Annotated in this window: 72 protein-coding genes, 1 tRNA gene, 1 other RNA gene and 2 pseudogenes (1 of these 76 cut by a window edge); 43 read left to right on the top strand and 33 right to left on the bottom strand. The window is 40.6% G+C overall.

Going from position 1 to position 81,960, the window contains the following annotated elements; genetic code table 11:
• The 3 genes and pseudogenes from tuf to rimI all read left to right on the top strand — a co-directional run.
• A pseudogene (gene tuf, locus FTU06_RS09430) lies at nucleotides 1-155 on the top strand (elongation factor Tu); the annotation flags it as partial.
• Nucleotides 156-371: 216 nt separating this feature from the next.
• Nucleotides 372-1,253, top strand: coding sequence for a metal-dependent hydrolase (locus tag FTU06_RS09425; protein ID WP_078193116.1), 882 nt, complete (start codon nucleotides 372-374; stop codon nucleotides 1,251-1,253).
• A 117-nt stretch (nucleotides 1,254-1,370) separates the two neighbouring features.
• Nucleotides 1,371-1,829, top strand: coding sequence for a ribosomal protein S18-alanine N-acetyltransferase (gene rimI, locus FTU06_RS09420; RefSeq protein WP_168379089.1), 459 nt, complete (start codon nucleotides 1,371-1,373; stop codon nucleotides 1,827-1,829).
• A gap of 84 nt (nucleotides 1,830-1,913) precedes the next feature.
• Here rimI and FTU06_RS09415 read toward each other — a convergent pair whose 3' ends face one another.
• The 3 genes from FTU06_RS09415 to trxB form a co-directional block, all read right to left on the bottom strand.
• A complete protein-coding gene (locus FTU06_RS09415; protein WP_180077400.1) occupies nucleotides 1,914-2,729 on the bottom strand; it encodes an arginyltransferase in 816 nt (271 codons plus the stop codon).
• Nucleotides 2,730-2,750: 21 nt separating this feature from the next.
• Nucleotides 2,751-3,482, bottom strand: coding sequence for a leucyl/phenylalanyl-tRNA--protein transferase (gene aat / locus FTU06_RS09410; protein WP_180146223.1), 732 nt, complete (start codon nucleotides 3,480-3,482; stop codon nucleotides 2,751-2,753).
• Between the two features lie 110 nt (nucleotides 3,483-3,592).
• The gene (trxB, locus tag FTU06_RS09405) at nucleotides 3,593-4,546 is read right to left on the bottom strand and encodes a thioredoxin-disulfide reductase (protein WP_180026552.1); all 954 of its coding nucleotides are present in this window, start codon (nucleotides 4,544-4,546) and stop codon (nucleotides 3,593-3,595) included.
• A 253-nt stretch (nucleotides 4,547-4,799) separates the two neighbouring features.
• Here trxB and FTU06_RS09400 point away from each other — a divergent pair, with 253 nt between their 5' ends.
• Nucleotides 4,800-7,913: a DNA translocase FtsK gene (locus FTU06_RS09400; RefSeq protein WP_180146220.1), complete on the top strand. Its 3,114-nt coding sequence runs from the start codon at nucleotides 4,800-4,802 to the stop codon at nucleotides 7,911-7,913.
• A gap of 41 nt (nucleotides 7,914-7,954) precedes the next feature.
• Here the strand turns inward: FTU06_RS09400 and FTU06_RS09395 are convergent, their stop codons facing one another.
• A complete protein-coding gene (locus FTU06_RS09395; RefSeq protein ID WP_180146235.1) occupies nucleotides 7,955-8,851 on the bottom strand; it encodes a LysR family transcriptional regulator in 897 nt (298 codons plus the stop codon).
• 104 nt (nucleotides 8,852-8,955) lie between these two features.
• On the opposite strand from FTU06_RS09395, the gene FTU06_RS09390 reads away from it, so the two are divergent.
• The gene (locus FTU06_RS09390) at nucleotides 8,956-9,858 is read left to right on the top strand and encodes an AEC family transporter (RefSeq protein ID WP_180146217.1); all 903 of its coding nucleotides are present in this window, start codon (nucleotides 8,956-8,958) and stop codon (nucleotides 9,856-9,858) included.
• A gap of 80 nt (nucleotides 9,859-9,938) precedes the next feature.
• Here FTU06_RS09390 and FTU06_RS09385 read toward each other — a convergent pair whose 3' ends face one another.
• From FTU06_RS09385 to FTU06_RS09360, 6 genes are all read right to left on the bottom strand, one after another.
• Entirely contained in the window at nucleotides 9,939-10,226 is a 288-nt protein-coding gene (locus tag FTU06_RS09385; RefSeq protein ID WP_067766167.1) for a PA4642 family protein, read from the bottom strand.
• Nucleotides 10,227-10,514: 288 nt separating this feature from the next.
• On the bottom strand, nucleotides 10,515-10,787 hold the full coding sequence (gene minE, locus FTU06_RS09380) for a cell division topological specificity factor MinE (RefSeq protein ID WP_078190039.1): 273 nt from the start codon (nucleotides 10,785-10,787) through the stop codon (nucleotides 10,515-10,517).
• Nucleotides 10,788-10,789: 2 nt separating this feature from the next.
• Entirely contained in the window at nucleotides 10,790-11,602 is an 813-nt protein-coding gene (minD, locus tag FTU06_RS09375) for a septum site-determining protein MinD (RefSeq protein WP_067670152.1), read from the bottom strand.
• A 65-nt stretch (nucleotides 11,603-11,667) separates the two neighbouring features.
• Nucleotides 11,668-12,387 (bottom strand): septum site-determining protein MinC, encoded by a 720-nt coding sequence (minC, locus tag FTU06_RS09370; RefSeq protein WP_078193110.1) that lies wholly within the window; start codon nucleotides 12,385-12,387, stop codon nucleotides 11,668-11,670.
• Nucleotides 12,388-12,512: 125 nt separating this feature from the next.
• Entirely contained in the window at nucleotides 12,513-13,577 is a 1,065-nt protein-coding gene (locus FTU06_RS09365; protein ID WP_373684702.1) for a preprotein translocase subunit SecA, read from the bottom strand.
• A gap of 16 nt (nucleotides 13,578-13,593) precedes the next feature.
• Nucleotides 13,594-14,517, bottom strand: a complete 924-nt coding sequence (locus FTU06_RS09360; RefSeq protein ID WP_180050356.1) for an acyltransferase — start codon at nucleotides 14,515-14,517, stop codon at nucleotides 13,594-13,596.
• Between the two features lie 247 nt (nucleotides 14,518-14,764).
• On the opposite strand from FTU06_RS09360, the gene FTU06_RS09355 reads away from it, so the two are divergent.
• The 9 genes from FTU06_RS09355 to FTU06_RS09315 all read left to right on the top strand — a co-directional run bounded on the left by FTU06_RS09355 (nucleotide 14,765) and on the right by FTU06_RS09315 (nucleotide 24,354).
• Nucleotides 14,765-15,397 carry an OmpA family protein gene (locus FTU06_RS09355; protein WP_078193108.1) on the top strand — a complete coding sequence of 211 codons (633 nt, stop codon included), beginning with the start codon at nucleotides 14,765-14,767 and terminating at the stop codon, nucleotides 15,395-15,397.
• A 137-nt stretch (nucleotides 15,398-15,534) separates the two neighbouring features.
• On the top strand, nucleotides 15,535-17,574 hold the full coding sequence (locus FTU06_RS09350; RefSeq protein ID WP_078193107.1) for a UvrD-helicase domain-containing protein: 2,040 nt from the start codon (nucleotides 15,535-15,537) through the stop codon (nucleotides 17,572-17,574).
• A 64-nt stretch (nucleotides 17,575-17,638) separates the two neighbouring features.
• Nucleotides 17,639-18,091 (top strand): dUTP diphosphatase, encoded by a 453-nt coding sequence (gene dut / locus FTU06_RS09345; RefSeq protein WP_180110805.1) that lies wholly within the window; start codon nucleotides 17,639-17,641, stop codon nucleotides 18,089-18,091.
• A 591-nt stretch (nucleotides 18,092-18,682) separates the two neighbouring features.
• On the top strand, nucleotides 18,683-20,107 hold the full coding sequence (locus tag FTU06_RS09340; RefSeq protein ID WP_180146215.1) for a phosphomannomutase/phosphoglucomutase: 1,425 nt from the start codon (nucleotides 18,683-18,685) through the stop codon (nucleotides 20,105-20,107).
• A gap of 10 nt (nucleotides 20,108-20,117) precedes the next feature.
• The gene (gene argB / locus FTU06_RS09335; RefSeq protein ID WP_078190033.1) at nucleotides 20,118-21,026 is read left to right on the top strand and encodes an acetylglutamate kinase; all 909 of its coding nucleotides are present in this window, start codon (nucleotides 20,118-20,120) and stop codon (nucleotides 21,024-21,026) included.
• Nucleotides 21,027-21,235: 209 nt separating this feature from the next.
• A complete protein-coding gene (locus FTU06_RS09330) occupies nucleotides 21,236-22,084 on the top strand; it encodes a class II glutamine amidotransferase (RefSeq protein WP_180146229.1) in 849 nt (282 codons plus the stop codon).
• A gap of 263 nt (nucleotides 22,085-22,347) precedes the next feature.
• Nucleotides 22,348-22,803, top strand: coding sequence for a bacteriohemerythrin (locus FTU06_RS09325; protein ID WP_078190032.1), 456 nt, complete (start codon nucleotides 22,348-22,350; stop codon nucleotides 22,801-22,803).
• A gap of 142 nt (nucleotides 22,804-22,945) precedes the next feature.
• The gene (locus FTU06_RS09320) at nucleotides 22,946-24,028 is read left to right on the top strand and encodes a hypothetical protein (protein WP_180004250.1); all 1,083 of its coding nucleotides are present in this window, start codon (nucleotides 22,946-22,948) and stop codon (nucleotides 24,026-24,028) included.
• Entirely contained in the window at nucleotides 24,028-24,354 is a 327-nt protein-coding gene (locus FTU06_RS09315; RefSeq protein ID WP_180004252.1) for an RnfH family protein, read from the top strand. Before FTU06_RS09320 ends, FTU06_RS09315 begins: the two co-directional genes overlap by 1 nt.
• A gap of 43 nt (nucleotides 24,355-24,397) precedes the next feature.
• Here the strand turns inward: FTU06_RS09315 and FTU06_RS09310 are convergent, their stop codons facing one another.
• The gene (locus FTU06_RS09310) at nucleotides 24,398-24,796 is read right to left on the bottom strand and encodes an outer membrane protein assembly factor BamE (protein WP_078193102.1); all 399 of its coding nucleotides are present in this window, start codon (nucleotides 24,794-24,796) and stop codon (nucleotides 24,398-24,400) included.
• A 112-nt stretch (nucleotides 24,797-24,908) separates the two neighbouring features.
• On the opposite strand from FTU06_RS09310, the gene fur reads away from it, so the two are divergent.
• Complete coding sequence (gene fur / locus FTU06_RS09305) at nucleotides 24,909-25,346, top strand: ferric iron uptake transcriptional regulator (RefSeq protein ID WP_078193101.1); 438 nt, start codon at nucleotides 24,909-24,911, stop codon at nucleotides 25,344-25,346.
• A 78-nt stretch (nucleotides 25,347-25,424) separates the two neighbouring features.
• On the opposite strand, the gene FTU06_RS09300 is transcribed toward fur, so the two are convergent.
• Entirely contained in the window at nucleotides 25,425-26,546 is a 1,122-nt protein-coding gene (locus tag FTU06_RS09300) for a PilT/PilU family type 4a pilus ATPase (protein WP_168379063.1), read from the bottom strand.
• A gap of 27 nt (nucleotides 26,547-26,573) precedes the next feature.
• Complete coding sequence (locus tag FTU06_RS09295) at nucleotides 26,574-27,611, bottom strand: type IV pilus twitching motility protein PilT (protein ID WP_078190026.1); 1,038 nt, start codon at nucleotides 27,609-27,611, stop codon at nucleotides 26,574-26,576.
• 125 nt (nucleotides 27,612-27,736) lie between these two features.
• Here FTU06_RS09295 and FTU06_RS09290 point away from each other — a divergent pair, with 125 nt between their 5' ends.
• The gene (locus FTU06_RS09290) at nucleotides 27,737-28,423 is read left to right on the top strand and encodes a YggS family pyridoxal phosphate-dependent enzyme (RefSeq protein WP_180146212.1); all 687 of its coding nucleotides are present in this window, start codon (nucleotides 27,737-27,739) and stop codon (nucleotides 28,421-28,423) included.
• Nucleotides 28,424-28,616: 193 nt separating this feature from the next.
• Nucleotides 28,617-29,417 carry a thioesterase family protein gene (locus FTU06_RS09285; protein WP_078193098.1) on the top strand — a complete coding sequence of 267 codons (801 nt, stop codon included), beginning with the start codon at nucleotides 28,617-28,619 and terminating at the stop codon, nucleotides 29,415-29,417.
• A gap of 48 nt (nucleotides 29,418-29,465) precedes the next feature.
• Here FTU06_RS09285 and FTU06_RS09280 read toward each other — a convergent pair whose 3' ends face one another.
• The 3 genes and pseudogenes from FTU06_RS09280 to FTU06_RS09270 all read right to left on the bottom strand — a co-directional run bounded on the left by FTU06_RS09280 (nucleotide 29,466) and on the right by FTU06_RS09270 (nucleotide 34,857).
• Nucleotides 29,466-33,059, bottom strand: coding sequence for an AAA family ATPase (locus FTU06_RS09280; RefSeq protein WP_180004256.1), 3,594 nt, complete (start codon nucleotides 33,057-33,059; stop codon nucleotides 29,466-29,468).
• A gap of 9 nt (nucleotides 33,060-33,068) precedes the next feature.
• A complete protein-coding gene (locus FTU06_RS09275) occupies nucleotides 33,069-34,322 on the bottom strand; it encodes an exonuclease SbcCD subunit D C-terminal domain-containing protein (protein ID WP_168379059.1) in 1,254 nt (417 codons plus the stop codon).
• Between the two features lie 133 nt (nucleotides 34,323-34,455).
• A pseudogene (locus FTU06_RS09270) lies at nucleotides 34,456-34,857 on the bottom strand (VOC family protein).
• 144 nt (nucleotides 34,858-35,001) lie between these two features.
• Between FTU06_RS09270 and FTU06_RS09265 the strand changes: the two are divergent.
• From FTU06_RS09265 to FTU06_RS09255, 3 genes are all read left to right on the top strand, one after another.
• Nucleotides 35,002-35,946, top strand: a complete 945-nt coding sequence (locus FTU06_RS09265; RefSeq protein WP_078193095.1) for a GGDEF domain-containing protein — start codon at nucleotides 35,002-35,004, stop codon at nucleotides 35,944-35,946.
• A gap of 395 nt (nucleotides 35,947-36,341) precedes the next feature.
• Nucleotides 36,342-36,791: an ABZJ_00895 family protein gene (locus FTU06_RS09260; protein ID WP_078193094.1), complete on the top strand. Its 450-nt coding sequence runs from the start codon at nucleotides 36,342-36,344 to the stop codon at nucleotides 36,789-36,791.
• Between the two features lie 66 nt (nucleotides 36,792-36,857).
• A complete protein-coding gene (locus tag FTU06_RS09255; protein ID WP_180146209.1) occupies nucleotides 36,858-37,793 on the top strand; it encodes a TIGR01777 family oxidoreductase in 936 nt (311 codons plus the stop codon).
• 21 nt (nucleotides 37,794-37,814) lie between these two features.
• Here FTU06_RS09255 and thiO read toward each other — a convergent pair whose 3' ends face one another.
• Nucleotides 37,815-38,939 carry a glycine oxidase ThiO gene (gene thiO, locus FTU06_RS09250; protein WP_180146206.1) on the bottom strand — a complete coding sequence of 375 codons (1,125 nt, stop codon included), beginning with the start codon at nucleotides 38,937-38,939 and terminating at the stop codon, nucleotides 37,815-37,817.
• Nucleotides 38,940-39,077: 138 nt separating this feature from the next.
• On the bottom strand, nucleotides 39,078-40,091 hold the full coding sequence (gene hemB, locus FTU06_RS09245) for a porphobilinogen synthase (RefSeq protein WP_078190017.1): 1,014 nt from the start codon (nucleotides 40,089-40,091) through the stop codon (nucleotides 39,078-39,080).
• A gap of 107 nt (nucleotides 40,092-40,198) precedes the next feature.
• Here hemB and FTU06_RS09240 point away from each other — a divergent pair, with 107 nt between their 5' ends.
• From FTU06_RS09240 to FTU06_RS09230, 3 genes are all read left to right on the top strand, one after another.
• Complete coding sequence (locus tag FTU06_RS09240; protein WP_180108025.1) at nucleotides 40,199-40,696, top strand: thioesterase family protein; 498 nt, start codon at nucleotides 40,199-40,201, stop codon at nucleotides 40,694-40,696.
• A gap of 262 nt (nucleotides 40,697-40,958) precedes the next feature.
• A complete protein-coding gene (locus FTU06_RS09235; protein WP_180073200.1) occupies nucleotides 40,959-42,110 on the top strand; it encodes an efflux RND transporter periplasmic adaptor subunit in 1,152 nt (383 codons plus the stop codon).
• Nucleotides 42,111-42,134: 24 nt separating this feature from the next.
• Nucleotides 42,135-43,643: a DHA2 family efflux MFS transporter permease subunit gene (locus FTU06_RS09230; protein WP_373684701.1), complete on the top strand. Its 1,509-nt coding sequence runs from the start codon at nucleotides 42,135-42,137 to the stop codon at nucleotides 43,641-43,643.
• A 73-nt stretch (nucleotides 43,644-43,716) separates the two neighbouring features.
• On the opposite strand, the gene glpK is transcribed toward FTU06_RS09230, so the two are convergent.
• Nucleotides 43,717-45,201, bottom strand: coding sequence for a glycerol kinase GlpK (glpK, locus tag FTU06_RS09225; RefSeq protein WP_180146203.1), 1,485 nt, complete (start codon nucleotides 45,199-45,201; stop codon nucleotides 43,717-43,719).
• Between the two features lie 128 nt (nucleotides 45,202-45,329).
• Here glpK and ssrA point away from each other — a divergent pair.
• From ssrA to FTU06_RS09205, 4 genes are all read left to right on the top strand, one after another.
• Nucleotides 45,330-45,689: a transfer-messenger RNA gene (gene ssrA / locus FTU06_RS09220) on the top strand.
• 71 nt (nucleotides 45,690-45,760) lie between these two features.
• Complete coding sequence (locus FTU06_RS09215; RefSeq protein ID WP_180146200.1) at nucleotides 45,761-47,329, top strand: type I restriction-modification system subunit M; 1,569 nt, start codon at nucleotides 45,761-45,763, stop codon at nucleotides 47,327-47,329.
• Nucleotides 47,329-48,537 (top strand): restriction endonuclease subunit S, encoded by a 1,209-nt coding sequence (locus FTU06_RS09210; RefSeq protein WP_180146197.1) that lies wholly within the window; start codon nucleotides 47,329-47,331, stop codon nucleotides 48,535-48,537. The genes FTU06_RS09215 and FTU06_RS09210 overlap by 1 nt, the downstream gene beginning before the upstream one ends.
• Before the next feature lie 213 nt (nucleotides 48,538-48,750).
• Nucleotides 48,751-51,714 (top strand): type I restriction endonuclease subunit R, encoded by a 2,964-nt coding sequence (locus FTU06_RS09205; protein WP_180146194.1) that lies wholly within the window; start codon nucleotides 48,751-48,753, stop codon nucleotides 51,712-51,714.
• A 151-nt stretch (nucleotides 51,715-51,865) separates the two neighbouring features.
• Here FTU06_RS09205 and FTU06_RS09200 read toward each other — a convergent pair whose 3' ends face one another.
• Nucleotides 51,866-52,060, bottom strand: coding sequence for a hypothetical protein (locus FTU06_RS09200; protein ID WP_180004283.1), 195 nt, complete (start codon nucleotides 52,058-52,060; stop codon nucleotides 51,866-51,868).
• A gap of 459 nt (nucleotides 52,061-52,519) precedes the next feature.
• Between FTU06_RS09200 and sbmA the strand changes: the two genes are divergently transcribed.
• From sbmA to FTU06_RS09180, 4 genes are all read left to right on the top strand, one after another.
• On the top strand, nucleotides 52,520-53,716 hold the full coding sequence (gene sbmA, locus FTU06_RS09195; RefSeq protein WP_180146191.1) for a peptide antibiotic transporter SbmA: 1,197 nt from the start codon (nucleotides 52,520-52,522) through the stop codon (nucleotides 53,714-53,716).
• Nucleotides 53,717-54,181: 465 nt separating this feature from the next.
• Nucleotides 54,182-55,153, top strand: coding sequence for a hypothetical protein (locus FTU06_RS09190; protein WP_180065305.1), 972 nt, complete (start codon nucleotides 54,182-54,184; stop codon nucleotides 55,151-55,153).
• Between the two features lie 96 nt (nucleotides 55,154-55,249).
• Nucleotides 55,250-56,095, top strand: a complete 846-nt coding sequence (locus FTU06_RS09185) for a hypothetical protein (RefSeq protein WP_180146188.1) — start codon at nucleotides 55,250-55,252, stop codon at nucleotides 56,093-56,095.
• A gap of 147 nt (nucleotides 56,096-56,242) precedes the next feature.
• Nucleotides 56,243-56,689, top strand: a complete 447-nt coding sequence (locus FTU06_RS09180) for a hypothetical protein (protein WP_257234368.1) — start codon at nucleotides 56,243-56,245, stop codon at nucleotides 56,687-56,689.
• 109 nt (nucleotides 56,690-56,798) lie between these two features.
• Here FTU06_RS09180 and FTU06_RS09175 read toward each other — a convergent pair whose 3' ends face one another.
• Together FTU06_RS09175 and FTU06_RS09170 are read right to left on the bottom strand one after the other, a co-directional pair.
• Complete coding sequence (locus FTU06_RS09175; RefSeq protein ID WP_180146182.1) at nucleotides 56,799-57,377, bottom strand: DJ-1/PfpI family protein; 579 nt, start codon at nucleotides 57,375-57,377, stop codon at nucleotides 56,799-56,801.
• 363 nt (nucleotides 57,378-57,740) lie between these two features.
• Complete coding sequence (locus tag FTU06_RS09170; RefSeq protein ID WP_180146179.1) at nucleotides 57,741-58,346, bottom strand: hypothetical protein; 606 nt, start codon at nucleotides 58,344-58,346, stop codon at nucleotides 57,741-57,743.
• Between the two features lie 337 nt (nucleotides 58,347-58,683).
• Between FTU06_RS09170 and FTU06_RS09165 the strand changes: the two genes are divergently transcribed.
• Nucleotides 58,684-58,995 (top strand): hypothetical protein, encoded by a 312-nt coding sequence (locus FTU06_RS09165; protein WP_180146176.1) that lies wholly within the window; start codon nucleotides 58,684-58,686, stop codon nucleotides 58,993-58,995.
• Nucleotides 58,979-59,461, top strand: coding sequence for a hypothetical protein (locus FTU06_RS09160; RefSeq protein WP_180146173.1), 483 nt, complete (start codon nucleotides 58,979-58,981; stop codon nucleotides 59,459-59,461). The genes FTU06_RS09165 and FTU06_RS09160 overlap by 17 nt, the downstream gene beginning before the upstream one ends.
• Nucleotides 59,462-59,506: 45 nt before the next feature.
• Here FTU06_RS09160 and gatB read toward each other — a convergent pair whose 3' ends face one another.
• Genes gatB through gatC form a run of 3 tightly spaced genes read right to left on the bottom strand, consistent with a single transcriptional unit; the run spans nucleotide 59,507 to nucleotide 62,827 of the window.
• Nucleotides 59,507-60,982 (bottom strand): Asp-tRNA(Asn)/Glu-tRNA(Gln) amidotransferase subunit GatB, encoded by a 1,476-nt coding sequence (gene gatB, locus FTU06_RS09155; protein WP_180146170.1) that lies wholly within the window; start codon nucleotides 60,980-60,982, stop codon nucleotides 59,507-59,509.
• Nucleotides 60,982-62,460 carry an Asp-tRNA(Asn)/Glu-tRNA(Gln) amidotransferase subunit GatA gene (gatA, locus tag FTU06_RS09150; protein ID WP_180146167.1) on the bottom strand — a complete coding sequence of 493 codons (1,479 nt, stop codon included), beginning with the start codon at nucleotides 62,458-62,460 and terminating at the stop codon, nucleotides 60,982-60,984. Before gatA ends, gatB begins: the two co-directional genes overlap by 1 nt.
• 52 nt (nucleotides 62,461-62,512) lie before the next feature.
• Nucleotides 62,513-62,827, bottom strand: a complete 315-nt coding sequence (gene gatC, locus FTU06_RS09145) for an Asp-tRNA(Asn)/Glu-tRNA(Gln) amidotransferase subunit GatC (protein WP_180146164.1) — start codon at nucleotides 62,825-62,827, stop codon at nucleotides 62,513-62,515.
• Between the two features lie 133 nt (nucleotides 62,828-62,960).
• On the opposite strand from gatC, the gene FTU06_RS09140 reads away from it, so the two are divergent.
• The 6 genes from FTU06_RS09140 (at nucleotide 62,961) to FTU06_RS09115 (ending at nucleotide 67,726) form a co-directional block, all read left to right on the top strand.
• Nucleotides 62,961-64,007 carry a rod shape-determining protein gene (locus tag FTU06_RS09140; RefSeq protein ID WP_086178633.1) on the top strand — a complete coding sequence of 349 codons (1,047 nt, stop codon included), beginning with the start codon at nucleotides 62,961-62,963 and terminating at the stop codon, nucleotides 64,005-64,007.
• Nucleotides 64,008-64,023: 16 nt separating this feature from the next.
• Entirely contained in the window at nucleotides 64,024-64,881 is an 858-nt protein-coding gene (mreC, locus tag FTU06_RS09135; RefSeq protein ID WP_078189984.1) for a rod shape-determining protein MreC, read from the top strand.
• Nucleotides 64,868-65,359, top strand: coding sequence for a rod shape-determining protein MreD (gene mreD, locus FTU06_RS09130; RefSeq protein ID WP_168379038.1), 492 nt, complete (start codon nucleotides 64,868-64,870; stop codon nucleotides 65,357-65,359). The genes mreC and mreD overlap by 14 nt, the downstream gene beginning before the upstream one ends.
• Complete coding sequence (locus tag FTU06_RS09125) at nucleotides 65,347-65,913, top strand: Maf-like protein (RefSeq protein ID WP_180146226.1); 567 nt, start codon at nucleotides 65,347-65,349, stop codon at nucleotides 65,911-65,913. Before mreD ends, FTU06_RS09125 begins: the two co-directional genes overlap by 13 nt.
• Before the next feature lie 42 nt (nucleotides 65,914-65,955).
• Complete coding sequence (rng, locus tag FTU06_RS09120) at nucleotides 65,956-67,410, top strand: ribonuclease G (RefSeq protein WP_078189981.1); 1,455 nt, start codon at nucleotides 65,956-65,958, stop codon at nucleotides 67,408-67,410.
• A gap of 142 nt (nucleotides 67,411-67,552) precedes the next feature.
• Nucleotides 67,553-67,726, top strand: coding sequence for a PA1571 family protein (locus tag FTU06_RS09115; protein ID WP_168379036.1), 174 nt, complete (start codon nucleotides 67,553-67,555; stop codon nucleotides 67,724-67,726).
• A 320-nt stretch (nucleotides 67,727-68,046) separates the two neighbouring features.
• Here FTU06_RS09115 and FTU06_RS09110 read toward each other — a convergent pair whose 3' ends face one another.
• Together FTU06_RS09110 and FTU06_RS09105 are read right to left on the bottom strand one after the other, a co-directional pair.
• Nucleotides 68,047-69,426 (bottom strand): wax ester/triacylglycerol synthase family O-acyltransferase, encoded by a 1,380-nt coding sequence (locus tag FTU06_RS09110; protein WP_180146161.1) that lies wholly within the window; start codon nucleotides 69,424-69,426, stop codon nucleotides 68,047-68,049.
• 167 nt (nucleotides 69,427-69,593) lie between these two features.
• On the bottom strand, nucleotides 69,594-70,328 hold the full coding sequence (locus FTU06_RS09105; RefSeq protein ID WP_168379034.1) for a phosphoadenylyl-sulfate reductase: 735 nt from the start codon (nucleotides 70,326-70,328) through the stop codon (nucleotides 69,594-69,596).
• Between the two features lie 201 nt (nucleotides 70,329-70,529).
• Here FTU06_RS09105 and thrH point away from each other — a divergent pair, with 201 nt between their 5' ends.
• Nucleotides 70,530-71,147, top strand: a complete 618-nt coding sequence (thrH, locus tag FTU06_RS09100; RefSeq protein ID WP_078189978.1) for a bifunctional phosphoserine phosphatase/homoserine phosphotransferase ThrH — start codon at nucleotides 70,530-70,532, stop codon at nucleotides 71,145-71,147.
• A gap of 72 nt (nucleotides 71,148-71,219) precedes the next feature.
• Here thrH and FTU06_RS09095 read toward each other — a convergent pair whose 3' ends face one another.
• The 4 genes from FTU06_RS09095 to FTU06_RS09080 form a co-directional block, all read right to left on the bottom strand.
• On the bottom strand, nucleotides 71,220-72,371 hold the full coding sequence (locus FTU06_RS09095; protein WP_180004312.1) for an OmpP1/FadL family transporter: 1,152 nt from the start codon (nucleotides 72,369-72,371) through the stop codon (nucleotides 71,220-71,222).
• Nucleotides 72,372-72,676: 305 nt separating this feature from the next.
• Nucleotides 72,677-74,218, bottom strand: a complete 1,542-nt coding sequence (locus tag FTU06_RS09090) for an outer membrane protein transport protein (RefSeq protein ID WP_168379032.1) — start codon at nucleotides 74,216-74,218, stop codon at nucleotides 72,677-72,679.
• A 538-nt stretch (nucleotides 74,219-74,756) separates the two neighbouring features.
• Nucleotides 74,757-74,829 (bottom strand) — tRNA-Arg (locus FTU06_RS09085).
• A gap of 73 nt (nucleotides 74,830-74,902) precedes the next feature.
• Nucleotides 74,903-76,291 (bottom strand): amino acid permease, encoded by a 1,389-nt coding sequence (locus FTU06_RS09080; protein ID WP_078189974.1) that lies wholly within the window; start codon nucleotides 76,289-76,291, stop codon nucleotides 74,903-74,905.
• Between the two features lie 330 nt (nucleotides 76,292-76,621).
• Here FTU06_RS09080 and prpF point away from each other — a divergent pair, with 330 nt between their 5' ends.
• The 3 genes from prpF (at nucleotide 76,622) to FTU06_RS09065 (ending at nucleotide 80,036) form a co-directional block, all read left to right on the top strand.
• Entirely contained in the window at nucleotides 76,622-77,812 is a 1,191-nt protein-coding gene (gene prpF, locus FTU06_RS09075; protein WP_168379031.1) for a 2-methylaconitate cis-trans isomerase PrpF, read from the top strand.
• Nucleotides 77,813-78,019: 207 nt separating this feature from the next.
• Nucleotides 78,020-78,997, top strand: coding sequence for a GGDEF domain-containing protein (locus tag FTU06_RS09070; protein ID WP_180146158.1), 978 nt, complete (start codon nucleotides 78,020-78,022; stop codon nucleotides 78,995-78,997).
• Nucleotides 78,998-79,127: 130 nt separating this feature from the next.
• Entirely contained in the window at nucleotides 79,128-80,036 is a 909-nt protein-coding gene (locus FTU06_RS09065; RefSeq protein WP_180146155.1) for a polyprenyl synthetase family protein, read from the top strand.
• A 191-nt stretch (nucleotides 80,037-80,227) separates the two neighbouring features.
• Here FTU06_RS09065 and putP read toward each other — a convergent pair whose 3' ends face one another.
• A complete protein-coding gene (gene putP, locus FTU06_RS09060; RefSeq protein ID WP_078193047.1) occupies nucleotides 80,228-81,718 on the bottom strand; it encodes a sodium/proline symporter PutP in 1,491 nt (496 codons plus the stop codon).
• A 211-nt stretch (nucleotides 81,719-81,929) separates the two neighbouring features.
• Nucleotides 81,930-81,960: the final stretch of an SPFH domain-containing protein gene (locus FTU06_RS09055; RefSeq protein ID WP_078189969.1), read on the bottom strand. Its footprint extends 824 nt past the window's final position; the window shows 31 of its 855 coding nt (coding positions 825-855); its start codon lies beyond the right edge, outside the window; its stop codon occupies nucleotides 81,930-81,932.

The following is an 81,960-nucleotide window of genomic DNA, read 5'->3' as shown; positions in this document are numbered from 1 at the left end:
TTAAAGAAGGCGTTGAAATGGTTATGCCTGGTGACAACGTAGAAATGTCAGTAGAATTAATCCACCCAATCGCAATGGACGCTGGCTTACGCTTTGCGATCCGTGAAGGTGGCCGTACAGTTGGTGCTGGTGTAGTTTCTAAAGTAACTGCATAATCACTAAATGTGTGTAAAAAAGCGCCTCTTTGAGGCGCTTTTTTTTATGTTTATTCAATGTGATAGGGAAATTGTCTGACAATATTTTTTAAAGCTGTCCTTTAGTGATAATTCACTGTCCTTAACTGAAATAATTACGCGTCAATAAAACCGTAATATGAACTCAAGAAAACCAATAAAAGTTTGAGTATTTCATAACTCAAAAAGGAGTTAGGCATGAACGCTAAAGTAAAGATTACTAATCGAGCAGGTGCAAGTTTCCCTGTACGCCGCATGAATTTTGATTTTGATGCGGTACCAGAGTACTGGATGAACGGCTCAGCTGGTTTGACACATTTTATGACCGCATTATCTGCTTTATTTCCCGCGGGTGAAATGTTCTTTATTGATAGTGTGCGTGCAGTACGTAAACATCCCGCGATCGCAAATAATGAAGCCCTACAAAAAGAAATTAGTGCTTTCATTGGTCAGGAAGCCATGCATACGCAAGAGCATGAAGGTTTCAATGCCTCTGCACAAAAATACGGTCATGATGTCGAAACGCTTGATAAGGCAACGGGTCGAGTTATCCAAGGTGTGCGAAAAGTTTTTGCACGTATTGGTAAACCTGTTGGTATCACTCAAGAAATGGTAGATCTTACCGCAACTACGGCACTTGAGCATTTCACTGCAACCATCGCTTCACAGTTATTGGTTAACCCACATATTCAAGCTTTAATGACAGATGAAACCATGAAAAATATGTGGTTGTGGCATGCGATTGAAGAAAATGAACATAAAGCCGTGGCTTATGATGTTTTTGAAGGTGTCTTTGGTCAGGGAATTAAGGCCTACGCACTCCGAACAGGCTCATTGATTGGCGCAATGGTGACTTTATTCTTCGTACAAAGCTACTTTGTTGCTCGTTTATTAAAAGAAGATAACAAGCTTAATTTTGAAGCATTAAAAGATATTTATACCTATGGTTATAGCCCTTCAAAAGGCATCATCACTGGTATGGGTAAAGAAATGCTGATGTATTTTAAACCAGGTTTTCACCCGAATGATTTAGATACTTCAGGTTTGTTAAAAACGTGGAAAGCATATTTGGGTCTCTAATCACAGCGCTGTGGTGACTTTTTGAGAAGGGCGATGTAAATCGCTCTTTTTTTTATTCAACTTTAGAGGCAAACTTTTTATAATGCGCATACCCTAGCTATAGAAAGATAAACGAAGATGATTCGTTTGATGCAAGACGCTGATGTACAGCAGGTTTACGATATCGAGCGCCGCGTACAAAGCCATCCTTGGACCATAAAACAATTTCAAGAATCGATTGCTGCCTATCAAAGTACAGTGATTGAGCGACAAGGAAAAGTTGTAGGTTTTTGCATTTTACAACCCGTTTTGGATGAAGCAAATTTATTGCTAATGGCGATCGATCCGGGCCAGCAAGGCAAAGGCTTAGGTTTTCAATTGCTCGATGAATCTATTGCTTTACTCAAAAATAACCCCATTCAAATCTTCTTAGAAGTACGAGAAGGTAATCAACCTGCGATCCGTTTATATGAAAAAGCGGATTTTCATCAAATCGATTTGCGAAAGAATTATTATCCAAATGCCGATGGAACACGAGAACATGCCATTATTATGGTGAAGGCTTGTAGTGATGATTTTGCAGCTTTATTTAAATAAAAGTGGTGAAGCGTAGTCAGATTTAAAGAAAGCATTCGTGAATAAACGGATGCTTTTTTATTGAATATCTTTTGTTGATCCCTTTTATTTAATAATAGGATTATTCCAGCCGGAAGGCAGGGTGGTCATCAGGGAATCCCCCAGTTGGCTGATTTCTTCTTGGGTCAGTGGTCGGTTGAGTCGACGCCATTGTCCATCAAGCAGAAGTTCCAGTGGAATGTACTGAGATTTATAATTCATTTTTTGCGAATCGGGCACCCAATAGCCCAAGTAGACATATTGCAGTCCAAGCTTTTGTGCATGCTCGATTTGTTTCAGAATGGCAAAAGTACCTAATGAGCGACGGCTTTCATCAGGATCAAAAAAGGTATATACCGCTGAAATACCATCATCGAGTGGATCACAGGTAGATACACTGATCAGTTGCTCATCCAACCACAGCTCTAAAAAGAAACTGTCAGTGCAGCTATTGATTAAAAATTTTTCAAATTGATCTTGGCTGGGTGGGTACATATCACCATCAGCATGCCGTTCATTGATATAGCGTTCGTACAGGGCATAATGCTTTGCATCGGCATCTTGAGGGCGGCTAATTTTCACCGTTAAATCTTGATTCCGTTTCCACGCTTTTTTTTGCATGCTGTTCATTTGAAATTCATGAACAGGCACACGTGAGGACAGACATTGGCGACAAAGATGACATTCAGGGCGATAGACAAAATCACCACTACGACGAAAACCCATGCGGGAAAGTTCGGATAACGTGACCACATCAATACGATGGACAGGATCAAGAAAGACCATCCGAGCAGATTTATTTTCTAAGTAGCTACAATCATGCGGAGGCGTGATGTAGTACTGTAATTCGTTCAACAGGGACTTCGGTTGATAGGAATTCATCGTAATATCCCTCTTTTATTGTCATGCGCTGAGACTTGCCCATTGCGCTATTGTTTTACTTGAAAATACACTGTCCTGATACTTTTTCCAATCGATAGAGGGTTGTTTAACAACATCTTGTAACGAATTAAGGTATTGTTGGCGAGAAAGTGTACTTGCACCTAAGCTTAAGAGGTGATCGTTGACCAATTGGCAATCAATCCATGGCAACTGATTCTCTTGCCCGATGAGCATTAAGGTGTAAAAAGCCATTTTAGAGACATCTGTTCGTGTACTAAACATAGACTCGCCAAAGCAGCCATGACCAATATTGACACCATAGAGGCCACCGACAACGATCTCGTTTTCCCAAACTTCAATGCTATAAGCATAGCCTGCGTCAAACAGCGCAGAATATCCCTGAATAATATCTTCTGAAATCCATGTTTCATTGGCATAACTACGCGGCAAAGAACATGAGCGAATTACAGTTTCAAACGCATGATTAATGGTGATCTTATAGTCCATTTTTTTCATGCTGCGTAATAAGGATTTGCTCGGATGATAGTCCTTCGGTCGAATAATGCAGCGGGGTTCAGGACACCACCAACAAATCGGATCACCTTCACTGAACCACGGGAAAAGACCGTGACTATAGGCTTCAAACAGTGTGGAAGGGGAGAGGTCAGCACCGATGCAAATTAAGCCTTCACCTTCGGGATCGCATTCAACAGGTTCGGGGAAAGTAAATTCAGAAGGAGGGAGTATCGGCATGCCAAGCTTCTTATTGAGGTATACGGATTTTTATCATACATAAAAAAGCCGATCATCAGGTCGGCTAATTTTTAAAACTGTTTAGCTAAGCAAATGACTTAAGCAAAAGATTATTCACCGAGTGCATCAAGGTATTTTTCAGCATCGAGTGCAGCCATACAGCCTGAACCTGCAGAAGTAATGGCTTGACGGTAAATGCTGTCGGCAATATCACCCGCAGCAAATACACCCGGAATAGACGTTTGTGTTGCATTACCCGCAGTTCCGCTTTGAACTTGGATGTAGCCATCACGTAGGTTCAATTGACCATCAAAAATACCGCTGTTTGGTTTGTGACCAATCGCCACAAACATTCCAGTGACATCAACATTTTGAGTTGAATCATCTAGCGTAGATTTAATACGTACAGAAGTCACACCGGTGTTATCGCCAATGACTTCATCCACTTGGTGATTCCAAATAATACTGATTTTACCTTCTTTTTCTTTTGCAAAAAGATGATCTTGCAGAATTTTCTCTGAACGTAAAGTGTCACGACGGTGTACAAGAGTGACATGAGAAGCAATGTTTGAAAGATACAGCGCTTCTTCCACAGCAGTATTACCGCCGCCGACAACCATAACTTTTTGGTTTTTGTAGAAGAACCCGTCACATGTTGCACATGCACTCACGCCTTGACCCATGAAAGCAGCTTCTGATTCAAGACCTAAATATTGTGCAGTTGCACCTGTACAAATAATCAATGCATCACAAGTAAACTCTTCCATATCGCCTTTAAGCACGAACGGACGAACATTGAGATCTACTTCGTTGATATGGTCATACACAATTTCTGTGCCAAAACGTTCAGCATGCGCTTGCATTTGTTCCATTAGGGCAGGGCCTGTTAAACCTTCTGCACCACCTGGCCAGTTGTCTACTTCTGTCGTTGTAGTCAATTGACCGCCTAATTGAATACCTGCGATGAGTGTCGGTTTCAGGTTTGCACGGGCAGCGTATACCGCAGCGCTATAACCTGCAGGACCAGAACCTAAAATAATTAGACGTGAGTGACGAGCGCTCATCCGTAGAATCCTTTTTTTATATGATAATTTGTGGAATTATACGTCAAAGTTTGAAACGATTGTGTGAGATTAAAGTCGATATTATTGATCATCGAAATCGTTTTGAGCTATATAGAATAAAGTTAACAACTATACTTAAATTATCTTGCATCTTTTTTATTGAACAGGTGCATAATAACAGGTTTAGATTCAGCCCATTTTTGTTGTGGGTAATGACAAAAACATTCATGAAGAATTGGTTACAGGAACGTATATGACAGCGGTGTCGGGTGCATATGCACAGCGCTTAATAATGACATTATTCCTTGTTTCATTTGGGATATATCTGTTCCTTGCAACAGTCACATATACGCCATTTGATCCGGGATGGATGCATTTATCCAGTGATACTCAGCAAGTTTCAAATGCCAGCGGCGTCGCAGGTGCATGGATAGCTGACTTACTCTATGGATTTTTAGGTTGGGCAAGTCTGCTGATACCTGTCTATTTATTTCTCGAAGCAATTCAAGTGTGGTGGCCACGTAGTTTTCTAAACCGTCCATTTCGCTATGCCGCTCAGTTCTTTATTTTACTGGCAACTTCAAGTTTACTTTTCCTGTTTTGGAATGTCCCTGAAGATACTTTAGAAAATGCATCGGGCGGGATCATTGGCTATGAACTGGGTCAAAGTCTTGAACAAATATTAACGGTCTATGGTGCAGCAATATTTCTTATTGCATTTTGGATCATGTTGTTCACTTTGGCCTTTGGCATTAAGTGGAATAAGACATGGGCAACCATGAAATCCACACCAGCTTATCTGCAAGATTTGTTCTATCGTAATGTCCCTGAAGGCGATACCGCTTTTGACCGTACAGTGCCAACGACTAAAAAAGAGAGTGCTGCTGCGCATGCATCAAAAGTGGTTGCACCAGTAACACCAGCCGATGAACATCATGCGGTCGATGTCGATCCTGTGGTACGTGATCGCGTCGCTGAACGTTTATTTGATGATATTGCCGATAAAGAATGGGCAGACAAAGAATGGAACGCACAACATTCATCTGCAGTCGACTTGGCAGAGACTGCTACACCATCTGATGAAGATTTTGAACATACCTTGGCGAAAGTGCATCAGCTTGAACAAGATCAACAACGTGTTGTTGCAACAGGTGAAGTTTGGCGCGCATTACATTCCAATGATGACCAACGCCACAAACAAGATATTGATGCTTTACTGAAAGCTGCAGAAGAAGAGCAGCCTGCCAATCAAACTGAATATTTCAACAAAACAGCAGATGTGCATTCGACTTCTCCGACAGAAGCGGTGACAGCGGCTAAAAAATCAGTAGATTGGGATGATGATGAGATCTTTGATGAGCTGTTAGCGGCTGTCCCGAATAGTAAAACAGCGACGGATGTACATAGCCCATTTAATACAGCGCAAAGTGAAAGTCCTGCAACGCATTCAAATGACTTTGCTACAGGTGCTGCTGCCACACTTGCAGGTTTAGGTGTAGCTGCTGCACAGATTACACCGCTGACCACACAAAAAAATATCAGTGCTGAAACTGAATTTAATGATCTCGATGATTTGCTGGTTGAAGAAGCAGAGCGAGCGATAGAACAGTCACAGCCAGTTCGTACAACCAGTAGTTATGCGCAATCTACGCCTTTGGTTCGTGCTGAAATTAATACGCAGCCGCAGACTTTTGTATCTGATGATGAAAAAGCCTTAATCAGCTCGAATAAAGATGCTTTCCGTGAAGTGTGGCAAGAAACGGCGGGCAAACCTGAAGACATCGATTTAGATCTCGAAGATGATTTTGACTTTGATGCGCCTTTAACTGATGCTTCTGGTCGTCCAATGTCACGTGCGATGCAAGTGGCACAAAAACGCTTGGATTTACCGACTTTGCCGGGCTTGGAAATCTTAGATCCGGTTGACCCAAATAAGAAAGTCAATTTCACTGCAGAGCAATTGTCTCGCCTGTCTGAACTTTTAGAAATTAAACTACAAGAGTTTAATGTCAAAGCCAAAGTTGTAGAGGCACAGCCGGGACCTGTCGTGACACGTTTTGAACTTGATTTGGCACCTGGTGTGAAAGCGTCGAAAGTGACCAATATTTCACGTGACTTGGCACGTTCGATGTCTATGGCCTCTGTACGTGTGGTGGAAGTCATTCCGGGTAAACCGTATATCGGGATTGAAGTTCCGAATAGTTCACGTGAAATGGTTCGTCTTATTGAACTGTTAGAAACGCCGGCATACCGTGATCCAAATGCCTTACTTAGTATGGCGATGGGTAAAGATATTTCGGGTAATCCTGTCTTGGCCGATTTGGCGAAAGCGCCGCATATGTTGGTGGCAGGTACTACAGGTTCTGGTAAGTCAGTCGCAGTCAATGCCATGTTGCTATCGATGTTGTTGAAATACACACCTGAGCAACTGCGTCTCATCATGATTGACCCGAAACAGTTGGAACTTGCCAACTATAACGATATTCCACATTTATTAACGCCTGTTGTAACCGACATGAAAGATGCGGTGAGTGCATTGAACTGGTGTGTGAATGAAATGGAGCGTCGTTATAAGCTGATGTCCTTGATGAAAGTGCGTAAGCTGACTGACTTTAACCGCAAAATTGAAGAAGCAATGGCCAATGGTGAAGATCTGATTGATCCAACTTGGAAGCCAGATGACTCTGCAACCCAAAGTCGTGCGCCACGTTTACAGCCAATGCCGTTGATCGTAATTGTTGCCGACGAATTTGCTGACATGATCATGCAAGTGGGTAAAAAAGCCGAAGAAATGATTACCCGTCTTGCACAAAAATCACGTGCAGCAGGGATTCATTTGCTGTTGGCGACACAGCGTCCAACCGTAGATGTGGTGACAGGTTTGATCAAAGCCAATATTCCAACCCGTGCTGCGTTACGTGTCAACAGTAAACTGGATTCACGTACTATCTTAGATGCTGGTGGTGCGGAAGACTTACTGGGTCATGGTGATATGTTGTTCCTCGGACCGGGTAAAATTGAACCTGAACGAGTACATGGCGCGTTTATTTCAGACGATGAAGTGAACCGTATTTGTGATGCATGGCGAGAGCGCGGTGAACCGAATTATGTCGATGAGATCCTCACGCCTTATGATGAAGAGCCGACATCTCGCGGTTTTGAAGATGGTGATGGTGGATCAGACCGTGATGCGCTGTATGATCAATGTGTTAGTTTCGTTTTGGAAACACGTAAAGCATCGACTTCATCTTTACAGCGTAAATTCAGTCTCGGCTATAACCGTGCTGCACGGATTATTGATCAGATGGAAGAAAATGGCATCGTCAGTGGGATGGGGCCAAATGGTAAACGAGATATTTTGGTCTAAGTCCTAAAACAAAAAACCTGCTTCGGCAGGTTTTTTTATTTTTAGATTGTGAACTTTTCTTGGTAGAACATGGACTGGGCCAGTTCGATAAAAGCTTTGCAGGCCGGGCTCATGAGTTTTTGATTTTTTACGGCGAGTCCAATCTGCCGTTGGGTATTTGGAAAGAGTGGACGTTTAACCACATGTGGATGTAGCGCCAACAGCTCAGCAGGCATCGCCATATCCGCAACGATAGCAATCCCTTCCTGTAAATTCACCATGTTTAAAATGGTTAGCAGTTGCGACATTTGATAGGTGATTTTAGGTTGTATTTGGTGTTGTTTAAGCAGTTTTTCGACATGGGACTGGCTGCCTGCACGGGTCATAATAAAGGGGTAGTTTTGTAGGTCTTGGATATTTAAATGACTGTGTTTGGAAACTGAATAACTATCTGGAATCAAGGCAATGAAAATATCTTGGATTAAGGGGAAGGTGAACAGTTGCGGCTTAGGGAGTACGGCAAAACCCACATCAATTTGACGTTCAGAAATCCAACGAGACACTTCTGCATCGGTGCCTTCCTCGACATAGATCTCAATATGCGGATAACGTTCTCGATACGCCTTTAATAGCTCTGGAAGCAGATGAATCGAACTAGAAGAACCAAAAGAACCAATTCTCAGTGTTCCTTGTTGAATACCATGTGCGGCATGCACTTCTTGTTGCATGATTTGTGCGGTATTGATGACTTCTTTGGCATGCAGCAATAACTGCTGACCAATGTGGGTCAGGCTTATTTCGCCTTGCTCACGGCTAAATAAGCTGACATTCCAATGTTGCTCTAAACACTTTAATGCATGAGAGACAGCCGACTGAGTAATTCCCAGTTGCCGAGCAGCGAGAGTAAAGCTTTGTTGTTCTGCGACTTTAATAAAAATTTCAAGCTGAGAAAATGTCATTGCCATGAGTAATTGCTCATTTTGTTATGAGTCTAGATGAGGATTATATTGTGCTACATAAATGGTTAAAGATGAAATAGCTTGTTTATTTCAAGGCGTACAGCATGAATATCGTCGTCGCATTGTTTCCCCTCGTTGCATTAATCGCAATGGGCTATATGCTTAAATACACACAGTTTGTTCAGGATGAATTTTGGGCAAATTCAGAAAAACTCAATTACTACGTTTTATTTCCTGTGCTGCTATTTTTGAATGTATCAGCCGTGCAATTGGATATGAACACTGTTTCACGAATGTTGACAGTACTGGTTGCGGGCACCTGTTTGATCAGCATCGTGTTGTGGGGGATCAAGCAGTTTATGCATATCCCCGTGCAGCGTTTTGGCGTGTATATCCAAAGTCATATCCGTTTTAATACCTATATTGGTTTATCCCTAATGGGCGCTTTATTTGGCTCTACAGGCATGCAGATGTTTGCCATGTTAATTGCCGTTGCTGTGCCCTTAGTCAATATTATTTCAGTCTTGGCTTTTTCAAATTTAAGTGTGAAGCAATTGGGGCAGACCTGTCAGTCCATCGCAAAAAATCCCTTAATTTTAGGCTGTGTGGCAGGGGTATTGTTTAATTTATCAGGCTTGAGTCTGTTTAAAGGCTTACCTGAGTTATTAAAAATATTGGCAGCCATGAGTTTACCGCTCGGACTACTTTCTGTTGGGGCAGCATTACAGTTTCAGCAAATGCGCGCCGATCTACGTCGTTTAAGTTTAAATACGATAGGGCGTCTCATGTTAATGCCATGTATTGCTTATCTATTGAGTACTTGGATGGGTTTGACTGATTTTGAGCGGATGATTTTAGTGGTCTTTTTTGCTTTGCCGACGGCATCATCGTCTTATATTTTGACACGCTATTATCAAGGTGATTCACAACTGATGGCGGCCATTATTTGTGTACAAACCATTGGTTTTGGCTTGATGTTTCCATTGCTTATGTTGACCGTGCATTGATTATGATGATATTCAATAACGCCGGTATTAAATAAGATAAAAAAGCCCGCATCATGCGGGCTTTTTTTTGGTACTCGAAATTAAGCAAATTTTGCCAATACTTCGAGGAAACCTGCGCTTTGACGTGGATATTGAGCAATCACGTCATGAATACGCTGACCTTCAGGATTAGTTGCGTTCACATCACGACCATCGGCAACGAATTGAGTCAAAAGACGCTCATAGTCATTTGGACGCATATGTTTGAAAGCATGGTAAAGCACGTGAAAGTCGCCATTCACTCCTTCAGGAGGAAGCTGAGTAAGGTAGGCAAATACACGCTCATCTGACCATTCTTCGTTGAACGTTGCTGGCTGAGATAATGCCATCGCAATCTCCTTGCTGGTTTAAAAATACAAAAAGGCAAAAATGAGTACGCAAGTAAAATGGTTTTATTCGCCATCTCTAAGTTAAGCGACTCATTTTATGGTTGGATCAAAAGTTATTTTTTTTATCCCGTTTACTCGAAGCAAAGCTTTTGATCTAACAAAGGAATAAAACTAATCCAGCCCACTCGAAGCAAAGCTTCTCATCTTGCGGCTGGGTAAAGCAGCGCTTTACTGATCCAGCCTCACATTTTGCCTTGATTCAATTTACTTGGCTAATCAGAATTCAGATTAACGTTCTTCAGGCAAATTGATATTCATTTCAAGCATTTCAATATTCGCTTCAGAACGAACAGACATTTGAATGTGTTGCTCATCTACACCACGAACATAGCGGTTTACCACTTGCATGATTTCTTTTTTCATCATGTCAATCTTGTCTTGGCTAAGGCGTTTACCTAAACCATTCTCAGATGCCACGATGACTTTTAAACGGTCTTTTGCCGTTTGTGCGCTTGACGGTTTCTCGTCGCTGCTAAAAAGTTTGCTCCAGAATCCTGCCATGATTACGCTCCAAATAGACGTGCTAACCAACCCTTAGGTTTTACCGTAATGTGACGGTAAGGGCGCTCTTCACCAAGGAAACGTGCAACAAGGTCATCATACGCTTGGCCAGCCGCTTCTTCTGTAAACAAAATCACTGGTTTACCTTCGTTTGATGCTTGTAGAACGCTTTTACATTCAGGAATAACACCTAAAGTCGGTACGCGTAAAATATCTTTTGAAATGTCATCAATCGTCAACATCTCTTGTTTATCCGCACGTTCTGGATTGAAACGTGTAATACAGAGATGCTTACGGATACGACCTTCGTTTTGTTCTACTTTTTTGGTTTTGCTGTCGAGCATACCAATAATACGGTCAGAGTCACGTACCGAAGAAATTTCTGGGTTCGTCACAATGATCGCTTCATCAGCATGATACATTGCTAAAATTGCACCACGTTCGATACCCGCAGGTGAGTCACAAATAATGTAATCGAACTCTTGAGAAAGTTCGTCCATTACACGAGCTACACCTTCATCTGTTAACGCGTCTTTATCACGTGTTTGAGATGCTGGCAAAATGTAGAGATTTTCAATATCTTTATCGCGAATAAGCGCTTGTTGTAATCGAGCTTCGTTATTCAATACGTTTACAAAGTCATATACAACGCGGCGTTCACAGCCCATGATCAAGTCAAGGTTACGTAAACCCACATCAAAGTCGATCACAACAGTTTTGTGGCCGCGAAGGGCTAAACCTGTTGCAAAAGATGCGCTTGTAGTTGTTTTACCTACGCCACCTTTACCTGATGTTACGACAACAATTTTCGCCACCGAATCCACTCCTGTTATGGTTTAAATCCCCTTTTTTAATTAGGGGTTTGGTGATTATTTATACATTAAAATTGCAAAGCTTCAAATACTAGCTCTTGCTGGTCATTCAAATAAATATGTACTGGCTGTTTGACCACATGAGGCGGAATATCATCAGCGACACAGTAAGTCCCTGCTATTGAAACCAATTCAGCTTCTAATGAATGGCAGAAAATACGTGCAGCCGTGTTCCCACCAGCTCCGGCAATGACTCTACCACGAGCACTACCATAAATATGTATATTTCCTGAAGCAATTACTTCTGAACCGCTATTAATACCAGCATTAATAATGATATCGCCATGGTCTTGGACTAAACATTGACCTGTACGTAAGATTTCATTGTGATACGACGTAGCATGACGAATGGTCGGTACTTCGACTGCAGCAATTTTATCTTCGGTTTTTTCTTCTGCAGGTGCGGGTTCTTCAACCACTTGTTCGCGTGTCGGTTTAACTTGTTGTAGTTTGCGATCCGCAGGAACTACGGGAAATTGGATAGCACGTGCTTGGTCCGATAGCGGACCTTCAGTGACACCAATCGGTTGAATTTCAATACTAATAAGTAGTTGAATCAGTGCAATTAGTTCTTGATCAACCGTACTTTCAATCACGGCTAATGTTCCGGGTGGAAAAGCCTTTTGGAACATTGGAGTAAGTTGCTGGCGGATCGCATCATGATCATTGGTATCGAGGTGAATGCGAATCGCATTGACCATTTTGCCTTTTATCCGTATATCAGCCATATTGAATCCTTGAGACTTCTAACTATTACTTTTGTGCCGAAGTAGTTATGTTGTAAATAGAGCAAATCCTAGAACAATTTGCATGAATACTCTAGCGGAGTTCGCAATTATTTTTGACTAAGTGTTTATTCTGTAGCTTGGTCCTGCTCCTGCATAATCTGCTGCCACTGTTTTACTTTCACTTGCTTACGAATAGCTTCTAGACTTTCAAAAACCGCAGAGCGAACCAACTCATCCAGCTGGGCATTATTTTCGATTTCAATACGGCTAACACGCTGTGAAATGTCTAAATATAGATTGGGTTTCTGAGCCGTCGATGTATTGGGATAAGCCAACGGGGAAATTAAACCTTGGGTAATATTTTCACCCAAACGTTGCCCGATACTTTGAATCTGCTGTTCAATGCGGCTGCCAACGATTGGCACTAAGCGCAATAGCTGCGTGAGTTCTGGGGTGTCTTCGATGGCCTGACTGACGATTTTTCCGACATTTTTGGCGATCAATTCACGTTCAGCACGTAGCTCTTTGCTTAAATTTTCTTGCAAAATTTCGGCCAAGACTTGGGTAAATAACTCTCGGTGATGCTGAACGACATTGCTAATCAAATCTTTATGTGTGGTACTGGTGTTTAACTCATGTCTAACCCCATCGAGCACCGTCAGTACTACTCGATCAGACAGTTCTTCCATCACCACACGATAATAAAACAAAGCTTTCTTTTGCCATGCCGATGGCACAATCTGATAACCCATTTCATAAAGTCGATAGGCAATCACGCCCGCGCGAAATAAACGCAGGAAACGTAAATGCGGCACAATGGCTAAAATTTCGTACCAATGTATAAATGGGAAGAAGAACCAGCGCTGATGGTGCTTGTTGATGATGGCAATCGCCCAGCGCACCAACAGTTCTACAATCAAAAAGATAATGAACCACGCTTCGGTGGTAATCACCCACGGATGCAAATGTTCACGGTAAAAACTCAGCACATCGGGCAGGTGGATACTGTTAAAGAACCAACTGCCAAGATTGCTCATGAGAAAAAAGTTCATGCACAGGCAGAACAAGTTAAAAACAATAATAAACACCATGAATATGTCATAAATCAAAAACAGTTTGAATGACCAACTGTCTGGATTGACATGATGATATTTAGATTTCTTGTTTTGCGGCATGCTGTTCTGCGACATAAAAACTTCTTCTTAATTATTCAGTAACTGAGTATTTGGCTTTCATACGAGTAATGAGTTGGTCTTTCTCCGTCCATAGCTCATCCACCCAATGCTGAAATTTTTCACGGAACTCTGCGTCATCTTCATAGTTGCCGCCATGCACCCAAGTAGGAATTTCAATTTTACGTAAATCCACGGCGATACGTGGAACTTCACCGAGCCAAAATTCACCATAACCCGGTGCACCATTTGGATAGACGATGGTCATATCTACGAGAGCATCAACTTGATCCCCTAAAATATTGAGTGCCAGTGCTAAACCACCCGCTTTCGGCTTTAGAAGGTTTTGATACGGCGACTGCTGCTGCGCATGCTTTTCAGGGGTAAAGCGAGTGCCTTCCAAATAGTTCAACAGGGTAAAAGGCTGACTCAATAACTGTTCACAAGATTTACGCGCTTCTTCCATATCTCGATATTTAAGTTCAGGATTTTTCGCGATTTGTTCTTTGCTGTGTCGTTTCATCATTGGAAAGCCTAAAATTTTAAAAGCTTGTCCAACAAATGGAATGAAAATGAGTTCCCATTTGGTAAAGAAACGCGTCAGTGGCATACGGGTTAAACCAAAATATTGGTTAACTGTTGTATCGACCCAACTCTGATGGTTACAGGTCATGAGATAGCGACCATGCAAATTTAAGTCGAGGCCTTCATCGATAGTGATATCCCATTTTGTGTTAGGTAAAACGTGATCAATTAACCAGTTATTAACCATGAGCCAACTGTTGGTAATTTTTATGTTGGTTTCATCAACCTTTTTTGATTTTTTAAAGAGTTTGGTTAGACCAAGGGCTAGTACAGGAGGACCATGGAAAAAAGTACTGCCTGTCATAACTGAACCGACGGTAAGTCCTTTGCTAATTTTTTTTAGTGTCGGTTGCTTATTTGTTTGAGATGACATATAAAAAGTCCTAGCGGAAATTGTCCAAATAATGATTTATTCAAATAAATATAGTTCGAGTTGATTAAATAAAAAAGGGCATCTGCAGAACTGTGAAGAAATTGTGATGGAATTAACAAATAAATCTCGTATTCATATTACAAATTGTAACTAAACGTTTTATTATTAACAAAAAATCAATGGTTCAGCCATTTGTTTTACTTCATCATTTCAACCATACAACAAAACACAAAGAAGGAGGCATGCAATGCGTGCACTAGTAATTTCGGCAGTAGTTGGGGCAATGGCACTTACTGGTTGTCAAAACATGGAATATGACAAAGCAGCAATCGGTACTGGTCTAGGTGCTCTTTTAGGCGCTGGTATTGCTTATTCTAATGCTGATAAAGACAAAATGGGTCAAGCAGCTGCAATTGGTGCTGTAGTTGGTGGTGGTGCAGGTCTTCTTCTTGATAAGAAAGAAAAACGTCTTAAACAAGAATTGGCTGGTACTGGTGTTGACGTAGGTCGTAATCCAGATGGTTCGATCAACCTTGTTATGCCATCAGTAACTTTCGCAACTAACTCTTCAACTATTCAATCTCAGTTCCAATCTGCGTTGAATGATGTTGCTAAAGTATTGCGTGAAGACGGTACTGCAAACAAACTTGCAATCGTTGTACACGGTCACACAGATAACACTGGTACTGATGCGATCAACAACCCACTTTCTCAAAACCGTGCAAACTCAGTGAAAAACTACCTAGCGTCTCAAGGTATTTCTTCAACTCGTATTACTGCACGTGGTTACGGTTCAACTTCTCCAGTAGCGGATAACTCAACTGCTGCAGGTCGTGAACAAAACCGTCGCGTAGAAATCTCAGTTTACGAAACTAAATAAGTTTTAGTTCGAAACGAAAGGCCACCCTCGGGTGGCTTTTTTTATGGCATTTTTAATGACCGATAAAATACATTTTGCATTAGGCAAGATCGTTTCAGATGACTATAATCATCCTCGAATTAATAAGAGGAAAGACTATGTCACTGGCAAGTCAGTTGAACGACAAGCAACTTGAAGCAATGAAATACACTCAAGGACCCTTGTTAGTACTTGCAGGGGCAGGTTCAGGCAAAACATCGGTGATTACCCGTAAAATTGCCTATTTGGTGAAGCATTGTGGTATTCCTGCGCACCGTATCACCGCGATGACCTTTACCAACAAAGCTGCGCGTGAAATGAAAGAGCGTGTGACGAAGCTGATGAGCCGTGAAGAGGCAAAAGGGCTGTCGGTTTCTACATTCCATAACTTCGGGCTAAACATGCTCCGTTTGGAATTAAAAAATACACCACTGAAAAATAACTTTTCAATTTTAGATGCAGATGACTGCAAACGCATTTTGATGGACTTAATGCATCGCGACAATTTATCCGGTGCAGAAAGTAAAGAGCTGATTGCCAAAGCTATGAAAATGATTTCAGATTGGAAAAACGATCTGATTCCACCTGAGCAAGCGCACACCACTTGTGAAACAGCAGAAGACGTTCAATTTGCGCATTTGTATCAACTGTATGAGCGTAATTTACGTGCCTACAATGCTGTGGATTTTGATGATTTAATTGTCATGCCGACGCGCTTATTACAAGAAAATGCAGAAGTGCGTGATCGTTGGCAAAATCGAATCCGCTATTTATTGGTCGATGAATATCAAGATACCAACACCGCGCAATATATTTTGGTGAAATTACTCGTGGGTGTCATGGGACAATTCACTGCGGTAGGTGATGATGACCAATCAATTTATGCATGGCGTGGTGCTAAGCCTGAGAACATGGCTTTATTGAAGGAAGATTTCCGTAATCTGAAAGTGATTAAGCTTGAGCAAAACTATCGCTCGACCAGTCGTATTTTAAAAGCTGCCAATACAGTTATTGGCAATAACCCACATATTTTCGATAAAAAGCTTTGGTCAGATAAAGGCCATGGTGAAGTGATCCGCGTGATTACTTGTCGTAATGACGATGATGAATCAGAACGCGTCGTAAAAGACTTGATTACGCACAAGCTGATGAACGGTAAAAATTGGAAAGACTACGCCATTTTATACCGTGGTAATTTCCAAGCGCGTGCTCTAGAGACACAGCTACGCCAAATGCAGATCCCGTATAAATTATCGGGTGGTCAGTCTTTCTTCGCTCGTGCTGAAATTAAGGACTTGATGAGCTACTTACGTTTGATCATCAACCCTGAAGATGACAGCGCATTCTTACGAATTATCAATACACCAAAACGTGCGATTGGTCCTGTGACTTTGGAAAAGCTTGGTCTATTTGCGCAGGAAAGTAATTTGTCTTTGCTCAGTGCAGCAGGGGATCAGCGCTTGAGCATGGCGATTCCGAAAAAAGCTACAACCCAATTGGCTGAATTTGCAGACTTTATTTCGACCTTTACCCGTGAATTATTAGAAGATGATGAGCCTGTTCCCATTATTCGTCGCATGATGATTGAAGCAGGTTATATCGACTATGTTAAAGAATCTGCAGCTACACCTGCGCAGGAAAAAACCAAACTGGATAATATTGAAGTGCTATATAGCAGTATTCAAAGTTTGATAAACCGCGCTGAAGATGTAGATGAAAAGAACATTGAAAGTGTGATTCGTAAAATGGTGCTGCTCGATATGTTAGAACAGCAACAAGAAGAAGAAGACACCGATAAAGTCAATTTGTTAACACTTCATGCGTCGAAAGGTCTGGAATTTCCATTCGTTTATTTGATTGGTCTGGAAGAAGAAATTCTACCGCATAAAAACTCCATTGCTGCCGACACGGTTGAGGAAGAACGTCGACTGATGTATGTGGGGATTACTCGTGCACGTCAAGGTTTAACCATGACTCTTGCAGAGCAGCGTAAAGCCGGTGGTCAAATGCGACAAATGACACCAAGCCGTTTCTTGGACGAACTGCCACAAGATGAATTGGAGTGGTTAGGGCGCAAGAAAAAGCTGGCAGGGGATATCGATCCTAAACAGCAAGCACAGCATTATTTAGAAAATTTACGCGCGCTGATTAAGCGTTAAAGCTTAATGCGTAGAATATTTTATTTATTTTTTGAAATTCGTTTTATTGAAACAGGAATGAACCATGAAAGTTCAAGTTAAAGTTCTCGACACACGTTTAGGTACGGAATGGCCAATGCCAACTTATGCCACAGCAGGTTCGGCAGGTCTTGATCTCCGTGCATGTGTAGAAGAAACCACCGTAATTGAACCGGGTCAAACTGTTCTGGTAAAAACAGGCCTATCGATTTATATCGAAGACACTAACTTTGCAGGTTTAATTTTGCCGCGTTCAGGCTTAGGTCATAAACACGGAATCGTGTTGGGTAACTTGGTCGGTTTGATTGATTCAGACTACCAAGGTGAATTGATGGTATCTGTTTGGAACCGTAGCCAAACTACATTTAGCCTAGAGCCGGGTGAGCGTTTAGCACAATATGTTTTAGTGCCAGTTGTACAAGCTCAGTTTGATATTGTAGATGAGTTTGAAGCCACTGAACGTGGTGCAGGCGGTTTTGGTCATACAGGTAAAAACTAATCAGCGCGAGACTTTTGATCCAGTGTGTTGACAAGTAAAATGCCTATAATCAAGTAGCGAATAAAAAACCATCCTCGTGATGGTTTTTATTTATATCATTTTATTTAAATTTTAATTTATTCAAAATCAAATCGATATTTAGAGTATTTAGGCTTTTATCAAGATCGTTTATAGAGTTACATCGAAAATTTAATTCTGATGAAATTACTCGGTTTATATTTTAATAGAGAAGAATAAATTGAGCCTTGTTTTTTGATTTAAATTTGATCAATTTACTATATTTGTACAGAGTGGAATAGGAGTTTAAAAATATTTGAAAAGTAAAATAAATATAGATGAACGGGTGGTTTGATATTTTTTAAATTGTAAATTAATGATTTATATATAAAAATAATTTGTGGAAAATAGAAGTTTTGGGATTAATTTTTAAGTTTTTGATCAGTATTTAAATATTATTAATTGATTGTTTACTAAATTTGTTATAAAAAAGCTACACTTTTTTTCAGGATTTTATCCTTTAATTAAAAGCTTAAATTCTCAATAGAATTTTAGATTTTTTAATTAATAAAGATGTAATTAGAAGAACATAGTATGGGTTCACTGTTTAGTCACTTTCCGCAACATATTTTTCGTGCATATGACATTCGCGGGAAAATATCGCTCTTAAATGCTGATTTAGTTCAGTCAATTGCTTGTGGCTTAGTCAAACAATATTTAGATGCAGGGCAAAAGAGCCTTGCCATTGGCTATGATGCGCGTTTAACCAGTCCAACCTATGCAAAAATAATTCAAAAAGTCTGCCATGAGGCTGGCCTTGAAGCGGAAATTATTGGCTGCTGCTCAAGCCCGATGTTGTATTTTATTGCGGGACAATTTCAAGGCAATGGCATTATGGTGACGGCGAGCCATAATCCTAAATCAGATAATGGTATCAAGTGGATTATCAAAGGTGAGCCACCTTGTCCGGAGATGATTCAACACGTTGCAGTCGAAGCACGAAATTGTTTTTCTTCGGAACGTGTGCATTTGATGACTGAACTTGAGCCACACGAAATCAAGCCTGAATATTGTTTGGCCTATCAGAAATTTATTTTAGATGAAATTCATTTACAGCAACCGCTTAAAGTTGTGATCGATGGCATGCATGGTTCAGCTGGGCATTGTGCAGCCTTATCATTAAATAAATTAGGCTGTGAAGTTTTGGCATTACGTTGCCAAGCTGATGGACATTTCCCTGATCATGCTCCAGATCCATCACAGCTCAAACATTTAACCCATCTTCGCCAAGCCATACAGTTGCAAAAGGCCGATATTGGCATTGCTTTAGATGGTGATGGTGATCGTTTAGTGTTAATTGATGAAACTGGCAAAGTGGTTTCTGCAGATCGATTATTATGTTTATTTGCTGAAATTTGTTTGACTCAAAAACCACATGCTGAAGTGGTGTTTGATGTGAAATGTTCAACAATGATTCGCGATACCGTGTGTGATCTAGAAGCACAGCCTGTCATGATTCGAACAGGCAGTAGTTTCTTGCGAAAATATATTTCCCAATCTAAAGGCAAAGCGGTTTTTGGTGGTGAATACGCAGGGCATTATGTTTTTAATGACGGCCGCGGCGGCGGTTATGACGATGGTCTATATGCTGCACTAAGAGTCTTAGAATATATTCAAACTCAGGGGCTGACATTGTCAGAAGCTTTGGCGAAATATCCAGAGCGCTTTAGTACCGAAGATTTATATGTCAGTACGCATCAGCATGATCCAGCGGAAGTTTTAAAGCAGGTTGAAGCCAATTCTACGCGAATTCTGGCACAAATCAGTAAAATTGATGGAATACGCCTTGATTTTGATGATGGATTTGGCATCATTCGAGCATCGAATACAGGTGAGTATTTCACTTTACGCTTTGATGCCAACTCATCAGCACGCTTAAAAGAAATACGAGATCTGTTTGTTTCCATGTTAGTTGAGCACTATCCAGACATTGCTCATGACATTCCAGATGCTCAATAAGGAGAGGCAAATGCCACATCAACATACTGGCATCGACAAAGCACAAATCCTGACGGAAGCTTTGCCGTATATTCAACGTTTTGCGGGTAAGACGCTGGTAGTGAAGTATGGTGGTAATGCCATGACCGATCCTGAGCTTGAGAGCTCATTTGCACGTGATATCGTGCTGCTGAAAACGGTTGGTTTAAATCCGATTGTGGTTCATGGCGGTGGTCCACAAGTGGATTCATTCCTCAAACAATTAGGCCGTGAGTCTGATCGTATCGACGGTATGCGCGTGACTGATCCTGCAACGATGGAAGTTGTCGAGATGGTCTTGGGCGGCAGCGTGAACAAATCGATTGTGAACTTAATCAATAAACACGGTGGCCGTGCAATTGGTTTAACGGGTAAAGATGGTAATTTGATCCGTGCGCAAAAATTATTGATGGAAAAAACAGCCGAAGATGGTTCAGTAAAACAGATTGATTTAGGTCTAGTTGGCGAAGTGGTTGGTGTGAAAACTGACGTACTTGAAATGTTTACCCAAAGCGATTTTATTCCTGTGATTGCACCATTAGGTGTAGACGAAGACGGCAACACCTATAACATCAATGCTGACTTGGTTGCAGGTAAAGTGGCTGAAGCATTGGGTGCGGAAAAGCTAATTTTATTGACCAATATCACGGGTGTTTTAGACGAAAATAAAAATCTGCTGACTGGGTTAACCACCCAAGAAGTCGATCGTTTGATTGAAACTGGCGTGATCTATGGCGGCATGATTCCGAAAGTTGGCTGTGCATTAGATGCAGTCAAAGGCGGCGTAATCAGCGCACATATTGTTGATGGTCGTGTACCTCATGCAACATTACTTGAAATCTTTACGGATCATGGTGTGGGTACATTAATCACCAATCGAACCAATGTGAAAAAAGCTTAAGATACTTAGCATTTTTTGATATAAAAAAGCCTCTTTTGAGGCTTTTTTATTATTTATCAGTTGGCTAAGTAACTTTTGAAAAGATCAAATAATGTATTTGCCCTGTTGGATTATAAAAACTCTTACAATGGCGCCGATTTTAGATTTACAACAACTAAAACTGTCATGCACAATAGAGAAATCATAGATTTACTGCTGAAATGATCGATATGTGCCAGCTGCTCGGAATGAATTGTGCGACTCCTACCGATATAACTTTTTCGTTTCGGGGATTTTCGCAGCGAGCAGGAATTACCTCAGATCATTGTGATGGCTTTGGTATCGCTTTTTTTGAAGATAAAGCATGTCGTTTATTTGTCGACAATCAATCTGCTGTAGAGTCTCCGATTGCTGAGCTGATCCGAAACTACCCGATTAAATCTCGCAATGTGATTGCACACATTCGTAAAGCGACGCAAGGCAAAATTAATCTTGAAAACTCACATCCATTTAGTCGTGAATTGTGGGGCAGACAGTGGATTTTTGCGCATAATGGCGACCTGCATGGCTTTCAGCCTGAGCTCACAGGGCGCTTCAGCCCCGTCGGCAATACCGACAGTGAATTGGCCTTTTGCTATTTGCTCGAGCAAATGGTGAAACGTTTTGGTTATACCGAACCTACACTCGATCAGGTGTTTGATCTGTTATTAGAAATTTCTCCTAAAATTGCAGAACATGGCACCTTTAATTTTTGTTTGTCGAATGGGCAGGCGCTATTTAGTTATGCGATTACCAAGCTGCATTGGCTGGTTCGAGAGTTTCCATTTCAGCCTGCACAGTTGATTGATATTGATGTTGAAGTCGATTTTAGTGAAGTCACTACGCCTGAAGACCGTGTTGCCGTGATTACCACTGAACCCCTAACGCAAAACGAAGTTTGGACAGCATTTGAGCCGGGTGAAATGATTTTATTTCAACATGGTCGTCCAATTCGTGCTGCAAAGACGGTTGTTGAACGTTTAGAACGTGAGCGGCTGGACCCATCTTTAAAACGTCTCACACGTGCAGATCAGTATTAATTTTGAATGAAAGATATTCATTATAAAAATGAATATCTTACACTTTATTGAATTAAGGGTATTTTCTAAGATATTGAATTGATTAAAAAATATCTTAGCTTTATGCTCGGGATTAAATAAATTAACATAATAAAAACAATTGATTACAATATAAATGGCAGTATTTCAATTAAAACCAACCTTTTTACTTCATTTTTATTTAAGTTCTTTAATTATATGATGAAATTTACGTGATAAGTCCTTCATATTTATAGGTGGTCGTAATGAAAATGAAATGGGTTCCAGAATACAATACTGGTATCGATGTGATTGACGATCAACACAAACGGATTCTTGACTACATCAATGAAATTGATGGCATTGACGCAAATACAGATCGTGATCGTGTAAAACAAATTCTGGAAAACATTATTGATTACACTCAATCACATTTTACCTTCGAAGAATCTTTACAAGAAGAAGCGGGTTATAAATATCGTGTGCCACATAAACGCGTACATGATTTATTTATTAAAAAAATTGAATCTTACCGTGACCGTTTTGAAATGGGGCATGCGATTGAAAATGAATTACATGAAGTGCTTTCAAAATGGCTGATTAACCATATTCAGCACGATGATGCTGATTATGTCGGTGCGGTTAAAGAAAATATGATGGGTATCATCAAAGAAAAAGAAAAGAAAAAAGGCAAAAATTGGTTTGCACGTTTCTTTTCATAACCTCAAAAAATGAAATAAAAACAATTAAATTCTAATAATATCATTTGCGCAGCAAATCACCTTTAAGGTGATTTGCTTTTTGTTTTTGATTTTCAAGGCACAGCAAGGCAAAATAGCGCTAGAATTTTCAAAGGAATTTGTCATGCAGGACAATGCGATGTCGAAATGGTTATCGCCACTGATGGCGTTCTGTTTATCTTTTATCATTATTGCAACTTTAGCACCGGTAACAGGTATTCAAATTGAACGTCAGCTAGATTTCTGGCTGTTGTGGCTAGGTACAATGCTTATTTTAGCTTTACCGCTATGTTATTTGGAAATTGCTTTAGCAAAACGTTCAAAAATTACAGCAGTTCAAGCACTGTCTTCGCTAACACGTGATGCGGATGCTTCACCCAAATGGCGTATAGTCGGTTGGCTTGCCGTAGTATTTATTCCATTTTTAGCAGGTGCCATGCTTTCAGCCGCGTCGCAATATGTGGCAATTTTTACAGCTAATGGCTTTGCCTATAGCATTATTTTGGCTGTCCTTGCGGTCATTGCATTTGCATTGTCGTTTGTACCACGCCAATTTTTAGTGATTTTGACCGCTATTGGTGTGATTGCTGCAGTAGTTTTAGCGAATGTTATGGGAACTGCCTTACCAGAGTGGAAAATGACTGCGCTCGAATTTAGTGAGTGGGGCAATGCAACTGTCTTGGCGCTCGTAGCAAGTGGTTTGGGGATGGGCTTGTATTGGCAGTCAAGTTTACCAGCCGTGAAGCAACAAGAGATTGCAAGCAAAACGGTATTTCCGATTTGGATCGCTCAACTTTTGGCAGTGGTTGCTTTTGCCTTTTTCGCAGCAAAAGCACAAGTATCTGCTTTAGCACTGGTTGTGGGTTTAGTCGCAGCTTCAGCATTGCTGATTCAAATGGCACGTGAACAATTACAACAACGCCAATTGGCCATAGTGGTGCAATGGGCGATTTTATTGGTTGCGGTTTTTGTATGGGCACTGAGCACTGTTGTTCCAGTATTTAATATTGCCTTGTTGATTTGGGGCTTAATTATTTGTCTGATTTATGCGATTTTCGCAGGTTGGATTATGAAGATTAGTCATCTACGTAAGTCAATGAACTTCAGTCATGAAACCTTTTATAATATTTGGCGTATTGCTGTACGTATCGTAGTGCCCTTGTCAATAATATTGGCATTGGTGGCTGTGATTGGGCAGTTATTCTAATGACAGCTCAGTTACAAGTGTGGGTGGCTTATGCGAGCGTGGAACAGCAGATATTAATTCCTCTAATCTTTAATCCCGGTATGACGGTTGAAGATGCTATTGTGCAAAGTGGCATTCGAAAACAAGTAGATTTACCAGAAGTATTAACACTAGGAATCTTCGGGGCGCGTGTAAGCGATTCATCTCAGTTACTTGAAGCAGGTGATCGTGTCGAAATCTATCGTGCATTAACCATTAATCCGAAAGATATTCGTCGTAATCGCGCCAAGAAAAATCCCGTTGGTCGTTATTGTCGAGGCAATCGTTTCAAACAATTGTACTTATAAAAAAAACCCCTAAATTTAGGGGTTTATTTTTATCTGAAAGCGACTATAGTGGTGGCGCAGTTAAAATCGCTTCTTTAGAACCTGGTAAGCCAGGTTGAGACTCTGGAATGGTTTCTAAGCCTTCAATTTTTTGAACGATACCGTTTTGGTCAAAGAAGATTTTTAAGTGTTGACCATGTGCAGCAGGAATCTTGGCTTTTTTAGCATATGTTCCTGGGGTATACTTATAAATGTAGTCCCAACGTAACGGATTCATTGGATCGGCAACAGTTGGACTACCTAGCAAAAAGCGAACTTGTTGGTGGCTCATTCCCACTTGAATTTTAGCCGCTTGTGCTTGAGTTAAAGGTGTACCTTGTGGAATATCAACTTTATAAACGCCCAAGGTTGAACAGCCTACGAGCAATGAAGTGACAAATAACGTCAGCATGATTTTTTGCATTTTGCTAAACTATCCCAAATTAATTATGATGCATTTGATCCAAGGATAGATCATACTGCATCTAAACTTTGTTGCATATTCCAACTTTAATTTTGTTGAGAGACCTTTTTTCATGCCTATTTCAAATCAAGATTTACGTAAAGCTGGACTTAAAGTTACACTTCCACGAATTAAAATATTGGAATTGCTTGAAAATTCAAGACAACATCACTTAAGCGCAGAAGATATTTATAAGACTTTACTTGAACAGGGTGAAGATGTGGGTTTAGCAACTGTGTATCGCGTGTTAACACAGTTTGAAGCTGCAGGTATTATTCAACGCCATCATTTTGAAAACAATCATTCTGTTTTTGAGATTATGCAAGAAGATCACCATGACCATATTGTGTGTCAAAACTGCAATAAAGTGGTGGAATTTACTAATGATGTGATTGAGCATGAGCAACATCAAGTGGCAGAAAAATTTGGTTTCCAACTTACAGGTCACTCATTAAATCTTTATGGCTATTGTGATGCGCCTGAATGCCAAGAAGCATATCGTAAAAAATAATCCGATGCGGATGAGAATGAATAAAAAACAGACTTCATGTGAAGTCTGTTTTTTATTTCCGAAAGCGTTTAAGCAAAATTAATGTTGACCATCAAAGGTAATATTTGAATTTGCACGCAGTAAATGCTCACCGCCTTCTTCAGACAATTTAATTTGTAGACGCAGGTCGTTCGGTGAGTCGGCATGTTTGAGCGCATCTTTGTAGCTAATTTGCTTGGCTTTATAAAGGTCATATAAGGCTTGGTCAAAGGTTTGCATACCTAGTTCACGAGAACGCTTCATCAGGTCTTTAATTTCATGCACTTCACCCTTACGGATTAAGTCTGAAATTAAAGGTGAGTTGATCAAAATCTCAATGGCAGCACGACGTGAATTACCATCAATGGTTGGAATCAACTGCTGCGCAACCATTGCTTTTAAGTTCAAAGACAAGTCCATGAATAGCTGACTATGACGATCTGCTTCAAAGAAGTGAATGATACGATCGATGGCCTGGTTGGCGTTGTTGGCATGCAGTGTTGCAAAAACCAAGTGACCGGTTTCAGCAAAGGCAATCGCATAGTCCATGGTTTCACGTGAACGAATCTCACCAATCAGAATCACGTCAGGTGCCTGACGTAGCGTATTCTTTAAGGCAACTTCGAAAGAGTCGGTATCAATACCCACTTCACGTTGGGTAATGATACAGCCTCGGTGTTGGTGTACAAATTCAATCGGGTCTTCAATTGTAATGATATGACCTTTGCTATTTTCATTACGATAGCCAATCAAAGATGCCAAAGAGGTTGATTTACCTGTACCCGTTGCACCTACGAAAATGATAATGCCACGTTTGGTCATCGCTAATTCTTTTAAAATGGGTGGTAATTTCAACTCATCCATCGTTGGAATAACGGTTTCGATACGACGCAACACCATACCTGGCTGGTCACGTTGTTGAAAGGCGCTGACACGAAAACGAGCAGATTTACTGGTATTGCTAATGGCAAAGTTACATTCGCGCGTATCGGCAAATTCCTTACGCTGTTTGTCAGACATAATCGAATGTAAGATTTGACCGACAGTCGGGCCCGGTAACTTAGTCGAGCCAATTGGCAAAATTTGCCCATTGATCTTAATCGAGGGTTCAACATCGGCTGTAATGAACAAATCCGATGCTTTTTTCTCCACCATATAATCAAGTAAGCCGTTAAAATCCATAACGATCGCCCCAAAAAAATAAAAAAATTACAAGAAAGATTCGGGTTGCTTCGCTGCAGTCCGTGCAGTCTGCGTACTAATAATGCCTTTTGCGACAAGATTTTTTAGGCTTTGATCGAGTGTGGTCATACCGTAGTTGGCACCCGTTTGAATCGCAGAATACATTTGCGCAACTTTGTTTTCACGAATCAAGTTACGGATCGCAGGAATACCAATCATAATTTCATGCGCAGCCACACGACCGCCACCATTTTTCTTGAGTAGGGTTTGTGAAATTACGGCTTGAAGTGATTCAGATAACATGGCACGAACCATGTCTTTTTCTTCAGCAGGGAATACGTCAATCACACGGTCAATGGTTTTTGCGGCAGAGGTTGTATGGAGTGTACCGAAGACCAAGTGACCGGTTTCAGCAGCTGTCAGCGCCAAACGAATGGTTTCAAGGTCACGCATCTCACCGACTAAGATAATATCCGGGTCTTCACGCAGTGCGGAACGAAGTGCTTCGTTAAAGCCGTGCGTATCACGGTGTACTTCACGTTGGTTGACCAAGCATTTTTTTGATTCGTGTACAAATTCGATCGGGTCTTCGACCGTTAAAATATGGTCATAACGGTTGTCGTTGATGTAATCAACCATCGCAGCAAGCGTGGTAGATTTACCCGAACCTGTTGGACCGGTCACCAATACGATGCCACGTGGATATTCACAAATATCTTTGAAGATTTGGCCCATGCCAAGATCTTCAATGGTTAGTACTTTTGAAGGAATGGTACGGAATACGGCACCAGCACCACGGTTTTGGTTAAATGCGTTCACACGGAAACGAGCCACACCAGGTACTTCAAATGAAAAGTCAGTTTCTAATTTTTCTTCGTAATCACGACGCTGTTTATCGTTCATGATGTCGTAAACCAATTTGTGCACTTCTTTGTGTTCAAGAGCAGGAAGGTTAATACGACGAACTTCACCATCCACACGAATCATTGGTGGCATACCAGAAGATAAATGTAAATCCGAAGCGTTATTTTTGGCAGCAAAGGCCAATAGTTCTGTAATGTCCATAAAATCCCCGAGATAAAAATTAAATCTTAATTATTTTGATAGAATAATAAGGCTTTCCCACAGCTTAACCAACACTTAGTTGCAGGGCAATGCAAAAAAAGATGAATGAAATGAGAACCCCGTCAATGAATAAACTTCAAGAAGCACGAAATCAAGTCTTGCAGCAAATTGAGCAGGCTTGCCAACTTGCGGGTCGACCACAGCAATCGGTTGAATTGTTGGCTGTATCTAAGACGCATCCTGCTGAAATGCTAAGAGAAATGTATGCAACGGGGCAACGCTCATTTGGTGAAAATTATCTGCAAGAAGCGCTTGAAAAAATTGAGGCTTTGGCAGATTTAGAGATTGATTGGCATTTCATTGGTCATGTACAGCGCAATAAAACCAAACATTTGGCTTCAAACTTTGCTTGGGTGCATGGGGTAGACCGTTTGATTATTGCGGAGCGTTTATCAAGCCAGCGAGAAGCGACGCAAGCACCTTTGAATATTTGCCTACAAGTCAATATTGACGCGCAAGATACGAAGGATGGCTGTCAGCCGAATGAAGTAGCAGATTTGGTCGCACAGATTTCTACGCTACCGAATTTACGCTTACGTGGATTAATGGTAATTCCTGCTCCAAACAATCCGCAAGCGTTTGTTGATGCCAAAGTGCTCTTTGAGCATGTCAAAGCACAGCATACGAAACCTGAGGATTGGGATACCTTAAGCATGGGGATGTCAGGTGATATGACAGATGCGATTGCTGCGGGTTCAACGATGGTTCGCGTGGGGACAGCATTGTTTGGCGCACGTGATTATTCAAAATAGGACAGAAGATTCAGCCTGCTTTCAAAAACTAGGCTTATAAAGTGTAAGCACAGCAGATAAATTTTCACAATAGATGAAACCTATGGGTTCAAAGTGAGCCTTTTAATTTGAACTTTCCATTAAAGTTGAGTACAAAATAATCAGGATGTTTTTGATATTGAAGTAATTCACACTTGGACAAATAGGGAAGTTCATGACGGCATATTATCAGTTGATTCAACGCGACGTAGATGCGCAAGGCTGTGTCACGGCACATTACCATTCGACCAATTTAGCACAAGGTGCATGGAATGCACATGAGCAACACATGGCACCAGCTACAGGCATTATTTGTGCTGAATTAGACCGTTTTTCACCACGTCATGATATGCGTATCGGGCGCATTAGCCTCGATATTTTGGGCTTAATTCCTGCTGGCGAGTTTGAAATAATCACGCAAGTGATTCGTCCGGGAAAAACCATTGAACTGATTGAATCTGAAATGCGGGCTCAGGGCAAAACCTGCATTGTGGCACGCACTTGGCGCATGATGACGCAAAATAGCCAGTCCGTGAAAGGTTTGGAGGATGCTGATGTGACTGGGCCAGAAACTGCGCCGATTTGGGACGGTATCCGTCAGTGGCCGGGGGGATATATTCAGTCGATTGAAGCAAGAAGCCATGGGCGCCGTGCAGGTCAAGGCATTGTGTGGCTGAGAACACAGCATGACATGGTTGAAGGTGAGCCGACTGCTGATTTTGTCCGTTTAATGGGCATGGTTGATACCGCCAATGGTATTGTTCCGCGTCAGGATTGGCCATTTGGCTGGGGCTTTCCAAATCTGGATCTACAAATCCATTTGCACCGTTTACCACAGGGACAGTGGTTAGGTCTGGAAACCGTGCAGCAGTATGGAGCGGATGGTGTTGGTTTGAGTAGTTCTGTATTGCATGATGTCCATGGCCCATTTGGGCGTAGTGAACAGATTTTAACGCTACGTCCACTCGGGACGTAATGATCTAGAGAATCAAAAATTATAAAGCCTGCTTTAAGCAGGCTTTTTTTAAGATACGATTTGGATGGTGCTTGCACCTGCTCCGACAGGATTGACTTGAATTTGCACAGGGATTCGTTCGTGCATTTCTTGAATATGCGAGATCAATACTACTTTACGGCCTTGGTTTTGCAACTGATCTAGAGCATTCATGACCATGTGTAGACTTGAGGCATCTAGCGTGCCAAATCCTTCGTCAATAAATAGGCTTTCGATTTTCGTTGTTCCTGATGCCATGCTTGCAATGGCTAAGGATAAAGCGAGTGCTGTTAAGAACGACTCACCACCTGAAAGCGAAGAGACAGAGCGAGTTTCGCCATCCATGTCATGATCGATAATGGCTAGACTTAAGGAATTTTCAAGGCGCTTTAAGGTATAGCGCTGTGAAAGTATCGCCAATTGCTGGTTAGCATACTCGATTAAAATATCAAGGTTATATTGCTGCGCCAAATCACGGAACTTCTTGCCCGTTGCATCGCCCATTAAGCTCGAAATTTTATTCCAACGATGTTCTTCAGATTGGATCTGTTGAATCTGATCGGCAAATTGTTTTTGTTTGCTGAGGTTAGAAAAATGAACATCTAACTTACTTTTAAGTTGATCTCTAAGTTCTTGCTGTTCTGCAAGGGCTTTAAGATTTAGTGCAATGACACGCTCGATTTGTAAAATTTGTATTTCAGGCTGTGTTTTTAAATGCTGTTTCAACGTTTCTTGAATAGCCTGAATACCTGCTTGAGCATCTGAATAGGCACGTTCTGCATTTAAAACACGCTGTTTAAGCTGCTGTTCTTGTTCATATGAAATTGCACTAAGTTGCGCTAACAGCGTTTCACTAAATTCTGAATTTTGGCTCATCCATTGTTGAAGCGTATTTTCAACATGCCTCATTTGAGTGACTAATTGTGTTTGCTGGGTGAGGTATTCTTTTAAGCGACTTTGACTGGTTTCAAAGGCTTGACGTACTTGATCGAATGTTTGACGAGCCTGATTGAATCTCGTCTGTAACAGTTGTCTGTTTTGGTCAAAATCATTTAACCAATCATGTGGTTTTTCAACTTGTGTTTGGGTCATCTCAAAAATAGTTTGAATCGCAATATCACTATTTTTTTTGCCCTCAATTGTTAAATTTTCAATTAGATTTTGAGCCGTTTGAATTTTTTCCTGACTAAATTTAATTTGTTGCTGATAGTGCTCAAGCTGTTGTGAAGTTTGATTATATTGAGTATTTAACTCGTGGCGTTGCTTTAAGTAATTTTGACGTTGTTGTAGTGTGTGATAAATCTGTTCAGCCGCGCTTAAAGTCGACTGTTCCCATAATTTTTTTTCTACGTCATTCAACACAATGAGAATATGCTGAATATTGATTTCAGCTTGTTGCACACTGGATAAGTGCTGTGTGGTTTGTTGAATTGAAGTTATGAGTGCATGACTTTGTTTTTGAGCATTTTCATGTGAAATTAAGGCATCTTCAGTTTGTTTTTGCGCTTGTTGTGATTCATTGATTCTTGTCTGAATCAGTTGCGCCAAGGCTTCATGCTGATGTGAAAAATCAAAAGAAATATTTAGAATATTTAATTGTTGTTGAAGCGCATTTTTTGCCTGATCAAGTTGTATTTTTAAGGTCGCTAGCTGTTGCGCATTGGCATCCATTAACGCGGTTTGCTGAGTGGAGGTGGTTTGTAATTTTTGCCAAGCTTCGAAAGCCACTTTTTCCAATGCAAGTGCTTGTTGTTCTTGTTGCGTTTGTAGTTTCAGTAATTCATCAGAAAAAGCTTCTTTTTCTGAATAAGGATGATGGGTACTTCCACAGACTAAACACGCTTCGCCATCGACCAAATCTGCACGCAATTTTTCAATATTTTCCGTATTCAGTAAGCGCTGTTGTTGCAACATGTGTTGCAGTTTTTCACGCTCATTTTTCTGCGTTTGATAGGTAAGTTCGGCCGTTTTTAGCTGCGTATGACTTTGTTTAATTTGCTGAGCTAGTGTACGTTTCACCGTCATGAGATTGGTGTTTTCAGCATCAATATTTTGGAAGCTTTGCCATTGTTGCTGAACAACATTGAGCTGATTTAATTTTTGTAAAAGCTGGTCACGTTCGTAACGTAGTGATGAAATTTTCTGATTGAGCGCATCTTCTTGCCCAAATGTTTGCGTTAATTTTTCAAGTTGTTTTTGTTGTGTCTGTAATTGTGTATTGGCTTGTTGCACATTGCCATAATTTTTTTCAAATTGTGCATAACTTTGAATAAATCGTTGAGTCTGTGTGATATGCGCTGAAAGTGCATCATCGAGTGAGGCAAAGTGATTTGAACTTTCTAGCTGTGCCGTGTGTTGAGCAATATTGGTTTGCAGTTGCTCAAGCTGTTCCTTCATCTGTTTTTCATTGTTGATATGCGGAACAAGTTGGTTTTCAATCTCTTTAAAATCACCTTGCGCTTTGCGTAATTGATCTACCAATACAAGACGTTCAGCAATCCGGTCACGCACCAGTTTAATTTTGTCTTGATGTTGAATCTCAAATTGATGCTGTTGTTTTTGTTCTGTATCTATTTTTTCAAAGATGGTTTTTTCAGCATTGAATTGTTGTTCAATCTCTGAAAAATGCTGTTGTGCATGTGTCAATTGCGGCTGTAATTGTGCAATTTCAAGCTTGATATTTTTTTGTTGAATTACACTTGGGCGTATAGATGAAAAGCGTTCAAGTTGTTGCAGTTGTAGCTTTTCAGGCGCAAGTGCATCAAGTTGTTGTTGCTGATTTTGTAGTTGTTGCTGACGTGCTTGCACATCAGTTTCGTATTTTTGCTTTTGTTCATACCATTGTTGATTTTTTTCGAACGCTGATTTTTCTATTTCCAGCTTTTTATATTCTGTAGAAACCGTATTGAATTGATTCGTGGTTGTTATTAGATCTTCATCAGACAATATTTCAATATGTCCTAAAACATTTTCCAGCTCTTTACGCTGATTGGCAATTTGTTTAGTTTTTTCAAAGGCCAATTGACCAATTTTTCCGAAAATACTGGAATTGGTCAGATATTCCAATAGCTCGCCACGTTCATTATCACGCGCTTTTAAAAAAGCGGTCACTTCTGACTGAGCCAGTAAAACAGCACGAGTAAATTGCTCAAAACTGAGTTGAGTAATGCGTAAAATTTGGCTCTCAACCGCTTTAGTTTTATCTGCAACGACACTGCCATCCGTTAAGCATTTCAGTGAACGCTGTACGCTTTGCAATTTGCCATTTGGGTTTTCACGGGCACGTTTAATTTCCCAACGCGCTGAATAGACTTTTTGGTCTTGGGCAACAAAGCTGAGCTCGGCAAAGCCTTGACCTGTGCCACGGCGTAATACGGTTTGCGGTGAGTTGGTTGGCAACTCTGAACCATCGATATCGATCAGTTTACCATCGCTGTCTTTTAAACGTGGCACACGATTAAACAGCGCCAAACACATGGCATCTAAAATGGTTGATTTACCTGCACCAGTTTTGCCAATAATTGCTACTAAGCCTGCACTGGCTAAAGGCTCAGATTCAAAATCAATAAAATGTTCACCCGCTAAAGATGCCAAGTTTTTAATACGTATAGATAAAATTTTCATGGCAATTCCTTAAGCGTTCACATCATCTTCAAGTGATTTTTGTGCTTCATCGACCAAACTTAAAAAATCTTTCATTACGGTGTCATCAGCACCATAGCCTTGTTTTTCCCAAAGGTTTTGGAATAATTTTTCAGGCGTAGGTGGATCAAGGTTGATTGCGGCTTGTTGCTGATTATTTTGATCTGAGTTTAAATAACGGCGGCTGATGCGCACCAACCGATAACGGTTCGGCGCTAAAGCCTCTTCAAACTGCTGTCTTAAATTAGGTGCAGGCGGGGTGTCGGTATGGTATTCAATTTCGACATATTCACGCTGATCAATATCTTCAATTTCACCGCTCGCCAAAGCAGATAATTGTGCCAAAACTTCTGGAATTGTGCCTTTGATGCGATGCAATTGCACACTGCGCGGAATTGCTAAGGACCCCATTTGAAAGCGTGATTCATCTGTTTGAGTTGGATCAATACTGATCTCAAGCACTTGGTGCTTATAATTAATTTCACTAAATGACAGGGGAATCGGTGAGCCGCTATAACGGATATGGGTCTGTGCGACTTTTTGCGGTTTATGCAAATGCCCAAGTGCGACATAGTCAATTACATCATCAAATAGGGCAGTCGAAAGCGCTTCTTCATTGCCAATAATAATCGGGCGCTCTGAGTCCGACGTTTCACCGCCTTGCATGTGGGCATGTGACATTAAAATTAAGGCTTGATCTGAAGTTTTACGTGCTTTGGCTTCCGCAATTAATTGCTGATGCACATAGGTAATAGCGTTTTGGCTATTGGTGGTTTGATCATTGAATCCGGTGATCTCGGCAGCCCGTAAAAAAGGTAAGGTTAGACACCATGCCACAATATTTTTGTGTTCATCATAAATAGGCACGAGTAATCGGTCTAAATCGAGCTGACCTTCAGTATTTTTATGGACCACGCCAACAGCTTTGGCATGGTATTTTTCTAATAATGGCTCAACTTGTTCAATACGGTAACCTGAGTCATGATTGCCTGCGATCATCAGGGTTTGCATGTGCGGGGCACGCACATGCGCATCGGCTAAAAATTGATAGAGCTGTTTTTGCGCTTTGGAAGCTGGGTTGATGACATCAAAAATATCGCCAGCTATCAGCAGGGCATGCGGCTGCTTTTGTTCTATTTGTTCGAGTAACCAATGAAGAAACTGTTCGTGTTCGTAGTCACGTGAGTGGTTATAGAAGAATTGTCCTAAATGCCAATCAGAAGTATGAAAAAAACGAACAGTCATGCAAGCCCCCAAAAATCAAAAAAATTGATTGGGGTCTAAAGTATCACAGATGTTCACATTTTCGAGGGTGATTAATCATTCATACGTCAAACTAAGTCGTTCTCGACAGTTACAAGGTCATCAATCTAAGCTGTTACTGTGCATTTGAATCGACTTGTACGAGGCCAAAGGTATTGTGGTCTGGGTCTAAGAAATAGCCTTGCCAACATTGACCAGGAATCGCAAATTTTTCCATGGCAATTTGACCACCCTGCGCCAAAATTTTCTCAGCGATATGGTCGAAATCTTCAACTTCAAAACTACAGGTAAATGCATTGGTGCCGCAGTGCGTTGGTGGAGTCTGAGCAGGGCGCTCTAAGAGGCCACCATGAATGCCTTGAGTTTCAATACGGAAGTATTGAATCGGTAGCCCTTCAACTGGGATAAATGACCAACCAAAAACGGCAGAATAATAGACAACTTAACGCTTGGTATCAGAACTTTGAATTTCAAAATAGTAGGCTGGTTCATTGTTGTTATATTTTCTTTGAAGGATTACACGTTTCAAATAGTAGAGATCTGAAATTAGGTTAAAAAATACCAAGAACTAGGAATATAAAATGTTGTTCTAATCCTGTATATAGGTGAATTATTGTACAGCGGGTATATTGCCTGCATTTGGGGTAGCAGGAGATGCAACATGCCAAATAATCCTTTTGATGAAGAAAAACTTGCAAATAGTATGGTGTATAAGACTTTATTAGAGTCTACATTAGCCATTCCTTGGTGTATTGATTGGGACAGTAAAACATTTAGTTATATTGGACCGCAAATTGAAAAGTTACTCGGTTGGAAACAAAGTAGTTGGAAAACGGTAGATGATTGGGCATCACGTATGCACGAGGAAGACCGTAATTATGTACTGAATTATTGTGTTTCACAGTCTATGGCTGGTATAGATCATGAAGCAGATTATCGTGCACTTAAAGAAGATGGTTCATATCTTTGGATACGTGATGTTGTTCATGTCGTGCGTAAACCAAATGGTGATGTAGATTGTCTTGTCGGCTTTATGTTTGATATTTCCGAGCGGAAAAAACAAGAGGAACAACTACAAAAATTGCAACGTCAGCTCGAAGAATATTCATATAAAGATGGCTTAACTGGTATTGCAAATCGACGTTTGTTTGATGACTTTTACCAGCGTGAATGGTTAAACGCAATCCGCACGCAAAAGCCGCTGAGTTTAATTTTGATCGATTTAGATTATTTTAAACAATACAATGACTTGAATGGTCATGTGATTGGGGATACATGTCTGCGTCAAATTGCTAAAAGTTTGGAATCTTGTTGTACACGACCTCGTGATTTAGTTGCGCGTTTTGGTGGCGAGGAATTTGCTTGGATTTTACCAGAGACCAATGAAGCCGCAGCAGCAGTGATGGCCGATAGAATTATGGATGCCGTGCGTGCTGCACGATTACCGCATAAAGCCTCTGCAGTGTCGGAACTCGTCACACTCAGCATGGGGGTAAAAACCATTATTCCTTCAGATCTGGATAATCCAATGCAATTTCTGGATCAAGTTGATAAAAACCTTTATGTAGCCAAAAGACAGGGGCGTAATCGCTACTGTGCTGCATAACATAGATTTGCAGTTGTGAATTATTTTAAAGTTGCATAGATTTTTCAGTCAGTCGATATTTTATCGGCTGATTTTTTTGGGGTGTAGAATATAAAAATTAAATGCTGAATACATAAGGCACAAAATAAAAGACCGACGATTCGAGTGATGATGAAATCGTCGGTCAAAAAATCGATTTCAAATTTAAGTCATGGCTGCTGTTCATACTTAAATTCAAAATGAAGCTTATTGCTTTTAAAAAGGTCACCGAAACATTGTGGATGCCGTCCAAATCATCGGTTGCTACAGACCTTGTACCCTATATAACGTAGCCGTTTACAGATTGGTTGACATGAAAATGAAAAAAAATGCATTTTTTTTTATACTAGGTGTCAACTTCTTCTTGGGTTAGGGTCATGGTGTCTTTAACACGTTATTTTTTATTGTTTTTTTTCATTTGTTTAATCATGACCTGTATTTGCGGTGTGATCGCTGCATTATTGCCACAGGGTGTGGGTGGTATTTTAACGGTCGTACCCTATCTGATTGCCATGATCGTGGTGTTATTTCGGTTTTTAAATAAAAATCAGAGAGCACCGACACAGGCAGAACGTAAAAAATTTACCCTAGGTTTTAGCCTGATTTTTTGGTTATATAATTTAGCTTTTGTACTTTTGGGTATCGCAATTTTTTCAAGAAAAGATCCTGAAATTTGGCAAAATTTAATGCTCTATGTTCAACATCCTCAGTTTATGAGTTTAATGGTGATCATGTTATTACTGATGGCTATCCCTTTGTATTTAATCACCTATTGGTTTTATGGTCCGCAAGCACAGCGGATGGCTGCTCAAAAGTTTGGCGCATAAAGCTTGATCATCTGGTGATCTTGTTCTATAGATAACAGTATTATTTCATATAGATAAGAACAAATTATGCATCAGCCCACAGTACTGCTGACGGGTGGCAGCGGTTTTATTGGCACACATCTCATCAAGGCACTTTTAGCTGCGGATTATAAAGTGATTGGACTCAGTCGTAAGGCTGGGCGTATCTCTAAATCACCACATTTAACTTGGGTACAGCAGCTCGATCAAATTCCTCATGACAGAATTGATTATGTGATTAATCTTGCAGGTGAAAGTATCGGCAAAGGTCGCTGGACAGAGACGCGTAAACAGCAATTATTAGAAAGTCGGGTCAAAACCACAGAAGCGCTGTATCAATATTTACGTAAACGTAAAATTTTTCCGAAATGCATTATTTCAGGTTCGGCTGTTGGCTATTATGGTATTGATATTGAAGAACAATGGACAAAAGTGTGCGATGAAAATGCTGCACCACAAGCCATTTTTATGTCAGAGCTATGCCAAAGTTGGGAGCAAGTCACACGCCAATTTCCTGAACAAAATACCATTATCACACGACTAGGTGTGGTCTTGGCTGAAGGTGGCGGAATCTTACCGCAAATGCTGCGACCGATTCAGCTCAATTTGGTCAACAAAATAGGTTCCGGTCGGCAGCCTTTTGTGTGGATACATATACAAGATGTGATCCGAAGTATGCTGTTTTTAATGAAACAAGCAGAGAAAAAACATGCATTGCTTGAACCCACGCCAATCGATCCGCATATTTTTAATTTAGTTGCGCCTGAACAATCGACGCAGGCTCAATTTGCGCAGATTGCAGCACGTCAATTAGCCAAAAAGCCGTGGCTCAATGTGCCTGCAATTGTTTTTAAAATTTTATTGGGTGAGCAATCGCAATTAATTTTAAATGGTCAACTGGTTCAGCCAGCTGCTTTATTACAGCAAGGCTTTGAGTTTAAATTTCCGACGTTAAAAGAAGCCTTGCAGGATTTATTGGCTTAGTTGAATTTGACGGATTGACCATTATTCGACGCTTAACAATGCATCTTGAAACAGGCGAGTCGGACTATAGTGGTCTGCATTGAATGAAGGCGTTTCCCCAGTCATCAGTTCAGCCAATAACTGAGCTGAAGCAGGTCCCATACATAAACCATTTCTAAAATGCCCAAAATTTGCCCATAGATTGTCGAAATTTGGCATCTGCCCAATATACGGAATCCCTTCAGGGGAAGATGGACGCAGGCCAGCCCAAGATTTCACAATCGGAAAGTTGGCAAGCTCTGGCACCATGTCAAAGCATGATTCTTGAATATGCTGCAAGGTTGTATTTGTTGTCTGAGTATCAAAGCCACATTGGCGCATACTTGAGCCGCAAACCACATGACCGTCTTGGCGTGGAATTAAGTACATAACTTTATTCATGCACATGGTCGGCAACCAGTTCTGCGGGGTTTTAAAGAGAAGCATTTGTCCCTGTACGGGTTGTACGGGTATCTCAATGTCCAGTTGTTCACTCCATGCGGCTGACCAAGCGCCCGTGGCAATAACGAATTGATCTGCTGTATGTTGTGTACCATCTGCGGTGGTGATGGACTGGATACGATTGTCCGAACGGTTTAATTGGTGGATCGGGCAATGTTCATAAATCTGAACTTTGGGATGCTGCTGTAAATAAGCCGTTAATGACTGCAAAAGTCGTGGATTACGGATGTTGGCTAATTGTGAAAAATAAATGCCATGTGCAAAGCGTGCTGAAATGTGAGGATTAATCTGCTCAATTTGCTCGGATTGTAAATATTCCGCCTGTTGCATCGGGTCTTGATGCAAACGGGCATAATCTAAGCCGATTTCAAAATCATCTTCATCAAAAATCAACATGCCAGTTTCATGAATTTCAAAATCAATCCCAGTCATAGGTTTTAATTTTTCATTCCATTTTTGGTAGCTCTGCTTGCCATAACGTGCGAGCGCATTGACTTCATTGGGATATCGCCAAGGATACATCGGGGAGAGGATGCCACCACCGGCCCATGATGCAGCGGAACCTGTGCGTTGTTGGTCGAAAATCGTCACCGTACAACCGCGTTCAACCAGTTCTAATGCGCTGAGTAAACCACTAATACCCGCCCCAATAATGGCAATATTCATGTTCTTTTAACCGATGAATGTATGAGTTTGATCTTAACTTCAGCAACGCCGAAGTTTTTCTTCCAAGACTGTTTTTTAAATTTTACAGATATAAAAAAAGCCTTCCCGAACGTTACCATTTCAGGAAGGCTTTGCAGGTTATTTCATGTCTTTCAACATGAGTGCTGCATCTTCAGCAAAGTAAGTCCAGATCCCATCTGCACCTGCACGGCGGCAGCTCATAAGCGATTCGATAATCACGCTATCAGACAGCCAACCATTTTGAATGGCACCTGCCAACATGGCGTATTCGCCACTCACTTGATAGACAAATGTTGGAACACCGAAATTATCTTTGACTTCACGGACGATATCTAAATACGGCATACCCGGTTTTACAATCACCATGTCGGCGCCTTCTTGGATATCCAGTGCGATTTCATGTAGAGCTTCTGCACGGTTACCGATGTCCATTTGATAGTTATATTTATTGCCACCTTTGAGGTTGCTTGAAGAACCTACCGCATCACGGAATGGCCCGTAAAAGCTAGACGCATATTTTGCAGAATAAGCCATGATATTGGTATAGATATGGCCATTGGCTTCAAGCGCTTGGCGGATTGCGCCGATACGACCATCCATCATGTCACTTGGTGCAACCACATCTACACCTGCTTCTGCATGGCTGAGTGCTTGTTTAATTAAGCATTCAACAGTTTCATCATTTAACACATAGCCTGTGTCATCGATAATGCCATCCTGACCATGTGTGGTATATGGGTCGAGCGCACCATCACTGATTAAGACCATTTCAGGCAGTTCTTTTTTTAATAATCGGATGGTGCTTTGGACTAAGCCATCTTCACGCCAAGCTGCTTCAGCCGTTAAGCTTTTATCTTCCTGTGGGGTAACAGGGAATAATGCTAATTTTGAAACACCCAATTCGAGTAAACGTTCTGCCTTTTTTAGTAACAAGTCAGCAGATAGACGCTGTACGTTTGGCATGCTTGGAATGTCTTGAGTTTGTTGCTGGCCTGGCAACACAAATACTGGATAAATGAGATGATCAGTCGTCAGTTGAGTTTCACGCACCATGGCACGAAGCTGGTCATTTTTACGAATGCGACGCATGCGAGTGGCAGGAAAAGCTGGACGATTGAACGTATAGGTCATAACAATCTCATTGATCAGTATTAAACTTTGACTATTGTAGACGCATAATGAGGGTTTGGCGCACCCCGTATTATTTTTTTATTCAATGACAGCGATTCGAGTAGGCTATGACAGATGTAAATAAGAGTTGGACCGGTAATATTGACCTAAACTCGAAGAATGAAATCGATACTTTATTAAATAACATTGCTCAAGCATTTAACAGCTCCCCATTTTTTTTACACAATGCCATGAAAATGACGGTGATCGATGGTCAGATCGAAGCACGTGTGGACATGGCTAGTAATCTAATAGGAAATGTCGCATTCCAAATTTTACATGGTGGTGTTGCGGCAACTTTACTCGACAGTATCGGTGGTATTTCAGCGATGGCTGAATTGTATAAAAAGGCCACAGCTGAAGATCTAGCAGAAACAAGTAAAAAGGTATCTCGCTTAGCGACCGTCGATATGCGTGTGGATTATTTGGCGCCAGGACGTGGACAGTATTTCGTTGCACGAGCTGAAACCTTACGTTTAGGTCGTAAGGGCTGCACCATGCGTATGACCATGGTCAATGATGAAGGTAAAGCGATTGCAACAGCGATTGCATCGTATGCTTATTAAGCCATTTTTAAGTTAACACATTCAAAATGATGAAAAAATAAAGTCCAGCATTGGCAGCAGGGCATGATTTTATCCTGTTGCCGACGAAAAAAAGACTGACGAGTTACATTTTCTATTCTCAGGATATGATTTTTTAGCTTTAAAATGCCGGAAAATTGAAGAAGATAGACTTTCTCACGACACCATTATCTGACAGCAAAGTTGACATGCTTTGCAAAGCTCATGATGCCATGACCAAGTCTGCTAGATTTAGGACAAATCTATGACAGATACCGTTAGTAACCTGCCAGAAACCCCATCTACAGAGCAGCCCACCGATCAGGAATTAAAAGCACGCAGAAAAAAAGGCCTTGGTATAGTGGCTGTATTGATCGTGATTGCTTTGGTGATGTATTTGATTTGGTCAATATTTCTAAATCATTCCGTCAGTACCGATAATGCCTATGTCGGTGCAGAAACAGCGTCGATTACCTCGATGGTCACGGGGCAAGTGGCAGAGGTTTTGGTGAGTGATACGCAGCAAGTGAAAAAAGGCGATGTGCTTGTTCGCATTGATGCTCGTGATGCTGAAATTGCCTTAGCTCAGGCACAGGCTGAATTACTTAAAGCAAAACGCCAATACAAACAAACTGCGGCGAATAGTAGTTCTTTAAACTCACAAATCTTTGTCAGTGATGATGCAATTCATAGTGCAAGCGCACAAGTGGCCAAAGCACAAGCCGATCTGAATAAAGCACAAGATGAATTACAACGTCGTCAACAATTGGCTGCTTCAGGTGCGATTTCTAAAGAAGAATTAAGCACAGCGCAGAGTGCTGTGAATACCGCTAAAGCCAGTTTTGATGTGGCACAAGCAGGACTCGCTCAAGCCAAATCTAGTCAAAAAGCGGCACAAAGTAATAAAGCTGCAAATGATGCATTAATTCAAGACAGCAATGAAAATTCAACCCCAGATGTTTTAATTGCACAAGCACGTCTACAACAAGCTCAGTTGGACTTAGAACGTACACAAATTAAAGCACCCTTTGATGGTGTAGTGACACGTCGCAATATTCAAGTTGGGCAACGCATTGCACCGGGAACGTCATTAATGATGGTGGTGCCTGTCTCTCAGTTATATGTCGATGCCAACTTTAAAGAAAGCCAATTGGCAGGGGTGCAAGCGGGTCAAAAAGTTGAACTGACGTCTGATCTGTATGGTGACAAAGTTAAATTTAATGGCATAGTCACTGGTTTTTCTGGTGGTACAGGTTCAGCATTTGCCTTGATTCCTGCGCAAAATGCCACAGGGAACTGGATTAAAGTGGTTCAGCGTTTACCTGTGAGGATTCGTTTAGATCCAAAAGAGTTGGCAGAACATCCACTCCGTGTGGGGCTGTCTATGGAAGCGACGATTGACCTGAAATCGAAGTAATTGCCTATGAATCAGCAAATGCAAATGACTGACCTAAAAGGTGGTCGTCTGATTCTCGCTGCCTTGGTCTTGGCATTGGCGAACTTTATGGTTGTGCTCGACATGACCATTGCCAATGTATCTGTGCCGCATATTACCGGTAGCCTTGCAGTATCGGCATCCCAAGGGACATGGGTCATTACCTCCTATGCTGTGGCAGAAGCGATTTGTGTGCCATTAACCGGTTGGCTCGCTGGACGCTTTGGTTCTGTACGGGTTTTTGTGATCAGCCTGTTTGGCTTTACAGTATTTTCGATACTGTGTGGTTTATCGACCAGTTTGGAAATGTTGGTGTTTTGCCGAATTGGGCAAGGCTTGTTTGGTGGCCCGATTATGCCACTGAGCCAAACGTTGTTAATGCGCATTTTCCCTCCTGAAAAGCAATCCCAAGCCATGGGGATGTGGGCAATGACTACCGTCGTTGGTCCCATTTTAGGTCCAATTTTGGGTGGTACGATCAGTGATAATTTATCTTGGCATTGGATTTTCTTTATCAATATTCCTGTCGGGATCGGTTGTGCTATCGCAGCGATGCGCTTACTGAAAACGGCTGAAACTCCAACGCAGAAATTGAAAATAGACCGCGGTGGCTTACTGCTGTTGGTGTTGTGGATCGGTGCCTTGCAATTGATGTTGGACTTAGGCCATGAGCGAGATTGGTTTAATAATCCATTTATCGTGGTGTTGGCACTGACGGCATTTGTCGGGTTGATCGTTTTCACGATTTGGGAGTTGACTGAACGGCATCCAGTGGTGAATATACTGCTGTTTAAGTACCGAAGTTTTACCATTTCGGTCTTGGCTTTGGCCTTTGGTTTTGGTGCCTTCTTCGGCAGTATTGTCCTGATTCCGCAGTGGTTACAGATAAACTTGGGCTATACCGCAACGTGGGCAGGCTATCTCACCGCAACGATGGGCGTCGGTAGTCTGACCATGTCGCCAATTGTTGCGAAGCTTGCAACCAAATACGACCAACGTGCTTTGGCGAGTTTTGGTTTAAGTATCTTGGGCGGAGTAACCCTTATGCGCGCCTTTTGGACCACGGATGCGGACTTTATGGCTTTGGCTTTACCGCAAATATTACAAGGTTTTGCCGTGCCATTTTTCTTCATTCCCTTGTCAAATATGGCCTTAGCATCTGTACTGCCACAAGACATGGCATCTGCAGCAGGTTTGATGAACTTCTTAAGAACCATGGCAGGGGCAATTGGAGCCTCGATTGCAGTAACCATTTGGGATGATCACACCAAAGTCGCACGCAGTGAAATGGTCAGTAATTTACATGTTACTGAGGTACAAAACACCTTGGTGAATAATGGAATGAGCTCAGAAGCTGCTTTGGGATATATCTCCAGTTTGGTGGATAAAGAAGCCTTAACGCTTTCAGCCAATCATGTGTTTTTAGTCTTGGCGGGTGTCTTTATATTCGCTGCACTGATCATTTGGCTCTGTCCGCGACCTAAAGCAGGTGTGGGTGGTGGTCATGCACATTAAATATTATCAAGTATAAAAAAACCGCTCAAATGAGCGGTTTTTTTTTATTGCATACGGTGTTGATTGAAAAAAATTAAAGGTCCGAGCGCGCCCGTTTGAGTGCAGACTGCCACTGAGCCAAATGAAATTCACGTTGATCAGCATTCATTTTTGGTTCAAAAGCACGTTCTAATTGCCATGATGCAGCAATTTCATCAAGATTTGAAAACACACCCGCTTTGAGTCCGGCCATTGCGGCAGCGCCCCATGCTGTTGATTCTAAAAGTTTAGGACGCAGTACAGGCACATTTAAAATATCGGCCTGAAATTGCATCAGCATATCATTGCTACTGGCACCGCCATCGACCCTGAGTTCTTTAAGTGGACTAGACAGGTCTGACTGCATGGCGGTCAATACATCCGACACTTGAAAGGCAATGGCCTCTAAGGCGGCACGAGCTATGTGGGATTTATTTGTACCACGTGACATTCCACAGAGGAGGGCACGGGCATCACTATCCCAATGCGGAGCGCCTAGCCCAGTAAAGGCAGGAACCAAAACCACGCCATCGGTATGCTCCACTTGGCACGCGAGTTTTTCAACATCACTGCTTTTTTGAATAATCCCTAAACCGTCTCTTAGCCATTGCACGATTGCGCCAGCCATAAATACACTGCCTTCTAGTGCATAATGGGTTTGACCTTGAGCTTGCCATGCAAGTGTCGAGAGTAATTTATTGTGGCTATATTGAACTTCAGTGCCGGTGTTAAAGAGCATGAAACAGCCGGTACCATAGGTATTTTTTGCTGTTCCTGCGTCAAAGCATGATTGTCCAAATAACGCAGATTGCTGATCACCTAAAATGCCGGTAATGGGAATGTTTGCGCCAAGTAAACCTGTCGCGGTATCTGCAATATATTCATCTGAACTGATGATTTTAGGAAGAACCGAAAGGGGAATATCGAATAATTCTAAGAGTTCTTCATCCCATGCTTGTTGCTGCAAGTTCATTAGCATGGTTCGTGAGGCGTTGCTGGCTTCAATCACATGCTCTGCACCTTGCGTCAGATTCCACACCAACCAACTATCAATTGTGCCGAAAGCCACATGACCTTGCTCAGCGAGTTCACGTAGACCTTGAGTGTGTTCTAATAACCAGACCAATTTCCCAGCACTAAAATAGGGGTCGATACGTAAACCGGTCTTTTTGTGAATGAGGTCATTGAGGTTTTGTTGAGTTAGTTGCCCACACCACTCGGTTGCACGGCGGTCTTGCCAGACAATTGCAGGAGCGAGCGGTTGACCTGTGCGTTTATCCCAAACCACAGTGGTTTCACGCTGATTGGTCAGGCCAATGGCTTTAATGTCTTTGGCGAGGATACGGGCAGAAGCGAGCGCTTGCTGTACGACGGCAATTTGGGTACTCCAAATTTCCTGAGCATCTTGCTCCACCCAACCCGAATGTGGGGTTTGAATATGGGTTTCCCGTTGAGCTGTAGCTTGAACTTGTCCATGTTCGTTAAAAATGATCGCACGACTTGAAGTCGTTCCTTGATCGAGTGCCAATAAATAGCTCATATATTTTTCTTTTGCGGTCTTGAAAAATAAAATATTAACGCAATTATGTAATTAAGCGCAGATCAATGTGTAATTGTTTCAAAATTGCATCGCAATTTTTTGCAGTTATGCTATGATGACGCTACTTTGGGGATGTTTCTGGCTTCGACGCTGGTGATGAAACTCATAGATGCATGTCGAGAGCGCATTTTCTCTCGTAAATCAAATTTGCATATTTTAGTCGCAAACGACGAAACTTACGCTCTAGCTGCCTAAGGGCAGCTTGTCCGCATCCCTGAATACTTGTGGTTAGGGGTCCCGACTGAAGCGAACGCACACAAGTCCGTATAAGATCAAGCCTTGGGGTCTTATACTAAATCTTAAAGGATCGCGATTTGTACCCTGTTCGTCGGGTCACAAAGAGCTAAATCAATAGACGATATCTAAGCATGTAGTATTCTCGAGCGTAGTGCTGGCGGACGCGGGTTCAACTCCCGCCATCTCCACCAAAATTCTAAAAAGTCGAACCTTCGGGTTCGGCTTTTTTTATGATTAATTAAAAACATTTTTTGGTACAACAATGACTCAAGTCCAGCTTCAAGAACTGCAAAAACAACTCTGGAATATTGCCAATACTTTGCGCGGTAAAATGGGGGCAGATGAATTCCGTGATTACATTTTGGGCTTGATCTTCTACAAATATTTGTCTGAAAAAATTCAAAATAATGCCAACGACATTTTGGCGCCTGATCAAATTAAGTTTGCAGAATTGGTCGAAGATACTGAAATTAATCAAGCATATTTGAGTGCTGTGCGTGAAGAATGTCTTGCGAGTATGGGCTACTTCTTAGCACCACAAGAATTGTTCCATAGTATGGCAACATTGGCTCGAGCAAAAAAATACATTTTGGATGATGTAATTAAAACCCTTAAGGCAATTGAGCAAAGTACGCTGCGTACAGATGCGGCAGATGATTTTTCGCATTTGTTTGAAGACATGGATTTAAGTTCGACTAAGTTGGGAAATACGCCTGATGACCGCAATGAGCTGATTAGCCGTGTAATCGTACATTTAGACGATATTAATTTTGATCTGTCGAATACTGAGTCTGATATTTTAGGCGATGCTTATGAATTCTTAATTGGTGAATTTGCTTCAGGTGCTGGTAAAAAAGCAGGTGAGTTTTATACACCGCAAATGGTTTCTACTTTGCTTGCAAAACTTGTCACCTTAGGTAAAGAACGTCTACGCAGTGTATATGACCCGACTTGTGGTTCAGGATCTTTATTGCTACGTGTAAAGCGTGAAGTCGGCGATGTGGATGCGATTTACGGTCAAGAAATGAATCGTACGACCTATAACTTGGCACGTATGAACATGATTTTGCATGATGTGCATTATTCAAAGTTTGAAATTAAGCAGGAAGATACTTTAAAACGTCCACAGCATATGGAATTGAAATTTGATGCGATTGTAGCGAATCCACCATTTTCGGCAAAGTGGTCTGCGAGTGAGTCATACTTAAGCGATCCGCGTTTCCGTGATTTTGGCAAATTAGCTCCAAGTTCTAAGGCCGATATGGCGTTTTTACAGCACATGCTTTATCAGTTAGATGAAAATGGGACTTTGGCGATTGTACTGCCGCATGGGGTTTTGTTCCGTGGTTCGAGTGAAGGGCATATTCGTAAGCATCTAATTGAAAAGTTAAATGTGATTGATACGATTATTGGTTTGCCTGCCAATATTTTCTATGGCACGACTATTCCGACTTGTGTGTTGGTGTTGAAGAAAAACCGTGAGCATAGCGACAATATTTTATTTATTGATGCGAGCAACGAGTTTGATAAGCAAAAGAATCAAAACAAGCTCTTGCCTGAGCATTTAGATAATATTGTTGGTGCATTTGAAAACCGTCAAAATATTGAAAAATATGCATACGTAGCGAGTCTGCAAGAAGTTGCTGACAATGATTACAATTTGAATATTCCGCGTTATGTGGATACTTTTGAAGCCGAAGCTGAAATTGATTTAGATGCAATAGCGAAACAGCTTCAAGCCTTAGAGGTTGAAAGTCTAAAAACTGATGCAGAAATTTCTAAGTTTTGTGCAGAACTCGGCATTGATTCACCTTTTGCGGAGGTGAAGTAATGGCTTCGCCTAAGTTACGGTTTAAAGAGTTTGAAGCGGATTGGTTTATATTACCTTTAAAAAAACTCTGTAAAATTAATCAAGGATTGCAAATTGCGATTGAAGATCGTTTTCTAGAAAATGGTGAAAATAGATTTTTTTATATTACAAATGAATTTCTCAGAGAGAGTGCTAAAAAAAGTTATTTTATTGAGAATCCACCTATCTCAGTAAGATGTAAATCAGACGATATTTTGATGACTAGAACAGGAAATACTGGTCAAGTAGTTACAAATGTCGAAGGTGCGTTTCATAATAACTTTTTTAAAATCGATTTTGACAGAAGGCAGGTTGATAAAAACTTCTTTGTTGAATTTTTAAGAAAAAATACGACTCAGCATTTGATTCTGAAATATGCAGGGGCGTCGACGATCCCTGATCTTAATCACTCAGATTTTTATCGTATTCAGATGCCGATAACATCAATAGACGAACAAACCCAAATCGCTTCTTTTCTTTCCGCTGTGGATGAAAAGATTAACCTACTAACTCAGAAATATGAACTACTGAGCCAATATAAACAGGGCATGATGCAAAAACTGTTTAGCCAGCAGATTCGTTTTAAAGCGGATGATGGGAAGGAGTTTGGGGAGTGGGAAGAGAAATTTTTGAAAGAGTTTTTTCCTAAAATTAGAAATGGTTTTGTCGGTGTGGCAACTCCTTATTATGTGGAATCTGGAGTTAAATATCTTCAAGGTAAGAACATCAAAAATGGAAAAATTGATGCCACAGGACTTATCTATATCAACAATGAATTTCATCAAAAAAAGACAAATTCAATATTGCATACTAATGACATTTTGATGGTTCAAAGTGGCCATGTTGGAGAGTGTGCTGTTGTTACCGATGAGTATAAAAATGGAAATTGTCATGCACTTTTGGTTCTAACACCTAAATCCTCTCAAATAGTGAATTCTGAATTTGTTGTATATTACTTTTACTCAGAGTTTGGAAAGAAAAAAATTACCCTAATCAAAACAGGTAATACAATTGAACATATTTTAGCTTCAGATATTAAAGAAGTTTCTATGTTATTTCCATGTATTGAGGAACAAACCAAAATCGCTAATTTCCTATCAGCCATTGATCAAAAAATTGAAGTCGTTGCACTGCAAATTGAACAAGCTAAACAGTGGAAAAAAGGCTTGTTACAGCAAATGTTTGTGTGATTGTTATATGGTTTTATAAAATTCCTGCATTTATTCAAATGCGGGAATTTTTTTATTTAAGAAAGTACTGAAAGATTCCTAAAAGAAAAAACAGTGATCTGTATCATCAGTTTAGATGTTTATTTGATGAATTTAAAAGATTGAAAAATATAATAAATCTATTAGAATCAAAAGATATACATACCAATAGTTAAAAACTGAGCAGTATTATAAATGTCGACCCAAAAAGAACTTGAACTCGAAAACCAATTTATAGCGCACTTAACAACTTTAGGGTACGAACGTGTTCAGTACAGAAACGAAACAGCTTTACTCCTAAACTTAAAAAATCAAATAGAGAAATTTAACGCACTGACTGCACCACTCACACATGAGCAATGGGAACAGGTGTGGAATTACCTGAGCAGTGAACATACGATTTTCGGCAAAGCCAAACTATTGCGTGGTTCATACCAGCTTAAACATGATGACGGTACGACCCAAACACTGCGATTTTTAAGTGATGATGCAGAAAAAAATATTTTTCAAGTGACTAACCAAGTGACGGTTCAATACGGTGAGAGCGGTACAGAAACCAGCCGTTTTGATGTCACGCTATTGATCAACGGCTTTCCGTTGGTACAAGTTGAACTTAAGCGTAGTGGCGTAGAAATCGCACAAGCGTTTCACCAAGTGCATAACTACAGTAAAGACGCCTATACATCTGGAAAAGGTTTGTTTGGATACATACAGCTGTTTGTCATTAGCAACAGCGTAAATTGCTTATATTATTCACATGGCACACCATTGTTTGATTTCACATTTCCGTGGGCCGATGAAAACAACAAAGCAATTAATGACTTGAGTAAATTTACCGAAGCATTTTTAAACGCACCACATATTACGAAAATGATCAGTAAATACATCGTTCAGCATCAAACAAATGAATGCTTAATGGTGCTACGACCTTATCAAGTCTATGCAGTTGAAAACATGATTCAGCATGTGAAAACCTCAACCGATCATGCCTATATTTGGCATACAACGGGTTCGGGTAAAACACTCACGGCATTTAAAGCCAGTGAAATCATGCGTCAGTTGCCAGAAATAGAAAAAGTTATCTTTGTCGTGGACCGAAAAGACCTAGATAATCAAACCACTAAAGAGTTCAATGCCTTTGTTCCCGACTGCGTAGACCAAACGACCAACACCAAAACATTGGTCGAACAGCTCATCGGTAAACGGCTGAACTCACGAAAAAATGAAAGCAATTTACTTACAGATAAATTGGTCGTGACGACCATTCAAAAGCTGAATAACGCAATTACACTCCCTAAATTCAGAGAATTGATCGCTGATTTGGCAGATAAAAAAGTCGTATTTATTTTTGATGAATGCCACCGCAGTCAATTTGGTGATACTCACCAAAATATCAAACGCTTCTTTAAACAGGCGCAAATGTTCGGTTTTACAGGCACGCCTATTTTTCCTGTGAACTGTCAAAGCATTGGTGGCGTGAAATACACCACAGAATATCTATTCCCTAAACGATTGCATAAATATGTGATTGTCGATGCGATAGCAGATAAAAATGTTTTACCATTTCAAATTGATTACGTAGGACAATTTACCGCTCATCAGGTGAATGCAGGTGATGAAAAAATACAAGGCATCGATACTAAAGAACTGTATGACAACCCTGAGCGCTTAGAAAAAATTGTACGTTATATTTTAAAAAATCATGACAAAAAAACGGCAAAACGCGAATTTTGTTCAATGTTTTGTGTCAGCTCAGTAGATGTCCTGCTTCAATATTATGCAATATTTGCCAAAGTCCAAGCAGAGTTGGTTGCAGAAGCGGACAAGAAGGAAGAAATTTATACCCCTTTAGTGATTGGTACGATTTTTTCTTTTGGAGCGCAGGACACGACAAACGACGCCAATGACTCCACAACAGGTACGATTTCTGAAGAAGAACTAGAACAGCCGAGTCAAGTTGATATGGGGCGTAAAGCACAACTTGAACGGATCATTGCAGAATTCAATACACGCCATCTGACTAGCTATAACTGCGACGAAGGATTTTATGAATATTATAAAAATCTAGGTGATCGAGTTAAGTACTTCAAAGTACCTAAACCACCTAAAGAAGTTGGGGAGCTTAAAGGGCCACCAATTGATTTGCTGTTGGTGGTGAATATGTTCCTGACAGGTTTTGACTCATTGCCACTTAATACGATTTATGTCGACAAGAACTTAAAATATCACGGTTTAATTCAGGCTTTTTCGCGTACAAACCGTATTTATAAGCCAACAAAAGCTTTTGGCAATGTCGTGTGTTTTAGAAATTTAAAGCAGGCAACAGATAAAGCTCTTTCTACTTTTGCAGACGACCAAAATTTTGAGCAAGTGATTGTGCCACCGTTGGATCAACAATTAGCAGAATTTAATAAGTGTGTTAGTGAATTAAGAAAAATAACACCTGAGTGTCAGTCAGTAGATGATCTAAAACTCGAAAGTCAGCAGTTGCAGTTTATTCAAGCTTTTCGTGATGTGATTCGTCTACATTCACAACTGAAAATGTATACAGACTTTGATGTTGATAACGCAGTTATAGTGCCGCAAGAACTTGAAGACTATAAATCTAAATATAAAGATTTATATGACAGAATAAATAAAGGTACAGCAGTTGAAAAAGATTCAGTGCTACGTGACGTGAATTTTGCTTTAGATTTTATTATTAGTGATTATGTAAATCAGGATTATATTTATACATTATTAAATATGATTGCTGCTGCGCCACCGTCCTCGATTCAAAGAGCGAAACAGCAGCAACAACTCCAATCTTTACTCAGTAATGACCGAAAAATGTATAAAAAAATGGATTTGATTCAGAAATTTATTGATGAACAAATACCACGAATGCTGAATGGCCAAAGTGTTCAAGATGCATTTAAGCAGTTTTGGGATGCAGAAAAACAGCAAGCCTATGATGTCTTTTGTAAAGATGAAAATCTTGTGATTGATGAATTTAAAAAAGTGGTTCAACGATTTGATTTTACTGAACGTTTTCCGCACGCACATGAAATTCGTCCATTGCCAAAAAACAAGCCTTCAGCACTGGTGAGTAAAGTCTATTTTGAGGGATTGCATCAGAAAACCAATGCGATTTTAGAAAAATATGATTTACGGATTTAAACGTTAAGCTAAGTTATGAAAAATATTTGCTTAAAAGGAGGATTCTTTTTTTATGGAATTTAAGAACCTTATCCTGTTTATTCAATAATTGTATGATTAAATTTCTTAGAATAAATATGATTTAAAAACAAATCACAAAGTGAGGCGAAAATTAAATTTCGCGCCAAACTTCATTCTTATCTTTCAATGAAATCACAAAGTTAAATTTGTCATCATTACTTACCAAAAGGCCTTCTGGCGTTTGCATAATCACTTTTAGAACGGTACCAGTTTCAAAAACCAAAGGACTGCAATTTTCTTTATTTAATGTAATTGGTTTGAGTAATTCAACAATTGCACTTTCCATTTTACTTCCCCAAGCATAGGTTGTTAATTGAACTTAGCATATTATTGGTGAAGAAACATGTTTTGTAAATGACGTGAGCTACATCGCAGAAAATATTTTAGAGAATTCCATAACTTAAGTTTAAATAATGGTTAAATAAATTATGGTTTTTTAATCTATTGATATCAAAAATAATTTTAAAATATGACAATCTTTTTAACTGTAATTATATGTCCTAAGATGCGTCTTTTGTTCCACAAACAATGACCAGATCATCAAAAGGGCATGATTAATAATGAATTTAAGGTGAACTTCAGTTTTCATGCTTAAGCTAACAGAATGATGTGTCGTCTTGTATTTGATTGTTAAATTTCAGATTAAACAGCGTTAAATATTCAATCTGAACAAGAAAATTAATGAAATAAAACTTATCATCAGCAACTCAAACTAAAAACAAAGATTCAGGGAAATGTAGGACTAATGTTTAAATCTTTTTTTCCAAATCCAAAATGGTTTTTTGGATCATTCCTTATATGGTTCATAATTAATATCGCCTTATGGTATAGCGGTGGTCATAGTTGGGGGACGATGTTCGGTTTACCTGCAAATTATCATCAAGCAGAATTGCCTATTGGTATTAGCCGATTTTGGAGCCCCAAATTTTTATGGTTCTATGCTTGGTTTTTTGTAGCAACGGCGCTTTTTGCAGCCTTTTGGAAGATTAAATCAGATAATCCTTGGCAGCGATGGTCAGTGTGGGGAACCGCACTTATTCTATTTAATGTTTGGTTTAGTGTGGAATGTAATGTCGTGATCAATGCTTGGTATAACCCATTCTATGACCTGATCCAGAAAATGCTTTCAGGTGGTGGGGGCGAAGTGACGATGCTATATTCTGAGATACTGACTTTTCTCTATGTGGCCATGGTGTATGTCACACTGGCTGTATTGAACCTGTTTTTCGTCAGTCATTATGTTTTTCGTTGGCGTACTGCAATGAATGACTTTTATACTGCGCATTGGGAAAAACTGAGAACCATCGAAGGTGCCTCACAGCGTATTCAAGAAGACACGATGCGCTTTGCAAAAACCACAGAAGGACTTGGGGTTAGCTTAGTTGAATCGGTGATGACCTTAATTGCATTTCTACCTGTGCTGCTAACTTTATCAACACATGTAAAGAAATTACCTGTCGTGGGGGAAATCGCCTATGCATTGGTTTGGGCGGCAGTCCTTTGGGCGGTTTTAGGGACGGTTATTTTAATGCTGGTGGGTTATAAACTACCGGGTTTGGAGTTTAATAATCAAAAAGTCGAAGCAGCATATCGTAAAGAATTAGTATATGGTGAAGATCATGCAGATCGAGCAGACCCTTTCACATTAAAAGAATTATTTACTAAAGTTCGTTTTAATTATTTTAGACTGTATTTCCACTACGCTTATTTCAACCTCGTTCGTATTTGGTATATGCAGCTTGATAATATTTATGGGTTCTTTGTATTGTTTCCAAGTATTGCAGCGGGAACAATCACGCTCGGTATATTAATGCAAATTTTAAATGTCTTTGGACGTGTACGTGATTCCTTTCAATACCTGATTTCCTCGTGGACAACTATTATCGAACTGATTTCTATTTATAAACGTTTAAGAGCATTTGAAGAAAAAATTAACAATTGAGTTTATAAATTTAAAAAAAACCTGTAATAAAATGCAGGTTTTTTTATGACTTTAATTTTAAGTTAATATATTTCAATAAAATCAATAGATTAATATTTTTAGATGAGCTGTTTTTTTACTCGATTCCATATTGTCGCTCGAATCATGGATAGGCCCAGCTTTATATTATTATTAATAATAGAGGCTTGTTCTGATGGCAGATTTGATAAGCACATAGCGATACATAAATGCTTGCGAAATAACCTAAAAGGGAACGATGATGACCGTTCACCAAGGATAAACAAATACACTTAAATAAAATGTGAAATTCATCAAATTAAAATTAACAACATATGCACACATCTCAAACGTGTACGATTTTAGTGATTAAATTTATAAAAATAATAAATAAAATCAAGATTATAAAATTGTGAAAGGCACTAAATTACGCTATTTTTTAAGGGTGAATTTTTTGAGATTTTTGCTGTGAATTTAAAGGCAATTTTATGGGTGGGGAGTATTGGATTTGCATTACATGGTTGTACAACCATGCAGAGTTTAAACCCAAATTCATTTAATCATTATGCATCACCACAAGAAGTGATTAATCAAAAAGGGCTAAATAGCTCAAATGGGAAGGCGAAAGAATACGTCTATGATTGGGGGCCACAAAAGAAAAATATGGAAGCAGAATCAGTTATACCCAAGCAAAATATGAGCAGTTACTGCCAAGCCAAAAATGGCAAATTTATTCAACTGAATAAAAGCAATTTGAACCAAGTCAAAAATGCATGGAGTCGTAAATTATTAGCGACCTATAGCAGTATAAAACAGGGCACAGGCGTATTTCAGTGTAGTCAGGCAGATGGACAACGCTGGATGGTTGCAATTGAACCCGTTTCCGAGCGTAAATCAAATGACCGTTCTGAAACCCGCTTAGTGAGTTTGTATACAGCAATCATCGGACCCGAAGAACGTCGCAAAAATTATAATAAACAAGAAGAAGCTGTTGCTAAAAAAGCCACATCAAGCAAAGCAAAACAAACGACAACAAAAAGCAATGCGAAAGATGAAACAAAAAAAGAAGTAGAGACAAAAAAAGAAACAAAAGCCAAAGAGCCTGAAAATAAACCTGTAGTGAAACCAGTTGCAGAAACATCTCAGCAGATACAAATGCGTTTATATGTGAATGCACGACGTGACTTAAATGCAGGAAAAAACCAAGTCACCGCTTGTAATAATGCACAGCGCGCTTATAGCTATGGCAAATTAAATGGTGCAAATGCCAATAGAGCCTATGCTGAATCAGGTATGCTCGTTGCAAAATGCTTAACCTCAGTGCCTGCATATAGCAAAAGTTATCCAAACGCCAATGCAAGAGCCAAAGGCATCCTACAAAACTTGGCGACTAACTATAATCACGCAGGGGCAAAAAATATGTTGAATCGTATGAAATAAACCTCAACAGGATAAAAGCCATTTGGGGAAATAGGCTTTTATCCTGATCCATTCATGTACTCAGACAAAGTTTTTACAAAATAATAAGGAAAAACCATGAGTTCAGTAAATGAAACTTATTTTAATGCACCATTATTTGACCGAGAATTCGCAGAAATTACAGTCAATATCGAGCAAACACCCTTCTTTTTGAATGATCGTGGGCATCCAACATATTTAGCATCACTTGGAGCAGGAATTCATTTAATTACCGAGTCACCAACCAATGCGAAAATGACGATGGGAAATCCCTACGCAGTTCCTTCCGAAATTTCGACGATAACTACCGATTGGGGCGAGCAAACTGAGCTTGATTTTGAAGAGCAACACTTCGAGTTTATGCCATTGGTGGCAAGCAAAGAAACCGCGGCAGCTTTTGGTATCACCTTAGTTCAGGCAGGTGAAGCGATTCAGATTCATTCAAATCAAAAACGACTGTCAGAGATTCATTATGAATACGGCATGATGGCAGGTCATTGTTTTGCCTATCTAGATGGCGGTAAGCCTGACTGTAGTGGAAAAAACTTATTTCCTTATGTGGCTACTGATTTAGAACATCATGACTTTCCGCATATTTTTAGCGCGACAGATCAGGATCATTTGCCTCTGGTCATCTCAGTAGGACGCTATTTTCCAAATCTAGGCAAGATTTACTTGGCAGATTTATGGGTCAATCCGGGGGATGCTTTATACATTCCTGCGAAACCCAAATATTCGAATCCCGAGTTTATTGACCTACATAACAACCGTAATGCAGCACTTGCCTGTTGGCGAGGTGACAGCAATAAATCGACGTTGACCACCCATAGTTTGCTTGATCCCCATGGATATTTTCACTGGTATTGGAATAGAAGGCCAACGATTCACCCTCTTATCTATGCACCGACTCGCAAAAATGAATAGTTGAGTTACATAGACCAAACAGCAAATACAGCACTTCATGATACAAAGGTGACACAAGTTTTGGGAGTTTGGTCTATGGCTTACGGTTTATCTAAAAAATTACATCTACGTTTTTCACGACCAACAGGTTTGGCTTTATTGACGCTCATGATGCTCGGAACGACTCAGGTGAGTTTGGCGAGTCCGACGGTCGATCAGCTCAGTCAATGTTTAGTGAAATCGACTACTGCGGCGGATAAAAAGGCGGTTTTACAATGGACCTTTTCTGCATTGGCAGCACATCCAGATTTAAAACAGTACAGTAATGTCAGTGATGCGCAAAAAACGCAACTCGATAAAAATTTGGCGCAGGTCATGCAACGAATCTTGGTTGAGCAATGTTCTACGCAAACGCAGGCTGTAATTCAAGCCGATGGTCTACAGGCTGTAGGCGAAAGTTTTCAAGAGCTTGGTAGTATCACAGGGGGTGAAATTTTAAAGACGCCTGCAATTAAACAACAATTGCAAGGCGTACTGCGTTATGTCGATTTGAATAAATTGGTGACCAAATTTTTAACCCCAGAAATTTGGAATAAGTTAGGTGTAGTTCGTTAATTTTATTTTGAGTAAATAAAAAAATGCTCCTTTTATACAAGGAGCATTTTTTATGGATTCACCCTAAATGGATGATGATCCAATGCGTTTTAGTTTGGTGACTCAAGCATTAAATGGTAATCGTCGCGCCTAATGCTTTAATAAATTGCGCCATCCACGCAGGGTGAGCAGGCCAAGCAGGAGCAGTAACTAAATGACCGTCGGTCACTGCATCCGTGACTGCAATATCTGCATACTGACCGCCAGCCAGTTTAACTTCGGCGGCACATGCAGGATAAGCGGAACATGTACGGCCTTTCAGTACATCGGCTGCTGCCAAAATTTGCGCACCATGACAAACCGCTGCAATCGGTTTTTTCGCTGCGTCAAATTCGCGTACGATTTCAATCACACGTGCATTCATACGTAAATATTCAGGTGCACGACCACCCGGAATCACTAAGCCGACATAGTTATCTGAGTTAACTGCATCAAAGTCATAGTTAATGGCAAAGTTATGACCGCGTTTTTCGCTATAGGTTTGTTCACCTTCAAAATCATGAATCGCTGTGGCAATGTTGTCACCGGCTTTTTTGTCAGGGCAAACGGCATGAACGGTATAACCAAGACCAACTAAAAATTGAAAAGGTACCATTGTTTCGTAGTCTTCAGCATAGTCGCCCACGAGCATAAGAATTTGTTTTGACATGATGTAACCCTCTGTTGAAATATGATTTATATCAATTTTTCATTTACCTTAGCATATTGGAATGACAGTTTTAAGCAGGCTGTAAATTCTTTAGTTGTATATTTTTATCTGGATTTATAAAAGTTATAGATGGTTATAGTTCAAATTATGATGAGTTTAGTAGGCTAGATGCTATCAATTATTAATGACTTTGGTGTTTTTCACATAGCTTTAAAAAGTTAAATATTTACCTCTCCCTTGTGCAGCAGTGCTGTTCATCTACTAAATGGAGAGGTAAGTAACAATCCATAACGGTATTAAATTAGCAATGGAAGCACCTTCTCCCACTGGGAGAAGGCGGGGGGTAGAGGGAAACTTAAAAAATTAAATCAGATCAGGATAAAATTTCTCAAATCCCTCATTCACCGCTTCACCTCGCAGCAAATAGCCTTTCGGTTGGATATAACTATAAATTTCCCGTGCGGGTTGTTCATGCCAGCCAATGTTAAAAGCACAGAGTTTTGGGAAAAATTGCAAATGGCTATAGTTTAGATGGTTATGAATCCAATAGGCGAGTTGTTGCCAATTGCTTTGGTCTTTTTCATAAAGTTTTAAAAATGATGGAATGACGATACATGCCGTTGCACCGTAGCCTTTTGCGTCAGGATAGTCCCAAATATGACTGGCAAAGTTTTTCTCATTGCTCGCGCAGTTGTGTCCTTTTTCATTGCCGATTTGGTTCACGCTTGGTGAACGGTACGCGGAACGAATGGCAATACGTCCAAACTTTTCTTGCAGTGGTTCAAGTAGCTCTTGGCAGAGTTCTGTACCTGTACGAATGGCGATGTCAGGATGATCGGGGTAGTTGGGTATGCCATACCAATTGGCGATTTCGCTATAAAGGAAATCACGCATAAAAAAGGACTTTGAAAGTTGCACACGTCCTAAGTCTTCGAGTTTGGCGATAGAAGATACTTTTTTGATGGTCATGTTGTTTTTGGTGTGAAGTATTGGTGTTGATTGTATGTTTAAAATTCTGAAAATTAAATATTTACCTCTCCCTAACCCTCTCCTAGAAGGAGAGGGAACTAAGTGTATCAATTGATTTTGTGATAGAGTCAGCCTTTTCTAAATGAAATAAGTCAGGAATTACACAGGAAAACGTTTTTTAGGCTTGCATCTTAATTTATTTTGTCTAAAGGAACTAAATTTGCCTCTTAATTATTGTTCATATAAATTATTATTTAATATAAGCTAATAGCATTCAAAAGCTAGATATGTTGAAAATTCAATAATTAATAAATCTTCAATATTTGAGGGAGGCTCTATGCGTCTATATATTGATGAAAATGGTAAAAAAATTTATTTACGGGAAAGAGCTCAGACTCGCAATGAATTAAAGCGAGTATTAGGGACTAGACAATTTCAAGCTAATGGGAAGATATATACTATTAACTCAGTAAAAGCAGAGCCTGATAATTCATCGACTACCATCGGTGCTGGGATCGGTGGACTTGTTGGTGCGTTCGGTGGAATGCCTGGGGTAATAGCAGGCGCCTTAATTGGTGGTGCAATGGGAAATGCACAATTAGAAAAAGATAAAAGAATGGCTGAGGCATTCAATGCAAGCTTCGAATAATAGTATTAATATCAAAGGGATTATTATAGTAGTTTTACTTTTAACAGTCTTAGTTTTAATCGTTGAATTTTTTGATAAAAGTTGGTTTGAAAGTCTTTTAGAGTCCGAGAGATTAAAGAACTATTTAGTTATTTATGGGGCAGGTGGTGCAATTGTAAGCATCATTTTGAAAATGCAAAGTTCACAGATAAAATTTGATTTTAGTTTTTTTTGTGATGCTATTATTAGCATTCTAACTTATGTGGCAGTCATATCTTCATCATTTACATTATTTAAGGCTGCTTGTTTTCAATTTATAGGGAAAGCGAATTACTTTACTAATATTCAAGGTATTGATTTAGGAGTTATTGCAATTGTTTCATTTGCATTGCTTGTTAAATTTCTTGTAGATGCTACAAAAAATATTAAAGAGATTATACAAATGAAATCTACTGCTGAGGTTTCACCTGTCCCTGATAAAACGTAGAAAACCCGCTCTAAAGCGGGTTTTTTATTCCAAAATTAATCAATCTTAACCAATCAATTTCTTCATCAATTCATTTACTTGCGCAGGGTTGGCTTTACCTTTCGCTGCTTTCATCACTTGACCAACAAGACCGTTAAAGGCTTTCTCTTTACCAGATTTAAACTCTTCAACCATCTTTTCATTAGCTGCAAGCACGTCTTTAATAATCGCTTCAATTGCGCCTGTATCAGTTTCCTGTTTCAAGCCTTTTTCAGCAATCACTTCATCCGCAGTTTTGCCTTCTTCCCACATAAAGCCGAATACTTGCTTCGCAATCTTACCGTTAATCGTGTTGTCCACAATACGTGCAATCATGCCACCAAGTTTTTCTGCTGTTACAGGAGCATCCGCTAGTTCTAGGCTCGCTTTGTTTAAAGCGCCTGAGAATTCACCCATCACCCAGTTTGCAGCCACTTTACCTTGCGCAGCACCGCCAGCAGCTTTTACTACGTCTTCATAAAACTCTGACATTTCACGAGTAAGCGTAAGCACGTGAGCATCGTACTCAGTCACACCAAAGTCAGCTACAAAACGTTCACGACGTGCAGCAGGCAACTCAGGAAGGGCAGCACGTGCCGCTTCAATTTGCGCATCTGCAATAATTACAGGCAACAAGTCAGGATCTGGGAAGTAGCGGTAATCGTTCGCTTCTTCTTTCGAACGCATTGAACGAGTTTCCATCTTCACAGGGTCGAATAAACGCGTTTCTTGGTCGATGGTGCCATCCCATTCTAGGATTTCCATTTGACGTTCAATTTCAACATTGATCGCTTGTTCAATGAAACGGAAAGAGTTCAAGTTTTTCAACTCGCAGCGCGTACCAAATGGTTGACCCGGACGACGTAGTGACACGTTACAGTCCGCACGGAACGAACCTTCTGCCATGTTACCGTCAGAAATGCCTAACCAACGCACTAAAGTGTGAATCGCTTTAATGTAGGCAACTGCTTCTTCAACCGAACGCATATCAGGTTCAGAGACAATCTCAAGTAAAGGTGTGCCTGCACGGTTTAAATCGATACCAGATTGACCTTCAAATTGGTCATGGATCGATTTACCTGCATCTTCCTCAAGGTGCGCACGTGTTACGCCAATGCGTTTTACAGTGCCATCTTCAAGTTGGATGTCGATATGACCCAAGCCCACAATCGGATTGTCCATTTGGCTGATTTGGTAGCCTTTTGGAGAGTCAGGGTAGAAATAGTTTTTACGTGCAAATACAGAAGCTTGGTCGATGTAAGCATCGATACCCAAACCAAAGCGAATCGCAAGATCAACCACTTCTTTGTTCAATACTGGCAATACGCCCGGCATTGCAAGATCAACAAGGCTCGCTTGTGTATTTGGGTCTTGACCAAATGTGGTAGATGAACCTGAGAAAATTTTAGTATTGGTTGCAAGCTGAGTGTGAATCTCAATACCAATAACGACTTCCCAACCATCAATCAGGTTAGATTTTGGTTTAGCAGCGTTCTTAGCCATTATGCATTCTCCTCAGCAATCGCAGCGCGTTTAGTATGCCAATCGGTTGCTTGTTGGTACTGATGTACCACAGACAACAATTGAGATTCTGACCAGTAGTTACCAATCAGCTGTAAGCCAACAGGCAAGTTGTCTTTGTCAAAACCAACAGGCGCGTTAATCGCAGGAAGACCTGCCAAGTTCACTGCGATGGTGTAGATGTCACCCAAGTACATTTCTACAGGAGACAAGTTTGCACCAATCTTATACGCAGTTGTTGGGGCAGCAGGGGCAGCAATCACGTCTACAGATTCAAATGCTTTTAAGAAATCTTGTTGGATTAAACGACGTACTTTTTGTGCTTTTACATAGTACGCATCGTAATAACCCGCAGAAAGCGCGTATGTACCAATCAAGATACGTTGTTGAACTTCTTTACCAAAACCTTCAGAGCGTGAACGTTTGTACAAGTCCATCAAGTCCACAGGGTTTTCTGCACGGTAGCCATAACGTACGCCGTCAAAACGTTGTAAGTTAGACGATGCTTCAGCAGGCGCAATCAGGTAATAGGTTGGAACATAAGCATCCGTCATGGTGAGATCAATCTCAACCAAAGTTGCGCCCATTTCTTCAAGCTTTTTCAGAGACTCTTCAACACGTGCTTTTACGTCAGCATCTAAGCCAGCTACATTAAAGTATTGCTTAGGAATACCAATGCGTAAGCCTTTTACCGATGTGCCGTTAAGGTTAGCCACATAGTTGTCTACGTTTTTTTCAACCGAAGTTGAATCTTTCGCGTCATGACCTGCCATCACGTTCATGAGGTATGCACAGTCTTCTGCCGAACGCGCCATTGGGCCGCCTTGGTCTAAAGATGATGCGTATGCGATCATACCGAAGCGAGAAACACGACCATACGTTGGTTTAAGACCAGTCAAACCGCAGAAAGATGCAGGCTGACGGATTGAACCGCCTGTGTCTGTACCTGTGGCAAACGGTGCGAGGTCAGCTGCTACAGCCGCTGCAGAACCACCAGATGAACCACCTGGTACATGGCTTAAGTTCCATGGGTTAGCAGTTGCGCCGTAGTATGAATTTTCAGAGGTTGAACCCATTGCAAATTCATCCATGTTCACTTTACCTAAAGTGACAAGGCCCGCAGCTTTACCTTTCGCTACAACGGTTGCGTCGTAAGGAGAAATAAAATTATCCAGCATTTTAGAACCAGCTGTGGTTTTAATGCCTTGGGTACAAAAGATGTCTTTGTGCGCAATTGGAACACCAGTCAAAACAGATGCAGTGCCCGCTTTGATGGCAGCATCAGCAGCATCGGCTTGTGCAAGTGCTTGTTCAGCAGTGACGGTCACGTATGATTTGACTTGAGCATCGATTTTTTCAATGCGTTTTAAATAATGTTCGGTCAATTCGCGTGAAGAAAATTTAGCGCCCGCCAAACCTTCAGACAATTCACGAATTGATAAGCGATGTAAATCTGTCATGAGAAATATTTCTTTACGTTTAATTTGAAACAATAGTGCGTTTGATCGGAAATTACTCAATTACGCGAGGTACAAGGTACAAGCCTTCTTGCACGCTTGGCGCAACTGCTTGATATTCATCGCGATGATTGCTTTCTGATACCACGTCTTGACGTAATGGTTGTGGATGGTCAAATGGGCTCTTTAATGGTTCAACACCATCTGTATTGATACCTTTTAAGGTGTCCATCATGCCTAAAATTTTATTTAAACTTTGAGCATATTCAGCAGATTGCGTGTCATCTAGCGACAATCGAGCCAGATGGGCAATCGCTGAAACTGTTTGTGCATTTAGATCTGCAGAATGCTGTGCATCCGATGTAGACATAACATTACCTAATCAGTATTAAAAAAATTCAAAATATCGTGGCTTATAATAAGCGATTGACTTGTTCAAATCATCACATTTAGTTAAAGTTGCCACCTTGCGTCCATATAAAAGTTTAACTGAGAACGTCCCCGTGATTCTAAAACGACTAATTGGCTTGTTTTCGCCGGATCTTGCCATTGATTTAGGCACTGCAAATACACTTATTTATGCGCCAGGACGAGGCATTATATTAAATGAACCGACGGTGGTGGCAATTCGCCACAGTGGTTCACAAAAAATCGTTGCCGCAGTAGGTCTTGACGCGAAGCAAATGCTAGGTCGTACACCTGCAAATATTTCTGCGATTCGCCCAATGAAAGATGGTGTGATTGCAGATTTTGAAGTCACTGAAACGATGTTGAATCAATTCATTGGCAAAGTGCACGAAAAACGTTTGTTCCCACCTGCACCGCGTGTCGTGGTGTGTGTGCCATGTAAATCGACGTTGGTGGAACGCCGTGCAATCCGTGAAGCTGTATACAATGCAGGTGCACGTGAAGTTCGCTTAATTGAAGAGCCAATGGCTGCTGCAATTGGTGCAGGTATGCCCGTTGAGCAAGCTTGTGGTTCGATGGTTGTCGATGTTGGTGGTGGTACAACTGAAATCGCGATCATTTCACTTCAAGGTTGTGTCTATGCAGACTCACTGCGTATCGGTGGTGATGTATTTGATGAGCAAATCATTAACTACGTGCGTAAAGCACATGGTTGTGTGATTGGTGAAACCACTGCAGAAAACATCAAAAAAGAAGTTGGTATGGCGCTTCCAGAAGAAGGTGCGAAACCTTTGGAAATCGAAGTCCGTGGTCGTAACTTGGCTGAAGGTGTACCTCGTGCGATTACCGTAACTTCTGACGAAGTAACTCAAGCGATTTCTGATCCACTACAAAACATTGTGGCTGCGGTTAAATCTGCACTAGAGCAAACGCCACCTGAGTTGTCTTCAGACATCGCAGAACGCGGTATTGTGTTGACTGGTGGCGGTGCATTACTTCGCAATCTTGATAAGCTTCTTGCAAAAGAAACAGGTCTTCCTGTCGTGGTTGCAGAAGATCCACTATCATGTGTTACACGTGGTGGTGGTAAGGTTCTCGAATTCTTCGATAACCCAAATCATGACATGTTATTTGTAGGCTAAGAAAAGGACTCGGCGGGTGCAAACGCAACTGTTTTCAAGACAACCGCCATCTTTTCGCTCATTTATCATTGCGGTGATTACATGCTTGGTGGTGCTTTTCTTTGATTGGCGCATGCCACATGTAATTCAACCGGCCAGAGACGTCTTGTATGCGGCATATAATCCAATTTATGCCCTTGCAAGCTATCCAGTGTTATCGCGAGAATGGCTGAATCAACAAACCAAGTCTGAAGCTCAATTACGTCGTGAAAATACCGCGATGCAAGCAGAGTTAATTCAGGCTCAAGTCCGTTTACAGAAACTTTCTGAACTTTCTGCTGAAAATACTCGACTACGTGGACTACTCGATACACCACTCATCATTGATGGTCGTATGGAGATTGCCGAAGTCATTGGTACTGATGCTGATCCCTTACGTCATATTATTGTGATTAACCGTGGAGCCAGCAGTCAGCTTAAAGTGGGACAAACTGTACTCGATGACAAGGGTATTATGGGGCAAATTATCAATGTTTACCCGCATAGTAGCCGTGTCATGTTGCTCTCAGACAAAGAGCACTCTTTATCCGTGCGGATGGAGCATACCGGTATGCGCGCAATCGTTACGGGTACAGGTGACTTAGGTCGACTTAAGATGGAATACGTGCCAACCAGTGCGAATATCAAAGTCGGTGAAAAAGTCTATAGCTCAGGGCTAGGGGCACATTTCCCAGCGGGTTATTTGGTAGGGACAGTGTCGAAAGTCAGTCGTCACAATAGCGGTGAATTTGCCCAAATTGATATCAATCCTGCTGCACAATTGGCAGGTGGTCATCATGTGGTTGTGCTATTTTCCGATTCTTTAGCGATGGAGCAACCGCATGTCACTCGCTAAGCTTAGTCGTCATACAGAGCGCGACCCATTATTTCCGATTATCTTTTCCATCATTTTGGCATCCGTGCTGATGGTGTATCCGCTTTCTTATGACTTATCGGGTTGGCGTCCATTATTCATGATGATGATCATGCTATTTTGGGTACTCTGTCAGCCGACATGGTGCGGTGTTTGGTTTGCATTTGCCACAGGTCTATTTACCGACTTATTGACTGATGCGCCATTTGGCATGAACGCACTAAGTTTTGTGGTCATTGCATTTGTGACACGCTTTTTGACCCGTGAACGTCGTATTCTCACATTTGGTAATTTATGGATTATTGCTGCAATGGCAATTTTCGCGCATTTACTGTTTGTGTGGATTGTTCAAGTGATGGGTGGGGCACAGTTTTCATTTGCTCGCCATTGGCAGCCAATTGTTACTAGCTTACTCATTTGGCCAATCATGTATTACTTCCTGAGAAAATGGCGCATATAATTTTAGCTTCGAGTTCTCCTCGACGACGCGAACTTTTGCAACAATTAGGTCTGGAATTTGAAATTTTCAGTCCGGATATTGATGAGTCCGTGTTGGACGGAGAACCTGTAGCGGATTATGTAGAGCGTTTAGCACGTGCCAAAGCTTCCGCAGTACAACAACAATTCCCTAATGCTATCGTTATTGCCGCCGACACCAGTTTAGGCGTAGATGAGCACATTTTAGGAAAACCAGCGTCGAAAGCACATGCTTTTTCTATGTGGGAAATGATCTCTGGACGAAAACATGATGTGTTTTCAGGTGTTTGTGTCAGTACAAAAGATCAAATATACAGTATAGTAGTGCGTACACAGGTTGAATTTCAAACGCTGAGTCTAGCTGACATGGAAAGCTATTGGGCAACAGGTGAACCAATCGGCAAGGCGGGAGCCTATGCTATTCAAGGAATTGCTGCGCGCTATATTCCTTGTATTGAAGGGAGCTACAGCAATGTTGTTGGGCTGCCTTTGCATGAAACCGTACAGTTATTACAGATAGTTAAGGCATTAAATTAACTGCTGCAACACAAGAATTTTTATAATGTTTTGAGTTTTGATATGTCTGACGAGTTGTTGATTAACGTCACACCGATGGAATGTCGGGTGGCGTTGATTCAAAACGGTACGGTCAATGAATTATTTGTTGAGCGCACCGTGAAGCGTGGGTTAGTGGGCAATATTTATAAAGGGAAAGTTGTTCGCGTGCTTCCGGGTATGCAGGCTGCTTTTATTGATATTGGATTGTCGAGAACGGCTTTTTTACATATCAATGATATGGTCTGGCAGCGCAATCAACCAACCCCGAATGTTTTTGAGCTGTTACAACCAGGGCAAGTACTCACCGTACAAGTCATGAAAGATATGTTGGGTACCAAAGGTGCACGACTATCAACTGATCTTTCTATTCCTTCCCGTTACCTTGTTTTAATGCCATATGGCAGTCATACCGGTGTTTCTCAGCGCATTGAGTCTGAAGAAGAACGAGATCGCTTGCGTAGCATGATTGAACGCATTCAAAAGGAACACAACTTACCGGGTTCAGTCATCGTTCGTACTGCTGCCGAAGGTATTCCTGAATGTGAAATTGCGCAGGACATGGCCTATTTAGCAAAACTGTGGGAATACATTCAACGTAAACAACGCAGTATTGTCGTACCATCTTTGATTTTTGAAGAGCTACCTTTACCTCAACGCGTCATCCGTGATTTGGCCAATGAAGATACTTCTAAAATTCAGGTCGACTCACGCGAAGTGCATGGCAAATTGCAAGAGTTTGTCCAAGAATTTGTACCGAGTATGCAAAATCGCTTACTGCATTATCCGGGTGAGCGTCCAATTTTTGACTTGTACAATGTCGAAGAAGATATTCAGAAAGCCTTACAGACACGTGTAGCACTTAAGTCTGGCGGCTACCTGATGATCGATCAAACTGAAGCGATGACCACGATTGATGTCAATACTGGCTCCTACGTTGGTGGTCGTTCGCTTGAAGACACTGTGTTTAAAACCAATATGGAAGCCACACAGGTCATTGCACGTCAGCTCCGACTACGTAACTTGGGCGGGATTATCATTATTGACTTCATTGATATGCAAGAAGCACATCATCGTGAAGAAGTGATGAGCCAGTTTGAGAAAATGCTTGAGCGCGATCATGCTAAAACCAAGATCACTCAAGTGTCTGAGCTGGGTTTGGTGGAAATGACTCGGAAACGCACCCGTGAATCTTTGGAGCATCTTCTTTGTGATTCTTGCCCGACCTGTCAGGGGCGTGGTTATGTGAAAACGGCTGAAACAGTTTGCTATGAAATTTTCCGTGAAATCTTGAGATATGCACGTGCTTATGAGTCACAAAGTGGCTTTACCGTGGTGGCACATCCGTCGGTGATTGACCGATTGTTAACTGCTGAAGCACCTGCGGTAGCTGATTTAGAGCACTTTATTAGCCGTGTGATCAAGTTCCAAGTGGAAAATTTATATACGCAAGAGCAATACGATATCATTCTGAGCTGAAATTGTAACAGAATATCGTTAAACACTTGTTACAACTGAGATTTTACTTTTGAACTGTTATTTTGAATACTAGATACATCAAATAGCCAAAGCCATTTTCCTGCATTGGACTTGAAAATGGTTTAGCAAAAAGAGGTGTACTATGGGTGTTAGTAAAACAGTAATGAAAAGTGGTCTTAAAACTGTTGTTGAAGCAAAAGCGATCCATTCAGGTTATATCGTGGATGAACGTGGTAATGAAGTTCAAATTACAGCGTCTATGATTCGTTCTGCTTGTCATCAGTTACTTAAACAGTGCCGAGCTATCAAAGCTTAAATATTGAAATATAAATAATGTAATCCAGAGGGTTAAAGTGCTAACGCGCGATTCTAAGTTTTTTAATGCGCTAAAATTTTATAAAGAATGGTTATAAAGAATGGAAAATAAACTTAATTATCAGTGCGTATCTACAAGTCGTAATTAAACAATAACAACGGATTTGTTCTCCTAAATTTTAGCTGATATATATTTACCCTAAAAATCAAACAAAGTTAAATACTAAAAAACCGTCTAAGTCGTTTAATGTAGACGGTTTTCTAGCTTTCAGTAGGATTAAAGCTGCTGTAAAACTGATTACAAAAATATGATGCAGGCGGTTAGCTAACCGCCTGTAACTTTGGGGAATCTTGGTTCACAATAGCTTCAAATCGTTGAATTTCTTCTTCCAAATGCGTTAGTAAATTTTGCATTTTTGGAAGCGCATTACGACATGCGGTTAAACCAACTTCAAGCTTATCTAAATAGCTGGTCATGGTGATATTAAGCGCTTGACCATCCAAAACAATAGACGCTGGGTAGAGCGCTTCTAAACGTGCACCATTCCAATATAACGGCTCTTGTGGGCCGGGAACATTCGAAATGACCAAGTTAAAGGCCTGACGTTTTGGCATGAAGCCTGATGCAATATTTAAACCTGCTGCACTGTAGACAAAAGCACTGTAGTTTAAAATTTGATTCGAGTTCATCCGCTTAAAGCGCTCTTTGGCATTGAGCACACTACGACGCACAATCTTCAACCGTTCTAGCGGATCTTCTTTATGGGTTCCAAGATTGGCCAAAATCATGGTAATACGGTTTGACATATCTGAATCATCGGTACGAACTGATGCAGGCACCATGGCAATCAATGGCTTTTTAGGTAAAGCATTTTGTGTAATTAAATATTCACGTAATGCGCCTGAACAAATTGCGAGCACAATATCGTTAATTGTTACGCCGAGTGACTTGGCAATATGTGACAAACGTGAAAATTCAAAAGACTGAGCAGCGAAACGACGAGAAGAACTAACCCGTTGGTTTAATATTGAACTCGGCGCTTGGAAACTAGACACATAATCTGGGTTACGCCCCATATCTTTCATTACTGTTTGTGACAGTTCGTACAAAACTCGTGGAGTTGAGTCAAGTTGTCCCTTAATGGTCGATAACAGACCTTTCATACGACTGGATTTAGGCTGTTTCAGGCGTTTTGCACGAGGGCCTTCTACACACCATGGTGGCACAATTCTTTTAGCATCTGGGTCATGCGAAAGTGATTTTTCAACTAAACGCATACCTGCAATGCCATCGACCATCGCGTGGTGGATTTTGAAGTACATCGCAAAACGATTGCCTTCAATGCCTTCAATAATATGGCAAGTCCAAAGCGGTTTTGCACGGTCAATCAGCGCACTGTGTTCTTGAGAAATATAAGTCAAAAGTTCACGAATACGACCGGGATGCGGCAGTGCGATATGGCGGAAGTGATGATCTAAATCAAACTCTTCGTCTTCATCCCAAAAGAAGCCGTTGAGTTTATTGTTAAAAGGAGGAATAGGAATGGATTTTGAATTACGAATATCTGCGACTAAATCTTGAATAAAAGTATCTGGTGCATTGTCAGGGATCTGAAATAAAAATAGACCACCTACGTGCATCGGTTGTTGCCGTTTCTCTAAATTTAAGAATATGAAATCAATAGGATGTAATGGACGCATAGCGTTGATTGCCTCACTGCAATTTCTACAGCTGCTCATGTATGAGTAGCATTGTTAGAATTATTAAATTGTCATTTGCAGTATAGCGTTTTTACGTTGAAATGATACGGAATTATGTGTATCGATGCGTTGAAAAAAACCACTGCTATGCAGTGGTTTTGTGATCTTTATTTTTTCATGTTGCCTGCGTGTAAGCCGCATTCTTTATGGGTTGCATCTTCCCACCACCAGCGACCTTCTCGTTCGTGTTGATTCGGTAAAACAGGTCGAGTACATGGTTCACAGCCAATCGAGATAAAGCCTCGTTCGTGTAGTGGATTATATGGAATTTCCATTAGACGGATATAGTTCCAGACATCAGCGCTAGACCAGTTTGCCAAAGGATTATATTTAATCAATTGCTTGCCCGGACCTGAAAAACCGGGGTCTGCTTGTACCACAGGAATTTCATTACGTGTGCCTGGGCTTTGGTCTTTACGTTGACCTGTGATCCAGCCATCTAAAGTGGCTAGTTTTTTACGCAAAGGTTGTACTTTACGGATACCACAGCATTCTTTATGTTCATCTTGATAGAAGCTAAAAAAGCCCTTTTCTGTTACCAGTTTTTGTACGGCATCACTTTCTGGGAAACAGATTTCAATATCAATTTTATAATGTTTACGGACAGTATCTAAAAATTGGTAAGTTTCAGGGTGTAAGCGACCGGTATCTAAACTAAATACACGAAAAGGAATCCCTAAGTTCGATGCAAGATCAATCAGTACAACATCTTCTGCACCAGAAAAGGAAATCGCAACTTCACCTTGCTGGCTAAGCGCAAGTTTCATAATCTCAGAAGGTGATTTATCTGCATATTCAGATGCAAGTGCATCGACAAGGTCAATAGTAGGGATGGTAGTCATGAATGTCCTGGCTATAGGCTTGGAACGTTAAAACCTATATTAATTTATTTCAGAACTATTTTAATGGAAATGCTAAAACACACTTATCACTAAAAAATAGATACTTATGAAAAAAATAGATTTAAAAAAGAACAATGCATTTTTTTATTCTTCCGCTATGATATTGAAAAAATTTTTTTCACATAACAGAGGGTAGAGTGCATGGAAGTCGTTTGTTTAGATCTAGAAGGGGTTTTAGTACCTGAAATTTGGATTAATTTTGCGAAAAAAACAGGCATTAAAGAACTTGAAGCAACGACTCGTGACATTCCAGATTACGATGTGTTGATGACTCAGCGTTTAAATATCCTAAAACAACACGGTTTGGGTTTAAACGATATTCAAGACGTAATCGCAGATATGGGGCCATTTGAAGGTGCAAAAGAGTTTGTAGAGTGGGTGCGTACTCATTTTCAATTGATTATTCTTTCAGATACTTTCTATGAGTTTGCACATCCATTAATGCAGCAACTTGGTTGGCCAACGATTTTCTGCCACAAATTAGAAACTGATGAAAATGGTATGATCTCAGCTTATAAGCTTCGTCAACCTGATCAAAAGCGTAAAGCCGTTCAAGCATTGCATGGGTTAAACTTCCGGGTGATTGCAGCAGGTGATTCTTATAACGATACGACGATGCTTGGTGAAGCAGATGCGGGTTTCTTATTTGATGCGCCTGACAATGTGATTGCAGAATTTCCACAATTCCCACCAATTCATGGCTATGCTGCATTAAAAGAAGCGATTCGTAATGCTTCAGTTCGTGATATTCCAGCTTAATTCTGTATAGCTGGTTATAGAAAAGGGCGCTTATGCGCCCTTTCTTGTTTAATGCAAAGCTGTTCTAACAACTTAGAAGCGATAGCCTATTTTCAAACCATAGCCAAGCGCATGGTTATCTTCAAATTCACCTACTGGATTACCACCAGTTTGAGCAGTAGCATCACCTAACCAGAAGTATTTAACACCTGCTTGGATGAAATAGTTTTCAGCAGGACTATATTGACCACCTAGACCAACATTCCAATTCCCTTCAACAGGGCCTAAAGTCGTAATAGGGTTGCCAGCACCCGAATCGTAACCTACAGATGCAGAACCAGACCATTTGCTGTTAAATTTATGGCCTACACCAACATTAGCTGACCATTGGTCGTCTGAGTAATCAATAAGATTTTGACGGACATGAGGTGCTGGAATTGAACTTACGTTACCAAGTAAAGTTGGTTTAACCGCAAACTGGCTCCAATGTACCCAACGAACATTGGCAAATGCTAGCGTATCTTTAGCAATACCTGTTTGGAAATCTAAGTTAACTGATTGAGGTGTTGTTGCATCAACAGATGATGTCAGCGCACTTAAAGATGGATACGGTAGAAGCGTAGTTTCATTGGATTTTGTATTATGTTCAATTTCAGAGCGGTAGGTAATAGCCGCTTTTAATGCAATTTCAGGAATCGAATAAGCAACACCTGCTAACCAGCCATAAGCTTCTTCACGTTCCATTTCGATGTTATAAGTACCAAGTTTGGCATTACCACCATAAGCAGCACCACGTAGTTTGATATTGGCTTCTACAGTTTGCCAAACTGGACCTGCATAAAAGTTCCAATTTTCGTTTGGTTGGTAACCAATTAGGGCAGTTAAGCTTTCAGTTTTAACATCTACAGATGTACCTTGAGCACCATTACCAAATACTTGCGATGCAGCATCATATTCAGCTTCTGCACCGTATGGTTGGTCGTAAATTAAACCTAGTGAAATTTTGTCAGTCGCTTGTACTTTGACAGCAGCGGAAGGGAAGTAATATGACTTCGCCATGTCATCGACATTAAGTTCATTTGACTTTACTTCTGCATCTAGAACAGTGATACCTGCTTCTGCATAGTTACCAGGTTGTAAAAATGCAGAAATTGACTGGCCTGAACGATCTAGACCTGCTGCAAATAATGATGCTGTTGGTAAAGCGGTAAGTAAAATTGCGTAGCTAAGGTGATTTAAGCGCATACTTTTCCCTGTTTGTAACTTTTGATGTTATTTCAATGTGTGGAAAGTAACATAAATAGAAAAACAGTAAATAAGAGTTGCTACTCTAAAATTGAACTAGGGAAGTTAAAAAATGAGCATGACTAGAGTGTTTATTCTAGTGCTTGATAATTATCTTTATGATTTTTAAATGAAAAATTAGAGTAAAAAGCTTAGTTTTTGATAAATGTTTTAGTAAATTTAAATGTTTATTGTTTGATCAAACAAGATAGGGAAAGAATAAAAAGTTAGGGCCATAGCGAACTATGGCCCTAATCATATTTAAATTAGAAGCGGTAACCGATTTTTAAACCGTATGCCCAAGCATCGTTATCTTCAAATTCACCAACAATACGGCTATCTTCACCAAATTGAGCAGCTGTTTGAGATTTTGCATCACCGAGCATGAAGTATTTCACGCCACCAGCAATGAAGTAATTCGGTGCAGGACTAAATTGTAAACCTAAGCCGACATTCCAGTAACCTTCAGTAGGGCCAAGTGTTGATACAGGGTTGCCAGCACCTGAGTCCCAACCTACAGATACGTTACCAGCCCATTGTTCGCTAAGTTTGCGACCAACACCAACTGTTGCAGAAATTTGGTCTTCAGAATATTCAACTAAGTTAAAGCCGTTCGGACGGTTAACTGCTGGTAATTGTCCAACTGCTTCAGACATTAAACCGAATTGGTATGGACGAATTGCGAAATTTGACCATTCAACCCAACGCACGTTTGCAAATGCAACGGTGTCAGCCATGATACCGGATTGGAAATCAAGGTTTACAGACTGAGGTGTAGTAATCGTTGAAGTGCCCTTAGCTCCAACTACATCTGCAGGGTTTTGACCAAGTAGCGTTAACGCGCCAGCAGTTGGAATTGTTTCGCGAATTGTCGTTTCATGGTCAATTTCAGAACGATATGTTAAAGAAGCTTTAAGTGCAATTTCTGGAATTTGGTAAGCAACACCTGCCAACCAACCAAGATCACCAGTTTCTTTAATGTTTGAGTCATAGCCATTAAAAATGCTATAGCCTTGACCACGTAGGCTTACGCTACCTTTAACTGTTTGATAAACAGGACCAGCATAGATGTTCCAATTTGGCGTAGGTTGGAAGCCAAAAACAAAAGCTAAGTTCTGAGTGTCTACAGAAACTTTTGTATTTCCTTGGCCTAGAGCAACACCTGCATTATCTAAACGTTGTTGTAATTGCTGTTGACCTTGAGTAAATGCCCCAGCTTCAACTTGTGGACGTACTGCAGCAGCAGCTGTATCAACATTACCACCTGCTTGAGTGATTATACCTGTCACGGTTGCTTGTAAAGTAGCATTATAAGCTGGGTTTGTTGGAGACATACCTTGTTGTGTAAGCAAGCCTTGCGCTGCTAAACCTACAATTTGTGTACTTGTAAGTTGATTTAAAGTTTGAGTAACTTCATTTCGAACCATGCTGTCTAATAGTGGTTGAGGTAATATCGTGTCAGAAACTTGTGAAACAAAAGCATTATTACCTTTATATTCAGCAGCGGCACCAAATGGTTGGTCATATAGAAGACCGAATGAAAATTTATCTGTTAATTGTAGTTTTAATGCGGCTGAAGGGAAGTAATAATCATCACCCATGTCTTCAATATTACGACGTGTAGCTGTTTCACCAGCTTCTTTACCAGAAACTGTAGGATCTAGAACTGAAATACCTGCTTCAAAATAATTTCCTGGTTGTAAGAATGCAGACATAGATTGGCCTGAACGGTCCATTGCTGCAGCAAAAGCACCTGTCATTGGAACTGAAGCAAGAATCATGGCTGTAGCTAAAGTTTTTAATTTCATTCTTCGTCATTCCTTGAGATACGAATTTGATTTTTATGGTTACTGCATATATTCGTTATGGAAAACTTCTTAATACTCTTAGGCTTAATTGTTACTCCATGTGACAAAAATAGCACAATTAAAATAAGAGTAAATGCTCTAGATTGAAAAATATGGCTAAAAGTTGCTATTTTTAGAGTAAAAGTACTAATTAGTATATATAACATTTTGATTATTATTTAATATTTTCATTTAGCGCATTATTTTCTAAACCTAGAAAAAAATTGAAAAAATTTTGATATGAGCAGTCATAAATTGATTTTTTGGCCTTATGGACCATACTATGTGTCGTTTTTTGCATTGAGAGGTAGGTGGTTAGCACATTTTAAAGCGCTATTTAACTGTTCTTAAAAATAGTCTTTGAACAGTAATCTTTGTAAAAACAATAACTAAGTTAAAAACTGTAATTGATGGGTTTTTAGTGTGAAAGGTTCTTTCTTTATATTTATTGGTATATGGGGGATTACAAATACAGGGAGGAGGGATATCTCAGAAATTGTGCGCTCTGCGGGACTCGAACCCACGTCGGTCGCTTAGGAGGCAACTGCTCTATCCAGTTAAGCTAAGAGCGCAAGACGGAGGCTAATGTACTCCTATTTTAGCTAAAAAAAAAGTTATTGCCGAAACAATAACTTTTTAAATTACTTAGTCTTTATGAACTTCATTGGGGTCAATGTCGCTCAAATCTTTAGGATTAAGATAGTTAAACATTAATAACATGACTGTAATCCAAACAGGGATCATTAGAACAGATTCCATAAAGCCCTGAGTCCACATAATAAAGAGAACTAAAGCAATAAAGATCAGAACGATGTAGTTGCTGACTGGTGCCCAAAGTGCAGGATAAGACGTTGTAAAATTCAAAATACGTTTTGCACGACGGAACTGTAAGTGAGTCATGGTAATCATCGCCCAGTTAAGGACAAGTGCACCAACCACCACATACATTAAGTGACCCAGCGCATCTTCAGGTACAAAGTAGTTTAAGAGTACGCAACCGAAAATCAGGACAGCAGAAAGTAATACTGCTGGAATTGGCACGCCACTTTTGTTGGTTTTTGCGAAAACTTTTGGTGCATTACCTTGTTTCGCCAAGCTGTAAAGCATACGGCTATTGGCATACATACCGCTGTTATAAACAGACAGTGCTGCAGTTAAGATAATGAAGTTCAGTAAATGTGCAGCCCAATCAATACCCAGTTGGCTAAAGATCATCACAAATGGACTTTTGTCTAGACCACCTAGTTCAAGCTGATTCCATGGCACAAGTGACAATAGAATAGTTAAAGAACCCACGTAGAAAATCAAAATACGAAAAACAACTTGGTTAATCGCTTTAGGAATAGTTTCTTTTGGATTTTCAGCTTCCGCTGCCGCCATACCAATCAGTTCAATACCACCGAAGGCGAACATCAAGAAAGCCAGCATGAAGAATAAGCCTTCAAAACCATTTGGGAAGAAGCCGCCCTGACTCCATAAGTTGGTAAATGATGCTGTTGAGTTGGCATCTGCAGTCAGTAGCAAATACAAACCAAATACGATCATAGAAATAACTGCAGTGACTTTAATAATCGACAGCCAAAACTCAGATTCACCATAAAACTTCACATTACCTAAGTTTACTAAAGTAATGATCACGAAGAAGAACAGTACAGATGCCCATGCTGGAATATGAGGCCACCAGTAATTGATGTATTTCGCAACAGCGGTGAGTTCTGTCATTGCCACTAAAATATAGAGAATCCAGTAGTTCCAACCTGTTAAGAAACCTGGAAATTTCCCCCAATATTTATATGCAAAATGGCTAAATGAACCTGCTACAGGTTCATGGACGATCATTTCACCCAACTGACGCATAATTAGAAAGGCGATCAGACCGCCAATGGCGTAGCCGAGAATGATGGATGGTCCAGCAGATTGAATCACATGCGCTGAGCCCAAGAATAAGCCTGTACCAATTGCACCACCCATGGCAATCAATTGAATATGACGATTCTTTAAGCCACGCTTGAGTTCGGAGGAATTGGTAGTCAAGTTACTCTTCCCGAGAATGGTTTAATTTTGGTAATTGTAATGTATAGAGAATGAATAGCCTAGTAGCTCAAAATTTATGAAAAATATTTATATGTTTGATAACCTAATTTTTGTTTTAAATGCTGAATTAAAAATTTATGAATCAATAGATTAATTTTATTTTAATTGAAATTCTTATACTTGGCTTTATATGGAAAAGGTATCAAATGTTGTTTTTTTATACTTAAGTCATGTGATTGTTAAAACTTCAATTAAACATTGTATGATGCAAAAGCGCAGAAAAGAACGCTCTGCCAAAACACAATGATAAAGATTAAGGATTCAATAAAAATGAGTTTTGCTCCCCAAATTAAGATTGCAGCGACTTATATGCGTGGTGGTACAAGTAAAGGTGTATTTTTCAAGCTAGATGATTTGCCGCTTGCAGCACAACAAGCTGGAAAAGTTCGCGACCAACTTTTATTACGTGTGATTGGCAGTCCAGATCCTTATGGCAAACAAATTGATGGGATGGGTGGAGCGACTTCAAGTACCAGTAAAACCGTGATTTTGGCAAAAAGTTCACAGCCTGAGCATGATGTAGACTATCTATTTGGACAAGTGTCGATTGATAAAGCATTTGTCGACTGGAGTGGTAACTGCGGAAACCTAACAGCAGCGGTTGGTGCATTTGCCATTTCAAATGGTTTGGTTGAGGCATCACGTATTCCTGAAAATGGTTTGTGTACGGTTCGCATTTGGCAAGCCAATATTCAAAAAACCATAATTGCGCATGTACCTATTACTGATGGTGCAGTACAAGAAACCGGTGATTTTGAACTAGATGGTGTGACCTTCCCAGCAGCCGAAGTTCAAATTGAATTTTTAGACCCCGCAGATGATGGTGAAGATGGCGGCGCTATGTTCCCTACAGGGAATTTGGTCGATACCTTAACCGTACCCGATGAAGGCAGTTTCCCTGCAACATTCATTAATGCAGGTATTCCAACGATTTTCTTAAATGCAGAAGATATTGGTTATGTCGGCACTGAACTACAAGATGCGATCAACGGTGATGCTAAGGCATTGGCCCGTTTTGAAAAAATCCGTGCTTATGGTGCGCAGCAAATGGGTTTGATTTCAGATATTGCTGAAGCAGAGCAACGTCAACATACCCCAAAGATTGCATTTGTTTCAAAGCCGAAAGCCTATACATCTTCGAGTTCTAAACAAATTTCAGAACAAGATACGGACTTATTGGTTCGTGCCTTGTCGATGGGGAAACTGCATCATGCCATGATGGGCACAGCGGCAGTTGCCATTGGTACAGCTGCGGCGATACCGGGGACGCTTGTGAACTTAGCCGCGGGTGGTGGGGAGCGTGAAGCCGTGCGTTTCGGACATCCATCTGGGACGCTACGTGTAGGTGCGCAAGCAATTTATGAAAATGGTCAGTGGGTCGTTAAAAAAGCCGTGATGAGCCGAAGTGCGCGTGTCTTAATGGAAGGCTGGGTGCGCATACCTGCGGATAGTTTAGATTAAGCATTTAACATCTCATTTGAAATCAGCCTCTGCTTTGCAGGGGCTTTTTTTTCGCCTTTATCTTTTATATGAATAAGCAAATCATGAATTGGTATATATTTTTATATAATATGAACTGCATTTAATATTAGAAAGTTTCTGTGATTTATGTCAGATTAATTTTGTTAGCATTTTGCGTAGCTTTACCCTTAAAAAAGTAGCGAAACCATGCTTAAAAAAGACTTAATAAAATCGGACCTACCTACTGAACAATTGGCTGTATTAGAAGCGTTGCCAATGCCTGCTGCGCTATTTTCTGCGACAGCTGAGCTGATATGCGCCAATCAAATATTTAAACATCGATTTCAGTCAGACTTACAAGAGATCGTATTAAATCACGTGTCTGTGATGCAGCAAAAAACCAAAGCTACATGTTCTGAGTTTGATTTACGCTGTTTAGAGAACGATAGCATTGAACCCTTTATGTATAGTGAAAATGAACGGCATTATTGGTTCACGCTCAAACCAAAGTTTCAACAAGGTGGCGATTTGGAATATGTGTTGTTGTGCTGTGCGGACATTACAAATTTAAAGCAATTCGAATTATCACTGTTGAAACATAACCAACAACTCGAACAACAAGTTTATTTTGATTATTTGACAGGGATAAAAAATCGACGAGGTTTTGATTTAGACCTTTCTCAGTGGCAAAAAAGCTTCGCGGTTGAACAAGCCGATGAAATTTGTTTGATGATGCTCGACTTAGACAATTTTAAGCAAATCAATGATATCTACGGTCATGCGTTTGGCGATGAAGTTTTAAGAAAAAGTGCGCAGCTTTTAAGGATGCAAATTAGTCAACTCGCAGATGCACAAATATATCGCATGGGTGGGGAAGAGTTTGCAATGATTTTGCCACGCACGGCTATATCGACTGCATGTTCGATTGCACAACAATGTTGTGAGCAAATCTATGCTTCTTCGATGAATTATGCGGATAAGGCTTTACAACTGAGTATCTCATGCGGAGTGGCCTTGTGGGATGGTACAGAGTCATTTTTTGAAACATTGGCACGTGCCGATCAGGCTTTATATCAAGCCAAGAAAGGCTCGAAAAATTGTACCTGTTTTAATGATGGACAAAATGTGGCGCTATTTGATGAAACAACATTTAAAAAACCATCAGACTGTGGGAAAAATACATAGATTTAGGCCGTAACATAGAGAAAGATTTGAGAAAGCAGTATGATGCAACAGGTCAAAATTGACAGAAAACATTGGCAGTCGATTTGCTAATGAACGAAGCAGTTAAATATTTAAAGTATTTGAGGTGAATGTGTCTTCTTTAACAGACGTTTCCACACATGCCCTGACAGAAGCGCAGCAGCGTATTCAGCAGGATTTACTGACAGCACTTGATGCATTTTCAATTCCAGAACCCTTAAAAGGGGCGGTGTATCATGCTGTGATGTTGGGTGGAAAACGCGTTCGACCGGCACTTTGTTATGCAACAGCAGCGTTAAAACCCAATACCAATTTTTCAGCCGTACGCCGTGCTGCGGTGGCAATCGAATTTATTCATTGTTATTCATTGGCACACGATGATTTGCCGTGTATGGACAACGATTTACTCCGTCGTGGTCAACCAACCTGTCATGTGGCTTTTGGTGAAGATACGGCTTTACTTGCTGGCGATATTTTACAATCGATGGCATTTGAAGTTTTAGGCAGCCGTCTCTTTGATCAAGGCCCAGCCGTTGAAGCGCCGATCATCTTGAAGCAAATGCAAATTTTAGCGACTGCAACTTCAAAAATGGTCAATGGACAAGTCCTAGACTTACAAGCGGAAGGCAAGCATGTCAGTCAGGATGAACTGGAAAACATTCATCGAAATAAAACTGGTGCTTTAATTTCTGCTGCAATCATGATGGCTGCAGTGACAATATTTAATGGCACAGATCAAGCCATTCCTAAACTCCGTGAGTTTGGCCTAGCGATTGGTTTAGCCTTTCAGGTGCAAGATGATATTTTAGATATTATTGCTGACACTGAAGCATTGGGTAAAACAGCGGGTAAAGATCAACAAGTGGATAAATCGACATATCCTGCGCTAATGGGCCTCGATCAAGCGCAAGCTTATGCAGAAGAATTACATGCACAAGCGCTTCAAGCTTTGGATTATTTTGCAGAAGATGCAGCAGAATTACACAAGATCACTCAGTTTTTATTAAAACGTCAAAGTTAATATGACGTAGTAATGACATTAGCCCACAACATTTAACATGTTGTGGGCTTTTTTATATTTTGTACATTTGGAACAGAAGTAAATAAACCATCTACGGAATATCTAAATGGATGACATGATAAAAAAAGGACGCTAGGCGTCCTTTTTTGCAGATATTAAAACTTAGAAATTAAATTTAAGTGCTATTGGTCTTAAATACTTTCTTTATAGATACGATCTGCTTCTTCAAATTTTTCAGTGACTTCGGCAGATGGTGCTTTGCCCATTAAGCTCACAATGATGATTGCAATGAGTGAGCAGATGAAGCCCGGTATAATTTCATAAACGCCTGTATCGCCCCAGAGGTTTTTCCATAGAATAACCATAACAGCACCAACCACCATACCGGCTAAAGCACCATTGAGTGTCATACGTTTCCAGAACAATGACATGATAATCAGTGGGCCAAATGCAGCACCAAAGCCTGCCCATGCATATGCGACGAGACCAAGGACTTTAGAGTCAGGATTACCCGCCATATAGATCGCAAGCAACGCAATCATTAACACCATAATACGGCCGACCCAAACCAATTCTTTTTGTGAAGCATTTTTGCGTAAGAATGATTTATAAAAGTCTTCAGTTAATGTACTTGAGCAGACTAAAAGCTGACAGCTGAGGGTACTCATGATCGCAGCTAAAATCGCAGCCAATACGATACCTGCAACCCATGGGTTAAATAGAATTTTAGTCAATTCCATAAAGACCGTTTCAGGGTTTGCTGTAACGACACCTGCCAGTTCTGGATGCTGTTGGAAATAAGCAATACCGAAGAAGCCTGCTGCAACTGCGCCACCGAGGCAGAGCGTCATCCATGTCATACCAATACGACGTGCATTGGGAATCGATTTAACAGAATCAGCTGCCATGAAGCGCACTAAGATATGCGGTTGACCAAAATAGCCTAAGCCCCATGCCAATAAAGACATGATTGCGACAAAACTTAAGTCAGCAAATACATTCATCGCTTGAGGGCGTGCCGCTTCTAGTGCCAGAGTGAACTGGCTTAAATCAGAGAATGACAACATGACCACGATAGGGGTAAGTAGCAAGGCAAAAATCATAAAGCCCGCTTGAATGGTATCGGTCCAACTGACAGCAAGGAAGCCACCAATAAACACATAGCTCACTGTTGCGATGGCACTGATCCAAAGCGCAGTGCTATACGACATACCAAACATACTTTCAAATAATCGAGCGCCTGCAACCATGCCTGAAGCACAGTAAATTGCGAAGAAAATCAAAATAATCACAGCAGACACGATACGTAAGATTTTCTTTTGATCGTTAAAACGATTTGAGAAATAGTCAGGTAGGGTCAGGGCATTATTTTGAACTTCGGTATGTACACGGAGACGACCTGCCACAAGTAACCAGTTGAGCCAAGCACCAATGATCAGACCAATTGCAATCCACATTTCAGATAAACCTGAAAGGTAAATCGCCCCCGGAAGACCCATGAGCAACCAACCACTCATATCTGATGCACCTGCAGAAAGGGCAGTGACAAAGCTCCCTAGTCGGCGGCCACCTAAAATGTAGTCAGAAAAGTTACTGGTCGCACGGTATGCAAGTAAACCGATCACGACCATGGCGACAATATAAAAGAGAAAGGTAATTAGGGTGGGATTCAGGGAGCTCATACGGTATCCGCTTTGGCGTTGGACAATTGCGTTTAATTAGGGGACTCAATGGGATTTGCCTAAGCCAAGTAGGTGAAATCGAACGATAAGTCCTAAAACGTCAAAAAAATAACGTGAAATTTAAACATAAATTGACAAACTTTGCCTTCTTTTTTGTTTTGGGCATAAAAATGGGCCGTATGTCACGACCCATTTTTATTAATGTGAAGATTTAGTTATTACGTCCCATCACACCACGAATC

Source organism: Acinetobacter sp. YH12052, assembly GCF_013419835.1.
Classification (GTDB): domain Bacteria; phylum Pseudomonadota; class Gammaproteobacteria; order Pseudomonadales; family Moraxellaceae; genus Acinetobacter; species Acinetobacter amyesii.
This window is presented reverse-complemented; position numbering and strand designations above follow the sequence as displayed.

Coding starts and splice junctions, on each gene's coding strand:
- FTU06_RS09425 (WP_078193116.1), top strand. CDS start 372: ATGAACGCTAAAGTAAAGATTACTAATCGAGCAGGTGCAAGTTTCCCT.
- rimI (WP_168379089.1), top strand. CDS start 1,371: ATGATTCGTTTGATGCAAGACGCTGATGTACAGCAGGTTTACGATATC.
- FTU06_RS09415 (WP_180077400.1), bottom strand. CDS start 2,729: ATGAATTCCTATCAACCGAAGTCCCTGTTGAACGAATTACAGTACTAC.
- aat (WP_180146223.1), bottom strand. CDS start 3,482: ATGCCGATACTCCCTCCTTCTGAATTTACTTTCCCCGAACCTGTTGAA.
- trxB (WP_180026552.1), bottom strand. CDS start 4,546: ATGAGCGCTCGTCACTCACGTCTAATTATTTTAGGTTCTGGTCCTGCA.
- FTU06_RS09400 (WP_180146220.1), top strand. CDS start 4,800: ATGACAGCGGTGTCGGGTGCATATGCACAGCGCTTAATAATGACATTA.
- FTU06_RS09395 (WP_180146235.1), bottom strand. CDS start 8,851: ATGACATTTTCTCAGCTTGAAATTTTTATTAAAGTCGCAGAACAACAA.
- FTU06_RS09390 (WP_180146217.1), top strand. CDS start 8,956: ATGAATATCGTCGTCGCATTGTTTCCCCTCGTTGCATTAATCGCAATG.
- FTU06_RS09385 (WP_067766167.1), bottom strand. CDS start 10,226: ATGGCATTATCTCAGCCAGCAACGTTCAACGAAGAATGGTCAGATGAG.
- minE (WP_078190039.1), bottom strand. CDS start 10,787: ATGGCAGGATTCTGGAGCAAACTTTTTAGCAGCGACGAGAAACCGTCA.
- minC (WP_078193110.1), bottom strand. CDS start 12,387: ATGGCTGATATACGGATAAAAGGCAAAATGGTCAATGCGATTCGCATT.
- FTU06_RS09365 (WP_373684702.1), bottom strand. CDS start 13,577: ATGTCGCAGAACAGCATGCCGCAAAACAAGAAATCTAAATATCATCAT.
- FTU06_RS09360 (WP_180050356.1), bottom strand. CDS start 14,517: ATGTCATCTCAAACAAATAAGCAACCGACACTAAAAAAAATTAGCAAA.
- FTU06_RS09355 (WP_078193108.1), top strand. CDS start 14,765: ATGCGTGCACTAGTAATTTCGGCAGTAGTTGGGGCAATGGCACTTACT.
- FTU06_RS09350 (WP_078193107.1), top strand. CDS start 15,535: ATGTCACTGGCAAGTCAGTTGAACGACAAGCAACTTGAAGCAATGAAA.
- dut (WP_180110805.1), top strand. CDS start 17,639: ATGAAAGTTCAAGTTAAAGTTCTCGACACACGTTTAGGTACGGAATGG.
- FTU06_RS09340 (WP_180146215.1), top strand. CDS start 18,683: ATGGGTTCACTGTTTAGTCACTTTCCGCAACATATTTTTCGTGCATAT.
- argB (WP_078190033.1), top strand. CDS start 20,118: ATGCCACATCAACATACTGGCATCGACAAAGCACAAATCCTGACGGAA.
- FTU06_RS09330 (WP_180146229.1), top strand. CDS start 21,236: ATGTGCCAGCTGCTCGGAATGAATTGTGCGACTCCTACCGATATAACT.
- FTU06_RS09325 (WP_078190032.1), top strand. CDS start 22,348: ATGAAAATGAAATGGGTTCCAGAATACAATACTGGTATCGATGTGATT.
- FTU06_RS09320 (WP_180004250.1), top strand. CDS start 22,946: ATGCAGGACAATGCGATGTCGAAATGGTTATCGCCACTGATGGCGTTC.
- FTU06_RS09315 (WP_180004252.1), top strand. CDS start 24,028: ATGACAGCTCAGTTACAAGTGTGGGTGGCTTATGCGAGCGTGGAACAG.
- FTU06_RS09310 (WP_078193102.1), bottom strand. CDS start 24,796: ATGCAAAAAATCATGCTGACGTTATTTGTCACTTCATTGCTCGTAGGC.
- fur (WP_078193101.1), top strand. CDS start 24,909: ATGCCTATTTCAAATCAAGATTTACGTAAAGCTGGACTTAAAGTTACA.
- FTU06_RS09300 (WP_168379063.1), bottom strand. CDS start 26,546: ATGGATTTTAACGGCTTACTTGATTATATGGTGGAGAAAAAAGCATCG.
- FTU06_RS09295 (WP_078190026.1), bottom strand. CDS start 27,611: ATGGACATTACAGAACTATTGGCCTTTGCTGCCAAAAATAACGCTTCG.
- FTU06_RS09290 (WP_180146212.1), top strand. CDS start 27,737: ATGAATAAACTTCAAGAAGCACGAAATCAAGTCTTGCAGCAAATTGAG.
- FTU06_RS09285 (WP_078193098.1), top strand. CDS start 28,617: ATGACGGCATATTATCAGTTGATTCAACGCGACGTAGATGCGCAAGGC.
- FTU06_RS09280 (WP_180004256.1), bottom strand. CDS start 33,059: ATGAAAATTTTATCTATACGTATTAAAAACTTGGCATCTTTAGCGGGT.
- FTU06_RS09275 (WP_168379059.1), bottom strand. CDS start 34,322: ATGACTGTTCGTTTTTTTCATACTTCTGATTGGCATTTAGGACAATTC.
- FTU06_RS09265 (WP_078193095.1), top strand. CDS start 35,002: ATGCCAAATAATCCTTTTGATGAAGAAAAACTTGCAAATAGTATGGTG.
- FTU06_RS09260 (WP_078193094.1), top strand. CDS start 36,342: ATGGTGTCTTTAACACGTTATTTTTTATTGTTTTTTTTCATTTGTTTA.
- FTU06_RS09255 (WP_180146209.1), top strand. CDS start 36,858: ATGCATCAGCCCACAGTACTGCTGACGGGTGGCAGCGGTTTTATTGGC.
- thiO (WP_180146206.1), bottom strand. CDS start 38,939: ATGAATATTGCCATTATTGGGGCGGGTATTAGTGGTTTACTCAGCGCA.
- hemB (WP_078190017.1), bottom strand. CDS start 40,091: ATGACCTATACGTTCAATCGTCCAGCTTTTCCTGCCACTCGCATGCGT.
- FTU06_RS09240 (WP_180108025.1), top strand. CDS start 40,199: ATGACAGATGTAAATAAGAGTTGGACCGGTAATATTGACCTAAACTCG.
- FTU06_RS09235 (WP_180073200.1), top strand. CDS start 40,959: ATGACAGATACCGTTAGTAACCTGCCAGAAACCCCATCTACAGAGCAG.
- FTU06_RS09230 (WP_373684701.1), top strand. CDS start 42,135: ATGACTGACCTAAAAGGTGGTCGTCTGATTCTCGCTGCCTTGGTCTTG.
- glpK (WP_180146203.1), bottom strand. CDS start 45,201: ATGAGCTATTTATTGGCACTCGATCAAGGAACGACTTCAAGTCGTGCG.
- FTU06_RS09215 (WP_180146200.1), top strand. CDS start 45,761: ATGACTCAAGTCCAGCTTCAAGAACTGCAAAAACAACTCTGGAATATT.
- FTU06_RS09210 (WP_180146197.1), top strand. CDS start 47,329: ATGGCTTCGCCTAAGTTACGGTTTAAAGAGTTTGAAGCGGATTGGTTT.
- FTU06_RS09205 (WP_180146194.1), top strand. CDS start 48,751: ATGTCGACCCAAAAAGAACTTGAACTCGAAAACCAATTTATAGCGCAC.
- FTU06_RS09200 (WP_180004283.1), bottom strand. CDS start 52,060: ATGGAAAGTGCAATTGTTGAATTACTCAAACCAATTACATTAAATAAA.
- sbmA (WP_180146191.1), top strand. CDS start 52,520: ATGTTTAAATCTTTTTTTCCAAATCCAAAATGGTTTTTTGGATCATTC.
- FTU06_RS09185 (WP_180146188.1), top strand. CDS start 55,250: ATGAGTTCAGTAAATGAAACTTATTTTAATGCACCATTATTTGACCGA.
- FTU06_RS09180 (WP_257234368.1), top strand. CDS start 56,243: ATGATGCTCGGAACGACTCAGGTGAGTTTGGCGAGTCCGACGGTCGAT.
- FTU06_RS09175 (WP_180146182.1), bottom strand. CDS start 57,377: ATGTCAAAACAAATTCTTATGCTCGTGGGCGACTATGCTGAAGACTAC.
- FTU06_RS09170 (WP_180146179.1), bottom strand. CDS start 58,346: ATGACCATCAAAAAAGTATCTTCTATCGCCAAACTCGAAGACTTAGGA.
- FTU06_RS09165 (WP_180146176.1), top strand. CDS start 58,684: ATGCGTCTATATATTGATGAAAATGGTAAAAAAATTTATTTACGGGAA.
- FTU06_RS09160 (WP_180146173.1), top strand. CDS start 58,979: ATGCAAGCTTCGAATAATAGTATTAATATCAAAGGGATTATTATAGTA.
- gatB (WP_180146170.1), bottom strand. CDS start 60,982: ATGGCTAAGAACGCTGCTAAACCAAAATCTAACCTGATTGATGGTTGG.
- gatA (WP_180146167.1), bottom strand. CDS start 62,460: ATGACAGATTTACATCGCTTATCAATTCGTGAATTGTCTGAAGGTTTG.
- gatC (WP_180146164.1), bottom strand. CDS start 62,827: ATGTCTACATCGGATGCACAGCATTCTGCAGATCTAAATGCACAAACA.
- mreD (WP_168379038.1), top strand. CDS start 64,868: ATGTCACTCGCTAAGCTTAGTCGTCATACAGAGCGCGACCCATTATTT.
- FTU06_RS09125 (WP_180146226.1), top strand. CDS start 65,347: ATGGCGCATATAATTTTAGCTTCGAGTTCTCCTCGACGACGCGAACTT.
- rng (WP_078189981.1), top strand. CDS start 65,956: ATGTCTGACGAGTTGTTGATTAACGTCACACCGATGGAATGTCGGGTG.
- FTU06_RS09115 (WP_168379036.1), top strand. CDS start 67,553: ATGGGTGTTAGTAAAACAGTAATGAAAAGTGGTCTTAAAACTGTTGTT.
- FTU06_RS09110 (WP_180146161.1), bottom strand. CDS start 69,426: ATGCGTCCATTACATCCTATTGATTTCATATTCTTAAATTTAGAGAAA.
- FTU06_RS09105 (WP_168379034.1), bottom strand. CDS start 70,328: ATGACTACCATCCCTACTATTGACCTTGTCGATGCACTTGCATCTGAA.
- thrH (WP_078189978.1), top strand. CDS start 70,530: ATGGAAGTCGTTTGTTTAGATCTAGAAGGGGTTTTAGTACCTGAAATT.
- FTU06_RS09095 (WP_180004312.1), bottom strand. CDS start 72,371: ATGCGCTTAAATCACCTTAGCTACGCAATTTTACTTACCGCTTTACCA.
- FTU06_RS09090 (WP_168379032.1), bottom strand. CDS start 74,218: ATGAAATTAAAAACTTTAGCTACAGCCATGATTCTTGCTTCAGTTCCA.
- prpF (WP_168379031.1), top strand. CDS start 76,622: ATGAGTTTTGCTCCCCAAATTAAGATTGCAGCGACTTATATGCGTGGT.
- FTU06_RS09070 (WP_180146158.1), top strand. CDS start 78,020: ATGCTTAAAAAAGACTTAATAAAATCGGACCTACCTACTGAACAATTG.
- putP (WP_078193047.1), bottom strand. CDS start 81,718: ATGAGCTCCCTGAATCCCACCCTAATTACCTTTCTCTTTTATATTGTC.